This is a genomic window from Glutamicibacter halophytocola, from assembly GCF_001302565.1.
Taxonomy (GTDB): domain Bacteria; phylum Actinomycetota; class Actinomycetes; order Actinomycetales; family Micrococcaceae; genus Glutamicibacter; species Glutamicibacter halophytocola.
The window spans coordinates 1,888,841-2,004,183 of record NZ_CP012750.1 but is presented as its reverse complement, the minus strand read 5'-3'; the positions used below and the strand labels follow the sequence as shown (position 1 = coordinate 2,004,183).

Below are 115,343 nucleotides of genomic sequence, written 5' to 3'. Positions count from 1 at the left end.
TCCGAATCGGAAAATTTGGGGGTTACCTCGAGCAGAGCTGTCGAGAACTATTCGCCTGCCGTCGATACGGAGAATCGAATACTGATTTTGCCGGTACCGGCCAAAACGGGTGTCGCTGCACTAGCTTAAACATCATCGGAATCCAGGCTGCTAACGGGTAATGACCCCACGCTAGCGGAGTAGAACAAGGAATCCACAGAGGCACGACGTTGAGAAGCGTCGAGATGTTTTATCTGCAGTGAAGAAGAGAAGATGAAGAATTCGTTTCGATAGGAGTTCAATCAATCCGAAGATCGGTGAACCGATTTGTATTGCACAGACGATTTGTTGGCTGTGCTACAAATCCTACTGCTAACACTTGCTGGCGGGTGAATCACACCTGCAAGCGTCGAGGTAACAATTCAACCCTACCATTGATCTGCTCGATGTGTGAAGTGATGAGTACAACGTTGGCGAGTCTGCGTACGCTGTGCGGCGGGATGGGGCGCCAAATGAACTATCCCGCCACGCCTGGCGGTTGTCCAGCATGGCGGGATAGCTGCTGCATGTCGAAGAGTGCGCTTCCTACGGTTTTACTAGTTTTGAGTTGAGTAGGTCGGCGTTGATAGCAGCGCCAGCCAGAGTGCCAGAGGCCGCGGCCGCCATGACCATTGCCCCTAGGTTGCTTGCGTTGCCGACGGCGTAGACCCCAGGAACCTCGGTGGCACAGGTCTCGTTGGCTTTGATGAATGTGCCAAGCGGATGTTCGCTTAGTTCGCCACCCAGTGACAGGTAGAGGTCGGCATTGGCGTCCATTCGGCTGGCTACGATGAGCGATTGGGCCTGAAGTCGTTCGCCATTATCCAGCTTGGCGGCCTTCAGCTGTCCCGACTGGCCGAATTCCAGGTCCTGGATTGCGTGGTTGACCACTGGAATGCCAAGGTCGGCCAAGAGGGCCGCTCCTTCCTCGCTCAGCTCAGAAGGGGCATGATTAATGAAGGTGATCTTGGAGCTCAATTGCTGGAACATCATGGCTTGGTGCGCGCTCATGGGCCCGCAGCCGATGACAAGGATTTCCTGATCTCGAACTTCCCACCCATGGCAATAAGCGCAGTGGATTGCGGAGGTTCCCCATGCTTGCTGAAGGCCAGGAATCCTTGGAAGTTCATCCTTGAGCCCGGTGGCTAAAACGATGCGTTCGGCGCTAAACACCTGATTCCCGGCGTGAACCATGAATCCTTCGTCAAGCGATCCTGAGAGTGAATCCACCGTACCGGCCGTGATGCGGGCACCGTAGTTTTGGGCTTCCACGCGACCTCGTTCCAATAACTTCAATGGGCTGGTGCCTTCCTGCCCAAGTACGTTGTGCGCGTGTTCTGCGGGCTCATTACGCGGGTGCCCTTCATCGATCACAAGCACGCTTCGTCGCGATCGCGCTAGGGCAACCGAAGCTGCAAGTCCTGCGCTGCCGCCGCCAATGATGATTGCTTCGAAATGTTCCATGATATTCCTCCCGGGTATCTTGATTGATCAGGTTCACAGGCTATCGATATTTTGCGCGTGGAGGTGTAGTCTTTTGCGCATGACGCAAGAATTAGATGTGGACCAGATTATTCGCCATCGCATTCGCACGCTGCGCCAGAATCGCGGCTGGTCCCTGGAAGCCCTGGCTAGCAAGGCGCAACTCAGCGTTTCGACCTTGAGCAGAATTGAAACCGGCAGCCGGCGCATCGCCTTGGACCAGCTGGTACCGCTGGCCAAGGCGCTAGAGACAAGCCTGGACGAGCTCGTTGCCACCTCCGAAGCCGAGATCATTATTCGCCCGGAGCCCATCACCATGCCTGGGATCACCCTGTGGAAGCTGTCCACCGATGACGCTGTCAACGGCGTGAACGTCTCGAAAATGCGCATCGACCCGTCCAAAGCTCCGGCGCCAAGCGAATTGCGCATCCACCCTGGGAAAGAATGGTTCACAGTGCTGCTCGGAGAGATCCAGCTGCAGCTCGGGGAACGCACCTATCACGTGAAAGCCGGTCAATCAGCCCAGTTCGACACGATGACGCCGCATGCGATGTGGGCAAAGAATGGCGTTGCCGAAATTCTGGGCATTATGGACAGTGCCGGTCAGCGGGCGCACGAACACGATAAAGATCGGTAATCTATTGATTTCAGTTGCTCTTGGATAACCTGAGTGCATCGCAAATGATTTTCATAAGGCCAGGAGGGCAGCAATGACGCACCAGCTCGCTGAGGAACTCGACAGGATTCTCGCCAAGGGCGACTTTTATTTTGAATCTCTGGGAGAAGGCCGGTACCGCTCGTCATGGCATGCCCAAGGCGCATGGAATGAGCATGAACAGCATATGGGGCCAGCTTCTGGAATCCTGGCCTATGCGCTGGAAAACTTTGAGCCACGTGACGACATGCGTATCGCCCGGCTGAGCTTTGAGATCCACGGTTTAATACATGCCGGAGAATTCGAAATCACGACACGAATGATTCGCCCCGGCCGCACCATCGAGTTGGTCGAAGCTGAAATGACCGCCAAGGGGCGGACCAGTATTGTCGCTCGTGCCTGGCGCGTGATTACTGGCGACTCAAGCGCCGTTGCCGGGATCGAGGACGCTAAAATTCCTGGCCCGGAAGAATGCGAGGTCCAAAAGATTAGCGAACGCTGGCCGGGCGGGTATATCCGTTCTATTGAACTGCGTTCGAATGACGACTGGCGTCCAGGCAGGGGAATCGCTTGGCTGCGCACCGACTACGCGCTGGTTGATGCCTTGGATGCTTCGGATATGGCCAGGCTCGTGGGAATGATCGACACCGCTAACGGTGTGGCGCCTCGTGTCGAGCCGAATGAGGGAACCTGGATTTATCCAAATCTCGATTTGCAGATCCATATGTATCGGCAGCCTGCCGGATCTTGGCTGGGGCTCGACGTCCAGCAAAGTTACGGTGCTGACGGAATCGGCCTAACCTCGACGGTGCTGCACGATGAAAGCGGACCATTTGGCCGGGCCGAACAGATCTTGACCGTACGTTCGCGCTAGGGACAGGCTATGACGCGGAAAGCCGGGCGAGCAGCTTTTTGAGCTCAGGCTTGGACTTCAAGACGAACTGGCGTTCGCGGTATTTTTCGCGATCCGCTCCATGTACTCGAAATAGCGCGTAGCCTCGCTTGAGCAGGAAAAGGATCGGTTTGCGTCGTTGCGCCACGTCGCGAACGAAGCGTCGAATTCCGGTCACCAATGCCGGTTCGTCAACGTAGTAAGCCTGTACGTTGATCCCCTTTTCGCGTAGCGGTTCAAGCAGCTCGTAGAGGAAAATTCCTTCGGCGACGATGGGTCCGTTGCTGGAGCGGATTTCCCTGTGCCCGCTGTAGCTGGAGGTGGCGATCGAATAGTTGGGAACCATGGTGCTTCCGTTTTCCAGCAACTCATCGATGGCCTTCAGGGCAGCTTCCTTGTTCCATGTGCCCGAATGGTCCCAGTCGATTTCTCCGTAGGCCGTACGGGGGAATGCAACGGGGTTGCCGTCTTCGCTGATCTGCCGGTAGTACTCATCCAGCGGCAGATGCGGATTACCGTATTTGGAGGCGAGATAGGACTTGCCCGATCCGGAAGGTCCGCCGATCAGGATGACAGGGGTGGAAGAATTTGGCACGCCTTTTATTATGGCCCAAATTTGCCGCTGGGCAGCACGCGAGCACTGTGACATCAACTCCACCGGCGGATAACTGCTGAATTAGACTCAGGAGTATGAGTTTGTTCAATCCTCAGTCGGATGCGCCGTTGACACTGGAATTCGAAGAGCCTAGCGGTGATCCTGCAGCAGATTTGGAACGTGGTGTCCAGCTGCTGCGCGAAGTCCAGTCGGCAGACCGCGGACCGAGTTTGCGCCTGTACCGTCCCGACCCCACCCTGGCTTTTGGGCAACGCGATGTTCGCCTGGCGGGCTATGAAGCTGCCCGGGAAGAAGCTGCGCAACGGGGATTTGCCCCGTTGGTGCGCAAGGCTGGCGGGCGCGCCGCGGCATATCACCAAGGAACGCTGATCGTTGACCATCTTGAGCCGGAGCATGAAGCGGTGATGGGGCAGCGGCGCCGTTTTGAGGTTTTTGCCGATATTTATGCCAGGGCGTTGACGCGCCTGGGTGTTGATGCCCAGGTTGGCCCCATCCCGGGGGAGTACTGCCCTGGGGAGCACTCGGTCCATGGCCTGCCGACGGCAGATTCTCCTCGCAGCTACCCGGTGAAACTTGTCGGCACGGCTCAGCGAGTAGTGGCTGGTGCGTGGTTGTTCTCATCCGTTTTTGTCGTCGAGGATTCCGAGCCCCTGCGCGAGGTGCTTGACGCGGTGTACCAGGCGATGGATGTGCCGATGGATCCCTCGACGGTTGGCGCTGCCAATGATCTGGTGGGCACGGTGACCACCGAACTCTTCATCGCAGCCCTGCTTGCGGAATACCGCGAACACATCAGCCTGGTCTAGTGTTCGGAGCAGCAAAAAATCGGTGCCTGATTTTTTCAGGCACCGATTTCTGGTTTTAATTCCTAGGCGCCGACGCGCTCGACGACTTCTTCAATCCGGGGATTAGTGGCCGCGGTGCCGTCCGGGAAGATCAAGGTCGGGACGGTCTGGTTGCCGTTGTTGAACGACTCGACGATCTCTGCGGTGCCCTCGACTTCCTCAATGTTGACTTCGGTGTAGGCCACGCCCTTCTGATCCATGAGGCGCTTGAGGTTGCGGCAGTAACCGCACCAGCTGGTGGTAAACATGGTGACCCCGCCAGTGGCAGGAACGTACTGGTCAAGGTTCAATTCGTTGCTCATGCTAGATGTAACGGCACCGCTGTCCGCTTTGTTCCCGGCTGGGGCAGAAAACTTCGCTGATTTCTTCCATTCCGGTAGCTAGACTGGTGAACAGATTTCCCTGTGCCGGTGCAAAGGAGCGGATGATGTGCGGACGGTATGTGATGGCCAAGGCGATCGGCGATTTGGTGGCAGAAGCCGAAGCCGAAGCGGATGCCAATCTGGAGCTGCGCCAGTCTTGGAACGTCGCCCCGACCACCGATGTGCCCATTGTGCTCGAGCGGCTGATTGACGATCAGCTGCACCGCCAGATCCACGTGGCCCGCTGGGGCCTGGTGCCCGGGTGGGCGAAGGAACTCTCGGTGGGCGTGCGCGCCTTCAACGCGCGCAGCGAAACCGCCAGCAGCAAGCCGACCTTCCGCGCCGCGGTGAAGAAGCGCCGCGCGGTGGTGCCGGTGGAAGGCTACTACGAGTGGAAGAAGGAAGGCAGCAAGAAGCGCCCCTTCTTCGTGCACCGGGAGGACGGGAAGCTGATCTTCTTTGCCGGGCTCTATGAGTGGTGGAAGGACGAGGATGGCAGCTGGATCCTTTCAACCTCGATCATGACCATGGATTCCCCGTCGGCGGAGGAACCCGGGGTGCTGGGGGAATTGGCCGGCCTGCACGATCGCCTGCCGATTCCGCTGGACCATCAGATGATGGGCCGCTGGATGAACCCGGCCGAGGAAGATGGCGAAGGGCTGATCGAGCAGATCCGTGCCCAGGCTTTTGATGTCGCCTCCGCATGGACCATGCACGAGGTTGATACCGCGGTGGGCAACGTGCGCAATAATTCGCCGCAGCTGATCGAAGAGCACAGCAACTCGCTGTTCTAGTCGCTGGCAGCTGATCCGGTGAGCGCGGAACTGTGCCGCAATCCCAGGTAGCTGGCGGCCAGGAAAGTTCCGGCGGCTATCCCCAGTTTGCCCAGGACCAGGGTTGCGCTGGCCGGATGGAATTCTGATTTGCTCAACGGCGCATAGGCAAACCAGCCAAAGGTCCGGACCTGGTTGTAGTCCCATATCATCGCTGCCACGCCTGCTGCCGCCAGCAGCAGTCCTGCAACCAGGAACCAGGCTTTGAAGGGAGCGAGCTGGCGAAGCAGCGATCCGGCGGCAACGCCTAGCGCGCCAACGCCGAGCAATGCCAGAACCCAGCCGATGATTTCGGCGGGACCCGGGCCAATGTAGAACCCAGAGCCAGCTTCCAGCGGTTCATAGGATCCGATGTAGAGAATGACTTCTTGCTGGCTATCCCACCAGAGCACGGCGATGCCGGCAATTAAGAGCATTGCGGCGGCAATGAGCAATGGAAACACGGGTTTGCGGCGTTTAAGTGCAGGCATGGGATTAATCTTGCCACGCCAGCACTGCTGAAACACTGATTCTCTGTCAGAAGAAATTAAAGCGCAGGGGCAGTCGACCGCCATGGCCGACTGCCCCTGCCCTGCAGCACGCTGCTAGTGCCCGCGCTTGATCCATTCCTCCAGGTTCGGCGCCTCGGCGCCGATGGTGGTGGCATCGCCGTGGCCGGTGTTGACTACGGTCTGCTCGGGCAGGACCAGCAGCTTGCCGCGGATCGACTCGATGATCGTCTCGAAGCTCGAATAGCTGCGGCCGGTAGCCCCAGGGCCGCCGTTAAACAGCGTGTCGCCACTGAACAGCACACCCAGGTCTTCTGCGTAGAAGCAGGTGGAGCCAGGCGAATGCCCGGGGGTGTGCATCGCGGTGAGCGTCGTGCCAGCGATGGTGAAGGTGTCCCCATCGCTGATTTCCGCGTCCACGTCGCGCTCGGGATAAACAGCTTCCCAGAGCATGCGATCCTCCGGGTTGAGGAACAGCGGTGCATCGACAATGTCCGAGAATTCGCCGGCTGCGCGGATGTGGTCATCATGTCCGTGAGTGAGCAGAACTGCCATCACCTCGCGTTCGCCGACGGCTTCCTGGATCTTCTCGATATCGTGGGCCGGGTCGATGACCATCACTTCCGAATCGTCGCCGATGATCCAGACGTTGTTGTCCACGTCCCAGGTGCCGCCATCCAGGGAAAAGGTGCCGGAAGTGACGACGTTCTCGATACGTGCGGACATCAGAGTTCCACCACCGAGCGCAGTACGGTTCCTTCATGCATCTTGGCGAAGGCTTCTTCGATCTGGTCAATGGTGATGCGCTCGGTCACGAAGGAGTCCAGGTCCAGGCGGCCCAGCTTGTACTGCTCGACAAGCATTGGGAAGTCGTGGCTTGGCAGGCAATCGCCGTACCAGGAGCTCTTCAGCGATCCGCCGCGGCCGAATACATCGAGCAACGGCAGCTCCAGCTTCATCTGCGGGGTGGGCACGCCCACCAGTACGACGCGGCCGGCAAGGTCACGGGCGTAGAACGCCTGCTTGTAGGTTTCCGGGCGGCCCACTGCGTCGATGACCACGTCGGCGCCGAAGCCGCCGGTTAGTTCCTGGATTGCTTCGACGGCATCGACCTTGGAGGAATCCACGGTGTGGGTGGCGCCGAACTTCTTGGCGCCTTCCAGCTTGTCTGCGTTGACGTCCACCGCGATGATGGTGGTCGCGCCGGCCAGCTGCGCGCCGGCAATCGCTGCCGCGCCCACGCCGCCGCAGCCGATGACGGCCACGGATTCTCCGCGCTTGACCTCGCCGGTGTTGATGGCAGCTCCGATGCCAGCCATGACACCACAGCCGAGCAGGCCTACGGCAGCTGGATCGGCGTCCTCATCCACGATGGTGCACTGGCCGGAGTGGACCAGGGTCTTTTCGGCAAAGGAGCCAATGCCCAAAGCAGGGGAAAGCTCGGTGCCATCTTCGAGGGTCATCTTCTGGGTGGCATTGAAGGTGTTGAAGCAGTACTTCGGCTGGCCCTTGGCGCAAGCGCGGCACTGGCCGCAGACTGCGCGCCAGTTCAGGATGACGCGGTCGCCGACGTTGACGTTGGTGACGTTCTCGCCGATCTGGCTGACCACTGCGGTGGACTCGTGGCCCAGCAGGTAGGGGTACTCGTCGCCGATTCCACCGAGCTTGTAGTGCAGGTCGGTGTGGCAGACACCGGTGGTGAGCACGTCAACGACTACTTCTCCGGGACCTGGGTCCGGAACGACGATGTCGACGACCTCCACCGGCGCGTCCTTGACGCGGGAAATAACGGCTTTGACCTTATGAGGCATGGGATTTAACTCCTGGAACGATGGACTGTTGCTGTCTCGATGCTATCGGTGCGTTGGATGCGAATCGAGCATTGGGCCGATCATGACCCGGAAGTTTCGCGCAGAGCCTATGCGAACGGGCAATTGCTCAGCCCTCATCCGGTTCTTTTGCCGTGGTGCGCAAGATTCCTGCATCCTGTGCACGAGTTTGTACGGAAAGCGGCGCTTGGATTGGGAGCCAGGGTGCACGCGCCGCATTGATGCAGCGCCATAGGGGAGCGAAAGCGATATCCGCCAGAACTTATGTCGGGGTGGCGCGTTCCTGGAGGCGGGTGAGGAGCACAGCAAGCGTGCCCCATAAGGCGCCATAAACCAGTTGGCTGGCAGTCCTTCAAGTTGCCAAGCAGCAGCAGCTGGAAAGGTCCTGCCTCAAGGCGACCGGGAGGCGAATAATGCAGGGATGTTTCGAGGCGGGCCTTGCCCCCATGCAGTCTTGTCATCCCTCGCAACATGACGGAACTGCCTAGTCGTGCCCTCGGTTTCTGTACTCCATGCAGCAAGATGCCGTTGGCCGGCGAGGGCCAAGAAGAGCAGTGACTGCACTTGCATGGGGTTTTAATGCAGCAGGTCATTTGATCGTGGCGGCATTGCCGATTCAACGCCTGGTTAACCGAGGGTCAGCAGTTTCTTCATGAACGCAAACCCTCTTGCCTTATTTGGAATCGCAACATGGATCCTTGCAACTGTCAGGGCTAGTTTCCCCCGTCAATACCGCGACGGGGGTAGTGCAGCACGTATCCCCGCGCCAAGCTTGGATGCCTTCGCGCACTGCTACAAATGCAATTGCTAGCGCGGCCACCGAATCGGCCCACGCCCAACCCAACAGGCTGTTGAGCAGCAAACCGGCCAGCAGAGCCGCCGACAGGTAAGAGCAAATGAGAGTTTGTTTCGAATCGGCGATTGCCGAGGCCGACCCCAGCTCACGGCCTGTTCGACGTTCAAGCAAGCTCAGAAAAGGCATGACCGCTAAACTCACTGCGGCCAGGATGATCCCCGCAATGGAGTGCTCTGGTTCCCTGATGCCAGTCAGGGAAAGCGCCGCGTCAACAGAAACATAGGCAGCTAATGCGAAGAACGAGATAGCGATAACTCGCAGGGCTGTTTTTTCTCGCCTCTCGGGATCGGGTGCGGCGAACTGCCAAGCGATGGCGGCAGCTGAGAGCACTTCAACAATCGAGTCAAGTCCAAAGCCGACTAGCGCGGCTGATGATGCCACGCCGCCAGCGATGAGGGCAATCACCGCTTCGATAACGTTCCAGGTGATAGTGATTGCAACGATCACGCGAATGCGCCGTTGCAGAACATTTCGGCGCGCTGGAGTTAGAAGTGCCAGGTTCATGGATTTTCCTTTGGGGTGCAGCAACCTGGAACAGTGCAAGAAACATCAATGCACGGCACGCTGTTGTCAACCGCGAGCGTCACGTCAACCAAGGCAACCAACGCGGCAGCCAAATGAGGATCAGCAATTTCATAACGTGTTTGCCGTCCCTCGACTTCAGAGGCGACAATTCCGCACCCGCGTAGGCACGCCAGATGATTCGAAACATTCGTGCGTGTCAGTCCAAGATCGCGGGCTAGCTGGGCAGGATAGCCCGGTTTCTCCAGTAAGGACAGGAGGATGCGGGAACGCGTGGAATCAGCCAGTGCCCGCCCTAGGCGGTTCATCACGTCCACGCGATTTGGAATGGTCAGCATGTAATGACTATACACTGGGTGATGACTATATGCCCGGCACCTAAACCACAACCAGTCCTACGTTGTCATGTGCAGGTACGTGGCGACGAAGTAGAGCTTGAGTAGCAATGACAAAGCTTCCTACGACCTTGCTACTAGGATCTCGAGTATAGAAAGGCTGGCGAGCGCAATGAAGCGAATCAATTATCGGCTGGCTGTCGAGTGCTTCTTTCTAGCTGCTGCGCCGTCTGTGGCAGCGTGCAGCTCTGGCGGAGTGACTGCGGCAGATCCTGGATCGCTGCCTGTTGCAGAGAAGCATGGCTCTTTTGCGGTGGATGTCGAAAAACCGGCAGCAACTGTTGGCGACGCGGACTATGTCTTTGTCGGCAAGGTTGAATCCAAGGTTGGTACTACGTACAAAGACCCGGTGGCCATTGAGACTGAAAATGGCACCAAAGAAATTGCAGATCCGTATACCGATTACAAGATTAAAGTGCTGCGCAATATCAAGGGCGAACTTGTTTCCGATAGAGCAATCCCCGTCCAGAAGTCCGGTGGTGTCGATAAGGAACAGAAGTACGTGGTTCTTTACGAGGACGATGTTCTCCCCGAAGTCGGTTCGACCTACGTGTTCCTCGCGTATGCGCAGGAAGATGGGTCATTGCTGGTATCTGGCCCGAATTCATCCCTTGAGATCGAGGCAGGAACCGAGATGGAACTGGGTAAATCCAAAGTAGTGCAGGCTTACGGGGAGGCAATGAAGAGCCAGGAGAAAACCGACCGTACGAGATTTCGCTCGAATTTTGACGCGTCATGATAGTGAAGCGTAGAGCCGATTTTTACTAGTTTGATCTCATGTCGCTAAACGCGTGCTTGTTAAACCATCTGTTTCGCTCTGTGGGCGATCAGGTTGCGGCACAGATGGAACACCCGGCGAATCGAGAGGTGGCCATGGCAATAAAGCCATGGCCACTTTGTCTATGCGTAGGTGAAATTCCCCTATATGTGTATCGAAAACGATCGATATTGGCCGATCATGAAGAGGTGCCGTATACCTTCGGCAGGGCGTTGAGCAGCGGAACGCGCTACATGAATTTTGCCCTTCCGCCTTCCTCCACCTGAGCCCCCGAAGAGTTTCGTAGTGTACGTTCAAATCAGGACGCAACAGCGGCTTCTTCTCTCCTTTGAAAGTAGGGTTAGCTCATCGGCGGAGGAAACTCGCAAGGGATGAGAATGAAAGTGGGCGACGGTCTATGGATACTTCCGGGCGTTCGGTTCAGATTCGTCACCGACGCTTGCTTGATCGCACCTTTTATGTGGGCCTAATCCTTAAAGGACTCAATGGCTTGGCAGAGCTGATCAGCGGAACGGCGCTTTTATTCACTGGACCCGCCAAGATTGCATCATGGATTAGCGTCCTAACCCAACACGAGCTCAGCGAAGATCCCCAGGACTTCATCGCTCGATCATTGGTCAACTTGTCTGAACGACTGGATGTTTCAGCGACACTATTTGCCGCCTTTTATTTGCTGATTCATGGGCTGGTAAAAGTGGTGCTTGTGTGGGCCGTGCTCAAAAACCGGTTATGGGCCTACCCCTGGCTTATCGGCTTCCTAATAGCGTTCATCCTCTATCAGACCTATGAACTGATCGTTAACTTTAGCTGGGTGTTACTGGCTCTCACAGTCTTTGATGTTGTGATTGTTCTGCTGACCTGGCGCGAGTACTAATTGCATCGACTGCCAGGCCTCCAGAATCAGAACGAATGATGCTGTTCGTGCAATGGCTAAACGAAACTGAATTCTAGAACCGAAAACGACCGATATTGAAAAGGCCTCTAACCAGGAATCTCAGTTCTCTAGCAGCCCACTGGCATTCTCGAAAGTCTTCTATTACTTTCATCTTCTACAGTTGATCGCACAACACACTCGTGCGATCAACAACTCCACCAATCCAAGGGTTTAAAAAATGTATTTAACATCCCGACACAGGTAGTTCAATTATTTTCACTCAAGATATATTTAGAGATACTACTCATCAAGACGATCAGTAGACAGATTGAGGAATTCTTTGAAAAAGTCTACTTCGCTTATTCTCGGTGTATTACTACTAGGCAGCTCACTGGTGAGCGCGCCTGCTAATGCGGCGCAGACGGAGACAGAAAATTTTGTAGAAACACAGACCACTCCAGCCTACGCAGTAGGAAAAAGTGGAGAACGATTCTATTTTGAAAACGTTGCACAAAAGCTAGGGGTTGGGCAACCCGCAGCGTATTGGTCACCATGTGGCGTTTTCGATAAGAACGAAAAACTCGTCAGGACTTTCAACCGGCAAGCGGTCAAAGGAGTCTCAGGGCGTACAGCCTATCTGCGTTGCGGTACAAACAAAGTCATCAATGGCGACAATGTAGGTTGGGGCTATCGGCATATTAAAGCTGGCCACATGAATGATTGGAACAACCAGGCCGTGTATTTGGGGGTAAACTGGAGGGAATTTGCCGATTGGGCAACCAATGAAGCATTAAACTGGCCATGCCTGAAGAAATATCAGAGCAGCAATAAAACCGTCCGCTACGGTGGAGTTTATGAACTGCGAGATTCCCGTGACCGCATCTTCAAAAGAGTCGGTGTCACAACGGCAGTCTCGACCACAAATTCTCGTATCATCACATCTCATCCAGATAGCGTGAGCCGAGCCTGCGGTAAATAATAAGATTTCAATGGATCACTGACTACAAGAATGGCTATGGCGTATTTGCGCCATAGCCATTCTTAGTCTTCTGTCTCTATTCTCATGCTTGCTCCGTACATGGTTCCTCGTGAACCAGTGAAAGTATGAAGTGCTGTTATCAATTGTGAGAATGCGTATTGCTCGCCACCAGTAAAACCTCGCGGCATTTTAATCCCGTTCAAGCTGGCAAGATCTTTTTCTGTGACCCTCCATTTGATGATCGCGAGCCCGTTGTCGTCAAAATTTGGGTATTCAATGTAGATCCCCCAAGGTGTTATGCGAGCTTCGTAACCATATTCATTCACCAAGTAATCTACATAATTTTGGCGTTTGAAAGTCTCCATAGTTCAATCCTAACGACAACACGTAAACATTTTTATGGGTACACACAAAATAACCGTTTTATGGTTGCTGGATCTTCTGCGGCTGGGTTAGCTTACCGCATACTATCAAGCTCGCGGCGATGAGTATCAGGCCTTCGTTTGCTCGATCCGGTAGCACCTAAGCCATTGGACTCATCTGGCTTTCCCGCCCGCAGGTATCTTTTCTCCATGGTTTGTCTCTTTCGGCTGCTCGCAACCGACGGGTTTTGAAGCATTCTTGCCTGCAATCACCCAGGCGAGTTCGAGTGCCACCTCGCTAGCTCCGGCTTGCTCCCAGAACCACTTCCATTTGGTGATTCGAGGAACTGGATTGGCTATTTTGCTTGATGCGGAATGCCTCGCGGCGGTCCCAGGGCCGGAAGGTACTAGAGGCAATGGTGGTCTTTTATGGTTGCCAGTGCCTTAGGCCCATTGGCCTGGCGATGGGAATTGCGACCAGCTTCGAGGTCAACGGAACTCCCTTTGCGCTCAGTACAGCTTTTCGCGAAGCGGTGCCCGGCTAACCCAAACTGTCGGTGCGCCTGACTAGTGTAACTGTCATTCGAACACGTGTTCGAATAGGATGGTTCTACCAAGTAAGGAGTGCACACGTGGGGATGTTCACCGAGTCAATCGAGGTTGCCCGCGCAGCGAATGGAATGCCGTTGCGCGTGAGCTGGCAGGGGCAGGACTACCGCCTGGCTGCCGAGCCTCAACGCTGGTTCGAGCGCCGCAAATGGTGGGACGAAAACCTGCGGATTCCTCGCGGAATCGGCGCAGGAATCGCCGACTATGAGATGTGGCGACTGCAACTGGTTGCGGTGCGCGGACCCCAGCAGGTGCACAGCGTTGACGTCAGTTTTGACGCGCAAACCGAACGCTGGCGACTGGTGCGTGTGCATGAGTCCCTGGCCCGCAGCGCCTAGTCCGCAGCCAGGGGAACATATATTCGAAGGACCGCAATGAGCTTCACCCATTTGAACGTCAGTTCTTCCTATAGCGCCCACTACGGGGTGTCGCACCCGCGCGCCTTGGCCCAAGCGGCCAAAGCCCACGGTGCGCAGATGCTGGCACTCACTGACCGGGACGGGCTATATGGAGCAGTCAAGCACGTCGCCGCCTGCATAGCAGAAGGTCTGGCGCCCATCCTCGGTGCCAACCTCGCGGTGCTCGACTCTGCCGGCGAAACCCTCGCAAGAATCACCGTGCTAGCTCGCGGCGGTTGCGCAGGAGCTGGCTACGCAGCGTTATGCCGAACGATTACCCTCGCGCACAGCACCGCGCACGGCGTTCCGGGACTGAGCACCAGTCAGGTTGGGGAACTGGGCCGCGAAGGCAACCTGATGATCCTGATCGGTGGCGAGTCCGATGTAGCCAGGGCAATCCTCAAGGGAAAATACGCCCAGGCGCGCACCCTCATGGCCGACTGGAAAAAGCGGGTGGGGAAGATGCTGCGAGTGGAAATCACCACCTACCTCTCTGCGCATGGTTCACGCTACAGCCTCGGCGAAGCCGCCCGCTTGCTGCGCTACGCCCAAGAGCGGGGGATTAAGTCCGTGCTCACCAATGCCGTGCGCTATGTGGACCCCGACGGGGCGGTCACCGCAGATATCATTGACTCCGCACGCACCCTGCACAGCTTGAAAAACCTGGATTCCTGCCAGCCCAATGGGCAGGGCTGGCTGAAAACCCCGCAGCAGATGCAGCAGCTTGCCACCGAAATCGGCAACGCCACCGAGCGGATCTGGGCCCATCAGATGCTGCGCGATACCGAACAGCTTGCCGCGTGGGCGGCACTGGATCCCGTCGCAGACCTCGGGTGGAAGAAGCCGGTGATCCCCGAGGCAAAAATCATCGGACTCTATCGCCCAGCCCAGCAGGAACTAACCGAACGCGTCTTCGCAGCGGTCCCGCGCCTGCTGCCTGACACCGACCGGAACCTGATCGAGAAGCAGCTGGACCTCGAGCTGGGGGTGATCGACCGGCTGGACTTCGCCGGATACTTCCTGACCGTTGCCGAAACCGTCAAGTTGATCACTGACATGGGGGTGCGTGTTGCGGCCCGCGGTTCGGGCGCCTCCTCGCTGGTGAACTACCTGCTGGGCATCAGCCAGGTGAACCCGCTAGCCCATGACCTGGTGTTCGAGCGCTTCCTTTCGGATACCCGAACCACCCTGCCCGATATCGACATCGACGTGGAATCCGCGCGCCGCCACGAGATCTACCGCAAGATCTTCTCCACCTACGGAGAGGAGCGCGTGAGCCTGATGAGCATGCAGAACGCCTACCGGGCTCGCGGCGCAGTGCGCGATGCCGGATCCGCACTGGGCATCGAACAAGAGCAGATTGACGAAATCGCCAAGCAGCTCTGGCGCTTCTCCGCATCCTCTTTCCGCGAAGCGCTCACCGAGAAGCCCGAACTGGCCGCCTTGGCCGAGCGCATCACCGATGACACCCAGCTCGATATCCTCATCGACGCCACCGAGCGCCTGGACCGGCTGCCCCGGCATATCTCCATGCATCCCTGCGGGGTGATCCTCTCCGACGCGAGCCTGCTGGACCGCACCCCGGTCCAGCCCTCGGGCATCGGGCTGCAGATGAGCCAATTCGACAAGCACGACATGGACCTGATGGGCTTGATCAAGCTCGACGTGCTCGGGGTGCGCATGCAATCAGCCATCGCCTACACGCTCGAGGAGATCGCCCGCCTGCACCCGAGCAAAGAGCAGGCAGCTCGCGCCGGCGGGCATGCCGACGACAGCTACATCGACGCCACCGGAGTGATCGACCTGGCCAGGGTGCCGCTGGATGACGAACCCACCTTCGAATTGATCCGCTCCACCCATACGCTGGGCTGCTTCCAGATCGAATCCCCGGGGCAGCGCGAACTGGTCGGCAAGCTCGCGCCCCGCGAATTCAACGACCTGATCATTGACATCTCCCTGTTCCGCCCGGGTCCCATGCAATCGAATATGGTCAAGCCCTACCTGGAACACCGCCACGGATTCGCCCCGGCCCAATACCTGCACCCGAAGCTGATTCCCGCGCTCGCCGAAACCCACGGGGTCACCGTCTTCCACGAACAGGTGCTGCGCATGCTCGATGTGCTCACCGGTTGCGGGCTGGGGATGGCCGATGTCTACCGTCGGCTGCTGGGCAACCCGGAGAAGGAACCAGCAGTGGAACGCTATGTGCGCACCGAGGCGGTGAAGAACGGCTTCACCCCCGAAGTGATCGATAATGTCTGGGAAGTATTATCCGGCTTTGGATCCTTCGGATTCTGCAAGGCCCACGGGGCCGCCTTTGCCGTACCCACCTACCACTCGGCCTGGCTCAAAGCCCATCACCCCGAGGCCTTCCTCGCCGGGATCTGGGAACACGACCCGGGCATGTATCCCAAGCGGCTGCTGGTCTCCGAGGCGCGCAGAATGGGCGTTCCCATCCTCCCGCTGGATATCAACCGCTCCACGGGGCACTATCGAGTCGAACGAGTTTTCGAATCTGCTCCTTCGAAGCTCCCAGTGGTGCCCCGCGCACCCAGCTCGCTGCGCCCAGGACGCTATGGAATCCGCCTGGCCTTCCGCGATATCCACCAGATGAGCGAACGCGAAGTCGAACGCCTGGTTGCCGGCCAACCTTATGAGCACCTGGCCGATGTCCGAGCCCGCGCAGGACTCTCGCGCCGCACCTACCAGAATCTTGCAGCCCTCGGAGTCTTCGATTCCCTGCTTGCAGGAACCTCCCGTGCCGACACCATCGCCCATACCCAATCCATGGCGCATAGCTCCCTTCCGGCCAAATACCGTCCGGGACCCGGACAGCTGGCACTGGACCTCGGGAAAATCGAACACATCAAAGCCAACGGAGTACAGCTGGATCCAGCCGAAGTAGTGCGCACCGAACTGGACCTGATGCACTTGGACGCCAGCGAGCACCTGATCTCCTCCTACCGGCAACGCCTGGCGCACTTGCCCGTGACACAAGCCGCCGAGCTGCTGCATTTGCGCAACGGAACCGAAGTGCTGGTCGCCGGGGTACGCGTGGCCACACAGACCCCTCCCATGCGCGGAGGCAAGCGCGTGGTCTTCATTTCCGTGGATGACGGCACCGGCTGCATCGACGCCACCTTCTTCGATGACACGCAGCAACGCACCGGGCCGCTGCTCTTCTCCACCCGCATGCTGCTCATCCACGGGGTCACCCGGCGCACCGGGCCACGCGGCATCTCCCTGCAAGCGCTCAACGCCTGGGACCTGCATCAGCCAGAAACGCTGCCTGCGGCCGGATATCTCGACGAGCTCACCCGGCCGCAACCCAGCTATCGGCCAAAACTCGCCGAGGGGGCACGCAAGAGCGAAAGCCTTGGAGAACTCGCCAAGCGCATGGAAGCCGAAGGGCTGGACCAGCGCGGAGCCTGACGTAGGATGAAGCCATGAATACCGAGCGCAGAGAAACAGCCAGCAGAATACGCGCCGGCAAACCTCTGCAACTCAACCCGAAGCTCGTCGATGCGCTGACCGGCAAAGAACTCGGACTGCACAGGGGCGAAGTACGCCTAGCAAACCATTCGCCCCAATGGGAACAAGCCTTCACGCAACTGCAACAGATACTGCACGGCGACATGCCAGCAGGTGTCAAGGCAATCGAGCACATCGGTTCCACCGCCGTACCAGGATTAAAGGCAAAACCCATCTTGGACATCATCATCGGAACCGTCCCCGAGGCAAATAGCGAAGAACTGCATTGCTGGCTGCTTGAGCACGGATTCATCTACAGGGGAGAGGCGGGCAACCTACGCCCAGATACGATGTACGGATTCGAGATCCAAACAAACATCAGGCTCATCAATGTCCATCTCATCGCCTATGGGCAGACCGAATGGTCCTATTACCTCAACTTCAGAAACCACTTGCGAGCTAACCCCGAAGACAGGGCAGCCTACCAACAGCTCAAAGAGCGACTAGCGGCTCGCCAGCTCCAAGATCGCCGCGGCTACCTCGACGGGAAAGCGAAATTCATAATCCAACGACGCAAGGCATGACCGTGGATACATCCGATGAAAAACTTTTCCTAACCTGCGTTCAAGCCAACCCGATCAATCGGCAAATACTCCAGCTCGCCCCGCAGCTCGGCCTTTCCGACTGGTGGCTGACCGCAGGTGCGCTATTCCAAACGGTATGGAACGTACTGGAAGGCAAGGACCCGCAAAACGGGATTCGCGACTACGACTTCTTCTACTTCGACGAAGATACGTCCTATGAGGCGGAAGATGCAGTCATTCGCCGTGCAAAAGAACTCTTCAAAGACATCGACGCAGAAATCGAAGTCCGCAATGAAGCACGCGTCCACATTTGGTACGAAGAACACTTCGGGGTTCCAGCTATTCCATTCGCCAGCGTCACGGACGCTATCGATCATTTCGCAGCGAAAACCTGCTGCTTCGCAGTCACTAGCGATGCGAATGGGCAGATCAGCACCTATGCGCCGTATGGATTTGCAGATCTATTCGCCCGGAGGATCATTCCGAACCCAGTGCTCGCGCCCCGGAACGTGTATGAAGCCAAGACCAAACGGTGGCTATCCCAGTGGCCGTCGCTTACCGCTGAACCTTGGCCTGAACGAAAACCATCAACGGACATCGCTGAAGACTGACAATTCTCAAACCGAGGAAACATGCCCGTCGGCATCAATGACAAACGACGGATTATGCACAAAATCCCAGCGGAAGCCATCCGGATCGGCCACGCAGGCACTCTTGCCGCCCCAAGGCTGCACGGTGGGCTCGGTGATCGACGTTGCTCCCGCATCAAGCGCTCGCCGGTAGTGGTGATCCACTTCCGCATCCGAGTGCACGTTATGCCCAAGCGAGATCGGCGGAGCCAATGGGCCGTGCCCGACATCGCCGTACTCGCTGGGCATCTGTTTCACGTCCCAGAGGGCGAGCATCAAGCCATATCCGGCGCGGACAAAGGCGATTTCCGGGTGGGCTGGCTGCACCAGCTCAAACCCCAGGCCCTCGGTGTAGAACTTGGTGGAAGCGCCGACATCGCGCACGCCGAGGGTAATGGCGCTGATGACGGGTGGGGCCGGCTTGTTCATATTCCTAGGGTAGGAGCGGTTGAAAATGAAAGCCATGGATTAGAGGAACTTTCAAGACTTTTCCTGCGTCCCTATAAATAGATCCATTGCTCGTTGCGCAGCACTTGATGCCTCATTCGGGCAACCTCATCGTTGTTCTGGCGCTCCAACGCAGAAGCATGGCGGTACCGCTTTTCGCTGCTGAACATGCGTTTGAGGGCTGATCGCTTGAGCCGGGATTCACCGGGTGCAGTGGGATCGGAAATCACTTCGGGTACTCCTATTCGGTGGGTGACGTTGGGGCGGGGGACTTCTGGGAGCCATCGGAACTGGCGCGTTCAAGCGGTGCTGGAGATGCGGCAGCAACCCAATGCCCGGGGCGAGGGATCCCTCGGACCTGTGGCGAAAGCCAGGCCAAGATGGCAGCCAAGGAAACCAATGCTCCGAAAAAGATGAGTGTCGGGCCCATGCCAACCCACTCCAGGCCGAGCCCGGTGGCCAGCGGTGCCAAAGGCAAGGCGGCCAGGGCCATGAAGGTAATCAAGGAATTCGCTCGCCCGGACATGTCCTGGGGGACGCATGCCATGAAGTATCCGCCGACTGCGGCGTTGAGCGCGGGGACGCTCAGGAAACTGAGCAACAGCATGGAGCCCATCCACAACAGGTTCGTGTTAAACCCGATGAGGAGCATGGCGGCGCCAAGAAGAGTGAGGCAATTGCAAGCCAGAAGCCCGCTGCGGAATTTTTCAATGAGCGAGGTCGCCGCCAGCGAGCCGATCAGCATTCCAGCGCCCATGCACGTCGATGCCAGCCCAATGATCCACGGAGCTTCCGAACGCTGCTCCAGCCCATAGATCAGAGCGGTCATCAGCCCGTTGACGCCGATGTTGACGACCGTAATCAAAATCAGCAGCGCTCGTAGTTGCGGGCGGGAAAAACACCAGTGCATGCCGGCCAGAATTCCGTGGGCAACTTTCTCTTCGCCGCCAGTGCCGGCCTCGCCTCGATCCCGGAAGGATTGCTGTGCGGCCCGCAGAGGCCGGCGCAGGGCAAACCCGCTGGCCGCAGCGAACAGCTTCAGGACAGCGACGGCAAGCAGGGCAATGCCGCCGCCGAATCCGAGCAATACACCGCCAAGGGGAGCGGAGCCGAGCATCAGCACGGAGTCGCGGCCCTGGTTGGCAGCCATCGCGCGGCCGAGCTGTTTCGGGTGCACCAGATCCTTGAGGGCGGCATTGGTTGTTGAGCCAAAGTATCCGCCGCGCAATTCCATCAGGACATGGGCGAGGCATAACAGGGGAACCGGCAGCGAACCAGAGCCGATGCCCAGGGCCAAGACCGCGGTCACCGCTGCGCCGCACAAGCTCCCGATCACGATCATCCGGGCCTTGTCGGTGCGGTCCGCCATGGCGCCGCCGGCCAATATGACGCTGGCCCTGGCTGCCATCCCCAGCGCAGCCAAGGATCCGGCCAGCACCGGCGAGCCGGTGGCTGCCAGCAGCATCAAGGGGAAGATGAACCCATAGATGCCGCCCGAAAGCAGCGCCGAGGAGTCCGCCATCAACCACCTGCGGTAATTTTTCTGCGCACGCAACGGGGGCAATGGGCTTGCGTCAATCGCCGCGGTCTCTGGGCGGCCGCTGGGCTGGGTCGTGGTCATGGAATCCACTGTAAGTCCGCAAATAAAGTTGCGCAATAGAATTTGCGCAACTTTATTTGGGGGATTGCTAAGCTGTGCACATGAGCAATAACGAGTCGCTAGTCACGTTCACTACGCCGATGCTTAAGGCGATTGCCAACCCGCTGCGCCGGCAGATTCTCAATACGCTATCGGCCATGGGATCGGCCCGCGCGGCGGACATGGCACAGGTGCTGGACATGCCGGCGAACAAGATCAGCTTCCACCTGCGCGAATTAGCCAAGGCCGAGATGATCGTCGAGGTCCCGGAGCTCGCACGGGACAAGCGCGACCGGGTTTGGAAGTCGGCTGCCGTTGCGTACACCACCGGCGAGGTGGGGGAGCGGGAAGACGATCCATCCGGCATGGCCATGGGCGCCTATCTCGGGCAGGTCATCAATGACGAGCAGCGGCGCCTGCATGCCGCCATGGTCCACGGTGGACGCCACTACTCCGGCGAAGAGGCCGGCGAGGCCAAGGCACGTATGATGACCAGCGACCTGATGCTCACCATGGATGAAATGCGCGAGCTGATCCGCCGCTTGGAAAAGGTCATCCCGGCGTTCCGGAAGGACCTGGAGGAAGGCAAGGTCCACAGCTCCCAGCCGGCCGGGGACCGCGAAATCTGGCACGTGATGACCTTGCTCAATGCCGAATCGCTGTTGAACGAGTCACATGCGGGCCAGCAATCATCGCAAAACCCGAAGTGAACGCGCGCTCGGGCGGGGTGCTGAACTAAACTGGATTCTGGCTGGCTGTGGCCAAGGTATGCCACAAGCTATGAAGCCATCCCAGATTGAAAGGTAGAACCCGATCTCATGAGCGAGCAGCTGACTCTCACCATCGATGGCGAGCAGGTACAGGTGGACGCGGGAACAACCGGTCTGCAGCACTACGCCGAGCAGAAAGACGTGGTTGTTATGCACGTCGACGGCGTATTGCGCGACCTGGCCCGCGAACTGGAAGCCGGTAGCACCGTCACCCGTGTCACCATCACCGACCCAGAAGGGTTGGAGGTGCTGCGTCACTCGACTGCCCACGTGATGGCCCAAGCTGTGCAGCAGCTGCGCCCCGATGCCAAGCTGGGCATTGGCCCGTACATCACCGACGGTTTCTACTTCGACTTCGACGTCGCCGAGCCGTTCACCCCCGAAGATCTGAAGCAGCTGGAAAAGATGATGCTCAAGATCGTCAACCAGAACCAGCTCTTTGCGCGCCGCGAGGTATCGCCGGAAGAAGCCAAGGCCGAAATGGCCAACGAGCCCTACAAGTGCGAGCTGCTGGCCAAGGCCGACTCCGCGGACACCTCGGGCGAGGGCGTCACCGTTGAGGTGGCCGCCGGCGAAACCACCATCTACGACAATGTCGACCGCAAGTCCGGGGACATCGTGTGGAAGGATTTGTGCCGCGGCCCGCACCTGCCGAACACCAAGCTGATCAAGAACGCGTTCGCGCTGACCCGTTCAGCCGCCGCCTACTGGCTGGGCAGCGAGAAGAACAAGCAGCTGCAGCGCATCTACGGCACCGCCTGGCCGACCAAGGAAGACCTCAAGGCCTACCAGGAGCGCCTGGCCGAGGCCGAGCGCCGCGACCACCGCAAGCTCGGCGCCGAGCTGGATCTCTTCTCCTTCCCGGATGAGCTGGGCTCGGGCCTGCCGGTGTTCCACCCCAAGGGCGGCATCATCAAGCGCGAGATGGAAGACTACGTGCGCGACCGCCACGTGGAAGAAGGCTTCCAGTACGTGGGTACCCCGCACATCTCCAAGGACGGGCTGTTCCACACCTCGGGCCACCTGCCGTACTACGCGGACACCATGTTCCCGGCGCTGCACATCGATGAAGAGCGCGATGAAGATGGCAACATCACCAAGCAGGGCCAGGAATACCGGCTGAAGGCCATGAACTGCCCGATGCACAACCTGATCTTCCGCGGCCGCGGACGCAGCTACCGCGAACTGCCGCTGCGCTTGTTCGAGTTCGGCCACGTCTACCGCTACGAGAAGTCCGGCGTGGTCCACGGCCTGACCCGCGTGCGCGGTTTCGCCCAGGACGACTCGCACTCCTACGTCACCAAGGAGCAGGCACCGGCCGAAGTCGAGCACCTGCTGAACTTCATGCTCTCCCTGCTCAAGGACTTCGGCATGGACGACTTCTACCTGGAGCTGTCCACCCGCGATCCAGAGTCGGATAAGTTCATCGGCTCGGACGAGCAGTGGGAAGAAGCCACCGAGGTCCTCGAGCGCGTTGCCACCGAATCCGGCGTCGAGCTGGTGGCCGATCCGGGCGGCGCGGCCTTCTACGGTCCGAAGATCTCGGTTCAGGCCAAGGATGCCATCGGCCGCACCTGGCAGATGGGCACCGTGCAGTATGACTTCAACCAGCCTGCTCGCTTCGGTCTGGAGTACCAGGCAGCCGACGGCTCCCGTCAGGAACCGGTGATGATCCACGCCGCCAAGTTCGGCTCGATCGAACGCTTCCTGGGCGTGCTCACCGAGCACTACGCAGGCGCTTTCCCGGCGTGGCTCTCGCCGGTGCAGGTTCGCGCCATTCCGGTGGCTGAGGCCTTCAACGACTACCTCTCCGAGGTTGTCGCGACGCTCAAGGCGCAGGGTGTCCGTGTGGAACTGGATGACTCCTCGGATCGCTTCCCGAAGAAGATCCGCAACGCGTCCAAGGACAAGATTCCGTTTGTGCTCATCGCCGGTGGCGAGGATGCCGATGCGAATGCCGTGTCCTTCCGCTTCCGCGATGGCAGCCAGGAAAACCAGGTTCCTGTCGACGAGGCGGTAGCCCGCATCGTTGAAGCCATCAAGAGCCGCGATAACAGCAACTAGCAGGGGATAGGGAGTCCATTGAGCATGCAGGAGCAAGCAGACCAGTCCGTCACCGACGACTTTGAACTCGCCGGAGTGCCGGATTCGTTCCAGCGGCTGTGGACTCCCTATCGCATGGCCTACATCAAGGGCGGGCAGGACCAGGTCAAGGACGAGGCCAGCTGCCCGTTCTGCGCCGGTCCGCAGCGCACGGATGAAGAGGCGCTGATCGTGCATCGCGGGGAAACCTGCTTCGTGATCCTGAACCTCTTCCCGTACAACCCGGGCCACCTGCTGATCTGCCCGTACCGCCATGTGCCGAACTACACCGACATCACGGTGGAGGAAACGGCGGAAATGGCGGCCCTGGCCCAGCATTCCATGCGGGTGCTGCGCAAGGTGTCCAATCCCTCGGGCTTCAATCTGGGCATGAACCAGGGCGAAGCCGGGGGAGCTGGCATCGCTGCCCACCTGCATCAGCATGTGGTGCCACGCTGGAGCGGGGACGGGAATTTCTTCCCGATCATCGCGCAAACCAAGGCTATTCCCCAGACGCTGTCCGAGGTGCGCGACGCAATTGCCGCAGCCTGGAACCAGTGAGGCGAACCTGCCTTAATCGCACCGCCTGATCTGGCGGACCCAAAGATCAATGAGCGCGTTGCTGGCCAGAATCATTCTGGCCGGCAACGCGCTTTTTGCTGCCCGGAACCAGGAGGAAGGCAAGTGGTGCCGTGGCGCTGGGAACGCCGGTTGATGCACGAGCTCCATGACACATCGCTGAACAGTGTTCAAGAACATGCTGATCAGGGTGTAAGGTGTGTATTCAATAGAACTTGAACACCGTTCAAGAGTCGTTCGGGTCCGGGGAAAATCCGCAAGCCCGGACTGGCTCACGGTGTACCGGCTAGAAAGGCACCCCATGAACTTGAACATCGCAAATACTGCCCCAGCGCCGGGGGAGAGCCGACTGGACCCCGGACAGCTCGCAGAAAAGATCCTCGCCGGACACCGCATCACCGAATCCGAGGCCCTGGGCATTCTCGCAACACCGGATTCCGCCACGATGCCATTGATCTGCGCTGCCGGAATCCTGCGCCGCCAGCACTTCGGGAACACCGTCAAGGTCAACTACCTGGTCAACCTCAAGTCCGGCCTCTGCCCCGAAGACTGCACCTACTGCTCGCAGCGCCTTGGATCCACCGCCGAGATCCTCAAATACACCTGGCTCAAACCCGATGAAGCGGTGGCCCAAGCCGGCTTCGGCATTGCCGGCGGCGCCTCGCGGGTCTGCATGGTCGCTTCCGGCAAGGGGCCGACCGACCGCGATGTGGACCGGGTGGCCACGATGGTCGAACAGCTCAAGGACGAACACCCGCAGGTCGAGGTCTGCGCCTGCCTGGGCATCCTCAAGGACGGCCAGGCCGCCAGGCTCAAGGACGCCGGGGCCGACGCCTACAACCACAACCTGAACACCTCAGAATCCCTCTACCCCGAGATCTGCACCTCGCACAGCTACCAGGATCGGGTCAAGACGGTGGAACAGGCCCAGTCCGCGGGACTCTCCTCCTGTTCCGGGCTCATCGTGGGCCTGGGGGAAACACCCGAGCAGCTGGTAGAAGCGATCTTCGCGCTGCGCGATCTGGGCTCCGAATCCATCCCGGTCAACTTCCTCATGCCCTTCGACGGCACCCCGATGCAGGGCACCTGGCTGCTGACCCCAATGGCCTGCCTGCGCATCCTCGCACTGGTGCGCATGGCCTGCCCGGACAAGGAGCTGCGCATTGCCGGCGGCCGCGAGATGCACCTGCGCTCATTGCAGTCCACCGCACTGGAAGCCGCCAACTCGATTTTCCTAGGCGACTATCTCACCAGCGAAGGCCAGGGCGCGGCCAAGGACCTGCAGATGATTGCCGACGCGGGCTTTGTCGTCCTGGGGCAAGAGTCCTCCAGCCCATCCGAGGTGGCCCGCCGCTTGCAGGACGCCGCTCACGCTGCGCCTCCGGCCCCCGCCGAAGAAGAACGCGCCGGCGGCTGCGGCTCCGGCTGCGGAACCGGATGCGCACCGGCTCAATCAGGGGCGGCAGGCTGCGGGGCCGCCGCCGGGCGCGAACCAGTGCTGCGCCGCCGCGGAGCTGGCACCATGGAAGGGCCCAACGCGTGAAAATCTTGGCCGAAAATCTGCTGGACAGGGATGCGGGGCTGCTCTGGCATCCCTATGCGCCCGTGGACGCGGGGGCGCTCTACGCGGTAAAGGGCGCGCAGGGTGCAGAACTCCTGCTGCACGATCGCTCCGGCACCGAGCACCGGGTTGTGGACGGCATGGCTTCCTGGTGGTCGATGGTGCACGGCTACCGCAATCCGGCCCTGGACGCCGCGGCGCACGCGCAGATCGAGAAATTCAGCCACGTCATGTTCGGGGGCCTGACCCATGAACCGGCGATCGAGCTGGCCGAACGGCTCGTGGCCATTGCCCCGCAGAATTTGCGCCATGTGTTCCTGGCCGACTCCGGATCCATCAGCGTCGAGGTGGCATTGAAGCTCGCTTTGCAGTACCAGGAGGCCTGCGGAGCCCCTGGACGCCAGCGCTTCCTGGCGCTGCGCGGAGGCTACCACGGGGACACCTTTGCCGCGATGAGCGTCTGCGACCCGGTCGACGGCATGCACTCGGCCTTCGCGCCGCTGTGCAGCGAGCAGCTATTCCTGCCGCGCCCGCCTGCCGCAGAGCACGCGGCGGACGGCAACTGGATCTATGACCAAGGGGAATTCGACGCGTGGGCCTGCGGGGCACGGGGCATCGCGGCGGCCCATGCGCATGAACTGGCGGGCATCATTGTCGAACCGGTCCTGCAGGGCGCCGGCGGCATGTTCATCTACCCGCCGCAGGCCATTGCGGTGTTGCGCGAGATTGCCGATGAACACGGCCTGTTGCTGATCGCCGACGAGATCGCCACGGGGTTCGGGCGCACCGGAAGGCTGTTTGCGGTGCAGCATGCCCAGGTGGAGCCGGACATCATGTGCGTGGGCAAGGCGCTGACCGGCGGCTACCTGTCGCTGGCCGCCATGCTTTGCTCGGCGCGCGTGGCCCAGGCGCTGGCCGCCGCGCGCGATGCGTCGGCGTTGCTGCACGGCCCGACGTTCATGGGCAATCCGCTGGCCTGCGCGATCGCCATCGCCTCGCTGGACCTGCTCACCGGAGCCGGCCCGGCCGCGGATTTCGGCTCCGGCGCGCCGGCGCGGCCAGCACCCTGGCAATCGCAGGTGGCGCGGCTGGAACGCGGGCTGCGCGGCTCGCTGGCGCCGGCACGCACCCTGCCGCCGGTCAAAGCGGTGCGCGTGCTGGGCGGGGTCGGGGTGATCCAGCTGCACCAGCCCGTCCAGGTCGCAGCGCTGACTGCCGCCGCGGTCGACCGCGGCGCCTGGGTCCGGCCCTTCAGGGACCTGGTGTACGTCATGCCTCCCTACATGTGCACCGACGGCCAGCTGCAGCAACTGGGCGACGCGCTGTGCGGAGCCATCGAACAGGTCCACGGAGGCTGAGATGACAACCCTTGCCACCACCGCGAGCTGGGATGCCTGGCTGCGCACCCGGTCCGCAGTGCGCACCGCCAGGGACATGCAGCGCAGCGACAACTCGCGCCACGCACTGTTCGACCTGGCATCCAACGACTACCTGGGGCTCAGTTCTCATCCGCGGGTGCGCCAGGCGGCGATCAGCGCGCTCAACTGTCTCGGAACCGGCGCCACGGCCAGCCGCGTTGCCAGCGGAACCTGGCAGATCCACCGGGAGCTGGAGGCGGAGCTCAGCCGGTACACCGGCCGGAGCCAGGCACTGGTATTTTCCAGCGGATACTGCGCGAACCTGGGCCTGCTGGGCGCCTTGGGCGGCCCCGGCAGCCTGATGCTGCTCGATGCCCACGCCCATGCGAGCCTGATCGACGGGGCCAGGCTTTCCGGGGCGGGCACGGCACGCTTCGAACACAACAACCTCGATGACGCGCGCGCCAAATTGCACGCCAATGCCCAATCGCCCGCCCCGAAGCCGCGGGTGGTTGTGGTGGTGGAGTCGGTGTACTCGGTGCTCGGCGATGCCGCCCCGCTGCAACAGCTGGCCGAATTGTGCGCGCAGTACAACGCCCTGCTGCTCATTGACGAGGCGCACTCGCTGGCCACCGTGCCGGCCGGTTCGGCCGTGAACGCTGCCGGGCTGGCCCAGGCGGAGAACGTCCTGGTCACCGCTACCCTGTCCAAGGCGCTCGGGGCCCAGGGCGGAGCGGTGCTCTTCGGCGGCAGCCGGGCCGAATTGTGGCGCGAGCACCTGCTCAATACCGCCCGCACCTTCATCTTCGACACGGCCCTGGCCCCGGCCGCCGCGGCGGCCGCCCATGCGGCGCTGGAGCTGGCCACCGGGGAAAGAATCGCAGGCCTCGCAGCCAACGCCCTGATGATCCGGCGCGTGCTGAACGCCGAAGAGAACCTGGCTGGCCGGGTTGAGCAGGCCCCCGGCGCGGTGCAATCGGTGCGCATGAAATCCCCGCAGCAGGCCCTCTTGGCCGCAGCGCTGCTGCGCGAACACGGCATCGCAGTTTCCTGTTTCAGGCCGCCGAGCGTTCCCGATGGAATCTCGCGCCTGCGCCTGGCCGCCCATGCACAGCAAGACCCTGCCGAGCTTGCCGCAGCCCTGAAGGTTGTGGCCCGAACCATTAGCGACGTGGAATCATGAACTGCCCTTTCGCCCGAACGCCTCTGGCTCCCGAGCCTTCGGCCACCAGTACGGCCCCGCTGGCCCAGCCGCTGGAGAAGGTGCTCCCGGCGCGGATCAGCGAACGCTATCGCAGCATCGAAGATCCCCAACTGGTGCGCGGGATCCTGCGCCATGCCGAGGAATTCACTCCTGCCAACGCCCTGCAGGCGGCGGTGGACCTGGAACCTGCCACGCTGCGCATCCTTGCCCGCGGGCGCTTTGCCCTGCCGCCGGTGCTGGCCAGCGCCTCCGGGGCCGGGCACCGTGCCGTCAGGAAGGTGGTTGCCGGGTTCTTCAGCCCCGCAAAGGTTGCTGCGCAGCGCGAGTTCATCGCCCAGCGCACCCGCGAACTGTGCCTGAACCTGCGCGGCCGCTATCAGCTGGGTGAGGAACTGGACCTCGCCAGCGAACTCGCCGCCGTCATCCCGCCAGAAGTGATGGCGCGGATGACCGGAACACCGCTGCCGCCCCTCGACCAGCTCAAGGCCTGGAGCAAGGATTCGCTGGAATTGTTCTGGGGCTGGCCCGGAGCCCAGCGGCAGCAGGAGCTGGCGCACAGCGCGGTTGCGTACCATGCGTGGCTTCGCAGTTCCGTCGATGAGGCCACAGCCCGCGACGACGGCAACCTCTATTCCGCCCTGCACCACGCCGGGGTGGATCGCGCCCGCATCGTCTCGCTGGCCTATTTCCTGGGGATCGCCGGCCAGGAGACCACCGCCATGCTCATCCAAAGCGCCCTGTTCACCGCCTTGCGCGACGGGCATTGGTCCAGCTGCGCCGCGGCGGACGGCGGAGTTCCAGCCAGCGAACGCGTGGTGCACGAGGTGCTGCTGCGGGCATCCTCCGTGCCCACCTGGCGCCGGATCGCGCTGCGCGATATTTCCCTTTCCGGCCACAGCTTCGCTGCCGGGGACGAGCTGCTGCTTCGCCTCTCCGGCGGGGACGCGGCCGCCTCGGGCGACGATTCCCTGGTCTTCGGGCAGGGGCTGCATCGCTGCCTCGGCGCGGGCCTTGCCCGGATGGAAACCGGGGTGGTGGTTCACCAGGCCGCAGCGGCGCTGCCTGGCATCGAGCTCAGCGATCCGAGCCCCCGATGGCGCTACCTCATTTCATTCCAGGCACCGGAAGCGGTCATTACCCGGAGCAGGAAAACCGGGAGCGCCAGCGCATGATCCATGTCATTTCAGGGACCGGCACCGATGTGGGAAAAACCGTCGCAACGGCGGCCCTGGCAGCCCGGGAGCTGGCCCAAGGACGCGCCGTGGCCATCTACAAGCCAACGCAAACCGGAGTGGAGGGCAGCGAACCCGGCGATGTGCGGAACATTGCAGCATGGCTGGATGACCCAGGGCGGTTGAGCACAGCAGAAGGGGTGCGGCTGCGCGAGCCCATGGCCCCGGTGGATGCTGCGCTGGTGGCCGGGGGCCAGGGCGCGGTCCAGGCGCTCCCCGGGCTCGATGAGCATTGCGAACGGATTCGCAGGCTCGCCGCAGAATATGACACGGTCCTGGTCGAGGGCGCCGGGGGACTGCTGGTCACCCTGGGCCCGGAAGGCGCGAATATCGCGGATCTTGCCAGTGCGGTGGATGCCCGCCTCGTGGTGGTCACCCGCCCGGATTTGGGAACCTTGAACCATACGGCCCTGACCCTTGAAGCGGCGGTTAATCGGGGCTTCAGCCGCGGAACCCTGCTGCTGGGCAGCTTCCCCGATCATCCCACGGCCCTGCATTGCAGGAATCTGCAGAACCTCCGGGCGCAAGCAGAGCATCACCGGTGGCACTTTGCCGGCGCGATTCCAGAGCTCAGGATGAAGGGAGATATCAAGGAACAGCTGCTCAGCGCCGGATTGTCGCTGTCGATCCTGACAGCTGGGGCGGGAAGCTGAACGGGTCGGCGAACGCGGAACCGGGACGGTGGAACTGGCCCAAAAATACCCATTGCCAACCGCTATACACAGGCGTAGCCTCCTATACGTGAGTACAGCTGAGCAGGATCTGACAGGCCGCGCCAGGTTGCGCGATGCGGCCATCGAGGCCTTCGCCGCGCAGGGATTTGATGTATCCCTGCGGGCGATCGCCACGCGTGCCAACGTCACCGCGGGACTGGTGCGACACCACTTCGGGTCCAAGCAGGCGCTGCGGGCAGAATGCGACGCCACGGTGCTCGAGCGCTACCGCCGCATGAAGGAGGATTCCCTGGCGGCCAGTCCCCAGCAGGTGTTCAGCAACCTGCCCAGCTCCAGAGAGGGCGGGGTGCTGATTCTGTACATTCTGCGCTCGGTGCGCGAGGGCGCGCAGGCGGGGACGCAGTTCACCGGCCAGCTGGTCGAAGAGGCGCTCGTCTTATTGGATCGGGCCGTTTCGCGCGGGCTGATCGTCCCCAGCCGCAATGAGCCGGCGCGGGCACGCTTTCTGGTCCTGCAATCCCTGGGTGCGCTGGTATTGCACTTCGCGCTGAACCCGCCGCGGGATCCAGAAGACTTCGCCACCGTGATGCAGGAATACTATGCGCAAGTTGCCCTGCCAACACTGGAACTCTATTCCGAAGGGCTGTTCACCGACCCGGCCTACCTCAACGAGTACCTGGCCTCCGGCGCAGCCGACGTCCCGCCCGCGGGATCCGCGGGAACTGCCGAACCCCGGTAAGGAGCACGCCATGGCCACCACCAAGCAGGCCATTGAAGTGAGCGGACTGCACAAGAATTTCGGGCGCACCGCCGCCCTGTCAGGATTGGACCTGCGAGTGGACACCGGCCAGGTTGCCGGGTTCCTGGGGCCCAACGGCGCGGGAAAATCCACGACCATCCGCATCCTGCTGGGATTGCTGAAGGCCGACGGGGGAACAGCCCGGATGCTCGGCGCCGACCCCTGGGCCGATGCGGTCGCCCTGCACCGCCGCGTGGCCTATGTCCCGGGCGAGGTGAACCTCTGGCCCAACCTCACCGGGGGACAGGCGATCAGCATCCTGTCAAAGCTGCACGGGCAGGTCGATGAACAACGCCGCAGCCAGCTGCTTGAGCGCTTCGCCCTTGATCCCTCCAAGAAGGCCCGCAGCTATTCCATGGGCAACCGCCAGAAGGTCGCCCTGATCGCCGCGCTGTCCTCGCGGGCAGAACTGCTGCTGCTCGATGAGCCGACTTCGGGCCTGGACCCGCTGATGGAGCAGGTCTTCACCTCCTGCATCCGCGAAGCCGCCGCAGAGGGGCGCAGCGTGCTGCTCTCCAGCCATATCTTCGCCGAAGTGGAAAAGCTCTGCGATACCGTGACCATCATCCGCGACGGGCAGACCGTTGAGGCCGGCCGCCTCTCGGACCTGCGCCACCTGCAGCGCACCGAAGTCGCCGTTGAGGTCTCCGGCGCCGCGGCCAGCCTTGCGGCGGTCGAGGGCATCGAGGATTTCAAGCTCTCGGGCACCACCGCGAGCTTCAGCGTCGACCCGGAGCAGCTGCCCGGTGTTCTTGCGGCCTTGGCGCAGTATTCGCCGCGCAACCTGGTCAGCACCCCGCCATCTCTGGAAGACCTGTTCCTGCGCCACTACTCGGACCAGGCGCCAACACCGGTGGCTGCCCGGGGCGGTGGGCTGCGATGACTACGGGCACCGCCCATGGGCGCCATGCAGCGGCAGAAGACCTGGGGCAACCGGCCAGCTCGGCCCGCGGCACCAGCACGCTGGCCGGCGTCGGGATAGCCGCGTGGTTCATCCTTCGCCGCAATTGGCTGCGCCTGGGCCTCTGGGCGCTGGTGCTGGCATCGATGATTCCGATTGTCTACGACTCCCAGCAGCAGGCTTTCCCTACGCAGCAAGCGCGCGATGCCTATGCCCAGGTGGCCAACACCCCGGCCGTGGCTGCCATGACCGGCTTGCCCTATGCGGCAGGATCACTGGGAGGCATCCTGGTCATCAAGATCTGGATGACGCTTGCTGTGGCTTTGGCCTTCGCCGTGGTCTTCCTGGTCACCCGCAATGGCCGCGCCGATGAGGAGGCAGGGCGCACCGAATTGCTGCGCGCCACGGCACTGGGACGCCACGCCTACCCGACAGCGAACTATCTGGTCTCCGCAGGCCTGTGCCTGCTGACCGGGTTGCTCATCAGCCTGCTGTGCCTGTCGGTTGCGCTGCCGGCGGCCGGCAGCTGGATCATGGGTGCCTCGATCGCCGGCACCGGCCTGGCCTTCATCGGATTGGCGGCCATCTGCGGCCAGCTCGCCTCGACCAGCCGCGGAGCGAACTCGCTGGCAGTGGCACTGATCGGCCTGTTCTACTTCATCCGCGCGGGAGCCGATCTGCAGGCCGAGGGCATGGCCCCCAGCGCGCTGAGCTGGTTCTCGCCCATTGGCTGGGCGCAGAACATGCGCGCCTACGGCGAGGACAACTGGTGGCCGCTGATGGCCTTGGCCTTCCTGGGCGCTGCCGGTTGCCTCGTGGCGCTGCGCATCGACAGCTCGCGGGATTTGGGCTCGGGCATTTTGCCCGAACGCCGGTCAGCAGCCTCTGCCGGCCCCTTCACCACGACGGCGCTGGGACTGGCGCTGCGCCTGCAGCGATCTTCGCTGATCGGCTGGTTCATCGGCGCCGCGGTGTCCGGACTGTTCTTCGGCTCTGTCGCACGCTCCATGGGCACGCTGCTGGATCCCGAGAACCCCTTCGCCCGCAATTTTGTCGGCACCGGGCACAGCATGCTCGACGGGGTGCTTGGCATCTTCGTGGCGTTCAATGCTTTGCTGGCCGCAGCCTTTGCCATCCAGTGCCTGGGTGCAGCGCGCAGCGAGGAGGAGAGCGGCCGGCTCGAGCAGCAACTTGCCGGGGCCTTGTCCCGCGGCTGGTGGGTCGGCGCCCACCTGCTGATAGCGGTGCTTGGCTCGGGGCTGATGCTGCTGCTTGCCGGGGCCCTGACCGGGGCATCCTCCCAAGGAGCAGGGGATCCGGGGCAGCTGGCCGGTGCCTGCCTCGCATTCTGGCCGGCAGTGCTGTCGATGCTGGGCCTGCAACTGCTGGCCTTCGGTTTCCTTCCGCGCCTCACCACAGCGATCACCTGGTCCGTCTACGGGCTGTCGGCGATGGCGGCCATGTTCGGCGGGCTGTTCTCGCTGTCGCAAGATGCCATTCGCTTGACCCCCTTCGGCGCCATCGCGCGCGTCCCGGCCGAGGAATTGAGCTGGACCCCGCTGGTGGTGCTCGTGCTGATATCGCTGGTGCTCGCGGCGGCCGGCATGGCCCGGTTCAACCGCCGGGATATCCTGGGCGCCTAGGTACTGAGGACGGGCATCGCACTGAAGCCGCAACAGTGCTGTGCTTCGCGCGCGCATCGGGCTCCATGAACCGGCTTTGTGTCCCTTGGCGGGGGATTGAGCCGGCGCACCCGTGTTTCGCCAAAATGCCAGCTGATAAGGGGAAATGCAACGCTCCGAATGTTACGCCGCGATCGGTAACAGGTGGAGAAGTCTACTATCGTAACAATGTTACGACACACCCGCGGTAATAAAGTGGGCAGATCCTACGATTATTGAGTACTTTCCGCCGCCGATCGGCTCTGTAGCAACACAGGCCGGGAATTCTGGTGGCAGTTTTGCTTTGCCGAAAGGAATCAGCTCTCCCATGTCTAACACTCAGAACTCCGTCGTCGGTTCGGATCGCGTCAAGCGCGGAATGGCCGAAATGCTCAAGGGCGGCGTCATCATGGATGTGGTCACTCCCGAGCAGGCCCGCATCGCTGAAGATGCCGGTGCCGTTGCAGTCATGGCTCTGGAGCGTGTTCCTGCAGATATTCGTGCCCAGGGCGGCGTATCGCGCATGAGCGACCCGGACATGATCGATGGCATCATTAACGAGGTCTCCATCCCGGTCATGGCCAAGGCCCGCATCGGCCACTTCGTCGAGGCGCAGATCCTGCAGTCCCTGGGTGTGGACTACATCGACGAGTCCGAGGTGCTCTCCCCAGCTGACTACGAGAACCACATCGACAAGTGGCCATTCACCGTGCCATTCGTCTGCGGTGCCACCAACCTGGGCGAAGCCCTGCGCCGCATCAATGAAGGTGCTGCGATGATCCGTTCCAAGGGCGAAGCAGGCACCGGCGATGTCTCGAACGCCACCGGGCACATGCGCAAGATCCGCGCCGAGATCGCCAAGCTCGCTGCCCTTCCAGAAGACGAGCTGTACGTTGCCGCCAAGGAATTGCAGGCACCATACGAGCTGGTCAAGGAAATCGCGCACACCGGCAAGCTGCCAGTAGTGCTGTTCACCGCGGGCGGCATTGCCACCCCGGCCGACGCTGCGATGATGATGCAGCTGGGAGCAGACGGCGTGTTCGTCGGCTCGGGCATCTTCAAGTCCGGCAACCCGGTGCAGCGCGCCGAAGCCATCGTGAAGGCCACCACCTTCTTCGACAACCCGGACGAACTGGCCAAGATCTCCCGCGGCCTGGGCGAAGCCATGGTCGGCATCAACGTCGCCGACGTGCCTGTCCCTCACCGTCTGGCCGAGCGCGGCTGGTAAACACTGAAATACCAAGCAATTCGGGCCCACGCCACTGACATTTCGGTGGCGTGGGCTTCTGTCTTAGTCGCCGATTCAAGTCTGACGCCGTGGTCCAAGATGGGTATCCGTAGGTGATGTGGTTTTGCTATCACGTTGGCGATGGAATATATGGTCGGGCGGGTGGTACTCAAGCGCGGCTTGCAGGCGAAGGCAAACCACAGCCTTCCGCGCCACGTTGATGTAAATTGCCCTTTTGGCAGTTCCACTGCTGCGACAAGTGTCTGCTCAACTTCAATCTCAGCGATGTTGATCAGGCACATTACATTGGACTGACCAGTAGCCTTGGTGCTCGACAGTTGCCAGTTAGACGATAGCTGTTATATCGTCCGATTGCGCCAGGGGAGGCCGGTAACCGCGAGATACAATTTTCGGTCGAGGCATACTTCTCATCTCATTTTCTTCACCATGAGGCGGCTTGTGCAGAGCGGTGGGGCGAGCATCGATGCCCTGTACGTCAATGTGAGCGTAAGATCGTGCTACTTTGCTCGGTCGCTGAACGCCTACGGTCGCGAGGGCCAGTCCTGTCTGTGCTGCGCCGACAACGGGGTGGCCTCGCTGATTCGCCGGGACGAGTTCATGGGGCCTCCTCGTACACCTGCCCGGTGTGCCAGCCGCGCCCGCGGCGTTAATCTGGCTCCGAATTAGATGTGGCGGCGTGTGCAGAGTGGCAGCCGCGGCGGCAATGGGACGCGTACGAGTATGCGGAGGACTGAGACCTCCTTTTCGAGATCTCTCGTCGCGCCGATATCGATAACTCGTATCGCATGCTTGAGAACATCAGAGCGGTGCCATCCGTGATGAGAAGCAGGGTTGGCACCGCGAGCATTTTATGTCGGTGGCGGCGTGGACTGCGGCGGCCCGAGGCGGATTCCCCGATCGCCGAAGAACGCGTCGATTTCGCGCTGGGGCCTGCCTGTCACGTCTTCTGAGAGCAGTCGCATCACCCGCGGGGTGAACTATCCGATGCCGGGCTACTTTGCCTCGTGGGGATGAGCAGTATGGACCTGTTCCAGGAAGACAGTGCCAGCGTCAACGTAGAACCATACCCGAGCTGTGCCCTTGAGTGTGGGTTTATGCTGCCAGCGCTCGCATGTTCGGTCGCCCCGAGTGATCACGCCCAGCGATCCTTCGAGCGGGTAGTTGCTTAGGGTTCTCATCAAGGGGGGGCGCGAGTCAGGAAATCCCAGGTCTCGCTCATGGGGTTCCTGATCGTAGCTACGAGGTCTCGCCAGCCCTTTTCCGACTGATTCGTGGCGAACTTCAATACGTATTCCGACTTCTTCGCAGGACGTGGGACAAGGGGCTGCTTAGCCATGGTCAGGGGCGCTCGACTACAGTGTCGTCGTCTTCGTCAAGCCATTCGACCGGTTCAGAGCCCAGGCCCGCGGCGATTGCCGTGGCGGTCTCGCGCCAGCTGGTGAGTTTCGTGATCGCCAGGTGAGGCTGCTGCGTCGAGAAGGACGCCCGAGCGGCGTCGATGAGGTCCCGGGCGCACTGCTCGCGATCCTGGGCGCTCAGTGCGTACATCCACGGGTACTGGTTGGCCATGCGCTCGCTCAGGAGGCCCTCCTCGAGCGTCACCGTGATGAGCGTGCCGGCGATGTTCAGGAGCTCGGCGCGGGCGTCGGCCTCGCGTTGAGACATGAGCACGAGGGACTCGCCGTCGCGGCGGGTCACTGTGACGGGGTGCTCCTCGGCCTCGGCGAAGACCTCGGCCGAGTGCTTGCTTAAATCCGATGAGCGTCGGGTGGTCGTGGAAGAATCAGCTGCGATCGTCATGATTCCATGATATTCGGAACGTGTTCGGAAGTATGGTGCACGGTGTGCGCAATGATTGCAATAGTGCGCGTCCATGGCGATTCCACCGATCGGCAAGCGACGTGTACTTCACCGCATGGACGCCGTCAGATGTCGAGGCTGGCGAGCGCAGAACGGAACAGCTCGGTCTTGTCCTTGCCGTTCTTGAACGCTTTGCCGGTCCGCAAGCGAGGACCCGTTTCGTGATCGGTGCTCAGATCTTCTATCTCTGCACGATTGAACTCGCGAGCCCACTCAAGTTCGAAGGTCTCACGGTTGAAGCACAGGCAGACCGCGAGCTTGAATTCGAGCTGGTCTTCATTGAACTGAAAATGACGCTGGGCACCGGTAGGAAGCATGCGGGTCTTCACCTGAATTGTCCGGCCCTGCCGATCGATGAGATCGTGCGATGCGGTGCCCTGGACTGCCAGAGTGCCGCCATAGACCAGCTTCGTGAGGTGTTCGCCCAGTTCGCCGGCCAGGCTGGTTGCTGTGCGGGAGATTCCGCGTCGGGCAAATTCCGCCCGAACCATTGTTTCCAACCGCAGGAGTTGGCCGGTGGGCAGCTGCTGAAGTTCCTCGGGGGTCATGAGCCTGATTCTACGAGATCCAGGACTTGCGAGGTTCGAAGGCCGTGACTCCGAGCCTGCCCACATTTTGAGGGGCATGCACAATCAATGAGTCGACAGCATCCGCCCGCCCGCACGACCGAGGCGGCCCGACACCGGTTTTCGATTTCGACACCGTGCCACGCCAGCCGGTGGATCTGTTCGTCGATGGGCAGCCAAGGCTTCGCGCTGGTCCGCCATGAAACGCACGGAACGGAAAATCAGCCCGTGCCTTGCGGCATCGAGCTGATCATGATGTCGCAAGCATTGCACGAAGAAGCTTCGACGGCCGGTCTGCGTGAAGCGAGCACCGTCAGTCAGGCACGATGATGCTTGATCACGTTGTTTTCGGGCCTAAGGGAATAACGTGATCGCCTCAAGCCGTTGCTGGGTGTCACGGAGGTGGGCCTGCTTCGCGGTGAGGCTTTCGGCGATCAAGTCGAGCTCGGTACGCAGGTCTGGGCACATCTCTAAAGTAGTGCCGTGATCTCCGGATCGGGCGCAGTCGAGGTAGCGCCGGATAGTGGCGGTGCTAAGGCCGGCGGCGATCATCGCTTTGATCTGCGCGACCCGGGTCACGTCCTCTTCGGAGTAGTCGCGGTAGCCGCCGCTGGTGCGTTCGGGGATTAGGAGTCCTCTGTCTTCGTAGTGTCGGAGCGCCCTCGCGCTCACGCCCGTCTTTCTCGCTAGTTCGCCGATCTGCACGATTCGCTCCTCCTGCTCGATTTGACCTTCACATTAACGTGAACCTCTACAGTCCTGAGTTATGACGACTGCAACTCTTCAGACTCCAAGCACAACGCAGCAGCGCGCCGTAATCTTCCACGGCTACGGCGCGACCCCCGAGGACCACTGGTTTGGCTGGCTCGCCGAGCAACTCGAAGCAGAGAACATCAGCACCGCGATCCCAGCACTGCAGAGCCCTCTCGACCCTTGCGCCGTTCAGTGGGAGAACAACGTCCGATCCGCCCTGAAACAGCCGAACGAGCACACGATCGCGATCGCCCACAGCCTTGGCTGCCTGTCAGTGCTGCGCTATCTGCGTTCTCTGCCTGGCAGTTGGAGGCTGGGCACGTTGGTCCTCGTGTCGGGTTTCATCGACCGGCTTCCCATTCTGCCCGAGCTAAACGACTTCATAGGTGACGGCTGCGACCTGACTGGCTTCAGCGAGCACATCGATCGGATCGTGGTCATCCGCTCCGACAACGACTCAATCGTCCCGCCCACGTATACCGACGACCTGGCAGGCCGGCTCGGAGTCTCAGCACAGGTTGTTATTGGTGCAGGGCACTTCCTCGCCGACGAGGGTATCATCGAGCTGCCCCACGTCCGCGACACGATCCTGTCGTTGAGGAAGTGACGGTCCTTGTATTCTTCTTCATCAGCTTCTGGGAAAACCTCCATACATTTTCGGATGGCCGTGCTCGTCCTGGGCATATTCTGCGTCGGTACCGCGGAACTCTCACCGAGCGGCATGCTCGGTGAACTCTCACGAGACTTGTCGGTGACGATACCCACGGCAGGACTACTGGTCACCGTGTACGCGCTTACGGTCGTCGTCGGAGGCCCCATCGTCACCGCAGTTACGACGCGCTTCCGGCGCAAGTACCTGCTCGTTCTGCTCCTACTCGTGTCGGTCTTCGGCAACATCGTGTGCGTTTTCGCGCCAACCTTCGAACTGTTGCTGGTCGGTCGCATGATCACCGCAGTCATCCAGGGCACCTTCATGGCCGTATGCGTTGTGACCGCAGGCAATATGGCCACCGAGCAGAAGAAGGGGTCCGCTGTCGCAGGCACCCAACTCGGAGTGAACCTGGCAACAGTGCTTGGGGTTCCCTTTGGCACGTTCGTCGCGCAGCAGATCGACTGGCGAGCCACTTTTGGAAGCGTCGCCGTGCTTGCCCTAATCTCATCCATGCTGATCCTCATCGCGATCCCCGACGATGGCAAGGCAGTGGAACCGACCTCGGTAAAGCATGAGGTGCGAGCCTTCCTGAAGTGGCAGGTCATCGGGACAGTACTGGGGACAGTGCTGTGCGCGGCTGGCATGTTCACCCTGATCACCTACATGGTGCCCCTGCTCACTGACGTCGGCGGCTTTCCCGCCGAATGGGTGCCCTTGGTGCTACTTGCCTACGGCATCGGCTCGATCATCGGGAACTTCATCGGTGGCCGGTGCGCCAATCGCTCCGTCGAAGCCACCGTCGTCGGTCTTTCATGGGTGCTCGTGGCGGTCTGCATCTTGTACTGGATCGTCGCCCTGTCCGCGGTGGGAAGCGCCGTATTCCTCGTTCTGTTCTCCATCGCGACGTTCGCGCTAATCCCCGGACTCCAAGTCAGGATCCTCTCCACAGCTGCGGACGCGCCGACCCTGTCGCTGACCGTCAACATGGCCGCCTTTGCCCTAGGCGCAGCGCTTGGTTCGTGGGCGGGCGGCCAGGTCATCGCCTTCGCACTGGGCGTCCGTTCGATCACCCTTGCGGCCGGAATTTTCAGCTCGTTCGGAGCGATCTTAATCGGACAAATCGTCTATGCCGCGCGTTGCCAGACCGTGAAGCCACGGGAACATGACCTCGTCAGCGTCTGAATCTTTGGGCGGGAGACGCACGAGCATTCTTCGGCAGCTATGAGCAAGGTGTCGCGATGAGGGCGTAAGCCAACCAAACCATCATCAGCAATTACGCACCAGACTCCCGATGTCCGATGTCCAAAGATGGACTCCTCGGCGTCGCCGCCGCTGCCGTACCAGGACCATCTGGCGACGCGTCTGCCAGGGAAGCCTTCTGTCGCGCACGACGAGTACGTCCGTGAGGTCCGCGAGGCCGTTCCACTGTGAACCTACGCACATCGGCGAGGTTCTCACAGGCAAGCTCCGTGATCGCGATGGCTAACTCCCGGCGCGAAAATGATTCCGACCAGGGCAAACGCTCTTCATCGCTCATCCTGTCATTGAACGTACCTAGCGTGTGAAGTCAGGATATTTCGCCCGGCCGCTGAATGCCTATGAACACGAGGGCCAACACTGCACCGACAACGGGGTGGTCTCGCGTTGATCCGCCGTGACGCGTTCATGAGAAGATCGTCCTACACCTGCCCGGTGAACCAACCGCGGCTGCGCAGGTGCTGACGGTTCCTGCAAAGTTCATCCAGATGGCCGTGCCTGCGGTCCGGCGACCGCCCCGGCGGTCGGTTGGAATGTCTGGGCAACTCGTGGTCATGTGGCTGGTTCTGCAGCTCTCACAGCGCGGATGGCCGGTGCGACGATCACGGGCATTGTGCGACGTAGCAAGTATCTGCGGTTGATCCTGGGCGATGAAGATGAGTTTCTCGCGCATTTGCGCAACTTGCAGGGAACACGATGCGGCGACGCAGTGGCCTATTCGCGTCCATGTAGGCCACTTGCGAGGCCACGTGGTTTTAACAGGACGGCTAGTTGGCCCCGGCTCCCGCCAGTTTCCTCGCGAAACCAGCCGATGTGCACGACAGCGTGCACGAGCCATCTGGCAGCTCCCGCGCCCACTCGTCGCCGGTCAAGTACAGCGGGCGAAAGGTGGCTCCGTCGTTGCAAACTCCTTCGAGGTTGCGTTCCGGAATTAAGTCTCTGTCCAAATCATTATGCTTTTCATGACCCCCTCAGGGTCTGGAGCCGTGGGGTAGACCTGTAGTTCCAAGTAGCGCTCGTGATCGATCGGCAGTGGTCCAAGGGGGTGTTCCCGAAGGCGGACAACGCGGTGCCCAGCATTCAGGACCGCTTCACTTTTCCTCACGTCCACCTCCTGCTTGTTCCTATGCCAGTAACTGCCGTCGTATTCAATAACGAGTGCCGATCCATCTGCAAGCTTTACCGTAATATCGGGTCGCCAGATGCGGGCGGTGCTGCCCTTTCCTGTTGCGATCCGCTTTCCTGATGTCGCATTACCAAATGCCTTCTTTGCTGCCGCGTGGTAGTCGAGCTCTGTCTTCGACTTGCCGTGCTCGCTGCATTCAGGACAAGTGCCGCCTTTTGTCCTTGAGGCCAGTGCCATCGTGAAGATATGAGCCGGATCTGTGGAGCAGACCCATGCCGGCGTGATGACGTTCGAGCTAGGACGGACTTGCCAAGCGGTCATCGGATTGTTGGGACTCCACTCTGCTGCCAGATCTGGATGGTGAAAGGCGAGGCTGTCGAAGATGGAGCGGCACACGGGGCATCTGAGTGCGGATGCGTAGGATCTCGACTTAGGTGTTTCCACCCAAGTGTGATCGCACTCGTGACACAACCAGGTGACTTCGCGATTCGACGTCGGCGATATCTTGCGGATGTCCAAACGATCATTTGCGGTGGGGTGCCACTGAGAGGCGGTTTCTGGGTCCAACCGCATCAACTCAGGCTCTTGCTCAATCGCCATGTCCGTTGCGGCTCGAGTGTCATCACTACGGCAGTGAGGGCAGCCGGATTTAAGGAAGGTGTAGGGCGATATCCGTGGGTGGTGACCTTTCGCGCAGACGAACCGCCTCAGTGGGAAGTTTTGAGTCACTGACACCTGTCTGGGGTCTTGCTCATCGGCCCAAGCAACAAGAAGTTCGGGCACGTCGAAGACATGGAGGTTGGAGTAGTAGTCATGTTCCTTCTTACGCTCCGCCCGCTCCCGTTCAAGACATACAGGACAAGATGGATATAACTCAGCCATTCTCCGAACTGACTCTGTGAAGTGATGGTCACATTTCGGGCATACCCAATGAGCCTGCCTCGTCGCCCGAATTGTCGCTGTTGCCAGTGAATGAGGGTCGTTGAGTTCGTAGTCCCACCAGGCAAGAGCCGCGCTGTTTGATTCCTTGAAGAGGTTCGGCTTCTTGGCTATGTTGGCTGATGGTGCCGATGCGCTCTTCCTTCGTGTTCTCCGCTGGCAACCACAGCCCCAGGCGATGTCGCCGGGGCGCTCGGCAGATAGCCGCTGACAGAACCGGCAGCGTACATGATGTGGGTCTTCACCGAGAGCGGGACTGGTCAGAGGACCAAGATATTCGTAGCCATTCTCGTCAGCCAGCTCCCGCACCTGGGATAGGTCTGCGGGGACACGTGAACCCCACTGCTCACTGCTCTCCGCCCACTTTTTCCAGTAGCAAGCACGGCAGACACCCTCCTCAGGGTCATGGCGAGTGAGCGCGTAGTCCAACTTGTAGTGGGCCTCGCACCCACATGTCAGGCAACGGGTAAGCGTGAAGGTGGTGAGCTTTTGGACCGGCTCCAACGGCTCGACACCCTTCTGGCGAAATCGCTGGACTGCGTGATTCTGACACCAAGCTGAGCGTTTGCTGGCTCCCCATGCGGCTTCGGCGTCGCATAGCGGTTCATCACAGGTTCCTGGTTTCATTAGGCTCCTCTTTCAGGCCGCAGAGTTCCTGTCATTCTAGCGGCATTTCTACAGATGCGAACAGGTTCGAAGCGTCTCCGATAACACTGGCGGGAAGTCTGCAGCGGTGGATGGCAATTGAATTCTGATATACAGCGTCAGAGGAGTCGAAGGCTGTTTACAAACAGGAACGAGCAAACCTATCACCGAACGATATGACGCCGAATCGTTATTGGGATAACTGGACGCTCGAATACCGATTGCTTATCGCATAGACGCTGGACTGCTGACAGGGGGTCTAACCAGACGCTACGCGACTTTGGTAAGGCTTTTGTTGCATCATGCTGTCACGAATCGGGAAGTCGTAGGTGGAGGTGTCTCTGATTGACGGTTGCAGGGTGACTGCTGAAGTAGAGTTTATTCACGCGATTGAAGCTTTTGGACTCCATCTGTCTACTCTACCGTGGTCAGCACTGGTTACCACACGAAGGCATTGCGTGAGCGTACGTGGTGTCCGGGTGCATTCGGATCTCCGGCCGTTTCTCGCCATATTTTGAGGATCGCTCATCTTGGACCACGGCATCAACGTCGCCGACGTGCCAGTGCCTCACCGCCTTTCGGAGCGCGGCTGGTAAACCCTGCACAGCGAAAAGCACGGGTCCGTGCCACCGAATTCCGGTGGGCGGGCCCGTGCTTTTTCAGTCTTGATGCAACTGCCGCGGACTTCAATTCCTGCAAATTAGTGGCATCTGGCGCATCGTCCACCCTGTGGCGGGGAAGATGGCGATCTGCTACGAGGTTCTCGCGGTGCAGTCCTCCTCTGGGCTGACTATCACCAGCTATCTGCCAGAGCCGGGCAGTTCTAGTGCCGATGCCCTGGAATTGCTCCGCAGCAGGAACGCCGGCGCCGAGCACGCAGCTGTGGCAGACTGAAGCCCATGAGCGAGATCATTTTCGACGCGGCCGTCACGCTGAACGGCTATCTGGCCGATGAAAACCACAGCCTGCAGTGGCTTTTCGAAGTTCCCGGAGCGCACGAGCCCGACCCGGAACTGCTGCCCCGCAACGTCGGCGTCCACGTGGAAGGCGCCTCCACCTACTTGTGGCTGCTCGAGCATGAACGGTTCATCGAGAACCCGCACAAGTGGCAGGATTACTACCCGGGGATCACCACCTATGTGTTCACCTCGCGCGAGCTGCCCATCCCGGAAGGGGCCGACGTGCGCCTGGTCAATGGCCCGGTTGCCGGGGTGCTGCCCCAGATCCGCGGCGCGGCAGGAGAGAAGAACATCTGGGTGCTCGGCGGGGGAGAACTGCTCGGCCAATTCCTCGATATCGATGCGATCGATACCCTGGCCCTGACCATCGCGCCCGCGGCCTTGGCCGGCGGGGCACCATTGCTGCCGAGGAACATTGGCAGCGACCGGCTGGAACTGGCCGAGGCGAGGCCAGCGGGTCCTTTTGCGCGTTTGGTCTATCGGGTGCGCCGGGCCTCGTGACCCGGTGTTGAGCGCGGCGTGATTAAAGCAGCGAGCCGGCCACGGGAGATTTCCCGTGGCCGGCTCGCTGCTTTTGCAGGTTGGACAGCCCGCTACTGGTTCCAGGAGCGAAGCACCATATGGCGCCCGCGGCCCAGCAGCTTCAGCCCGTTGGCGCTGAAGAAATCGGCGCTGGACGGCGTGGCCGCGGCCAGCAGCTCCTGCGGGACCTCCTCATCGGGCGGTGAGAGCGGGTTGATCATCGAGCGCGAGAGCCCATGGAGCAGCGCGGTGCCCACTCCGTGGCGGCGGTGCTCCTTGCCCACGGCCAGCGAGTGCACCATCAGCTGCCCGCCCAAACCCTGCTGGGCAAAACCGCGCCCGACAATCTCGCCCTCATCGGTGCGCGCCAGGGCGTGCTCGACGCGGCGCAGGGCCGGGTGGCCGCTGGAAAGCTGCGAACTGGTTTCGCGCCACAGGTTGGTCACGTTCAGTTCGGCGGCATCCGCCCCGGCGGCCTCGGGCACGTTGTTGCCCAGGCGGATCTTGCCGGCCCAGCGATCCATCGGGATCGCCAGCGGGCCGGCATGCCAGGAGACCTGGGCATTGTCGGAAAAGCCGGTGGCTTTCAGCTCGGCGGCGTCGGCGCCGGAATTCACCCAGGCTTCCACCCGCCGGGCACCCAGGCGGTGGCCTTCGGCAAGCGCCGGGCGCAACCCGGCTTGTTCGGGATGCTCGGGGAACAGCAGGATCAGGCGCTTGCGCACCGGCTGCCAGGCCCACGAGCACCCGTGGGTGGTAAAGATCTTGCCGCCGGTGGCAACTGCTAGTGCCTGATGCCAGTGGCTCAGTGCTTCCTGTGCGGAGGCAATCGTCGTCATTATTCTGCGTTCACCAATCCTCGACGGCGCAGCAGCGGTTCTACCCGTGCGGTGCGGCCGCGGAATAATTCGTAGGACTCTAGGGGGTCGCGCGTGTTTCCGCGCGAGAGCAGTTCCTCGCGGAACCGATTACCATTTTCGCGCATCAGGCCGCCATTTTCCTCGAACCACTGCACAGTGTCGGCATCAAGCACCTCGCTCCAGATGTAGGAGTAGTAGCCAGCGGAGTAGCCATTGGCGAAAATGTGCTGGAAATAACCGGTCCGATAGCGTGGCGGAATCATCTCGGCATCAAAACCGGCGTCAGCAAGGACCTGTTGCTCGAACGCCACAGGATCATCAATGACCGTATCGGCGTTAATGGTGTGCCAAGCCCAGTCCAGAACGCTCGCGGCCAGATACTCGGTCGTGGCAAACCCCTGGCCCCACAGTCCTGCTGCGCGGATTCTGGCAATGGTTTCATCATCCAGTTGCTCTCCGGACTGATGGTGCACGGCGTAACCGGGCAGCACCTGCTGATCCAGTACCCACATCTCATTGACCTGCGAGGGGAATTCAACAAAATCCCGGGGGACCGAGGTGCCCGAGAGCGAAGCGTACTTCCCGTTGGAGAACATGCCGTGCAGGGCGTGGCCGAACTCGTGGAAGAGCGTATTGGCTTCATCCAGGGTGAGCAATACCGGATCTCCAGGGGCAGGAGCCGAAATGTTCAAGGTGTTGGTGACAATCGGACGTTCATTGAAATAGGAGGCGGCATCACGAAGGCTGGTCATCCAGGCGCCGCCCTTCTTCGTCTCGCGGGCCAGATAGTCACCGGTGTAGAGCGCCAGCGGGCTTCCGTCGGCATCAAAAACTTCGAAGACTCGAACGTGCTCGTGATAGGCAGGCAGGTCAAAACGCTCAACGAAGGTGATCCCGTAGAGCTTGGTAGCGGTGGCAAATACGCCATCGACCAGCACGCGATCAAGTTCGAAGTAGTTGCGCAGCGACTCGGAGTCCACGGCATACTGTTCACGCAAAACCTGGTTGGAGTAGAACTTCCAATCCCACGCCTGCACTTCGTGGTCGGCAACGCTGCCCAGCACCGCAGCTTCTTTGCGCGCGTTGGCAGTGGCCGCCTTGGTCAATTCCGCGAGGCGTTGTTCAACTGCCGCGGTTGATGGTGCTGTCGCTTGGGCCAGCACCGTTTCAGCGTGGTTTGCAAAACCCAGCAGGGCTGCACGTTCGGCACGTAGCTTTGCCATATCTGCGGCCAGCTGGAGCGTGGGGTTTTCGGTGACCCCGCGTGAGATGGATGCGGCAAATACCTTGCGCCGCGCTTCGCCGCTGGTCAATGACTCCAGAACCGGTTGCTGCGTCGGGGAGACCAATGGCAGAAGATATCCTGCCGAATGGCCGGCCTGCTTGGCCGACTGTGCTGCGGATTCGAGGGCCTGTGGTGACAGGCCGTCCAGCTCGTCAGCCGAGTCGAAGTGGACTGCATGGGCGTTTTGGTTTTCCAGTACGCGATTGGAGAACTGGCTGGAGAGCTCGGAAAGCTGTGCGTTGAGCTGCTTCAGCTGCTGCTTCTGGGCTTCATCCAGATCAGCGCCGGCCAGCCTGAATGCTTTGAGCGTTTGCTCGGCCAGGCGCGCGTCTTCACCAGCTAATCCCGAACAATCTGCGGCTTGTAAACGCGAATACAAGGCCTGGTTTAGGTAGATCTCGTCTTCTTGGGCGCTGAAGATCGATGACATCTCTGTCTGGATGGCTCTGATCGGTTCGGTTCCGTGGGCCGATAGGACGCTGAAATAGGTCATCATCGAACGGCGCAGCACCTGCCCGCTGGCTTCCAGCGCCAGGAAGGTGTTGGCAAAGTCGGGTGCACTTTGCTCTTCGATGATGCGCTGCAATTCGGTGCGCTGTTCTGCGGCGCCGAGTTTGGCCGCTTCCAAATAGTGTTCGGCAGTGAGTTCGTCGAATGCCGGCCATTGATAGGGGTTGGCGCTGGGCGCCAGGAGCGGATTTTGCATAAGCATAGGTTTTCACAGGCAACGTGATTTAGCTTGCATTTACACCCCTGAGAGCTTGCTGGGATAGGGTCTAGGCATGCACTCACGTTTGCCTCTGGCCTGCCGTTCCTTGACCGTCGGCGTACTGCTTTCGGCACTGCTGGCAGGGTGCTCGGCAAGCGTTGAGCCAGACGAAGCACCCCGCCCTTCCAAGCCCGCGCTAGCAAGCACCCCTGCTCCCGAGTCCAGTGCAACCAGCGAGCCGAAGGAGTTTTCGCTCATGGTGACTGGGGATGTCTTGTTGCATCCTCCGCTGCTCGAGCAGGCTCGCAGCGCTGCCAAGTCCGGCAACGGGAAGGACTACGATTTTTCTGCTTTGCTTGCGGGCCTGAAACCCTATGCGAACGACGCAGATGCCGCCCTATGCAATCTCGAAACCCCCATCGGCACGCCACCGTACTCCGGCTATCCCCGGTTCACCGTCCCTGCGCAGATTCTCTCCGATCTCAAATCCATCGGCTATGACGGCTGCACCACTGCCACCAACCACACGGTCGACGCCGGAACCAGCGGGGTGAACAGGACCCTTGACGCGCTGGAGGAGCAGGAGCTGTTTGCCACCGGGTCGTACCGCAGCAAGAAAGAAGCGCAGGAACCGCCGATCATACAGATCGACGGCATCAAGCTCGGCGTGATTGCCAGTACGTTCTCGCTCAATGGCCTGCCGGAGGCCGCCGACTGGCAGGTTGATACCGGAGTCGACGCGCAAAAGCTGATACAGCGCGGAAAATCGGCCCGCCAGGATGGTGCTGACGTTGTGGTGGCCGCAATTCACGATGGCACTGAATATTCGAACAGGCCAACTGCCCAACAGCGCAAACTGGGCCGGGAGCTGGCCGAATCTGGAGTCTTCGACTTCATCTACATGCACCACACGCATTCGGCGCTGCCAATCGAAAAACACGATGGCACCTGGATCGTCTACGGGCTGGGAAATTCGGTGGCCAAGCATGCGACAAAAACCATCTTGAACCGAGAAGGAATCAGCGTCAAGGCAACGTTCAGCCACGATGAGAAGTCGGGCGACTGGAAAGTTTCACAACTTCAATGGGTGCCGCATATGCTCTCGCAATCACCGGTGGCATGGTGCCAGGTCTTCGAAGCATCGGCTTGCTTGCCCGAAGCCGATGCCAAGTCATCACTAGCCCGGACGACGGCCACCGTAAATGCCTACGGCGCATTCGATGATGGGCTGGAGGACTGGAAAATCGAATAAGCTAGCGTGCCGGCCAGGGCGCCCACGCGCCATCCACGGGAATGACCGCACGGGCCCATGCAAGCTGCGCGGGAGAAATTTCGTCGAGTCCTGTCGCTTGTTGACAGGAACCTAGCTCCTCCACGTTGAATTGATGGGTCATCCGGCCGTTCCCCAGATCCAGGACTTCAACAAAAGAGCCGGAGAGGACCGCTCCCACTTGTGCCTCAAGCTCGTCGAGCAGATCCGGGACAGATTCATCGCAGGCATCGCAACCGCAGTGGGGCATGGCTGCCTGGAATAATGCGCCGAATCGAAGCTGCACCCCGGAAAACCTGGTGAAAACCAGGCCCATGGGTGCACAACGCGAATCTTCCGGAAACAATCTCACTGAGCGCACCAACTCGTCACTAGGTACCCGCAATTGGGCCGCTAGGCCGGGGTCTTCGAAACACCGCACCTTGTAGAATTCGCAGATCCATTCCACGAGCGCCTCAGCCACAACTTGCACAGGGGAGAAGCGCTGCGGATGCGCTGTTACCGAGTAGGTTTCCGCTGGTGGCTGGTCGTCCCATCGCTGCCCATAGCCAATAGGTGCGCCACTGTCATCTGTGTAGGCACTGTGGGTTATCTTTGGACGCTGGTACCCCTGAAGCATGCTCAACCTTCTCATCGGAATTTCCGTATTTTCAGAGTACCTGTTTAGTCACTTCCGCGGATTGAATCGATCCGGCGCTTTTCCCTGCTTGATTGCGCCTGGGGCTCTCTTCTTCAGCTCCATGTGGCGATAGCCAGCCGGGAAAAGTCCTCATGCCGCTTGATGCTGAGGTGTGACTTGAAAATCGCAACCGGGGAAAACACGACACACCGAGCAACAAAATCAACTGCTGCTTCAGCCGGTACTAACGTTGATTCGGCGCCTAGTGCGCCTCGAACCCCGCAAACTATGAAGGTCACATCCATGCCGAAAATTGGCGTCCTCGCCCTCCAGGGAGATTTCCGCGAACATCTTGCATCCCTGCAGCGCCTGGGACAAGAAACGCTCGCTGTGCGCACCCCGGACGACCTTTCGAAGGTCGACGCTTTGGTTATCCCCGGCGGAGAATCCTCGGTCATCGACCGGCTCTCCCGCAACTATTCACTGGCAGAGCCAATCAAGCAGCGCATCGCACAGGGCATGCCGGCCTACGGCTCTTGCGCGGGAATGATCATGCTGGCGGACCGAATTGAGAACCCTGCGGTCTCCAGCACTGGTGCCATCCAGCAGAGCTTCGGCGGCATCGACATGACAGTTCGGCGCAATGCCTTCGGCCGCCAAGTGGACTCATTCGAATACCAGTTGGGCTTCTTGGGGCAGAACCTCGAAGCTGTATTCATTCGGGCTCCTGAAGCGGTGCAAGTAGGCGCCGATGTGCAAGTGATCAGCACGGTTCCAGCCGAAGGCGATGGCGAACAGGGTAGAATTGTTGCAGTACGCCAGGGAAATTTGTTGGCAACCAGCTTTCACCCGGAAGTCACCGGCAGCACGGCGATCCACGAATTTTTCATCCAACTCACGCGAGGAGACGCTTAAAGCATGTCAGGCCACTCCAAATGGGCAACCACCAAGCACAAGAAGGCCGCGATTGACGCCAAGCGCGCCAAAGCCTTCGCAAAATTCATCAAGGGCATCGAAGTTGCAGCCCGCGCCGGCGGCGCAGACATGTCGGGCAACCCGGCACTGGAACTTGCCGTCAGCAAGGCCAAGAAGAACTCTGTGCCAGTCAACAACATCGATCGCGCAATCAAGCGCGGTGCCGGCCTGACCGGCGAGGTCGTTGACTACACCGAAATCATTTACGAGGCACGTGGCCCGCAAGGCTCGGCTCTGCTGATCGAGTGCCTTACGGACAACAAGAACCGCGCAGCGTCCGAGGTTCGAGTTGGCATCACCCGCAACGGCGGCACCGTTGCCGACCCGGGGTCGGTCGCGTACCTGTTCAACCGCCAGGGCGTTGTCCGCTTGCCAAAGGGCGAGCTGACCGAGGACGATCTGCTGATGACCGTGCTGGATGCCGGTGCTGACGAGATCCTGGACGAGGACGAGAATTTCGCCATCGTTTCGGATCCCTCGGATCTGCGTGCTGTTGCCGCCGCATTGGATGAGGCTGACATCGCCTACGAATCCGATGAAATGGAATTCCTGCCTTCGATGAAGGTAGAGCTGGACGTTGACGGCGCCCGCAAGTTCCTCAAGCTCTTCGACGCATTGGAAGAGCTTGACGACGTGCAGAACGTCTACACCAACGCCGATCTGTCCGACGAGGTTCGCGCCGCGCTGGACGAAGAGCAGTAAAGGCTTGTCCCTTCGCGTTGTCGGCGTCGACCCCGGACTGACCCGCTGTGGCCTGGCCGTGGTCGACGTCGCTGCAAACAGGCAAGTTTCGCTGGTTGATGTCACCGTTGCCGGCACCCCGCCGGGCACCCCCTTGGACGCCCGGCTCTTGACGATCGCCAACGCCATCGACGCGTGGCTTGATGAGCACAAGCCGGATGTTCTGGCCCTCGAACGGGTCTTTGCTTCGGCCAACGTATCTACCGTTATTGGCACGGCTCAGGTCACCGGTGTCGTCATCACGGCCGCAGCCCGGCGAGGCATCCCCGTAGCGCTGCATACGCCCACCGAAGTGAAGGCCGCGGTGACCGGTTCAGGACAGGCAACCAAGGTGGCGATCGGAAAAATGGTTGCCAAGATCTGCCGTCTCGACGAGCCTCCCAAGCCAGCCGACGCAGCAGATGCTGTGGCTTTGGCGATCGCCCACGGCTGGCGCGGAGCAGCTGCAGGGTCGAACGCTTCGGCCTCGGCAGCCAGCGCTACCGGGTCCTCCCAGCTCACTGGTGCGCAACAAGCGTGGATCGCCGCCGAAGCCTCGGCCAAGCGCCGAGCTATTCGCCGGTAGGCAACACGACCCACCGTTGCGCCGCCCACGTCGCGATTCGTAGGTATCTTCGATAAACTGGGTTCGATCGAACATATATCCCAAGGAGTGGCATGATCAGCTCATTGACCGGCGCCGTGCAAGCGGTGACCCTGAATACTGCGGTAATTGACGTCAACGGCTTCGGCATGTTGATCAATGCCACCCCAGGAACCCTGGCAACCTTGCATGTTGGACGCGAAGCCACCGTATTCACTTCCATGGTGGTCCGTGAAGATTCCATGACCCTTTTCGGATTCGCCAGCGCTGAAGAGCGCGACGTATTTGAAGTCTTGATCTCGGTCTCGGGTATTGGCCCGCGTACCGGCCTGGCGATTCTCGCAGTCCACAGCCCCGAAGAAGTGCGCATTGCGGCTAATACCAAGGACACCGCCGCTTTCACCAAGGTTTCCGGCATTGGCCCCAAGGGAGCCAGCCGAATTGTGCTGGAACTCAATGGCAAGCTCGTGCCAACCGGCGCGCCGGTCTCACCGGTGGCGGGTGCCGGCTCGCTCAGCGTCTGGGAGCCCCAGGTCATCGAAGCGCTCACCGGACTGGGCTGGAGCGAGAAGGACGCCACCAGCACGCTCAAGTCGCTCTCCAAGGCCGAACCGGAAATTGTTTCCGGCGGCAACGTCGCCGAAATTTTGCGTGCTGCGCTGCGCAGCATGTCCAGTGGAACCCGAGTCTAGGCCGGCTTCGAGAGGATCATGACGATGAACGATTCCACAGGGCTGACCAACGCCGGGAGCGAGCCCGAGGAACGGGTCCTTGAAGCAGCCTTGCGACCACGCAACCTTGACGACTTTGTCGGCCAGTCACGCGTCAGGCAGCAGCTATCGCTGGTCCTCGAGGCTGCCAAGATCCGCGAACGCACTGCAGACCACGTGCTGCTATCCGGGCCTCCGGGCCTCGGTAAAACAACGCTTTCCATGATCATTGCCGCGGAGATGAACGCGCCACTGCGCATTTCTTCTGGCCCGGCAATCCAGCATGCGGGAGACCTCGCAGCCATTCTCTCCTCGCTGACCGAGGGCGAAGTTCTTTTCCTGGATGAAATCCACAGAATGTCCCGCCCGGCAGAAGAAATGCTCTACATGGCGATGGAAGACTTCCGTGTAGATATTGTTGTCGGCAAGGGCGCGGGAGCTACCGCCATCCCATTGGAGTTGCCGCCATTCACACTGGTCGGTGCCACTACCCGTGCTGGCCTGTTGCCTGGTCCGCTGCGCGACCGCTTCGGCTTTACCGGGCACCTGGAATTCTATGCAGTCCAAGAACTTGAACTTGTACTGCGCCGCTCAGCGATGATGCTGGATTTGAGCGTGACTTCGGCGGCCTTCACCGAGATCGCCGGCCGCTCGCGCGGAACACCTCGAATTGCCAACCGGCTGCTGCGCCGTGTGCGCGACTGGGCGCTAGTGCACAAGCTCGAAGAGATCGACCATAAGGCGGCCTCGGCAGCACTGGACATGTATGAAGTCGATGCGCGTGGGCTGGACCGATTGGACCGCGGCGTATTGGAAGCATTGTGCACCAAGTTTGGCGGGGGACCAGTAGGCCTATCCACCCTGGCCATTGCGGTCGGTGAAGAAACGGAAACCGTGGAGACCGTAGCTGAACCCTACTTGGTTCGCGAAGGCTTGATGGGGCGCACCCCACGCGGCCGCATCGCGATGCCAGGCGCTTGGGAGCATTTGGGACTGGCCATGCCCAAGGACGCCATCTTTGCCAGCGCCCAAAGCTATGAATCCGATGAGGATTAGGCAAGCAATACTTCACTGCCCGCGTAAATGGTCTGCCGGTTGACCGTATGCCATTAGACTAAAGACGCCCGACCTCTGCCCGTTTACGGGTCCGGTAGGGCGTCTTTGCCGTTAATGCCCGACCCTGGGCGACCCGGCAACCTAGAACTTTTGATCAAATCGCAACAATTCGTTAGCAGGTAAATACGTGAATTCCCTCGTAATCGCCCAGGCCGCCAGCGGCGGCTTCAACCCTTCGCTCATCTTGATGGTGGCGCTGTTTGCAGTGTTGATCTTCATGATGTTCCGTGGCCGCAAGAAGCAGTCCGCTCAGCAGGAGAAGCTGAAGAACAACACCGTGCCAGGCGCGAAGGTGATGACCAACTCGGGCATCTTCGGCACTGTCGTGGGCATTGACGCAGAGGATCGCGTACAGGTCGAGGTCGCCAACGGCGTTGTGCTGACCCTGCACCGCCAGGCCATTTCCACCTTCCTGGATAACGAGCCAGCTGCCGCCGCAACGCAGCAGCCAGCAGAAACCAGCGATGTTGCTGAAACCCCAGAAGAGTCCCTGCGTCGCTTGAACGACGAGGGCAAGGACGAGCGCAACTCCTAATTTCCGGGTAGCAAGCGGTGGCCCGAAGCTACAGCCACCAACACGAGAAAGCACATTAGATGTCATCAATCAGACCTGTTAAGCAGGCGCGCAAGGCGTTGCTGTGGTTGCTGATCGTCTTCATCATCGCAACCGGCGTGCTGGTGGCTGGTGCAGCGAACGGTAAAACCGGGTGGGGACCCAAGCTGGCCCTCGACCTTGAAGGCGGCACCGAGATGATCCTGGCCCCACGGGTTCAGGGCGATCAGGAAATCAACCAGGAGCAGCTGGACCAGGCAGTGGAAATTATCCGCCAGCGCGTGGACGGCTCCGGTGTTTCGGAAGCGGAAATCACCACCCAGTCCGGTCGCAACGTCGTTGTATCCATGCCGGGCACTCCTGACCAGGCAACCCGCGAACTGATCCAGGCTTCAGCGGCCATGGAATTCCGTCCAGTACTCGTCTCTGGCAGCTACCAAGCGACGCCCAAGGACCAGCGCACCGCCAAGGCTGATCTTCCCAAGCCAAACGGTGAACCTAAAAACGCTTCGGACACCAATTGGGTGACCGCAGATCTTTACCAGAAATTCGAAGCCTTCGACTGCACCAATGAAGAAGACAAGAAGAGCAGTGAAGACGCTGATCCCGCAAAGCCCATGATCTCTTGCGATGAGAGCGTGGGAGTCAAGTACATTCTTGGCCCCCAGGAAATCCCTGGCGACCAGATCTCCGACGCTTACGCACAGCTGGCCCGCGGAGTAAATGGTTCCGTCACTGGCGAGTGGGTTGTTGTCATTGAATTCAACCAGCAGGGCACCAAGACCTTTGCTGACACCACCCAGCGCCTGATTGCGCTCCAGGGTGCACAGAACCAGTTCGCGATCGTCCTAGACGGACAGATCATCTCGGCCCCTACGACCAATGCCGTGATTTCCGACGGACGCCCGCAGATCTCCGGTGGCTTCACGCAGGAAACTTCGCAAGCGTTGGCCGAGCAGCTGAAATACGGCGCCTTGCCGATCAGCTTCGACATTCAGTCGGAGCGCCAGGTTTCTGCGACTCTTGGCGCCGACCAGCTGACTGCCGGTTTGATCGCAGGCATCATCGGCCTGGTGCTCGTATTCATCTACTCGCTGTTCCAGTACCGCGCACTGGGCCTGGTGACCATCGCTTCCCTGTTGGTCTCCGGTGTACTCACCTACCTGTCCCTGGTCCTGCTTGGATGGGGAATGAACTACCGGCTCTCGCTGGCCGGTGTTGCGGGCCTGATTGTAGCGATCGGCTTGATCGCCGACTCTTTCATCGTGTACTTCGAACGCGTACGCGACGAATTGCGCGAAGGCCGTCCGTTGGCCAGTGCCGTCGACATTGGCTGGGGCCGAGCCAAGCGCACTATCCTGGCTTCCAAAGCCGTGAACGTCCTGGCCGCAGTGGTGCTCTACATCGTCGCCGTCGGCAACGTGCGAGGCTTCGCCTTCACCCTGGGCCTGACTGCAATCATCGACCTTGTCGTGGTCTATGGCCTGACGCACCCAACACTGGTGCTGCTGGCCCGGACCAAGTTCTTCGCCGATGGCCACCGCCTGTCCGGCCTTGATCCGTCGCTTTTGGGCGTTGAGCCGCTGTACAAGGGCGCCGGCCAGGTTCGCCGATTCGGCGAGAATGCGGAGGCGAACCGCGGCAAGAAGAATGCCAAGGCTTCAGACGAAGCTGCCAAGCGCATGACTATTGCTGAGCGCCGCCGCGAAGAGGCAGCCCAAGCGATCCGGCCCGGGAATGCATCGTCGAAGGCTCAGGAGGAGAACAATGAATAAGCTAGTGACTTGGGGCAACGAGCTCTACACCGGCAAGCGTTCCTACCCGTTCACCTCCAAGCACCGGCTTTGGTTCGCCATCGCAGGCGCAATGGTGATCTTGTCGATCCTTGTCCCTGTAGTCAAGGGCGGATTCAATCTCGGCATCGACTTCCGTGGTGGCTCGGAGTTCACCGTCTCGGATGTCCAGAACACCGATATCAAAATCGGTGAACACGCAGTTACCTCGGTTGCTTCGGGCGCCGAGGCCACGGTCACGAATATTGCACCGAACACCATGCGTGTTCAGACCGAGCGCCTGAGCGATGACGAAACTCTGGCAATCGCAGCATCTTTGGCTGAGGACTACGGGGTATCCAGTGACGAAGTGACCAGCAACTTCATCGGCCCAACCTGGGGGCAGGACGTTTCTCGTCAGGCGCTGCTTGGCCTGTTCGCTTTCGTGGTCCTCGTTGGACTCTTGATGGCCGCATACTTCCGCACCTGGAAGATGTCGCTGGCCGCCATCGTAGGCCTGCTGGTCGTGATCTTCGTGACCGCCGGCATCTATTCGGTCACCGGATTCGAGATTACCCCCAGTGCCATTATCGGCTTCCTGACGATTCTGAGTTATTCGCTCTATGACACCGTCGTGGTTTTCGACAAGGTTCGTGAAAATACGAAGGACTTCACCAAGCAGTCCAAGCGCACCTTTGAGCAGTTGGTGAACCTCGCGGTGAACCAGACCTTGGTCCGTTCAATCAATACCTCTGTGGTGGCCGTACTGCCTGTGGCGTCGATTCTCTTCATCGGTTCCTACATGCTCGGTGCAGGTACGCTCAAGGATCTTTCATTGGCCTTGTTCGTCGGCATTATCATCTCGGCGTTGTCCACCCTGTTCGTTCAAGCGCCGCTGTACCAATGGCTGCGCCGCAACGATTCGGATGTCGTTGAGCACTCGAAGAAAATGGCCGTCGCTTAATCGCACCCGGTCTGAAGAAGCGCCTCCAGCATTCGCTGGAGGCGCTTTTTCACAATGGCGTGAAGCGGTGTAATTAGTTGTCACCGGCCGAACGTGCTATAACAAATGAACTAAACAACGTGTTTTTTTGGTGCAAGGTCGTGGACGTAACCGCGGCCGGAAACTACCACCGGATGTCGCCACGCTAGCTCGCACAGGCCAGCGGCGTCAGGTGGCAATGGGGAAGGAGCGGGGCATGGCGAATACGTCAAACCTGAACAATTCGAAACGGCGCTCAATTTCCCGTTTAGTGCGGTTTGCCGGACGCGGCAGTACCCCTAGCACGTCGCCGACACTTGAGCCGCTGCTTCGCACAGTAAAGTCGAAGCATCCGCGTGCGGATCTGGACCTGCTCGTGCACGCCTACGAGGTAGCCGAAAAATATCATGATGGCCAGAAACGCAAAAGCGGTGACCCGTACATCACCCACCCCGTAGCCGTTGCTACAATTTTGGCCGAGATGGGAATGACCGGCGCAATTCTCGCTGCCGCGCTCCTGCACGACACGGTTGAAGACACCGAATACTCCCTTGAATCGGTCAAGAAGGAATTTTCGGAAGAAATTGCCATGCTCGTTGATGGCGTGACGAAGCTCGACAAGGTCACCTACGGTGAAGCGGCACCGGCTGAAACCGTGCGCAAAATGGTTGTCGCCATGTCTCGCGACATCCGCGTCCTGTTGATCAAGCTTGCCGACCGCCTGCACAATGCCCGTACCTGGCGCTACGTTTCGCCCGAGTCTTCTTCGCGCAAAGCCAAGGAGACGCTGGAAATTTTCGCGCCCTTGGCACATCGCCTCGGCATGAACACCGTGAAATGGGAACTTGAAGATCTTTCCTTCGCGGCCCTTCACCCCAAGGTCTACCAAGAAATCGTCCGCATGGTGGGGGATCGCACCCCCGAGCGAGAAAAGTACCTCTCCTCAATTCGCCAGACGCTCTCGGGCGACCTGGGCAATGTCGATATCCATGCCACCGTATCCGGGCGTCCAAAGCACTATTACTCGATCTACCAGAAGATGATTGTCCGAGGAAAGGACTTTGACGACATCCATGACTTGATGGGTGTTCGCATCCTGGTCGATACCGTCAAGGATTGCTATGGGGCACTGGGCGTCGTCCACGCAGAGTGGAATCCACTGCCCAACCGCTTCAAGGATTACATTGCCATCCCGAAGCTGAACCTCTACCAGTCGCTGCACACCACGGTAATGGGGCCGGAAGGCAAGCCGGTAGAAATACAGATCCGCACCCACGACATGCACGTGCGTGCCGAGTACGGCGTGGCTGCGCACTTCCAATACAAGCATGGCCAAAACGCGAACTCCATGCTGTCACCGGAACAGAATATGGACTGGCTGCGGTCCTTGATGGAATGGCAGGCAGATACCACCGACTCCGAGGAATTCCTCGACGGGCTGCGCTATACGATCAGCTCCGCCGAGGTGTATGTCTTCACGCCCAAGGGCGACATCATGTCGCTGCCAGTGGGTGCAACTCCGGTGGACTTCGCCTACTCGATCCACACCGACGTTGGCCATCGGACGATCGGCAGCCGGGTCAACGGCAAGCTCGTGCCGCTGCATACCGAACTCAAACAGGGCGACGTAGTAGAGGTTTTCACTTCGAAGGCAGAAGGCGCCGGACCATCCCAGGACTGGCAGAACTTCGTCAAATCACCACGTGCCAAAGCGAAGATCCGTGGATACTTCTCCAAGGAACGCCGTGAAGAAGCCATCGAAAAGGGCAAGGAGCTTCTGACCAAGGAGCTGCGGCGCAACCACCTGCCCCTGCAGAAATTGATGACTCACGACCTGCTGACCGCGGTTGCCAACGAGCTGCACCACACGGACATCTCGGCGCTGTATCAGTCTGTTGGCGACGGGCATACCAGTGCGCAGAACGTCATTGAGCACCTGACGGCCCTCATTGGCCCTCCTGAGGCCGAACAAGTCGATGAGGAAGCGGTAGTCCGCCCGAACGCTCCGAGCCCCACAACGGGCAACGACGCCGGCGTGATTGTTGAGGGCGTCGGCGACGTCCTGGTGAAACTGGCCCGTTGCTGTACCCCAGTGCCACCAGATGAGATCCAGGGCTTTGTGACTCGTGGCGCGGGCGTCTCCGTGCACCGCTCGGATTGCTTGAACCTGACGCAGCTGTCAAACCAGCCAGATCGGCTGGTCAACGTCACTTGGGCAGCTAAGCACCACGGCGTGTTCCTCGTGGAGATCCAGGTGGAAGCGCTCGACCGCAAATCGCTGCTCTCCGATGTGACCCGAATTTTGTCCGAGAGCCACTTGAATATCCTCTCGGCCACGGTTCAAACCAGCAGGGACCGCGTGGCTTTGTCCCGTTTCTCCTTCGAAATGGGCGATCCGAAGTTCTTGAGCCACGTACTGAACCAAGTGCGCCGGATCGATGGCGTATACGACGTGTACCGCACCACTGCTGGCTCACGCCGCTAGAAACGCAACTGCCTCCAATAAATCACGCGGCCTGCGCGAAGTCGTCAAAGGAATCGACTAAGCGCAGGGCGCGTGATCTTTCTGGGGACTTCTCGAAGTTATTGAGGCTTTCCCGGATCGACTCCAGATTCAAATAGGGATCGTCCAGGGAAATCGCGTTGCCCAGAACTCGACTGGCTATTGGCAATGGGTCGAACTGCGCGCAGTCGCATACGCTGCGCAAGGCGGAGGTTACCTTGATCCGGCTGCGGAAGACCATTTGCGTATCGGGAACTATGGCCTGCATGAATTGGGCATTCAACCCGAAGCCGGGTGCAAAAGGCCGATGGTAATTGCGCGTATAGATGCACAGCGTAAAGACTTCGGGCAGCAGCCCATGAATCCAGGCGGCCGTTTGACGCGCCAGCACGGCATTGGAATTCAGCTCCCGCCCGCAGGCAAAAGCAGCAACCTGTGCCCGCAGCGAGGCAGTGATTTGAATCTGGCTGGGAAGAAAACAGTCACCAAGCACCTCGCGGAGCAAACCGTTCGAGGCCATCGCCTGCAACTCATTTCGGCTGAACATTTGGCCGGCGATCCAGAGGTCTTCTGGAATGCGCAACGCGGCGGCGCGTGGCCCGGTAGCCTGGCAATTTCTAGATTCCATGTGGCTACTGAACCAGCAAGCGCCGCCGCGTTGAGCGTGTGCTGACGATCTGTGGATTACTTACTGGAAGTCGGCTGCCGACTTTTCCAGGGTGTTCAGCCACATGCGGCGTGCATCCAGTGCTTCCTGGGCCGCAGCGATCTGCTTTGCGTTGCCCTTGGCCTGGGCCTTGGCCAGATCCTCTTCCAGTGCAGAAATCGTGTCCTGCAGCTGGCTGAGCATCGAATTGGAACGCGCCTTGGTCTCCGGGTTGGACCGGCGCCACTGCTCATCTTCAGCGCCCTTGACAGCATCTTCAACCTGGCGAAGTGCTGATTCGACGCGCTGCAGGTCGTTGCGCGGCACCTTGCCAGCAGCTTCCCAGCGTTCGCGGATGGAATCCAGCTTGGCTTTGGCGGTGGCCAGATCCTTGATTGGCAACAGCGCACGAGCTTCCTCGAGCAGAGCTTCCTTCGCCACAAGATTATGAGCGTACTCTTCATCGATCTTGGCGTTCTCGGCGGCACGAGCCTGGAAGAAGACATCCTGGGCAGCGCGGAAACGGCCCCAGAGCTGGTCGTCATCCTTGCGCGAGGCACGGCGCGACTTCTTCCACTCGTCCATGAGCTTGCGGTACTCGGCGGCGGTGGCAGCCCAGTCCGTGGAGCCCTGCAAGGCTTCTGCCCGTGCGATCAATTCTTCCTTCACGGCCTTGGCCGAGGCGTTGGTTGAATCAAGCTGCGAGAAGTAGGCGCGGCGATGGCGATCAAAAGTGGTGCGTGCAGCACGGAACCGCTTCCACAAGGCGTCTTCGGTGGCTCGTGGCAAGCGAACCGAGGAACGCTGGGAGGCCTTCCACTGCTCGAACAGCTCATTCATGGACGCCGAAGCGGTCTTCCACTGAATCTGCTCTGGTCGCTTCTCGGCCATGGCTTCGGCCTGGGCAACGATGGATTCGCGCGTGGCCAGCTGCTCGGCACGGGCGGCATCGTGGGCCTTGCGCTGTTCTGCGGAAAGGTTCTCCACAGCAACACGGGCATTTTCCAGGCGCGATTCAAGGGCCGGGATGTCGCCAACCATGTGGCGCTCTGCGACAGTTGCCGACAGGGCTTGAACTGCCTTGCCCAATTCGCCGGCCGGAGCCTTGGCGACAACACGCTGCTCGAGGAGCATCAGCTGCGAGAGCGCATCGTCATATTTGCGCACAAAGTAGCCCAAGGCTTCTTCCTGCGTGGCATCTGGGTACTGGCCCACGGGGAACTCGGCGCCATCGATAATCACGAAGACGTGGCCGTCCTCGGTGATGCGGGCAAATTTAGCCGCTTCGTCGAGGGGAGTGGTGTGTGCGACGCTGGGCGCTACAACCGGTTTTGCAGCAGGCTTCTGCGCCTGCGGCAAAGGGGTCTTGTGGCTGTCGTCGGATTGCTGACTGGTGGTCACCGCTGAAACTCTTTCACTTTACGAGCACTTGCTGTAGCCAACTCTACCTGTGACCTCCGTTTCTTAGTAAGCCGACGTGCACAGGTTTCTTGCAAAACAGGCTTAAGATGGTTTGGTAGCCCAATTTGCACTAAGGAGTTTCATGGCACGCAAGGCCTCACTTTCAGGTTTCCCAGAATGGCTTCCAGCTGAACGGGCTGTTGAACAGCACGTGCTGGACACCTTGCGTCATGTTTTTGAACTACATGGTTTCGCCAACATCGAGACCCGTGCAGTTGAAACCCGCGCCCAATTGTTGCGCAAGGGCGAAATCGACAAGGAAGTTTATGGACTTTCGCGCCTGGCCGCCGAGGACGACAAGAACGATCCCAACGCCCTGGCCCTGCACTTCGACCTCACCGTGCCCTTCGCCCGCTATGTGGTGGAGAACGCCGGCCACCTGGCCTTCCCCTTCCGCCGCTACCAGATGCAGAAGGTGTGGCGCGGCGAACGCCCGCAGGATGGCCGCTTCCGCGAATTCACCCAGGCCGACATCGACGTGGTCGGCGATGGCACCTTGCCCTTCAGCTACGACGTAGAGCTCGCGTTGACCATTGCCGATGCGCTCTCCGCGCTGCCGATCGGGGACTTCCGCTTGCGCGTGAACAACCGCAAGCTGGCCGAGGGCTTCTACCGCGGCTTGGGCCTGGATGATCCGGATGCCGTGCTGCGCGCCATTGACAAGCTGGAAAAGATCGGCGATGAAGCGGTCGCAAAGATCCTCGTGGAGGAAGTTGGCGCGACGCGCGAACAGGCCGATGCGGCCTTGGCGCTGGCCAAGATCCGCACCATGGACACCTCCTTTGTTGACCAGGTCCGCGCCCTGGGCGTTGGGCACGAGCTGCTGGACACCGGCCTGGATGAGCTCTCCCAGGTGATCGACGCGGCCTCGAAGCGCGCCCCGGGCAAGGTTATGGCAGACCTGTCCATCGCCCGCGGCCTGGACTACTACACCGGCACCGTCTACGAAACCGTGCTGGTCGGCCACGAATCCCTGGGGTCGATCTGCTCGGGCGGGCGCTACGAATCGCTGGCATCCAAGGGCAAGAAGAACTACCCGGGTGTTGGCTTGTCCATCGGCGTTACCCGCCTGATCTCGCGCATCCTGACTGAAGAAGTAGTCACCGCCAGCCGCAGCGTGCCATCAGTGGTATATGTCACGCTGGCCAATGACGACTCCTGGCACGAAGCCCAGGACGTCGCCTCGCAGCTGCGCGGGCGCGGGATCGCTTGCGAAGTCGCAGCCAGCGCTGAGAAGTTCGGCAAGCAGATCAAATTCGCCGATCGCCGGGGGATTCCCTTCGTCTGGTTCACCCAGGCCGATGGCACCCACGAGGTCAAGGACATCCGCTCCGGCGAGCAGGTCGCAGCCGAGCCGGCCACCTGGATGCCCAACGCCGAAGACCTGAAGATCGCCATCAGCTAATGCTTTGGGCTTGGCCGCCCGCACCTGCACCGTCTTGCGGTGCACTAAACTTCATGGGGAGAAACTTTCCCAACCGACCGAAAGGATCGTAGTGCTACGCACTCATCAGCTGGGCGAATTGAACGCCGAGCACATTGGACAGCAGGTCACCCTCACCGGCTGGGTCGCGCGTCGCCGTGACCACGGCGGTGTCGCCTTCCTGGATTTGCGCGATGCCTCGGGCGTAGCCCAGGTTGTCGTGCGCGATGAAGAGGACTTCCACCCGCTGCGCAATGAGTTCGTGCTGCAGATCGCCGGCACCGTGGAGCGCCGCCCGGAAGGCAACGAGAACCCGAACCTGCCTACCGGGCAGATCGAGGTCATCGCGGACACCGTGACCGTGCTGAACACCGCCGCCCCGCTGCCTTTCCAGGTTGACGAGCATGTCGAGGTCGGCGAGGAGGCGCGCCTGCGCCACCGCTACCTGGACCTGCGCCGCCCGACCCCGGCCCGCAACATCCGCCTGCGCTCCGAGGCCAACCGCGTAGCACGCAACCTGCTGCACGACCAGGGTTACATCGAGATCGAGACCCCGACGCTGACCCGTTCCACCCCGGAAGGCGCCCGCGACTTCGTCGTGCCGGCCCGCCTGACCCCGGGCAGCTGGTACGCGCTGCCGCAGTCCCCGCAGCTGTTCAAGCAGCTGCTGCAGGTCGGCGGTTTCGAGAAGTACTACCAGATCGCCCGCTGCTACCGCGATGAGGACTTCCGCGCGGACCGGCAGCCGGAGTTCACCCAGCTGGACATCGAAGCCTCGTTCGTCGAGGAAGATGACATCATCGAGCTCGGCGAAAAGCTGGTTACCGAGCTGTGGAACCTGATCGACGTGCAGGTCCCGACCCCGATCCGCCGCATGGCGTACTCGGAGGCCATGGCCAAGTATGGTTCGGACAAGCCGGACCTGCGCTTTGGCCTGGAACTGACCGAAATGACCGAGTACTTCGCGAACACCTCCTTCAAGGTCTTCCAGTCCGAGTATGTCGGTGCCGTGGTTATGCCCGGCGGCGCCTCGCAGCCGCGCCGCACCCTGGATGCCTGGCAGGAATTCGCCAAGCAGCGCGGTGCCAAGGGCCTGGCCTACGTATTGATCAAGGAAGATGGCGAGCTGGCCGGCCCAGTGGCCAAGAACCTCTCGGATGAAGAGAAGGCCGGCCTGGCCGCAGCTACCGGCGCAAGCGCTGGCGACTGCATCTTCTTCTCGGCTGGCAAGAAGAACGAATCCCGTGCCCTGCTCGGCGCGGTTCGTGTCGAAATTGGCCACCGCACCGGCCTGATCAAGGAAGGCGACTGGGCCTTCGTCTGGATCGTCGACGCACCGATGTTCGAAGCCGCTTCGGATGCCGTGGCCTCGGGCGACGTGGCCGTGGGCGCCGGCGCCTGGACCGCCGTGCACCACGCGTTCACCAGCCCCAAGCCGGAGTTCATGGACACCTTCGACACCGACCCCGGCTCGGCACTGTCCTACGCCTACGACATCGTATGCAACGGCAACGAAATCGGCGGCGGTTCGATCCGTATCCACCAGCGCGATGTGCAAGAGCGCGTCTTCAAGCTCATGGGCGTGACCCAGGAGCAGGCCGACACCCAGTTCGGCTTCCTGCTCGAGGGCTTCAAGTACGGCGCCCCGCCGCATGGCGGCATCGCCCTGGGCTGGGACCGCGTGCTGCAGCTGCTGACCAACTCGGAGTCCATCCGCGACGTCATCGCCTTCCCGAAGACCGGTGGCGGTTTCGACCCGCTGACCGCTGCTCCTGCACCGATCACCCCGCAGCAGCGCAAGGAAGCCGGCATCGACTTCAAGCCTGAGAAGAAGAAGGCCGAAGAGACCGAAGCCAAGGCTGAAGCCAAGTAGGCTTACGCAGCTATAAGAAGCCGGATGGAACGCGCAAGTGCGTTCCATCCGGCTTCTTTTTGCCCCAAAATAGGCCACAGCGTGGATTAATGCTGATTTTAATACTAGGTTAGTTTTCACACTAGTTATTTCTCTCCAAGGAGACTTCTTGGCCTCGGCAGAACCCCAGCACATCGTCCAGCAATACCCGGCGCGCGACCGCAGTTGGGCGCAGGACTTCAGGCTTGCCATGATGCTCCATGACTTGGATGATTCGCAGAGCGTCCAGGAACTGGAAAATGCTTTGGCCACCATCCGGGATAGCGGCGAAGCTGCAGAGGATCTTTTTGGCGCCCCCCTCGAATACGGCGAAGCCCGGGCGTACTCGCGGTTGACGCCGCAACAGCTGGCGGACTCGGAGATGCCGGTCAACAGCAGCGTGCTGCTGCTCGTTGGTCTCGGAATTGGTGTTGGCCTGCTATGCACCGGTTTTGGCACTTGGGTCGGATTCCGTGACGGATGGACTGCGAACTCGTGGCACTATTGGCAGCTAGCGGCCTTGTGCGCAGGCACGGGAATCGCCTTATCCGGGCACCTATGGTGGTTCTACCGCGTGAAAGGCAAATTCGCGCGATCTTGGGCGCTAGGGGTGGCCGGAATAGCGGTATCCATCGCAGGCGCCGCACTCATCGCCACACTAGGCGATGAACAAGCCCTGCCAATGCCCAACTGGCTAGCACCGATCCTCGGGATAGCCCTGGCCATCGGCGCGTTTTGGCTGCCATTCAAGGATGAGCCTGGAGCAACGCGCAACGACGCCACAGCTTTTACTGATCCCGAAGCATGGTTTGCCGAATCCACGCGCCTGCTGCGCGGACGCTATGGAATGCGAGCTAGAGAGGCGGCATCCGTCCTGGCGCCAGCCCGCGAGCACTGGTCGAACATGTGCAGGGCAGAAGGCGAAGCATCGATAGTTGAGGAATTCGGCACCCCAAACGAATTCGCCATCGGACTGGGAGTCAACACCGCCACGGCGTTGCGGCGACGATGGCTCATGCTCCGGTTGCTGCCATTGGCACTCGTATTCTTGTACGGCACAAGCCTGCTGCCGGAGGCGCTTGCCCCGGACCGCAGCGGATGGGACATCTTCTTCGCCGTATGCGTTGCGGTTTTTGCGGCGGTTTCCCTTTACGAATTGCGCCCCGCGAACCGCGCAGAATACGTGGAATCCAAGCTAGCCCAAAGGCGTGCCCATGCCCGCGGCCTGGAAGAAGGGCGCGATGAGTAAGGACTCGCCGTTTCCCGGCAGCTGGCAGCGCGCCATGCTCCCGATGCTGCTGCTGGCTGAATTGTCGTCCGGGCAAGCCCACGGCTACGCCCTGTCCAAAACCCTGCAAGAACGAGGTTTCGGACCGATCAAGGGCGCAACGCTCTATCCCGCGCTGGCAAAGCTGGAAGCCTCGGGCTTCGTGGAAACCCGATGGGAAGAAGGCCAGGGCGGGCCTGGGCGGAAAGTCTACGAGCTCTCCGCCACCGGCCAAACCGAGCTGAATGCGCAGCGCGCAAGCTTCGAGATGCTCGTGCAGCTGGTGAAGTCCGCCGGCAGCTAGGCCAGGTCCGCCGAATCGACGATCATTGTGAACGGGCCGGTGTTGGTCAGCGACACATCCATCATTGCCCCGAACCGCCCGGTCTCAACGTGCGATCCGAGTTCACGCAGGTACTGCACGAAGTATTCGTAGAGCGGCTCGCTGACCGGGCCGGGCGCGGCATTGGACCAAGAAGGGCGCCGGCCCTTGCGCACCGAGCCATAGAGGGTGAACTGGCTGATCACCAGCAACGGGGCCTGGTTGCCGGCCGCCGAGGTTTCATCCTCCATGATGCGCAGTTGCCAGATCTTCTCGGCGACCTTGCGCGCTATGGCCTGGTCGTCGTCGTGGGTCACGCCCAGCAGGATCACCAAGCCGGGGGAGTCGAGCTGCCCGACAATTTCCCCTTCAACTTCAACGCGGGCGGTGCTGGCGACCTGGACGACGGCGCGCATGCAGAAAATCCTCTCAATAGGCAATAAGCGGCGGGCGAAAGGCCGGTACCGCATTGACACCAGAATATCGGTAGGCTTGGACGGTGAGCGATTTGTTCGATTCCCTGACCGATGATCCGCAGGACGCGCGCGAGGCCCAAGTCAACCGGCCCCGCCCGCCACTGGCGGTACGGATGCGCCCGCGCTCGCTCGAGGAACTGGTCGGGCAGCAGCACCTGCTCGGTCCGGGCTCGCCGCTGCGGCAACTGGCCGAGAATCCTGAAACAGGCCTGGCCGGGCCTGCCAGCGTGATCCTCTACGGCCCGCCGGGCATCGGCAAGACCACCATCGCCCACGTCATTGCGCGGGCCACCAACCGGAAATTTGTCGAGCTCTCCGCCATCACCGCAGGCGTCAAGGATGTGCGCCGGGTTATCGAGCAGGCCAAGGACGACCGCGACCTGCGCGGGATGACCACGGTATTGTTCCTCGACGAGATCCACCGCTTCAACAAGGCCCAACAGGATGCACTGCTTCCCGGAGTCGAAAACCGGGTGGTTGTGCTGGTCGCCGCCACTACCGAAAATCCGTCCTTCTCGGTGATTTCCCCGCTGCTCTCGCGCTCCCTGCTGCTGACCCTGCGCCCGCTGACCGATGGTGACCTCGCGGCCCTGCTGGAACGCGCCATCGAAGACGAGCGCGGATTCAACGGGCAGGTCCAGCTGGATGGCGAGCAGCGCGACGCCATCGTCCGCCTGGCCCAAGGCGATGCCCGCCGCTCGCTGACCGTGCTCGAGGCGGCCGGGGCCGTCGCATGGAATGCCGCTGGCGCCGAAGTGGATCCGCCGGTGCAAATCACCGCCGACCATGTCCAGCTGGCCATGGACCAGGCCGTGCAGCGCTATGACAAAGACGGCGATCAGCACTACGACATCATCTCGGCCTTCATCAAATCCATCCGGGGCTCCGACGTGGATGCCGCCCTGCACTACCTCGCGCGCATGCTCTCCGCGGGGGAGGACCCGCGTTTCATCGCCCGCCGCCTGATGATCTCGGCCAGCGAAGATATTGGCATGGCCGATCCCACCGCCCTGCCCCTGGCCGTGGCCGCAGCCCAATCGGTGCAGCTCACCGGCATGCCCGAAGCGCGGATCATGCTGGGCCAAGCCACCGTGCATCTGGCGACCGCGCCAAAATCCAATGCGTCGTACAACGCGATCAACGCTGCCTTGGCCGACGTCTCCGAAGGCAAGGGCTCGCTGGTTCCGGACCACCTGCGCGACGCGCACTATCCAGGAGCCAAGCAATTGGGCCACGGGGTGGGCTACATCTACGCCCACGACGCGCCGCATTCGATCGCCACCCAGCAATACCTGCCCGACGATCTGGTCGGCACCAATTACTACACGCCGACCATCAACGGCGCCGAGAAGACCATCGGAACGCGCCTGGCCCGGCTTCGCGAGATCATCCGCGGCAAGGACCCGGTACGCGACAAGCGCAAGCGCTGATTGTGCGCTATGCCTCAGCCCGAGGCTAATCCCTTTCGTGTAGACTTGATCTTTGGCTGGCAAGCCCTGCCCGGAGTCCGAGTGATCGGCCTGCGGAGCAAGGTTGCAGTGTAGCAGGGACGCGACGCCCACACACTCTCCATCCTGGAGGCCAGTAGATACCGTCGCTGAACGAAAAGGACACATCAATGGCTAACGCCCGTGCCCGCCGCACCGTACGCCTTTCGCGTGCGCTCGGCCTTGCATTGACCCCTAAAGCTGAAAAGTACATGGAGCGCCGTCCATACGGTCCAGGCCAGCACGGCCGCGCCCGTAAGAAGCAGGACAGCGACTACGCAGTGCGTCTGCGCGAAAAGCAGCGTTTGCGTGCCCAGTACGGCATCCGCGAAGTTCAGATGCTGAACGCTTTCAAGGAAGCAAAGCGCCTCGGCGGCCAGACCGGTGACAACCTGCTGGCACTGCTCGAGTCCCGCTTGGACGCCCTGGTTCTGCGTGCAGGCTTCGCCCGCACCATCCAGCAGGCTCGCCAGCTGGTCGTGCACCGCCACATCCTGGTCAACGGCCAGCGTGTAGACCGCCCATCCTTCAAGGTACAGCCGGGTCAGCTGATCCACGTACACGAGAAGAGCGAGAAGATGGTTCCATTCCAGATGGCTGCAGCAGGTGAGCACGCTAAGGTGCTGCCAGCTGTTCCTGCTTACCTGGACGTAAAGCTGGAAGCCCTTCAGGCTACCTACCTGCGCGCTCCTGAGCGTGCAGAGATCCCAGTGACCTGCGAAGAGAACCTCGTGGTCGAGTACTACGCACGCTAAACCGTGCGCTAGTTCCAAGCCCGCAACCGTCCAACGGTTGCGGGCTTGTCGCTTAACTACCTATCTTGGCTCTGACTTCGATAAGGTGGACTGGCACCAAAAACCCAAGCAGAAGAGGAAGCACATGTCGGGTTCGGATATTGCAGGGCTCATCGCCGCCGGCGCATTTGTTGTACTAGTAGTGCTGCTGGCTGTGCCGATCATCAAGTTGGGCAAGGTGTTCGACGAGCTGCGCAAATCGATCAGGGACGTTGCCGATGGCACCACCCCGTTGATCGGCGAAGTCGCCAACACCGTGGCGACCACCAACGACCAGCTCAAGAAGGTCGATACGATCACCAATAACGTTTCTGATGCCACCGCCAATGTTTCCGCGCTGTCCTCGCTGATCGCAGCTACTGTCGGCAAGCCGCTGATCAAGGCGGCCGCGTTCACCGAAGGCGTGAAAGCCGCGATGAACACCAAGCCAAGCGGCAAAGCACGCCGCAGCCGCTAAGCCAGAGCTGTTCGATCGAACACGTATCGGCGCGCTGAACGACGGACGGCCCATCGAAGGCCGCCAAGGAGACTAGAATGAAAAAGTTCTTGTGGGTTTCTATTGGAGTGGGCGTTGGAGTGCTCGCAACCAGGAAATACGCTGACGTTAAATCCGGTGCAGCGCTCAATCGCCAGGTCGGCAAGTACGCCGACCGTGTTGCCGAATATCTGGAAGCCTTCCATCAGGGAATGACCGCCAGAGAAGAAGAATTACGTTCCGCCTTGGGCGTGGACGCCGCTAAGTGAAGGGATCATCCGTAACACGATGAAAACGCAGGAAATTGCCCGTCGGTGGGTCGACTTTTTCGTCTCTAAGGGCCACACGGCGGTGCCCAGCGCCTCGCTGGTCTCATCGGACCCATCGCTGTTGTTCACTGTGGCCGGCATGGTTCCCTTCATCCCGTACCTGACCGCCCGCGAAGAAGCCCCCTACACTCGTGCGACCTCGGTGCAGAAATGCATCCGCACCGGCGACATCGAAGAAGTCGGCAAGACCGTGCGCCACGGCACCTTCTTCCAGATGTGCGGCAACTTCTCCTTCGGCGATTACTTCAAGAAGGATGCCATCCACTTCGCCTGGGAGCTGCTGACCAGCCCGGTGGAAGCCGGAGGCTACGGCCTGGACAAGGAACGCCTCTGGGTCACCGTCTACGAAGACGGCGACGAGAAGGACCTTGAAGCCCGCCGCATCTGGGAAGAAGAGATCGGCATCCCGACCGAGCGCGTGGTCGGCACCGGCAAGGAAGACAACTACTGGAACACCGGCCAGCCCGGCCCCGGCGGTCCTTGCTCGGAGATCTACTACGACCGCGGTGCCCAGTACGGCCAAGAAGGCGGCCCGGCGGTCGACGAGACCCGCTACATCGAAATCTGGAACCTCGTGTTCATGCAGTACCGCCTCTCAGCGGTGCGCTCCAAGACCGACTTCGACGTCGCCGGCGAACTGCCCAAGCGCAATATCGACACCGGCCTGGGCCTTGAGCGCCTGGCCATGATCCTGCAGGGCGTCGAGAACATGTACGAGACCGACCAGGTCCGTCCGGTGCTCGACAAGGCCGCCGAGCTTGCCGGCGTCGCCTACACCTCCACCGAGGATCCAGCGGACCCCAACCACGCCAATGACGTGCGCCTGCGCATGATCGCCGACCACATCCGCTCCTCGCTGATGCTGATCTCCGACCAGGTCACCCCGGGCAACGAGGGCCGCGGCTACGTGCTGCGCCGGCTGATCCGCCGCGCCGTGCGCGCCATGCGCCTGATGGGCGTGGACAGCGAAGTGCTCCCGCAGCTGCTTCCCGTCTCCCGCGACGCCATGAAGGGCGTCTACCCAGAGGTCGAGGCCGACTTCGAGCGCATCGCCCGCATCGCCTACGCCGAGGAGCGCGCCTTCCGCCGCACCATCGCTTCGGGCACCACCCGCCTTGACGAGGCGCTGAACCACGCCAAGGAAGAAGGAGCCAACCTCTCCGGAGACGACGCCTTCACCCTGCACGACACCTATGGCTTCCCGATCGACCTCACCTTGGAAATCGCAGCCGAGGCTGGCCTGTCCGTGGACGAGCCGCGCTTCCGCGAGCTGATGAACGAGCAGCGCACCCGTGCGCAGAAGGACGCCAAGGCCAAGAAGGCCGGCCACGCCGACCTGTCGGTGTACAACAAGCTGGCCGACGCCGGCAGCGTGCACTTCACCGGCTACGACACGCTGGAAGGCGAGTCGACCATTCGCGGCATCATCCGCGACGGCCAAGTGGTTCCATACGCGGAGCAGGGCCAGGAAATCGACCTGGTGCTCAATGAGACCCCCTTCTATGCCGAATCCGGCGGCCAGGCTGGCGACAGCGGCCTGATCACCGGCGACGGCTTCGTGCTTGAGGTCACCGACGTGCAGGCCCCGGTCAAGGGCCTGAACGTGCACAAGGTGATCGTGCGCGAGGGCGAGCTTCCTGCCGAGGCATTGGTGCGCACCCAGGTCGACGCCGTGCGCCGCCGTTCGGGGGAGCAGGCCCACTCGGCCACCCACCTGGTGCACGCCGCGCTGCGCGAGCTGCTTGGCCCAACGGCCACCCAGGCAGGGTCCTTCAACAAGGCCGGCTACCTGCGCTTCGACTTCTCCTGGGCCGAAGCCCTCTCCGCTGCGGCTCGCAGCGAAGTCGAAGAAGCAGTCAACCTGGCCATCGCCTCGAACTACCAGGTCGTCACCAACGAAATGGCCCTGTCCGAGGCCAAGAAGCTCGGCGCGATGAGCCTGTTCGGCGAAAAGTACTCCAACGACGTGCGCGTGGTGGAAATGAACGGCGCCTGGTCGCGCGAGCTGTGCGGTGGCACCCACGTGGACACCACCGCCCGCATCGGCCAGCTGACCCTGCTCTCCGAGGCCTCGGTCGGTTCGGGAAACCGCCGCGTCGAAGCCCTGGTCGGCATGGAGGCCTTCCGCCACGGCGCTGCCGAGCGTGCCCTGGTTTCCGAGCTCTCGGGCCTGTTCCGCGTGCCTTCCAGCCAGGTGTCCGAGCGCGTCAACGACACCGTTGCCAAGCTCAAGGCCGCCGAGAAGCAGATCGCCGAGCTCAAGAGCCAGGCCATGCTCGCCCAGTCCGCAGCCCTACTGGAAAAGGTGGTGACCATCGGCTCGACCCGCCTGCTGGCCCATAACGCAGGTACCATCGACTCCGCGGATGCCCTGCGCACCATGGCGCTGGATCTGCGAGGCAAGCTTGGCACCGAAGCAGCGGTCATTGTGCTGATCGGCGTGGCCAACGGCCGACCGCTGGTCCTGGCCGTCACCAACGATGACGCCCGTGCCAACGGCTTCAAGGCCGGAGCGCTGGTGCGCACCGCCACCGGCGTGCTCGGCGGCGGCGGCGGAGGCAAGGACGATATGGCCCAGGGCGGCGGCCAGGACGCTTCAAAGATCGACGAAGCGCTGGATGCCATTCGGGCGGCTTTGGCCAATGGCTAAAGTGGCACTCGGCGTCGACGTGGGCCTGGCCCGCGTCGGCGTCGCCATCTCAGATCCCTCGGGGATCCTGGCCACGCCGGTCATGACCCTGCGCCGGGATGCGAAGAAGAATTCTGACCGCCGGATGCTGCTGCGCATCATCACGGACCGGAATGTGGGCGAAGTATTCATCGGCGAGCCGAAATCCTTGGCCGGCAATGATACCGAGTCCACCAAAATGGCCCGTGACTATGCTATTGCCTTGGCCGAATTAGCCGATAGCTCCAATATCGAGCTTGCGGTTTTCCTGGTCGACGAGCGGTTGAGCACCGTCAACGCCCATCGCGCGTTGCACGCCTCAGGCCGTAAGATGGAGGATCATCGAAAGGTTGTCGACCAGGTCGCTGCCACCGAGATCCTGCAGCAAGTGCTGGAAATGCGCCGGAACAACGTCCGTGTCCAGGCCAGCCGGATCGTCATGAAATAGATCCCGCACGTCGCGGCCCAGTTCGAAGCCATACCGAGAAATGAGAGTTGATGCGAGAAGAAGCCCGTCAAGAACGGCAACGCGAAACTCTTCGTGCCCTGTACGAGAGCTTCGCGGCAGGCCAAGGGCTTCCCATCGCTGAACCTTCCACTCCTGAGCTGACCGGGCTGGACCACTATCTCGGAGCTTCCTCTGATGGCGAGGCGGCACCGGATGCCGCCTTGGCAACCGCCGATGACCAGGATGGGCAGCAAACCCATACCCGGTTCCTGCCCACCCTGGCCGCGGCGCATACCGCGCAGACTCCGGTCATCGAACAGCAAGACGCGCTCCACCGCGATGGGCTGCTCGACCAGGATGACGAAGCCTCCAAGAAGCTGCGGCGCAAGAAAACCCGCCGGAAGCGCAACCTGGTGATGCTAGCCACCGTGGTGATTTTTGCCCTGGTTGTCGCCGGCTCCTTCTATTTCGTCAAGTCCTTAGTCAAGCAGTTCAACCCGGATGACTATCCCGGCCCGGGCGGCGCCACGGTCGAATTCACCGTGGAAGACGGCTGGGGCCTGGGCGCAATCTCGCGCAAGCTCGAGGACCTGGACGTCATTTCCAACGACAAGCTGCTGATCAAGGCCGTGGAGAACTCCGAACGCGCCAATAAGGTCGTCCACCCGGGAACCTACCAGCTCAAATCCCAGATGCCGGCAGCCGATGCTGCTGAAATCCTGGTCGATAATCGCCCTGGCAAGGTGTTCTACATCGGGCTCAAGGCGAACTTGCGCCTGAACGCGGCGCTGGAGGAGATCGCCAAGGGCTCCGGGCTCAAGCTTGCCGACCTGGAAAAACTGGCCGGCCAGCCGGAAAAGTTCGGGCTTCCTTCCTCTGTGCCGAACCTCGAGGGCTGGCTGCACCCGGGCGAATACCGTTTCGCCCTGGACAGCACCCCCAAGGACGTGCTGGCCAAGATGGTCAGGTCCACCAAGAACACCCTCAAAGACGCCGGCATCACCGACCTCGAGAAGGGCTACCGCACCCTGAAGGTAGCCTCCATCCTGCAGGCAGAGGCCCGCGAGAAGGACTATGCCACCGTGGCCGGAGCCATCGAGAACCGGCTGAATCCTGCCAACAAGGAAACCCATGGCTTGCTCCAGGTGGATTCCACGGTGATCTACGGCTTGGACCGCTACAGCCTGCAGTTCAGCCAGGCCGAGCGCAAGGACGCCGGCAACAAATACAACACCTATGTGCATAAGGGCTTGACCCCGACGCCGATCGGCTCACCAGCCACCTCGGCGATCAAGGCTGCGGCCAACCCGCAGTCCAACGGCTACTACTACTGGGTGACCGTGAACATTGAAACGGGCGAAACCAAGTTCGCTTCCAGCTACGCCGAACATCAGCGCAACCAGGCTGAATTCCGGGCATGGTGCCAACAGAATTCGGATGTCTGCTAAGCGCAGCAGCAACGCAGAAAGTATGTGAATTGATAAAGCAGGCTGCCGTACTGGGGCACCCGGTCGGCCACTCCAAGTCACCGGTGCTGCACCGCACCGCCTACCAGCTGCTGGGCGCGCCGCTGAATTATGAGGCCATCGACCTCGTGCCCGAACAGTGCGCCGAACACGTTGCACGCCTGCGCTCGGGGGATTGGGCCGGATCGTCGGTGACCATGCCGCTGAAGGATGCCTTTGTGCCGCTCATGGACGAGGTTTCTGCCCGCGTGCGGCAACTTGGCGCCCTGAACACCATTGTGGTGCGCGAAGACGGAACGCTGTTCGGGGAGAACACCGACATCGACGGCCTGGTCCAGGCCCTGGCCGATTTCTCGATGACCGCCGCCGATCAGGCCCTGATCCTGGGGTCGGGCAATACCTCGCTAGCGGCCCTTCAGGCCTGTGCCGAGCTCGGCGTCGAGCACGTCACCCTCGTGGTTCGCTCCGTTCAGCGCTCCCGGCGCGCTGTGGACCTGGCCAAGGAACTGGGCCTGCACCCGGTCGTCCACGAAATTTCCGGCATCACCCGCGAGCTGTCCGATCAGCTGCGCCTGATGCCCCTGGTTTTCAGCACGCTGCCGCCGCACGCGGGCGATGAATGGGTGCCTGCGATCGGTTCCGGCAACGGGATCCTGCTCGATGTGGCCTACGATCCATGGCCCTCCAAGCTGGCTGCCTCATGGCAAGGCCAGGTCATTTCCGGGCTTCACATGCTGGTGCACCAGGCAGTGGAACAGGTGCGCCTGTTTGCCGGTGCAGCCTGGGATGAAGAGCGGCGTGTTGACGTCACAAATGCGATGTATGACTCCCTGGGACTGGCCCGACACCAGTAATTGCTTCAGGTCATGGCAAAATAGAGGACATGTTGCGTTGGTTGACCGCGGGCGAATCGCATGGCCCGGCACTTGTTGGAATTCTTGAAGGGCTACCTGCCGGAGTATCGGTGGATAGCGAAGTTGTACGCGAAGCATTAGCGCGTCGCCGTCTCGGCTACGGCCGCGGTGCGCGGATGAAGTTTGAAAAGGACCAGGTCACTTTCCTTGGCGGTGTGCGCCACGGCAAGACCCAGGGCGGTCCGGTGGCCATCGAAATCGGGAACACCGAATGGCCCAAGTGGGAACGCGTCATGAGCGCGGACCCAGTGGACCTCGACGAGCTGGCTTCGCTGGCGCGCAATGCGCCATTGACCCGTCCGCGCCCGGGCCACGCCGACTTCACCGGCATGCAGAAATACGGTTTCGACGACGCCCGCCCGATCCTGGAACGAGCCAGTGCCCGCGAAACCGCGGCCCGCGTGGCCCTGGGCGCAGTAGCCTCCCGCTTCCTGAACGACCTCGGCATCGAATTGGTGTCGCACACCACCGCCGTTGGCGCTGTTTCGGCTCCGGCTGATGCCCCGCTGCCGACCGCTGCGGATATTGAAGCGCTCGATGCCGATCCGCTGCGCTGCTTCGACCAGGCAACCAGCCAGGCCATGGTGGCCGAGGTCGACGACGCGCACAAGGCGGGGGAGACCCTCGGTGGCGTGGTTGAGGTCCTGGCCTACAACCTGCCTCCGGGCATTGGATCCTACGTGCACTGGGACCGCCGCCTGGACGCACGCCTGGCCGCCGCGTTGATGGGCATCCAGGCCATCAAGGGCGTGGAAGTGGGCGACGGTTTTGAAACCGCGGCGCGCCGCGGTTCGGCCGCCCACGATGAGATCGTGCACGCCGAAGATGGCAGCATCAAGCGCAATTCCAATCGCGCCGGCGGCATTGAGGGGGGCATGAGCATTGGCGAGGTGCTGCGCGTGCGCGCTGGCATGAAGCCGATCGCGACCGTTCCCCGTGCCCTGCGCACCGTCGACACCGCAACCGGCGAAGACACCACCGCGCACCACCAGCGTTCAGACGTCTGTGCCGTCCCGGCGGCTGGCGTGGTTGCCGAAGCCATGGTTGCCCTGGTGCTCGCCCAGTCTCTGCTCGAGAAGTTCGGCGGCGACTCGGTTGCGGAAACCAAGCGCAATATCGACTCCTACCTGGCCAGCATCCCGGATAACCTGGGATCGACCGGCGTCTAGGAAGCATTCGTTAATGATTTACCTCATTGGTCCGATGGCCAGTGGCAAGTCCACCGTGGGCAGGTCACTGGCCACGGCCTTATCAACCAGTTTTGCCGATTCCGACGCGACGGTCGTGGCCCATCACGGCACGATTCCGCAAATTTTTGCCGAGCATGGCGAAGCGCATTTCCGCGACCTGGAAGTCCAGGCCTTGGCGCGCCTGCTCACCGGGGTTGTCGCCACCGGTGGCGGAGCGGTGCTCCGCGAGGAGAACCAGCAGCTGCTTTCCCGCGGCACCGTCATCTACCTGGAGCTGGGCATGCAGGCAGCGGCCGAGCGGATCAAGGCGGACTCCAATCGGCCATTGCTGGCAGGTGACGAAGCACTCACCGTCTGGGCTTCGGTCTACGAAAAGCGCCGTCCAATTTACGAAATGCTGGCTGACGTGCACGTTGTGGTTGACGGAAAGTCTGTTCTACAAATTGTCGAAGAGATTTTGCCGCAACTCGACCAGCTGTGATTAGCGCCACGAGATGCCAGTTCTCGACAATCCCACGCGTACGCTAGACAAATCAGCACCATCAGGAGGAACAAGACTGATGCCATTAGCACCGACCACTTTAAAGGTCTCGGGAAACACGGCCGCCGAATCGTACCCAGTACTGGTTGGCAACGGATTGTTGGGGCACCTGCCCGAACTGCTCGGACCTTCGGTCAAGAAGGTTTTGGTGATCCACCCTCGCGCGCTGCGCACCACCGGCGACGTGGTTCGTGATGAACTGGCCAATGCCGGCCTGGAAGCACTGACCGCAGAGATCCCGGATGCCGAAGAAGGCAAGCACATCCAGGTGGCTTCCTTCTGCTGGGAAGTTCTGGGCAAGAATGATTTCACCCGCAGCGACGCGGTCATCTCCGTTGGCGGCGGCGCCGTCACCGACCTGGCCGGTTTTGTGGCAGCCACCTGGCTGCGCGGGGTCAAGGTCATTCACATTCCGACCTCCCTGCTGGCCATGGTCGACGCCGCGGTAGGCGGCAAGACCGGCATCAATACCGCCGAAGGCAAGAACCTGGTGGGCGCATTCCACCCTCCTGCCGCCGTGCTCGCGGACCTCGACGCCCTGGCCACGTTGCCGAAGAACGAACTGGTCACCGGCATGGCTGAAATTGTCAAGACCGGATTCATCGCCGATGAGCGCATTCTGGAACTGATCGAAGAAGATCCGCAAGACGCCATCAACCCGGCCAGCGCACGCCTGCGAGAGCTGATCGAACGCACCATCGCCGTGAAGGTCGACGTGGTCTCACGCGACCTGAAGGAATCGGGCGATCGCGAATTCTTGAACTACGGCCACACCCTGGCCCATGCCATCGAGCTGGCCGAGCGCTACCAGATGCGCCACGGCGCCGCGGTGTCCATCGGCCTGTGCTTCGCTGCCGAGCTGGGCCGCTCCGTTGGCTACACCTCCGATGCGATCGCCGATCGCCATGTGAGCATCTTGACATCGCTGGGACTGCCAACCAGCTACCGCAACGACCGCTGGGCCGCTTTGCTCGATGGCATGAAGCGGGACAAGAAGGCGCGTGGCAACCAGCTGCGCTTCGTCGTGCTCGAAGAGATCGGCAAGCCGCGCATCTACGAAGTGCCGGATAACTCGCTGCTGTTCGCGGCCTACCAGGAAATCGGGGAGTGAAAATGGGCGACCACACCGCATACGCCATTGATGTCGCATCGGTAAACCGGGAAGGTGTCGGGACTTCGGTCAACGGCGTCCTGATCGACCCGGTAACCCTCAAGCCCTACGTCGCCGACGAACAGGCCGCGCAGCACCAGATGCAGGTTGGTTCCCCTACCGACCAGGTCATGATCCTGTTGGCTCGCGGCGATCTTGCCGACGCCGGCGAACTGATCGCCGAATCCCGGCTGATCGATCCAACCAACGCGCACCTGCGCGTGCTGGATACCGAGCTGACCCGCATGCAGGGCGATTTTGATCGCGCGATCAATCGGCTGCGCAAGCTCTCCGAAGAGTTCGCCGGCACCGATTACGAACCGCTGATGCACCACCACCTGGGTCTTTCCTTCTTCGCGAAGGGCGATTTCAAGGCGGCGGCGACGCGTTTCCGCAAGGCGATGGACCTGCGCATCGAGCTGGGCGATGACGCCTACCTGGTCAACGCATCGAGCATCTGCCTGAATATCGCCGAAGAGCGGGCCGCGCAGTAACGAGCGCCACCGCGCGCAACCCTAACGGCCCGAGGCCGAGTAGGGTAAACTTGTATATGGATTTTTGATAATGCCAGTGCATGCTGGTGTCAATAGAGGATTGAGGAAACGTGGCGGATACAACTGACATTAAAAATGGCGTGGTTCTGAAGATCGAGGGCCAGCTCTGGACCATCATCGACTTCCAGCACGTCAAGCCAGGCAAGGGCGGCGCTTTCGTCCGCACCAAGATGCGCAACGTGATGAGCGGCAAGGTGGTCGACAAGACCTACAACGCCGGAACCAAGATCGAAACCGCAACTGTTGACCGCCGCGATTACCAGTACCTCTACCAGGATGGCGACGACTACGTCTTCATGAACCTGGAAGACTATGACCAGATCACCGTCCCGGGCGAAACCGTGGGCGAGACCGCTGGCTACATGCTGGAAAACCAGGAACTGACCATCGCCATGCACGATGGCAGCCCGCTGTACCTGGAACTGCCAGCTTCGGTCGTTCTGGAAATCACCTACACCGAGCCTGGCCTGCAGGGCGACCGCTCCTCGGCCGGCACCAAGCCAGCAACCCTGGAAACCGGCAAGGAAATCCAGGTTCCGCTGTTCGTCGAGCAGAACACCAAGGTCAAGGTTGACACCCGCACCGGCGACTACCTGGGTCGTGTCAACTAGTGAGAGCCCGCGCCAAAGCCCGTCGCCGAGCCCTCGAATTCCTGTTTGAGGCTGAAGCCCGCGATGTCGACCCCATGGGTGTTGCCATCTCGCGCCGGGAAAACTCGGACATCGTGCTCAATGAGTACTCGTTGACGATCGTCGAAGGCGTCATGGCCCATCTGGACCGCATCGACGAAGTGCTTGAAAGCTACGTCAAGGACTGGACCATCGAGCGCATGCCGGCCGTTGACCGCGCTGCCTTGCGCATCGGCGTTTGGGAATTGCTCTACAACGATGATGTGCCCGATGCAGTAGCCGTGGCGGAAGCCGTGGTTAATGTTCGCGAGCTCTCCACCGACGAGTCCCCGGAGTTCGTCAATGGCGTACTGGGCCGGATCCAGAGCGTCAAGGACACCCTGGTCGACTAGTTTCTTTTCCCAGTCCAATTGCCTGGGCCGGATCACCCTTCGCGGGGTTTTCCGGCCCAGGCTTTTTTGCGCCCTGGAACGCCCTCTTGCCATGCTCGATCCGCCCGGCAAGAATGGCGGGATGAACCACGTACCTGAACGATGGAGCGAATCGGTCCAGCTCCCCGACATGTGGCTGGACCCCGATCAGGATCCCAGGGATACAACCGAGCCGGATCCGGCAGGGGAGTGTGAAACCTACGCCAGATACCTTCGGGATTACCGGCTTACCCTGGAGCTGAAATGCGAAGGCCTGGCACCCGAGCAGCTGGCCCGGCGCTCTGTGCCTCCTTCGACCATGTCCCTGCTCGGACTCCTGCGCCATCTGGGCGAAGTTGAACGCGACTGGCGCAATTGGATCAGCGACGGCGAGAGGATTGCCCCAATCTACGGCGGGCACGGTGCGGATTTCGACGGGGTGCGGCCCGAGCCCGAATGCCTTGCCCAGGCCCTGCAGATTCTCCATGAGGAGCAGCACGCCACGGACCGGGCGCTGGCGAACTTCGCGGACCTCGGGCAGCGTGTTGGCCGGGAAGAGGTGATCGTGCGCGAACTGCAGGTGCACCGGATCGAAGAATATGCCCGGCATTGCGGCCACGCGGATTTGCTGCGCGAATGCATTGACGGGCGCGTGGGGCAATAGCGCGCCGGCCCTACCATCGAACACCTGCCCAGGGGATGTGCCAAAGCCAACAGCAGCTGGCCCAGAAGCCCGATCCGTGCACCGATCTGCGTTAAATCGCCGGTGCGCCAGCGGCAGGCACGGCATCAGGTGGCGCATCTCACTGTCCATCCAGTGTCATGCATAGCTTTCCGCTAGGGAATCGCTGCGGGCTCGTGATAATTTGAGGTAGCAATATTCCTTTAAATCCCGTCCTGTGAGGCGGAGAAGGGAGAGGTGCACAGCATGAATGAAAATTCAGTGCCAGATGTATCGCGCACGGTGCTTACCGGCGACGATATCGATCGTGTACTCACTCGCGTGGCTTTCGAGATCATCGAAGCCAATAAGGGCACAGACGACCTTGTGCTCCTGGGCATTCCCAGCCGCGGTTTCCCGCTGGCCCAGCGCTTGGCGCAGCGCATCGCCGCTTCAGCGCCCGGCGATCTCGACCCGGCAGCTCTTGTCGGCCAGCTCGACATCACCATGTACCGCGATGACCTCCGCCACTCCACCACGCGCACCCCGTCGCCGACCCGGCTTCCTGCCGGCGGGATCGACGGAAAAGTCGTGGTGCTGGTTGACGACGTGCTCTACTCCGGCCGCACTATTCGCGCCGCACTGGATGCCCTCGCCGACTGGGGCCGTCCGCGCATCGTCCGCCTCGCCGTGCTCGTGGACCGCGGCCACCGCGAACTGCCCATCCGCGCCGACCATGTGGGCAAGAACCTGCCCACCGCCAAGAGCGAAAAGGTGCGTGTGCACCTGGCCGAAATCGACGGAACCAACGAAGTGATGATCGAGGGCGTAGCGTGAAGCACCTGCTATCCACCGCGGATTTGACCCGCGAAGAAGCCATCTCCATCCTGGATATCGCCGAGGAAATGCGCGAATCCGGAACCCGGGCCATCAAGAAGCTGCCGGCCCTGCGCGGACGCACCGTGGTGAACCTCTTCTTCGAGGACTCCACCCGAACCCGCATTTCCTTCGAGGCTGCCGCCAAGCGCCTGAGCGCTGACGTCATCAACTTCTCCGCGAAGGGATCGAGCGTCTCCAAGGGCGAATCGCTGAAGGACACCGCGCAGACCCTGCTGGCCATCGGCGCCGACGCGGTAGTCATCCGCCACCCGGACTCGGGGGCCCCGGCCCGCCTGGCTGCCACCGATTGGATCGGCCTGCCGATCGTCAACGCTGGCGATGGCACCCACGAACACCCCACCCAGGCGCTGCTGGACGCATTCACCCTGCGCCGCCAGGTGGCCTTGCGCAATGGCACCAGCCCAGCAGGGCAGGGCCTGGATGGGCTGAAGGTCGCGATCGTCGGGGATATTCTGCATTCCCGCGTGGCTCGCTCCAACCTGTGGCTGCTGAACACCCTGGGCGCCGAGGTCACCATGGTGGCCCCGCCAACCCTGCTGCCGGTGGGTGCGCACTCCTGGCCCTGCACCATCAGCTACGACCTGGACGCAGTGATCGCGTCGGGCGTTGATGCGCTGATGATGCTGCGCGTCCAGGGCGAGCGCATGAACGCCGCCTACTTCCCGAACCCCCGCGAGTACTCGCGCTATTGGGGACTGGATGATGCGCGCCTGGGCCAGCTGGACTCCAGCGGCGCCGAAACGCTGATCATGCACCCGGGCCCGATGAACCGGGGCCTGGAAATCTCCTCGGCCGCCGCGGATTCACCGCGTTCCACCGTGCTCGACCAGGTCACCAATGGCGTGGCCGTGCGCATGGCCAGCCTCTACATGCTCCTCTCCGGCGACCTGATCTGAAAGAAGAACCCATGAACTACTTGATCCAACAGGCCGCCATCCTCGGCGGCGAAGCCCAGGACGTGCTGATCGTCGACGGGAAGATCGCCCAGATCGGCTCCATCGAAGCCAGCGGCGACGTCCAGGTGGTTGACGCGAAGAATCTCGTGCTGCTGCCAGGGCTCGTTGATACCCACACCCACTTGCGCGAACCGGGCCGCGAAGATGCCGAAACCGTGGAAACCGGTTCCCAGGCTGCGGCCAAGGGCGGCTACACCGCGGTGCACGCCATGGCCAACTCCACCCCGGTGGCCGATACCGCCGGCGTGGTCGAGCAGGTCTACGAGCTGGGCCGCAAGGCCGGATGGGTGGATGTCCGCCCGGTCGGCGCGGTCACCGTGGGCCTGGCCGGCAAGCAGCTGAGCGAAATCGGCGCCATGGCCGACTCGCGCGCCCAGGTCAAGATGTTCTCCGATGACGGCATCTGCGTCTGGGACCCGCTGCTGATGCGCCGCGCCCTGGAATACGTGAAGGCCTTCGACGGGGTCATCGCCCAGCACGCCCAGGAGCCGCGGCTGACCGAAGGCGCCCAGATGAACGAGGGCGAAGTCTCCTCGATCCTGGGCATGCCGGGCTGGCCAGCGGTCGCCGAGGAGTCGATCATCGCCCGCGACGTGCTGCTGGCCGAGCACGTCGGCGCCCGCCTGCACGTGTGCCACGTCTCCACCGCCGGTTCGGTGGAAATCATCCGCTGGGCCAAGGCGCGCGGAATCAACGTCACCGCCGAGGTCACCCCGCACCACCTGCTGCTCACCGATGAGCTGGTGCGCACCTTCGACCCGGTCTACAAGGTCAACCCGCCGCTGCGCCGCGAAGCCGATGTTCAGGCCCTGCGCGCCGGCGTCGCCGATGGCACCATCGACGTGATCGGCACCGACCACGCACCGCACCCTTCCGAGTCCAAGGACTGCGAATGGGGGGCTGCCGCCATGGGCATGACCGGACTGGAAACCGCCCTGTCCATCGTCCAGCACACGCTGGTGGACACCGGGCTGCTGGACTGGGCCGACGTCGCCCGCATCACCTCCGAAGTTCCGGCGCAGATCGGCCGCGTTTCCGACCAGGGCCGCCCGATCGCCGTGGGGGAGCCAGCCAACCTGGCCCTCGTGGACCCGGCCGCCCGCTGGACGGTGGATCCCTCGGCCATGGCCACCAAGGGCCGCAATTCGCCGTTCGCCGGCATGCAGCTTCCTGGAGCGGTGCGCGCGACCTTCTTCCACGGCCACCCCACGGTGCTCGATGGCCAGCTGGCAACCCCAAGGGCGGCCCATGCCTGAGGGAGCACTCGGCCCGGTCATCATCACGATTCTGGTTATCATCGCCGGAATCTCGCTGATCCTGATCGGCTGGCGGAACCTCAAGGCCCGCCAGGCGCAGATCCCCGAGCCCTTTGAGGCCTTCGAGGATTCGATCGAACACAGCTTCAGCGGAATGTACGTGGCCACCACGAAGTTCGACGACTGGCTCGATCGCATTGCCGTGCACGATCTGGGAGTGCGCACCAACGCCACCTTGGAACTCGGGGCGAGCGGTGTGCATCTGGTCAGGCCGGGCAGCCGCGATGTGCACATTCCATGGGAGCACTTCGATGCGGTCAGGCGATCGAACGGGATGATCGGCAAATTTGTCGAGAAGAACGGGCTGATCGTGATCAGCTGGAATCGTGAAGGCTTCAATTTCGACACCGGATTCCGTCCCCGGTTCTCCGAGGACACCCCCAAGATTTATCAGTTGCTGGCGTCGCATGGCGACGTAAGCCGAGCAGGAGACAAATAAGTGAATTCCCTGAGCAACCTACCAGCCGTGTTGGTACTCGAAGATGGCCGCATCTTCCGCGGGCGCAGCTATGGCGCCGTGGGCACTACCCTGGGTGAAGCAGTCTTCACCACCGGCATGACCGGCTACCAGGAAACCCTGACTGACCCTTCCTACGCGCACCAGATCATCGTGCAGACCTTCCCGCACGTGGGCAACACCGGCGTGAACTCGCAAGACCCGGAGTCCACCCGGATGTGGGCCGCCGGCTACGTGGTGCGCGACGCCGCCCGCCGTCCGAGCAACTGGCGCAGCGAGCGCACCTTGGATGAGGATCTGAAGGAATACGGCATCGTGGGCATCCGCGGCGTGGACACCCGCGCCCTGACCCGCCACCTGCGCGAAGCCGGCGCCATGAAGTCCGGCGTGTTCTCCGGCGAGGCCGCAGCGAAGTCCGATGCCGAGCTGATCGAGATCGTCAAGGCCCAGCCATCGATGGCCGGCCGGAACATCTCCGCCGAAGTTTCGGTGGATTCGGCCTACATCGTCGAGCCGTCCGACCACGGCTACGAGGGCGCTGCCAAGCACACCGTGGCCGCGATCGACCTGGGCATGAAGTCGATGACCCCGCACCGCCTGGCCGAACGCGGCCTGCGCGTGCACGTGCTGCCGCACGATGCGACCCTGGAGGATATCAAGGCCACCGGCGCGAACGGCGTGTTCTTCTCCAACGGCCCGGGCGATCCTGCCACCGCCACCAAGCAGGTGGAACTGGTCCGCTCGGTGCTCGACGCCGGCCTGCCATACTTCGGCATCTGCTTCGGCAACCAGATGCTCGGCCGCGCCCTGGGCTTTGAGACCTACAAGCTGCGCTTCGGCCACCGCGGGATCAACCAGCCGGTGATGGACAAGGCCACCGGCCGGGTGGAAATCACCAGCCAGAACCACGGTTTCGCCGTGGACGCCCCGATCGAGGGCGAACTGACCGCACCGGTCGAGCGCTTCGGCAAGGTGGAGGTTTCGCACTTCTCGCTCAACGACCGCGTGGTCGAAGGCCTGAACTGCCTGGACATCCCGGCCTTCTCCGTGCAGTACCACCCAGAAGCGGCATCTGGCCCCCACGATGCCGCCTACCTCTTTGACCGCTTCATCACCGCGTTGGATTCCGCCGCAGAAAAGGACAGCAAGTAATGCCTAAGCGCACCGATCTGAAATCAGTTCTCGTCATCGGTTCGGGCCCGATCGTCATCGGACAGGCCGCTGAATTCGACTACTCCGGCACCCAGGCACTGCGCGTGCTCAAGGAAGAGGGCCTGCGCGTTGTCCTGGTGAACTCCAACCCGGCGACGATCATGACCGACCCGGAATTCGCCGACGCCACCTACGTGGAGCCGATCACCCCGGAGGTCGTTGAGAAGATCATCGCCAAGGAGCGCCCGGATGCGATCCTGCCGACCCTGGGCGGCCAGACCGCGCTGAACACCGCCATCGCGCTGGACAAGTCCGGCGCCCTGGAAAAGTACAACGTCGAGCTGATCGGCGCGAACATCGAAGCCATCGAGCTGGGCGAGGACCGCGAGAAGTTCAAGGGCGTCGTCGAGCGCTGCGGCGCCGAATCGGCCAAGTCCGTGATCGTGCACACCCTGGACGAGGCCTTCGCCGCCGTCGAGGAGCTGAAGTACCCGGTCGTGGTGCGCCCCTCGTTCACCATGGGCGGCCTGGGCTCGGGCATGGCCTACAACGCCGAAGACCTGCGCCGCATCGCGGGAGCCGGCCTGCAGTACTCGCCCACCACCGAGGTGCTCCTTGAGGAGTCGATCCTGGGCTGGAAGGAGTACGAGCTGGAGATGATGCGCGACAAGAACGACAACGTCGTGGTCGTCTGCTCCATCGAGAACTTCGATCCGGTCGGCGTGCACACCGGCGACTCGATCACCGTGGCCCCGGCCATGACCCTGACCGACCGCGAATACCAGAAGCTGCGCGACATCTCCATCGCCGTGATCCGCGAGGTCGGCGTGGACACCGGTGGCTGCAACATCCAGTTCGCCATCGAACCGGACACCGGCCGCGTGGTGGTCATCGAGATGAACCCGCGCGTTTCGCGCTCCTCCGCGCTGGCTTCCAAGGCCACCGGCTTCGCGATCGCCAAGATCGCCACCAAGCTGGCCGTGGGCTACACCCTGGATGAGATCCCGAACGACATCACCCAGAAGACCCCGGCCTCCTTCGAGCCGGCCCTGGACTACGTGGTCGTGAAGGTCCCGCGCTTCGCCTTCGAGAAGTTCCCGGCAGCGGACAAGACCCTGACCACCACCATGAAGTCGGTCGGCGAGGCCATGGCCCTGGGCCGCAACTTCACCGAAGCCCTGCAGAAGGCCCTGCGCTCGCTAGAGCAGAAGGGCTCGGAGCTGAGCTTCGAGACCATCGACGAATCCGAGCACGAAGCAGTGCTGGCCTCCATCGTCAAGGGCTCCACCGAGCGCCTGTCGCTAGTCCAGCGCCTGCTCTACTCGGGTGTTTCGATCGAGCGCCTCTACGAAGCCACCTCGATCGACCCCTGGTACCTGGACCAGCTGGCGCTGATCAACGAGACCGCGCAGCTGGTGGCGGCGAACAAGGACCTGCCGGTCGAGGTTTTGCGCGAAGCCAAGCACCACGGCTTCTCCGATGCGCAGCTCGCCCAGCTCACCGGCAAGTCCGAGGCCGTGATACGCGGCATCCGCCACGCGCTGGGCGTGCGCCCGGTCTACAAGACCGTGGACACCTGCGCCGCCGAGTTCGAGGCCTTCACCCCGTACATGTACTCCTCGTACGACGAAGAGACCGAGCTGGCCACCCACGAGAAGAAGTCGGTCATCATCCTCGGCTCGGGCCCGAACCGCATCGGCCAGGGCATCGAGTTCGACTACTCCTGCGTCCACGCGGTGATGGCGCTGCGCGCCGAGGGCTACGAGACCGTCATGGTCAACTGCAACCCGGAAACCGTCTCCACCGACTACGACATCTCCGATCGCCTCTACTTCGAGCCGCTGACCCTCGAAGATGTCCTCGAGGTCATCCACGCCGAAGAGCAGACCGGCGGAGTGCTCGGCGTGTTCGTGCAGCTCGGCGGCCAGACCCCGCTGAAGCTTGCCGCCGAATTGAAGGCCGCCGGCGTGTCGATCCTGGGCACCTCGCCGGAAGCCATCGACCTGGCAGAACACCGTGGCGCCTTCCAGCGCGTGCTGGATAACGCCGGGCTGATCGCCCCGAAGAACGGCACCGCCGTCTCCTTCGCCGATGCCAAGGCCATCGCCGACTCCATCGGCTACCCGGTGCTGGTCCGCCCTTCCTACGTGCTGGGCGGCCGCGGCATGGAGATCGTGTACGACGAGGCCAACCTCGAGCGCTACATCGCCAACGCCACCGAGATCACCGTGGACCACCCGGTCCTCGTTGACCGCTTCCTGGAAGACGCCATCGAGATCGACGTCGACGCCCTGTACGACGGCACCGACCTGTACGTTGGCGGCATCATGGAGCACATCGAGGAAGCCGGCGTGCACTCCGGGGACTCGGCGTGCACCCTGCCTCCGATCACCCTGGGCCCTGATGTGCGCGACCGCGTGAAGGCTGCGACCTTGGCCATTGCCGAAGGCGTGGGAGTGCGCGGCCTGATCAACATCCAGTTCGCGCTGGCATCGGACATCCTCTACGTGATCGAGGCAAACCCCCGCGCCTCGCGCACCGTGCCGTTCACCTCCAAGGCCACTGGGGTGCAGCTGTCCAAGATTGCCGCCCTGATCGGCGTGGGCAAGACCCTGGCCGAACTGCGCGGCAGCTACCTGCCGGCCTCCGGCGATGGCGCACACCTGCCGGACTCGGCACCGATCGCAGTCAAGGAAGCGGTCATGCCATTCGCCCGCTTCCGCACTCCCGAAGGCAAGGTCGTCGACTCGCTGCTCGGCCCAGAGATGCGCTCCACCGGCGAAGTGATGGGTATCGACAAGTACTTCGACACCGCCTTCGCCAAGTCGCAGGCCGCGGCGAACAACCCGCTGCCAACCTCCGGCAAGGTCTTCGTTTCGGTCACCAACCGCGACAAGCGCTCGATCGTGCTTCCGGTCAAGCACTTGTCGGACAACGGCTTCGAGATCATCTCCACCGGCGGCACCGCAGAGGTGCTGCGCCGCAACGGCATCCCGACCAAGGTTGTGGGCAAGCTGCACGAAGGCGGGGACTCGATCGTCGATCTGATCAACGCCGGCGAAATCGGCCTGATCCTGAACACCCCGTCGGGTTCCGATGCCCGCGGTGACGGCTACGAAATCCGCGCGGCCGCCACCTCGGTGGGCACCCCGGTGATCACCACGGTTGCCGAGTTCGGCGCCTCGGTCCAGGCGATCGACGCCCTGCGTGAATACGCATGGGATGTCACCAGCCTGCAGGAGCACGAAGCCAACCTGACAGCAGCTCGCAATGCCTAGCCCGATCCCATTTGGCGAACGGCTGCGTTCGGCCATGCAGGCTTCCGGCCCGCTGTGTGTGGGGATCGACCCGCACCCCGCGTTGCTGGAAGCCTGGGGACTGGACGACACGGCCGAAGGCGTGCGATCTTTCTCACTGACCGTCGTCGAGGCAATGGTTGGCGCCGCGGCAATTCTCAAGCCGCAGGTTGCCCTGTATGAGCGCTTTGGCTCGGCCGGATTTGCGGTGCTGGAAGAGACCTTGGCTGCTGCCAAGTCCGCTGGCCTGCTGACCTTGGCCGATGCGAAGCGCGGAGATATCGGTTCGACCATGGCCGCCTATGCGACCGCGTGGCTTGATGACCGCTCTCCGCTGGCTTCGGACGCTGTGACTCTCAGCCCATATTTGGGCTACGAGTCCTTGCGGCCGGCGCTGGATCTGGCTGCCGCCACTGGCAGGGGCGTGTTCGTTCTCGGGCTGACTTCCAACCCGGAAGGGCCATCCGTGCAGCACGTCGGCGGTGAAAACTCGGTTGCTAAATCTATTATCGACCAAGTCACCGCAGAAAATTCTGCTGCAGAAGATTTAGGCCACGTTGGGCTTGTCGTCGGAGCAACGATCGGCGACGCGCCTGAGAAGCTGGGAATCGACCTGAAGGCGAGCAAGGCGCCGCTGCTGACACCTGGACTGGGTGCGCAGGGTGCCACAGCCATTGATATCGCCAGGTCATTCGCCTCGAGCTACTCGCAGGTGCTCGGCACGAGCAGCCGCGATGTTTTGAAAGAGGGGCCGAATGTAGCGGCGCTTCGTGAGAAAGCGCTGAGGGTTCGCGATGAATTGATCGCCGCCGGCTAGCGAAAATTCCGCTTAGTGACAGAAACGCGTTGTGGCTACTAGAGTTTCTGGTAGCCACAACGCGTTTAGTCTTGCAAAAGCAGCGTTTGAAAGCTATGTTTCTCAACATAGCCTTAGTCAATTACACATTAAGGATGGCTGAACGATGGTACTGCGAGAACTCTCTGACGAAGATCGTATCCGGGCCCGCGCCAAAGCCCTTGCTGCTCGCACACGTCGTGCGGAAATCAAGGCGGAGTTCAGCGCCGGCAAAATTTCCATCACCGAGGTACTAGACTTGGTATACGAAGATGAAGCCGTGGGACGCATGCGTGTCATGGACCTTCTGGAATCGGTGCCGGGCGTAGGCGAAGTACGCGCGGCTAACTTGCTGGAGCGCCTTGGCATTTCACCATCACGCCGCCTGCGCGGATTGGGCCGCAAACAGCGCACCGCAATCACCGAGCACTTCAAGCAAAGCCCGCCAAAAACGAAAGTGTAGTCAATGACCGCTGCGTCGGTAACTGTTCTAGCCGGCCCCACGGCAGTAGGTAAGGGCACCGTCTCCACCTATATCCGTGATAATTATCCAGATGTCTGGCTCTCGGTGTCGGCGACGACCCGAAACGCACGACCAGGGGAACAGGACGGAGTCCACTACTTCTTTGTGGGCCCGGAACGTTTCCATGAGCTAGTCGAGGAAGGCCAGATGCTGGAGTGGGCTGTCGTCCACGGCCAGAACAGCTACGGCACGATCCGCTCGACGGTCGAGGATGCGGTAGCAGAAGGCAAAAAAGTTCTGCTGGAGATTGACCTGCAAGGTGCCCGCCAGGTCAAGGAATCGATGCCGGAAGCAAAATTCGTCTTTTTGGCACCACCATCGTGGGAAGAATTGGTGCGCCGGCTTGTTGGGCGCGGCACTGAATCGCCCGAGGAGCAGCAGCGCCGCCTAGAAACCGCTAAACTAGAACTTGCGGCGGAATCAGAATTCGACGTGACCATCGTTAACGACGATGTTGCACGTGCCGCCGAAGAGCTTGTAGCCCTCATGGGGCTAAAGAACGACAAATAGGGAGTCCTGTGTCCAACCCAGAGGGAATCATTAACCCATCGATCGACTCGTTGCTTGAGACCAACGACTCGAAGTACGCCATCGTGCTCAATTCGGCTAAGCGCGCACGCCAGATCAACGCGTACTACGCCCAGCTCAACGAAGGCCTTTTCGAATACGTAGGCCCACTGGTTGAAACCAAGCTGAACGAAAAGCCACTGACCATCGCCTTGCGCGAGCTGGACGAGAGCCTGTTGAAGGTTACTCCGGCCGAGGCCATCGAGGACTAATCGAAAAGTCGGCGCCCTGATCGGGCGCCTTCTTTTTCGTTAAGCACCTTTAATCAAGATCTCAACCCCGGCCTGCCGGTTATGGCAGGGCCGATAGTTTTTGTTGAGTTCTCACCGCACAGAAAACTTCGAGGAAGTACTTCGTGAAGCGAATCGTCCTAGGCGTCTCGGCAGGAATTGCCGCCTACAAGTCTGTTCTCCTGTTGCGCTTGCTGCGTGAAGCCGGGCACCACGTCGACGTGATCCCAACCAGCAATGTAGAAAACTTTGTGGGAATTGCCACGTGGGAGGCGCTATCGGGCAACCCCGTGACCGCAAGTGTTTTCGAGGCGGTCGAAAACGTGAATCATGTGCGCCTGGGCCAATTAGCCGACTTGGTGCTCGTTGTCCCGGCAACGGCCGACATCATGGCCAAGGCCTCGGCGGGGATCGCCGATGATCTGCTGACCGGCACCTTGCTGGCAACCCGCGCACCGGTCGTCATGGCTCCGGCCATGCACACCGAAATGTGGCAACACGCGGCAACGCGCAACAATGTGGCCACCTTGCGGGAACGTGGAGTGCGCGTCATTGAGCCGGCATCAGGGCGGCTGACCGGAAAGGATTCCGGACCCGGCCGATTGCCGGAGCCCGAAGAGATCTTCGCGTCCATCCAGGACTTGCTCTCCGAGCCGATCCTGGCCGGCACCTCCGTGCTGATTACAGCTGGCGGCACACGTGAACCGCTGGACCCGGTGCGGTTCCTGGGCAATCGCTCATCAGGCCGGCAGGGTGTTGCCCTGGCCGAAGCAGCACGAGCGGCAGGGGCCGAGGTCACGCTGATCGCCACGCACCTGGAAGTACCGCCACCGCATGGGGTGAACCTCATACACGCATCGAGCGCGCTTGAACTGCGCGAGGCGGTCTTCGAACACGCCCCGGGCAAGGACGTGCTCATCATGAATGCCGCAGTTGCAGACTTCCGGCCAGCGACGATCGAAAACTCGAAAATCAAAAAGCGCGACGATCATTCAGCCCCGGTGATCGAGCTGGTGCGCAACCCCGACATCCTGGCAGAAATAGTCCAGGAACGCGGCACCAAGGCGCAGCTGCCGCCCTTCATCGTCGGCTTCGCCGCGGAGACCGGAGATGACCAGGGAACGGTGCTGGACTACGGCCGGGCGAAACTGCGGCGCAAGGGCTGCGAAATGCTGGTCGTCAACGAGGTCGGCACGACGCTGACCTTCGGCCAGGAAACCAACGCCATTCAGGTGCTCTTTGCCGACGGCAGCGAAGCGGTGCAAGCGGCCGGAAGCAAATTGGATGTGGCCCGCGTTGTCATCGAACAGATTTCCCATGCAATAAAAGGACATGCAGGCGACATCTCGTGAGCTGCGCCATAGGGCGCTTAGTCACGTATCGTCGCAACAACTGCTTAACGGTCCACCAGACCAGATAGAGTAAAAAGGTGACTTCAACAACCCCTGAACTTCGTCTCTTCACCTCGGAATCCGTAACCGAGGGACACCCGGACAAGATTTGCGATCAAATTTCGGACGCGATCCTCGACGCCATGCTGGCGCAGGATCCGGACTCCAAGGTCGCCGTCGAGACCCTGACCACCACCGGCCTGGTGCATGTGGCAGGAGAGGTGACCACCAACGGCTACGTGGAGATCCCAGAGATCGTCCGCAAGACCATCCTGGACATCGGCTACGATTCCTCCGCGAACGGCTTCGACGGGGCACGCTGCGGCGTGTCGGTGTCCATCGGCCAGCAGTCCCAGGAAATCCACGACGGCGTGTTCAACTCGCTGGAATCGCGCGAGGGCACCGCCAAGGATCCTCGCGACCTGCAGGGCGCGGGAGACCAGGGGCTGATGTTCGGCTATGCCTCGGATGAGACCGAGTCGCTGATGCCGACCCCGATCTTCTTGGCCCACCGCCTTTCCGAGCGACTGACCCAGGTGCGCAAGAACGGCCGCATGCCGCTGCTGCGCCCGGACGGCAAGACCCAGGTCACCATCGGCTACGACGGCGACCAGCCGGTCTCCGTGGACACCGTAGTGGTGTCCAGCCAGCACGCTTCGGAATACGAATTGGCCACCTTGAAGGCCGACCTGCACGAAGAGGTCGTCACCCCCATCCTGGAGCGCTCCGGCTTGGACGTGTCGAACACCAAGATCATCTTGAACCCTTCGGGTCCCTTCATCATCGGCGGTCCGGTGGGCGACGCCGGCCTGACCGGCCGCAAGATCATCGTGGATACCTACGGCGGATTCGCACGCCACGGCGGCGGCGCGTTCTCCGGCAAGGATCCATCGAAGGTGGACCGTTCGGCCGCCTACGCCATGCGCTGGGTAGCGAAAAACGTCGTCGCTGCCGGCCTGGCGCGTCGTGCAGAAGTCCAGGTTGCCTACGCGATCGGCGTGGCACACCCTGTTGGACTCTACGTGGAGACCTTCGGCACCGAAACCGTGGATCCGGCCAAGATCACCAAGGCCATCAACGAAGTCTTCGATCTGCGCCCGCTGGGCATCATCGAAGACCTCGACTTGAAACGCCCGATCTACCGCAAGACCGCTGCCCACGGCCACTTCGGCCGCGAGGACAACGACTTCACCTGGGAGAAGCTGGACCGAGTCGACGCATTGCGCAACTGGTTCAACGCCTAGGAACTGCCGAGTGCAGCAAGATGCCCTCATCGCAGCACCCGAGCCGACCCGCATCAAGCGGGTTGCCCGGGTGCTGATTGATTCTTCCGTCCCGCATCTGGACCGGTTGTTCGACTACGAGGTTCCGGCTTCGATGGAACAGCAGGCGGTGCCCGGGATCAGGGTGAAGGTTCCTTTTGGCCCGCAACAATTGGCGGGATTCATCGTCGAGATCCTCCAGGACCATGCCACCCCGATGAAATTGCGGCCGCTGGCCAAGATCGTCAGCGACCAGGTAGCGCTCTACCCGGAGGTCGTTGCCGCGGCAAGCGACATTGCCGCGCGATATGCCGGGACGCTGTGGGACGTCGTGCGCTCGGCCGTGCCCGCCAGGGCCGCGAAGGTCGAAAAAGAAGAACTTCCAACAACTGAGCCTGATTTGCCCCAGGGGCCAAATCAGCTTGAACTCTATGAGCACGGCCCCCAGGCGCTGGAAGCCTGGGCCACCGGCAAAACGCTTCGTGCCGTCGCTACCTGGGTGCCCAATGTGGACGGATTCTGGCCCAAGTTCCTCTTGGATGCCTGCCGGCCGGTACTCGAGCGCGGCAAGCGCGTCCTGCTGATCGTCCCCGATGCCCGGGATCTGAAAATCCTCGGCGGCTACCTGGACGAAGAGTACGGGGCCGAATCCTATGCGCGTTTGCAAGCCGATGACGGGCCCACGCCAAGATACCGCAATTACCTTCGCGCTATTGGCGGCAAGGTCCAGATCGTGATCGGTACCCGTTCTGCGGCCCTGTGCCACGTACCGGATCTGGAACTGCTGATCGTCTGGCAGGACGGCGATCAATCGCATCGCGAACAGCGTGCTCCCTATCAGCACAGCAGGGAAGTGGCCCTGCTGCGCAGTGCGCAGGCAGATATTTCGCTGCTGATCGCCGCGCCATCGCGATCGGTCGAAGCGCAACGCCTGGTTGCCACCGAGTGGGCCATCGAGCTGAAATTGCCACGTGGCTTGCTGCGTGCGCACACCGCCCGGGTCGTCGCCACCTCCAATGACTTCGAGCTGGAGCGCGATCCGATGCTGGCTCGCGCCCGCATTCCGTCCGTGGCATGGCGTGAAGCGACGAAGGCATTGGAATCCGGCCCGGTATTGGTGCAGGTGGCTCGGACCGGATTTGTGCCAGCGGTATCCTGCCAGGATTGCCGCATGCTGGCTCGTTGCACCATCTGCCAGGGCCCTTTGCATATTGCCGGCAAGCAGTCGCATGTGGCTTGCCGCTGGTGCGGCGAGCAGTTCCATGACTACCGCTGCCAGAATTGCGGCTCGCCGAGGATCCGGGCTGCCAGCATCGGAGCCGAGCGCACGGCCGAAGAACTGGGCCTGGCCTTTCCGAAGGTCGCTGTTATTTCCTCCACCGGAGCAAAGCCAGTGGAAAAAGTTCCCGGAAAACCGGCGCTCATCGTGGCCACCCCGGGAGTCGAACCGATAGCTGAAGGCGGCTACAGCGCGGTGCTGCTGCTCGACGCCGACAAAATGCTTGCCCATGACTCGCTGCGCAACGCCGAAGAAGTCCTCGCCCGGTGGTTTACCGCGGCCTCCATGGCCAACAGCGACGGGGTGGTTGTCCTTACCGGCAATCCGAGCCCGGCCGGTGCGAGCCTGGTGCGCTACGACCCGTCGAGCTTCGCCGAACGCGAGCTGGCTGAGCGCCGCGAAGTCGGGCTGCCGCCGGCCGTGCGCAGTGCCGTGATCAGCGGGCCGGGAGCGCAACGCCTACTCGCGGCGCTCGATGTTCCCACGCGCGCCCGCGTGCATATCCATGGCCCGACGGTTACCGACGGCCCGCCGATTGAGCATCGCTACGTGCTGTTCTTCTCCTACGCCGACGGCCACGAGGTCACCACCGCCCTGCGCCACCTGAGATCAAGCATGTCAGCGGCCAAGGATCCGCTGGTGAATATCGCGATCGACCCGGACAGCGTACTTTAGCTGCCGCTGGGCAGACTGCGCAACGACCGCAGGAAGGCATCTATTTCGCGGGCGGTTTCCGGAGCCTTTTCGTAGTGGATCAAGTGCCCGACCTGTTCGAGCATGACCAATTGCGCGCGGGCGAAGCTCTGGCGCAGCGCCTCCTGGGTTTGCGGGGTGCCAAGCTCGTCCTGCATGCCGCCGATCATCAGCGTCGGCAACGTGATCCCGGGGGAGTAGTGGCCGACCGTGGAGCTGATGGAGGCCCGGTAGGCCTGGGCCAGGGTGCTGCGCGAATGGAAACCGCCGAAGTACCACCGATGCTGCTCGCGCACATAGCGGCGGATCTGCGGATCCTTGCTCTTGGTCATCACAAGGCTCATCGCATCGCTGAAAAGGCTGGAGCGAAGCAGCGGCTCGGCAATGCTGGCCGGAAGCTTGGCGCAGACCGCGTAATAGGCGCTGGTGATTTTGGCCAGCAGCGCTTGCGAGGAATCCAGCGCGGGCTCGGAGATCGGGTTGAGCAGCAGCAGCGATGCAAAGGGCCGGACCGTCGCCAATTTCGCGGCGACGATCGAACCGAAAGAATGGCCGAGCAGGTGGATGCTGTCATCCAACTTCAGCTCATCCGCCAGCGCGTCGAGCAGCTGGGCGTACCCGTCAACGTCGTGCTCCATGGAAGCCATGGACGTCGAGGCGCCAAAACCCGGCAGATCGGGAACGATCACCGTGTAGTTTTCCAGGTGGTCCACGATCCGGGCCAAGCCGTGGTGGTCGCCGCGGAAACCATGGACCGCAAAAATCACGCCGCGTGCAGGTTCTTGCGCCACCGTCGTGAAGACGCGCAGTTCGGCGCCGTGGAGGCGATGCGTGGACACGAGTTGTTCTCTTTGCAGCATGGCTAAAATCCTACCCGTCCAAAAGCGCCAGGGCCGTGCCCTCGTCGATGACGAGGTCGGTGATCAGCCCGCCCTTCAACGCCGCACGCACCGCTTCAAGCTTCCCGCGCCCGGCAACCACGCAGAAGCGGGTGGGCACCCGGAGCAGGGAATCCAGCGCCGGCCCGGTCGAGCGGGCGTTGAGGGAGATGTTGGAGCTGTTCCCGTCCTTGTCGAAGAACACGGTAGCCACATCGCCCACCACTCCCATCTCCCGCAGCTCCTGGGTCTCGCTCTTGGTCAGATACCCGCCGCGGTACACCTGGGAAATCACCGCCGAACCAGCTGAACCCAACGAGAAGACGGCCAGGTTCATCTCTTGCTGCACTTCAAGCACACGCCTGATCGACGTTTCCTGCCACATCGCTTCACGGGTGGACGCGCGATCAAAAAATGCGGGCACCGGGAACTGCTCGGTGCGCGCGGTGAAGGCATGGCCAAAGCGGGTGAGGATGTCGCTGGCGTAGCTGACCCCGCTGCTGACCGGATTGGCAGCGCCATTGAGCTGCACAATTTTCGTGTCATGGGTCGGATGGGATGTCAGTGCCGTGGATACCGCTTGCATGGTGGATCCCCACGCGACGCCAACGGTCATCGAGGAGGAGACTAGATCGCCGAGCAAATAGGCCGCGTGCGCCGAGACCCGAGCGAGCAATTCGGAATCTGGCATGGACCCGTCGGTGGGCACCACGTTGAAAGTCACCCCGTAATGCTCGGAGAGCTGGTTTCCCAGCAGGGCAGACATGTTGGCGCTGGGGGTGATGCTGATCGAAACCATGCCGGTGCGCTTGGCATGAGTGAGCAGGCGGGAGACCGTGGAACGCGAAGTCCCCAGCTCCCTGGCTATCACTTCCATCTTCATGTCCTGCAGGTAGTACAGCTGGGCCGCCCGCAATGCGTCCTTGGCCTTCGGCGTGGTGTGCACAGATGTGCCACCCACGCCACGCTTGTAGGTTCCCCCGGAGGGAATTTTCTTCATCAATCTGACCATTTCTGCACGTTTGTGCATTTTGTTTGACCGATTTGCCGTTCACTCACAAGACTAGCCTCAGACTCATTCAATTGTTACAAAGGGGCACACATCGTGATTCGGGAACAGCTATCCAAACTGCGTGAACGCCCGCAAGCGCGGGTACTGGTAGTTGGCGGCGGCATCAACGGCGTAGCGACTTTCCGCTACCTGGCCATGCAGGGAATCGACGTCGCGCTGATTGAAAGCGGCGACTACAGCCAAGGTGCCTCCGGCGCCAGTTCGCACATGATCCATGGCGGCATCCGCTACCTGGAGAATGGTGAATTCCGCCTGGTGCACGAATCCGTGCAGGAACGCAATTCCCTGCTGGAAATCGCGCCGCATTACGTGAAGCCGCTGCAAACCACCATCCCGATCTTCTCCACGTTCTCCGGAATCCTCAGCGCACCGACGCGCTTCCTCACCCACAAATCGGGAAAGCCGACCGAGCGTGGCGCGGCACTGATCAAAGCCGGCCTGATCATGTACGACGTGTTCGCCGGCATCGGCGGCCGCAACACCCCGTGGCACAGCTTCAAGTCGGGCAAGGCGGCCCGCAAGGACCTGCCCGAATTGCGCGACGATGTGAAGTACACCGCAACCTACTTCGACGCATCGGTGCACAACCCCGAACGCCTCACCCTGGATGTGCTGCGCGAAGGCCTGAACGCCAACGATCAGGCCCGAGCCACCAATTACGTTGAACTCGCCGGCGTTGACGGCGGCACCGCCAAGCTGCGCGATGTCCTAACCGGCGACGAATTCGACTTTGACGCCGAAGTGATCATCAACGCGACCGGCGCATGGGTTGATTTGACCAATAAGGAATTGGGCCGCGAGACCAAATGGACCGGCGGCACCAAGGGATCGCACATCGTGCTCGATCACCCGGAACTGCTCGAAGCCACCGGCGGCCGCGAAATCTTCTTCGAACACGAAGACGGCCGCATTGTCTTGATCTACCCGATGCTCGGGCGAGTGCTGGTCGGCACCACCGACCTCGAACACGACATGAACGAACCAGCGGTATGCACCGACGAAGAAGTCCAGTACTTCTTCGACCTGATCCACCATGTGTTCCCGGGCATCAAGGCCACCGAAGACCAGATCGTCTACAAGTTCTCCGGCGTGCGCCCGCTGCCAAATCACGACGACACCGCGCCGGGCTTTGTATCGCGCGACTACCAGGTCAAGGAAACGCGCCTGACCGACAAGACCACCATGCTTTCGCTGATCGGCGGAAAGTGGACGACCTTCCGCGCGCTGAGCGAGAATTTGGGCGGCCAGGCCCTGGCGTTCCTGGGCGAGCGTCAAGTGCAGTCGACTGCTGGCGTGCCCATCGGCGGTGGCAAGAACTTCCCGGCCAATGAAGGCGCACTGGCCGCCTGGTACGCGGCCCGCGAATCCAAGGCCTCGCGTGACCGCCTGCGGGTATTGCTTGAGCGCTACGGCACCCGGGCCGACCACGTCCTGGAGCAGCTCGGTGGCAAAGAGCAGATGCTGGAGCACACCGACGAGCTCTCGTGCCAGGAAATCACCTACATGGCCAACAATGAGCAGGTCGGCCGCTTGATCGACGTTTTCATCCGCCGCACCAACCTGGCCTTCCGCGGCTTGGTGACGAAGAATTTGGTCATCGAGGTAGCCAACTGCCTAGCTGACCCAATGGGTTGGGACCAGTCCCAGCTGCAAACCGAAATCGACCATTCGCTTTCGGTCCTCGCAGATAGCCACGGAGTGATCCTCCGCTAATCTGCCACGTGGCCGGCGGCAAATAGCCGCCGGCAGTCGAAATCACTAAGAGGTCAAAGATGTCCACTCACGTGTTTCTCGCCGAGCTTGTCGGCACTTTCATACTCCTGTTGATGGGTGGCGGCGTCTGCGCGAACGTTGCCCTGAAGGGAACCCTCGGCAGTGCCGCAGGCTGGGTCGCCATCAGCTTCGGCTGGGGCCTTGGCGTTTACTGCGGCGTCTGGATTGCCGGTATTTCCGGAGCCCACCTGAACCCGGCTGTCACCCTCGGCCTGCTGGTGAACCCGGATGTTACAGAATACGCTCCAGGAGTTGCCAAGACGCTGGCTAATACCTTGCTGTACTTCCTGGCCCAGTTCATTGGCGCCTTCCTTGGTGCCGTGGGCACCTGGTTGTCGTACAAGAAGCATCTGGATGATCCCCAGAACGCGGGCACCCAGCTCGGTGTCTTCTCCACCGGCCCAGCTATCCGCTCTTACGGCTGGAACCTGGTCACCGAGATCTTCGGTACTTTCGTCCTGGTGTTTGTGATCGCTGGTCTCGGACATACTCCTCATGAGCTTGGCCCACTAGCGGTAGCCTTGTTGGTTGTCGCCATTGGCCTGTCCCTCGGTGGTGCGACCGGTTACGCCATCAACCCGTTCCGTGACCTTGGTCCTCGTGTTGCCCATGCCATTTTGCCGATCAAGGGCAAGGGCTCCTCGGACTGGGCCTACTCGTGGGTTCCTTTGGCTGGGCCAGCTACCGGCGGTATCCTTGGCGGACTTGCCGCCGCTCTAATGTTCTAGAAAGAGAGCAGTAAATCATGAGTGAAAAATTTGTGATCGCCATTGACCAGGGCACAACCAGCTCCCGTGCGATTGTCTTCAACCACGCGGGCGACGTGCACTCGGTCGGCCAACTTGAACACGAACAGATCTTCCCGGCCGCCGGCTGGGTAGAGCACGACCCAGCCGAAATCTGGAACAACGTGCGTGAAGTGATCGGCCAGGCACTGTCCAAAGCCAATCTGACCCGTCACGACATCGAGGTCGTCGGCATTACCAACCAGCGCGAAACCACCGTCGTTTGGGACAAGACCACTGGCGAAGCGGTCTACAACGCCATTGTCTGGCAGGACACCCGCACCCAGGACATCGTCGACGAGCTGGCAGCTGACGGCGGCGTCGACCGCTACAAGGAAACTGTGGGCCTGCCACTGGCCACCTATTTCGCGGGCACCAAGATCAAATGGATCCTGGACAACGTGGAAGGCGCTCGTGCCCGTGCAGAAGCCGGCGACCTGCTCTTCGGAACCACCGACAGCTGGGTTTTGTGGAACCTGACCGGCGGCACCGATGGCGGTGTGCACGTTACCGACGTGACCAACGCTTCGCGCACCTTGTTCATGGACCTGAAAACCCTGCAGTGGGATGAGAAGATCCTCGCCGATTTCGGTGTTCCACTTTCGATGATGCCTGAAATCCGTTCCTCATCCGAGGTTTACGGCACCGTGCACACAAAGCAGTTGCTCCGCGAAGTGCCGGTAGCCGGCATCCTCGGCGACCAGCAGGCTGCCACCTTCGGGCAGGCAGCGTTCACCGCTGGTACCGCGAAGAACACCTACGGCACCGGCTGCTTCCTGATCTTCAACACCGGCACCGAGATCGTGAACTCGACCAATGGCCTTCTGACCACCATGGCCTACAAGCTCGGCGATGCCAAGCCGGTGTACGCACTGGAAGGTTCGATTGCCGTAGCCGGATCCCTGGTCCAGTGGTTGCGCGATAACATCGGCATGATCTCCTCCGCGCCGGAAATCGAAGAGCTGGCAGCCAAGGTGGAAGACAATGGCGGCGTGTACGTGGTGCCGGCATTCTCCGGTTTGTTTGCGCCGTACTGGCGTTCGGATGCCCGTGGTGCCATTGTCGGCCTGACGCGATTTGCCAACAAGAACCACATTGCCCGTGCCGCATTGGAGGCCACCGCGTTCCAGACACGCGAGGTCCTGGATGCTGTGAACGCGGACGCCGAAGTTCCACTGACCGAGCTCAAGGTCGATGGCGGCATGGTTGCCAACGAGGCACTGATGCAGTTCCAGGCCGACATCTTGGGCGTACCCGTGGTTCGCCCGAAGGTTACCGAAACCACTGCCTTGGGTGCGGCCTATGCTGCCGGATTGGCTGTGGGCTTCTGGAAGGATTTGGGCGAGTTGGAAGCCAACTGGTCCGAGGACAAGCGCTGGGAGCCAACCATGGATGAACAAGCGCGCGAGCGCAACCTGCGTCTGTGGAAGAAGGCCGTGACCCGCACCTTCGATTGGGTCGACGAGGACACCAAGGCCTAATCGCTTGCTCTTGCACGTAAATTGAGCACGAAATGACGCCCGAACCTGCCAAGGTTCGGGCGTCATTGCGTCCAGCCAATTAGCGCATGCGGCTACGGGGACCCATCGGGATCCGGTCCGGCGTTGCCGTCCGTGGCCGGGGGCGTGGGACCGGCAGGTTCTGCGGGCTGGGTTCGGGCAGGGCAATCCCCAGCTTGGAGCGCTCCCCAGTAGGTGTTGCGCCGGGGTTTCTGTTCCGGATCGAGGTGTTCGGGCAGGATCACATGCGGCAGGCCATCGACGTCGACCACCTTGAGCTGGTCCGCATGCCGCTGATGATGACCGGTCGTGCACAGCCCGGCTCCCGACCAGACGCTGGTTTCACCGCCGTCGGACCACGGCACGTCATAGTGGTCGACCTCGGTGTTCTCGGGCGGGGTAGTGCAGTCGGGCACAATGCAACCCCGATCCCGGGCCATGATGGCCGTTCTGATCGCTCCTTTGTGGAAACGCTGTGATCGCCCCATGTCCAGGGGCTGGCTGTTTGATCCCAGCACCAGCGGGATGATTCCCGCGTGGGCCAGCAGCCGTCGAAGTTCGCCGGGCGGAATATCAACTCCATGGGCGCTTACCCCATGTGCCTCGGCCAGATTCTGCAAGTCGCTGAGCCACATGTACACCAGCACCTTCGGGACAATGTTCTTCTGCTTGCCCGGGGTCGCGCTGGCAGCAAGAATCGCCATGAGGGCGTTGAGCCGGCGCCCTGCGGCGTCCGGTGCCTCGTGATCGGCGGGCCCCGCCTGGGATTGCGTGTCATTGGGGGTTCCAGCAACATCTTCGGCGGCGGTTTCGCGCTCGGCGGGCGTTTCGTTGTCTCCAGCCGTTTCGCTGCGGGCCCAATCAGGCATCGGCTGCTCGCTGATCAACCAGTCTGGTGTTGGCGGCGCGGGACGGTTTTGCTCCTGGTCGGCGGCAGTGTCATTTTCCTGCGAAGGCTGATCCGGATCGGAAGATGCCGATCTGTGATTTGCCGGCTTGCGCGCTGCCTTGCCCGCCTTGGTGCGCGGATTGCCCGACTGCGCGGCCATGGAATGGAGCACCTCGGCTTGTGAAGCATCGGTGCGCAGGTGGAAAGTGTGCACGCCGCCAATCACCTTGCCGATGAAGAAACCGAGCTTGGGCGGGATGATCATTCCGTGGGTTTCCCTGTACTGGTTGATCTGGGCGCCGATCTGCTTGCGGGCTGCATTGGGGCCAAGCTCAGCCAGGGCTTGCGCGGCGCTCTCCTCGAGCAGCTGGCCATCGGTTCCGCGGGCGCGCAATGGAGCCGGCACCCCGTCGAAGGTCATATCCCCGGGTTCCAGCTTCTCCAGCTGGCGCGAAATCTGCGCGATCCTGCGCCGATCGACGCTGCCCTGGGCAAAGAGCTCGGCCAGGTGCTCAAAGCGCGGTGCGCATTCTTCCCCGCTGGAAGTCCGCCGGCCGATGAGCAAATGGGCATCGTCGATGCGGCGCTGCGCCTCAAAAAAGCTGATGCCCAGCCAGGCGGCGATGAGTTCTTCCGCATTGTTGTAGCAGGTCCGGCCGCTGGCCAGCTGAGGCGGTTGCGCAAGGCAGGCGTCCAGTTCCGCCTGGGGCCGCCCGGGCAGCTTTCGCAGCGTGTCCAGCGTGGACAGGCTCAATGCGTGGGCGGCGGTCAGTTCGGCATCAAAGGCCAGCGCGATTTTCTGGAAATGCGCCAGCTGCTCGACCTGTTCGATGAGCTGGAGGTTCAGCAGCACCAGGCGGGGGTCCTTGCTTTGGTGGACGAGCCGCCCGATCGCCGTCAGGATGGACAGGCACATGGTGCCCAGCTCGAGCAGCATGGCGGAGGTGAGCTGGGACCCCAGTTTCCAGGGACCCTGGCACAGTTCGCGCATGGCGGCCAAGAGGGCGGTGGTCTTCATGTGCACGAGCATCCCGTGCTGGGACACGCGCTGATCGAACACTGGGGCGGATTGTGGAGAACTTTCCGGCACGCGGTTTTGGCGCAAGCGAGGCCGGGAATGCCGCTGTGTCGAATCTGGCTCTTCATCGATGCGCGCCACTAGGCGATGTGCGATAGAATCGCGATATGCATCCGAAGCGCAACCTAGTTTAAGCACGGCCGATGGCCGTACCCCCGAGTGGAAATTTGGGGGCTTTTGTTGTGTCTGGAACCAAAAACAAGTTTTTCCAATCCGAAATATTTCCGCAAAGCGTGTGAGAAGAGCAGCGTGACATCATCGACGAATGAACCCAGGACCTACGACTTCAAGGACATCGAGTCCAAGTGGCTGCCGGTATGGGACGAGCTAGAAGTATTCAAGCCCGCCGATGATGGCAGCCGCGAGCGCCGCTATGTCCTGGACATGTTCCCCTACCCATCGGGCGACCTGCACATGGGCCATGCCGAGGCCTTTGCCATGGGCGATGTTGTGGCACGCTACTGGCGCTTGCGCGGCTTTGATGTGATGCACCCGATCGGCTGGGACTCCTTCGGCCTGCCGGCAGAGAACGCCGCGATCAAGCGCAACAGCCACCCGGCCGAGTGGACCTACAAGAACATCGACACCCAGGCCGCCAGCTTCAAGCGCTACGCCATTTCCGCCGACTGGGATCGCCGCCTGCACACCTCGGATCCCGAGTACTACCGCTGGACCCAGTGGCTGTTCACCAAGTTCTACGAAAAGGGCCTGGCCTACCGCAAGGATCACCCGGTGAACTGGTGCCCGAAGGACCAGACCGTGCTGGCCAACGAGCAGGTCGTCAACGGCGCCTGCGAGCGTTGCGGCACCGCGGTGACCAAAAAGTCCCTGAACCAGTGGTACTTCAAGATCACCGACTACGCCGACCGCCTGCTGGATGACATGGAGCAGCTCAAGGGCCACTGGCCCGAGCGCGTGCTGCTGATGCAGAAGAACTGGATCGGCCGCTCCGAAGGCGCCGAGGTGACCTTCGAGATCGAGGCCGCCGAGGACAAGCCCGCGGTGCAGATCCCGGTCTTCACCACCCGCCCGGACACCCTGTACGGCGCCACCTTCATGGTGGTCGCCGCCGACGCCGATCTGGCCGGCGAGCTGGTCACCGATGAGCACCGCGGCGCCTTGGAGGACTACCAGGAGCAGGTCAAGGCGCTGAGCGAGATCGAGCGCCAGTCCACCGAGCGGGAGAAGACCGGCGTGTTCACCGGCCGCTATGGCATCAACCCGCTCTCGGGGGAGAAGCTGCCGATCTGGGCCGCCGACTACGTGCTGGCCGACTACGGCACCGGCGCGATCATGGCCGTGCCCGCGCACGACCAGCGCGACCTGGACTTCGCCCGCGCCTTCGACCTGCCAGTGCGCGTGGTCGTGCAGACCGGTGCCGAGGACCCGAATGAGACCGGCACCGCCACCGCCGGGGAGGGCCAGCTGGTCAACTCGGGCGAGCTGACCGGCCTGGAGAAGTCCGCGGCGATCGCCAAGGCGATCGAGATCGTGGAAGCTGCCGGCACCGGCAAGCACACCATCAACTTCCGCCTGCGCGACTGGCTGCTGAGCCGCCAGCGCTTCTGGGGCACCCCGATCCCGATCATCCACTGCGCCGATTGCGGCGAGGTCCCGGTTCCCGATGACCAGCTGCCGGTGCGCCTGCCGGACAACCTGCGCGGCGAGCAGCTGTCCCCGAAGGGCACGTCCCCGCTGGCAGCTGCCGAGGAATGGGTCAACGTCTCCTGCCCGAAGTGCGGCGGCGCCGCCAAGCGCGACACCGACACCATGGACACCTTCGTGGACTCCTCGTGGTACTTCCTGCGCTTCGTCTCCCCGGATTACACGCAGGGGCCTTTCGATCCGAAGGCCGTGCGCGACTGGATGCCGGTAGGCCAGTACGTCGGCGGCGTCGAGCACGCCATCTTGCACCTGCTCTACTCGCGCTTCTTCACCAAGGTCATCCACGACCTGGGCCTGATCGACGCGACCGAGCCATTCTCCGCGCTGCTGAACCAGGGACAGGTCCTGAACGGCGGCAAGGCGATGAGCAAGTCGCTGGGCAACGGCGTGGATCTGGGCGAGCAGCTGGACAAGTTCGGCGTGGACGCCGTGCGGCTGACCATGGTCTTCGCCTCCCCGCCGGAGGACGACGTGGACTGGGCCGATGTCTCCCCATCGGGCTCGCAGAAGTTCCTGGCCCGCGCCTGGCGCATCGCCCAGGACGTGGCCAGCGAGGCCGGCGTGGACTACGCGGCCGGGGACAAGGCGCTGCGCCAGGTCACCCACCGCACCGTGCACGAATCCGCGCAGCTGCTGGATTCGGGCAAGTTCAACGTGGTCATCGCCAAGGCCATGGAGCTGGTCAACGCCACCCGCAAGACCATCGACTCCGGCGCCGGCGCGTCCGACCCGGCAGTGCGCGAAGCGGCCACCGTCGTCGCCCAGCTGCTGAGCATGTTCGCCCCGTACACCGCCGAGGACATGTGGGAAGCTTTGGGCTACGCGCCTTCCGTGGTCACCAGCACCTGGCCAGAAGTTGACGAATCGCTGCTGGTGGATGACACCGTCACCGCCGTGGTGCAGATCAAGGGCAAGGTCCGTGCCCGCTTGGAGGTCCCGGTGGACATCACCGAGGACGAGCTGCGCGAGCAGGCACTGGCCCATGAAGCGGTGATCCGGATGCTCGAGGGCAAGGCGCCGCTGAAGGTGATCGTGCGTGCGCCGAAGCTGGTGAACGTGGTTCCGGCCCCGTAAGCTCGGCTCATGGACGAACGACAGAAAAGCTCGCGTGCGGGCTGGCTGCCCAAGTGGCTGGCCCCGCGCGGGCTTTCGCGTCCCCGCATCGGGGTGGTCACCGACTCGGCCTCCTGCCTTCCCGCAGCTTTCCGCGACCGGCCCGGCTTCGTGGAGGTCGACATCCCGATTATCGTGGATAACCACGTGCAGGGCTCGGATACCCAGGCGCTGATGATGGGGCTGGCCATGGGCAAGGCGGTGAAGACCTCGCGCCCGGCACCGGGCGAATTCGCGCGCGTCTACCGCCAGCTGCTTGATTCGGGATGCGATCACGTCATCTCCATCCACATCTCCGGGGCCTTGTCGGGCACCGCGGACGCCGCGCGGCTGGCTGCCGCCGATTTCGGCCACCAGGTCACGGTGCTCGATTCCCGGACGGTGGCTTTGCCGCTGGGCTTTGCCGTGGCCGACGTGCTCGATGCCAGGGATGCCGGGGCGCCGGTGGAAATGCTCGAGCAGATCGTCCGGATGTCCACCGCCAGCTCCGTGTACTTTGCGGTGCCTTCTCTGGAGCAGCTGCGCCGCGGCGGCCGGATCAGCGCGCTCTCCTCGGTGCTGGGCAGCCTCTTGAACGTGAAGCCGATCCTGACCATCGACCAGGGCGCCATCTGCGCACTGGAAAAGCCCCGCTCCTTCGCCCGCGCCCAGGCCCGGCTCGTAGCTCTTGCGCTGCGCGATGCACGGGCAGCCAAGGGCCCGGTGCGCCTGGGCGTCATGCACTTTGGCGCCGTAGAACTCGCGACCGAAATTGCCACGGAGCTGGGCCCCTCCAGCAGCCAGCCGGTGGTGATCGAATCGCTGCCCGCGGTGCTGGCCGCCCACACCGGCATGGGTGTTCTCGCGGTATCCGTGGCGCCGCTGGATCCACAGCCAGCCGATGATAGCCTGGAGCCTGCCGGGCCCTGATCCATACTGTGGCGCATGGGCCGCCACGATTTTTTCAGCAAGTACGCGCCACGCCCCGGTCGTGTCAGGTTTGCAATCTCGCGCGTGGCGGTGCTTGCCCTTGTCCTGGTCGTGCTCGGCTGGATCGGCATCTCGATACTTTTGGCTCCGCCGCCGGCCAGCGAGCAATTGGCGGCGATTCCACTTGAATCCGGGCCCTCGAGCACCAGCGCCCCGGCCGGAAGCCCTTCCAGCCCGGGCCACCGGCCCGGACCGCAGGTGACCGTGCATGTTGTTGGAGCGGTCAAGAAGCCCGGCGTCTATGACCTGCCAGAAGGCTCGCGCATCACCGACGCGGTGAAAAAGGCTGGCGGGCTGGCCAAGGATGCCCACCCCGAGCTGGTCAATCTGGCTGCCAAGCTCGTAGATGGCCAGCAAGTGATCCTGCCCGGCGGCAGCAGCGCTGCCACAGGGCAGAACGCCCCGGCGCCCACCGAGGCGGCGAAAATCTCGATCAGCACTGCCGACGCGCAAACGCTGCAGGAGCTCCCCGGCATCGGCCCTGCCTTGGCCGAGCGGATCATCGACTTCCGGACCGAGAACGGCCCCTTCACCTCGGTCGCGGAACTTGACGCGGTGTCCGGGATCGGCCCGGCCATGCTGGAAAAACTCACCGAATTGGTGGTCCCATGAACACCGACTTTCGCGGCCTGTGGCTGCTCGCAGGGGCCTGGATCGCTGCCTACTTCACCATGCCTGGGCTGCTGCTCTGGGTGTTCATTGGCCTGCTGGCACTGCTGCTGGCCCTGCTGCTTCGGGAACGCCATGACGGCGCACAGGCCGCACCGTGGTTCACCGGCCCCATCGTTTTCCTGCTTGGGCTGCTGGCGGTGGCCTCGCTGGGCTTGACCCGGACCGAATGCGTTCTCCCCGAGGACCAGGAGCATCAGCGCCGCGCCGTGCTCAGTTTTGAGCAGGCCGGGGCGCCTGACCCGGAAGGAGTGCGCAAGGGCAAGGCAACAATCGAGCGCTACTGGCAGGATGATGCGTGGGTGCAATGCGAGATACCGGTGTATTTGAGCGTGCCGTACCCGCTGCCGGATCATGCCGCTTCCTTCGAGAGCGTTGTCAGCCTTGACCCGGCGGATGCCGGATCCTTCAACTGGTGGGCGCGGGCGGCCAGCGAACCGAAGGTGCTTTCCGAGGCCGAACCGAATGCTGCCGATCATTTGAAGCAGCGGTTTTCGCTGGCCCTGAACCATTTGCCGGGCAACGCCCGGGCCCTGCTGCCGGGCATGCTCTATGGCGATCGAGAAGGCCAGGACGAGGCATTGTCTGATGCGATGAAGACCAGCGGCCTGAGCCACCTCACCGCGGTCAGCGGATCAAATATTGCATTGCTGGCCGCAATCGCCCTGGCCCTGCTTCGGCTGTTCCAGATTCCCAGGGCGCCAAGCACATTGTTGATGATTGGCGCAGCGTGGCTTTTCACCTGGTTCGTCGGGCCGGATCCCAGCGTCCTGAGAGCAAGCTTGATGGGCAGCATTGCAGTCCTCTCGCTGCTCGCCGGCCGGGGCCAGGCCTCGTTGGGGATCCTGTCTTTGAGCGCGACCATCTTGCTGCTGATTGATCCGGGATTGGGAGCCGAACCGGCTTTTGCCCTGTCGGTCCTGGCCACCCTTGGCATCATCATGCTGACACCGGCGCTCACCGAAATTTTTGGGCAATTCCTGCCTTCGTGGCTGGCTGAACTGACTGCTATTTGCTGCGCAGCACAATTTACCTGCCTGCCGGTGGTTATTGCGTTGAACAGCAATTTCAGCCTCTATTCATTGCCCGCAAATCTGCTGGTTGCACCATTGCTCCCGTTGATTACCGCGGTCGGGATGGCGTGTTTGCTGCTTTGCACCCCATTGCCGTCCGTGGCCCATGCCCTGCTGTGGATCCCGGGGCTCCCAGCCGAGCTCATTGGCCGCATCGCGCAGTTTTCCGCTGGCCTGCCGGGTGCGGCCAGGCCATGGCCTGCTGGCGCCTTTGGAATCGTCCTGGCCATCATGCTGGCTGCCGTGCTTTGCATCCTCTTGATCGCGGGGCGCGAGACAGAACATGTTCGCGTGCGACAGGTTTCATTAGGCATTCTCGGTGCTGTCCTCGTCTTTGCCGCGGCATTGATCGTGCCGGCGACGATGTTTTATCGCGCGCCGGTTGGCAGCAACTGGAATATCGCCATGTGCGATGTCGGCCAAGGCGACGCCGTCGTTATCAATGTGGGGGAGAACCAGGGATGGCTGATAGATGCGGGTCCTCCGGACGGAAACGTCGTCCAGTGCCTGCGCAGGCTGGATATCACCGCGCTGCCCATCATCTTTGTTACCCATTCCCACGCCGACCATTTGGGAGGAATCGAAGCCGTGGAGGAGTCGGGAATCAAAATTGGCCAGCGGCTGGTCTCTGCCGGTTTCGAAATCGACCGGTGGCCCGGGGCCCAAGTGGTCGAGCAGGGAGATGGCCAGGCCTTCGGGACCGTGGACTATCACGTGATCGGTCCGGAGACCGTGGCGGCCAGGAGCGCGGAACCCAATGACACGTCGCTCGTGATCCGTTTTAGGTTCCATACGCACAATGGGGACATCGACTATTTTTCCGCCGGAGACATGGAGACCGAGGCGATGGCCGCGCTGTTGCGAAAATCCCCGCAGCCGCCTGCCGCGATTCTCAAGGCCTCGCATCACGGAGCCCGAAATGGCGGAACTCAGATCATCAAATCCATATCGCCCCAGGTGCTCTTGGTTTCTGCGGGCAAGGACAATTCCTATGGCCATCCGCATCCGGAAACCCTGCGGGCCGCTCAAGAGGTTGGAGCCCGCGTCTTCAGGACTGACCAGTCAGGTACGGTGCTTCTCACATTTACCGAGCAAGGGGTTCTGAGTACTGCCATGGGTTCGCCAGTTCGGTAGGATCGATATATCGACCGAAGCACTAAGGAGCTCGATGGCACGCGCCCAAGCCAATCCAGGGATCTCATGGCGAGAACTCACGCCGCAACCGCTGATTTTGCTCACCGGTTCAGAAGATTACCTGGCGTCCCGAGCTTTCGAGCTGCTCCGTTCGCAAGCCTCCCAGCGTGAGGATATCGAGGTCACACGGCTCGACGCATCCAAATATGAGCCGGGGGAGCTTTTGCTGGCTACCAGTTCCTCGTTGTTCTCCAGCGCCAATCTGGTGGAAGTTCACGAGCTCGCCCAGATGAACGAGTACTTCTTGAAAGATGCCACCAGTTATCTCAAGGACCAGGCGCCCGAAAATGTCTTGATCATGCATTACTCGGGTGGTACCCGTGGCAAGAAGCTCATTGATGCGATTAAAGCGGCTGGCGCATTGATCGTGAATTGCCAACCGGTGAAAAAAGACGCGGAGAAGATCGACTTCGTCCAGGCCGAAATGAAGGCAGCGAAGCGCCGGATCACGAACGACGCGGTGAAAGCCCTCGTCGCTGCGGTAGGCAACTCTTTGGCCGAGCTTGGCTCGAGCTGCTCGCAGCTCATTCAGGACACCACAGGCACGATTGACCAGGACATGGTTGATCGCTACTACGGCGGCCGCGTCGAGGCGACGGCTTTTAAAGTCGCTGATGCCGCAATTTCCGGCAATGCACAGGCCGCCCTGCGAACGTTGAGGCATTCACTGGGTACCGGAACGGATCCGATTCCCATTGTGGCGACCCTGGCAATGAAAGTGCGCCAGCTCGCCAAGGTTCTCGGAGTGAATGAGCCAGCTGCGACGCTGGCCTCCGAACTGGGGATGGCCCCGTGGCAAGTTCAGCAAGCGCAGCAACAGGCTCGCGGCTGGAAACGCAGCGACCTGGCCCTGTGCATTGAAGAAATCGCGAACACGGACCGGATGGTCAAGGGCGGAAGCCGATCGCCAGGTTACGCCTTGGAGCATGCCATCCTGTTCATTTCCGAAAAAGCACCAAAAACATAGAACAATGCCCTGGAGATGCGCTGGCGTAGTGTGCCAGCAAACTTGGATCCACCTCGCAATCTTCTAGTCGTTGCATAAAAGGTCGATGCTGGAGTCCGCAGTTTCCTGCAGCGCAGTTTATACTAACAGCATGATTAATCGACGATCACTCGCAAAAATCGCCGCTGGAGCCTTGTCAGCTCTTGCGCTGGCCGCAACCCTGTCCGCCCCCGCCTCGGCCTACGAGCCTGCACCCGAAGGCCCGGCGGGACTGACCTGCAACGCAGACATGAAGCGCGGGGATCCAGAGTTCCCCGGCCTTCTCAGGGGAGTGCAATACGCCTACTGGCCAGGCTCGAATGAAGGTGGTCCAGGCGTGGACGCCTTCGTTAATCTGAATCCAGTCCACCACACGAACTTGGGATTCAACCCGAAAGCGCTTGTCGAGAAAAATGGCTATGATTCCCTGTTGTATGCGACCAATCCCGACGGCACCCTCTATGTGGTGGACGGCTATGAATCAACCGTAGTCAATAACACGTGGGCTGGAATCCGCACCATGACCGACGTTGTCGTGACCGACAAGTACGACTCTGCCACCGGTGTCACCTACACCTACGCCATCACCGATCAGGGTGCGCTCTACCGGTACACGCAGTCGCAAGCGACAGCTAACATGTTCGGCAGGGTCCAAGTTTCCCCTCGCGGCTGGTGGCCGTTGAAGGGATTCAGCTACTGGATGACCAAGACCCTGTCCAACGGCGACCAAGCGGATATTTTCCTGTCCAACGCCTCGGACGGCCGGTTGCTGGAATACACCATTCCCCGGGCAACGCCGACGAACTGGTCCTCAAAAGTTGTTCGCTCCTCCACGTGGCAGAACTTCGTTTCCTTCTCCGTTGGCAACTGCACTGATGCCAATGGAAATCGGACACGAACCGCTCCGCTGCTCGCCACCACAAAGGCCGGCGATGTGTGGCTCTACTACGTCAGCAAATCAACTCCCGACGCGCTGCCAGCAGTCACCAATGGCACTCGCATCGCAACTGGCTTCACCAACTCGTACAACGGCTGACGCTTTATAAGCAGAAGTTCCGGGATCTGGCCGGAGCCTGCCAACGTGTTCTGCACCGCAGGGCGTGGCATGGCTGGCTCCGGCTATTCCGTTCAAATTGGCAGTTCGGCGGGCAGCGGCCTGGTACATCGATCAGCGCTCAAAGCCACACGGGATTCCGGTCCGCAGCAGTATCCGGCATTGAGCATCGGATGACCTCGTCGACTAGCCGGAGCCGATTCAACGGAAATTTCCTGTACCACTGCCGCTGGCAACACAAAACCCCCGCACCCAATGGATGCGGGGGAGATGATGAAGTCTAAGCTTGGCTTAGAGGGCGCTAACCTTCTTGGCAATTGCCGACTTGCGGTTTGCAGCGTTGTTCTTGTGCAGAACACCCTTGCTTACAGCCTTGTCGAGCTTCTTGCCAGCCAGGCGCAATGCCTCGGTTGCCTTATCCTTGTCACCGGCGGCTACTGCCTCGTTGACGTTGCGGATTACGGTCTTAACCTCGGAACGGACAGCTACGTTACGCAGACGTGCCTTTTCGTTAGTCAGGATACGCTTCTTCTGGGACTTGATGTTAGCCACTTTAATAAACTCTCTCGTTTATCGTTTTATACGGTCGGTAGAGGGTTCATCCTTCAGGCCATCGACTGAGCGGTGTGGGGCACCTATGGCGACCCGAAGGGGGCGTGTTGCCCAACCTGCGCAACACACAAGGATTAACTTTATCAGACACGGGGCCCAACAACGAGTACTTAGGCTCGTTCGTTTAGGGCGTTCACCACATTTGAGAAGCGTTCCCGGTCCAAGATGGCCCCTTCGCGGCGAATGGACTGGTCGTTGAGGCGAATGATGCGATCCAGCTTTACTTCGCTGGGACGCCGTTCCCGATCCCAGCTCCCGGTCCCGATATCCATGTAGTCGGGATTCCGGTGGCTTGAGTTGTTCTTGTCCTTGCTCGTAAGCATGAGGCCAAGAAGCCAGCCGCGGTCTCGACCGACAATCAGCACCGGACGGTCCTTGCCCTGGGAGTGGTCCTCTTCATATGGCACCCAGCCCCAGACGATTTCGCCCGGATCGGCGTTGCCGTCCAATGACGGCTGGTACTCATAGTTGATCGCCCCGCGGAAATCGCCCGGATAGCCGCCCGCAGCCGATGCGCCGGCGTTGCTCCCGCGCCCAGACGAGGCACGAGGGGTGCTCCGCGAGCCAGAATTCCCGGCGCCGCTATTTCCTGCGGTACGGGAGCGTGTCGCATTGATCTGCTTGAACACGCGCATCACGAGTCTAAGTATCTTCTCTGGATTCACTGCCATGAACGACAAACTACCAGCTGCCGATGGCCGAAATACGTGATGACTCGGAAACCATGACAGAATGGAGGCTAATCCAACTACGTCTTTTAGTCAGCTAGTGAGGTCTGTTTAGGTGTCTCCATTGGCCCGCACCGCTCAGGTGCCTGCCGCGACCGATCCGTCGCTTATCCGTAACTTCTGCATCATCGCCCATATCGACCATGGCAAGTCGACCTTGGCCGACCGCATGCTGCAGTTGACCGGCGTTGTCTCGGCCCGCGACATGAAGGCCCAATATCTGGATCGCATGGATATTGAGCGCGAACGCGGCATCACCATCAAGTCCCAGGCAGTTCGCATGCCATGGGAGTCCGAAGATGGGACCGCCTACGCGCTGAACATGATCGACACCCCGGGTCACGTTGACTTCACCTATGAGGTGTCGCGTTCCCTGGCCGCCTGCGAAGGCGCCATCCTGCTAGTCGACGCCGCCCAGGGAATCGAGGCCCAGACCCTCGCGAACCTGTACCTCGCTATTGAGGGCGACTTGACCATCATCCCGGTGCTGAACAAGATCGACCTTCCCAACGCGCAGCCTGAAAAATACGCCGCCGAACTGGCCAACCTGATTGGCTGCGAGCCAGATGAGGTGCTCAAGGTATCGGGCAAGACCGGCGAAGGCGTCGAGGCGCTGCTCGATGAGGTCATCAAGCAGCTTCCACCGCCTGTCGGCGATGCCAAAGCGCCAGCGCGCGCCATGATCTTCGACTCGGTGTACGACACCTACCGAGGTGTGGTGACCTATGTGCGTGTTGTCGATGGCAAGCTGTCTCCTCGCGAGAAGATCCAGATGATGTCCACCGGCACCACCCACGAACTGCTGGAAATCGGCGTATCCTCGCCAAACCCGGAGCCCACCAAGGGCCTGGGCGTTGGCGAAGTGGGCTACCTGATCACCGGTGTCAAGGACGTTCGCCAGTCCAAGGTGGGCGATACCGTCACCAACTACCTGAAGCCTGCCAGCGAGTCATTGGGCGGCTACGAAGAAGCCAAGCCAATGGTGTTCTCGGGCCTGTACCCGATGGACGGCACCGATTACCCGGTACTGCGTGATGCGCTGGACAAGCTGCAGCTCAACGACGCCGCCCTGACCTACGAGCCGGAAACGTCTGTCGCCTTGGGCTTCGGCTTCCGCGTGGGCTTCCTGGGCCTATTGCACCTGGAAATCACCCGGCAGCGCCTGGAGTCCGAGTTCAATCTGGATTTGATTTCCACCGCGCCGAACGTGGTGTACGAGGTCATGGGCGAAGACAAGCAGATGATCACCGTGACCAACCCTTCGGAGTTCCCGGACGGAAAGATCCTGGAAGTGCACGAGCCGATGGTGGCCGCCACCATTCTTGCTCCGAGCGAATTCATTGGCGCGGTCATGGAATTGTGCCAGGCCCGGCGCGGCACCATGCGCGGCATGGACTACCTCTCCGAGGACCGCGTGGAGATGCGCTACCACCTGCCGTTGGCTGAAATCGTGTTCGACTTCTTCGACCAGCTCAAGTCCAAGACCCGCGGCTACGCCTCGCTGGACTGGAAGGCCGATGGCGAGCAGGTTGCCGATCTGGTCAAGGTCGATATCTTGTTGCAGGGCGACCAGGTGGATGCGTTTTCCGCGATCACCCACCGGGACAAGGCGTACTCGTACGGCACCATGATGACCTCGAAGCTGCGCGAATTGATTCCCCGCCAGCAGTTCGAGGTGCCGATCCAGGCTGCCATCGGTTCGCGCATCATCGCCCGCGAGAACATCCGCGCGATCCGCAAGGACGTGCTGGCCAAGTGCTACGGCGGCGATATCAGCCGCAAGCGCAAGCTGCTGGAGAAGCAGAAGGAAGGCAAGAAGCGCATGAAGATGGTTGGCCGCGTGGAAGTTCCGCAGGAAGCCTTCATCGCAGCCCTGTCCACCGACGAGCCGAAAAAGAAGTAAATGCCATCAGTACTGCCTGACGGCGATCCGGCTCCGGCCGATGGTCTGCTCCCGGCCTCATGCGCGCATGAGGCCCAGGGGCGGACCATGTCCTTTTATGTCCATATTCCGTTCTGCACGGTGCGCTGCGGGTACTGCGATTTCAATACGTACACCGCCACCGAGCTGGGTTCGGGCTCGAGCCAGGCGACCTATGCTGCCACGGTGAGCAAGGAAATCAGCTTTGCCCGCGAGGTGATGGACCGCTCGGGCCAGCCGCACCGGGAAATTGAAACCGTCTTCTTTGGCGGCGGCACTCCGACGCTATTGCCCGCCGGCGACTTGGTATCGGTGCTCGGTCAGATTCGCCGGGACTTCGGCCTGAAGCCGGGCGCGGAAATCACTACCGAGGCCAACCCCGATTCGGTGACCCGCGAGAGCTTGCAAGGACTGGCCGACGGCGGATTCACCCGTGTTTCCTTCGGGATGCAGTCTGCTGTGCCCCATGTGCTCAAGGTCCTGGAACGAACCCATGACCCCAAGCGGGTACTCCAGGCTGTGGCATGGGCTCGCGAAGCCGGCCTTGAAGTCAGCGTCGATCTGATCTACGGCACTCCGGGGGAGAGCCTGGAAGATTGGCGCATGAGCATCGAAGCGGCGCTGAGCTACGAGCCGGACCATATTTCCGCCTATGCGCTGATCATCGAAGAGGGAACCAAGCTTGCTGCGCAAATCCGCCGTGGCGAGGTTCCCAATATCGACGATGATGACCATGC

General features: G+C 61.6%; 107 protein-coding genes and 1 pseudogene (1 of these 108 cut by a window edge). 81 read left to right on the top strand and 27 right to left on the bottom strand.

Going from position 1 to position 115,343, the window contains the following annotated elements; genetic code table 11:
- Positions 1-564 precede the first annotated feature (564 nt).
- Entirely contained in the window at positions 565-1,482 is a 918-nt protein-coding gene (locus tag AOZ07_RS09210) for an NAD(P)/FAD-dependent oxidoreductase (protein ID WP_060701732.1), read from the bottom strand.
- 79 nt (positions 1,483-1,561) lie between these two features.
- Here AOZ07_RS09210 and AOZ07_RS09205 point away from each other — a divergent pair, with 79 nt between their 5' ends.
- Both AOZ07_RS09205 and AOZ07_RS09200 read left to right on the top strand, forming a co-directional pair.
- Positions 1,562-2,137 carry a helix-turn-helix domain-containing protein gene (locus tag AOZ07_RS09205; RefSeq protein ID WP_060701731.1) on the top strand — a complete coding sequence of 192 codons (576 nt, stop codon included), beginning with the start codon at positions 1,562-1,564 and terminating at the stop codon, positions 2,135-2,137.
- A 73-nt stretch (positions 2,138-2,210) separates the two neighbouring features.
- Complete coding sequence (locus AOZ07_RS09200; protein ID WP_060701730.1) at positions 2,211-3,029, top strand: thioesterase family protein; 819 nt, start codon at positions 2,211-2,213, stop codon at positions 3,027-3,029.
- A 7-nt stretch (positions 3,030-3,036) separates the two neighbouring features.
- On the opposite strand, the gene AOZ07_RS09195 is transcribed toward AOZ07_RS09200, so the two are convergent.
- Complete coding sequence (locus AOZ07_RS09195; protein WP_060701729.1) at positions 3,037-3,642, bottom strand: uridine kinase family protein; 606 nt, start codon at positions 3,640-3,642, stop codon at positions 3,037-3,039.
- Between the two features lie 95 nt (positions 3,643-3,737).
- Here AOZ07_RS09195 and AOZ07_RS09190 point away from each other — a divergent pair, with 95 nt between their 5' ends.
- Positions 3,738-4,469 (top strand): lipoate--protein ligase family protein, encoded by a 732-nt coding sequence (locus AOZ07_RS09190; protein ID WP_060701728.1) that lies wholly within the window; start codon positions 3,738-3,740, stop codon positions 4,467-4,469.
- Between the two features lie 62 nt (positions 4,470-4,531).
- Here AOZ07_RS09190 and AOZ07_RS09185 read toward each other — a convergent pair whose 3' ends face one another.
- Positions 4,532-4,810, bottom strand: coding sequence for a mycoredoxin (locus AOZ07_RS09185; protein ID WP_060701727.1), 279 nt, complete (start codon positions 4,808-4,810; stop codon positions 4,532-4,534).
- Between the two features lie 125 nt (positions 4,811-4,935).
- Between AOZ07_RS09185 and AOZ07_RS09180 the strand changes: the two genes are divergently transcribed.
- A complete protein-coding gene (locus tag AOZ07_RS09180; RefSeq protein ID WP_084793198.1) occupies positions 4,936-5,664 on the top strand; it encodes an SOS response-associated peptidase in 729 nt (242 codons plus the stop codon).
- Here the strand turns inward: AOZ07_RS09180 and AOZ07_RS09175 are convergent.
- From AOZ07_RS09175 to cmtR, 5 genes are all read right to left on the bottom strand, one after another.
- On the bottom strand, positions 5,661-6,173 hold the full coding sequence (locus AOZ07_RS09175; protein ID WP_171919768.1) for a hypothetical protein: 513 nt from the start codon (positions 6,171-6,173) through the stop codon (positions 5,661-5,663). The genes AOZ07_RS09180 and AOZ07_RS09175 overlap by 4 nt on opposite strands.
- A gap of 114 nt (positions 6,174-6,287) precedes the next feature.
- Entirely contained in the window at positions 6,288-6,917 is a 630-nt protein-coding gene (locus AOZ07_RS09170) for an MBL fold metallo-hydrolase (RefSeq protein ID WP_060701724.1), read from the bottom strand.
- Complete coding sequence (locus AOZ07_RS09165) at positions 6,917-8,002, bottom strand: S-(hydroxymethyl)mycothiol dehydrogenase (protein ID WP_060701723.1); 1,086 nt, start codon at positions 8,000-8,002, stop codon at positions 6,917-6,919. The genes AOZ07_RS09170 and AOZ07_RS09165 overlap by 1 nt, the downstream gene beginning before the upstream one ends.
- Positions 8,003-8,693: 691 nt before the next feature.
- On the bottom strand, positions 8,694-9,380 hold the full coding sequence (locus AOZ07_RS09160) for a cation efflux transmembrane domain-containing protein (protein WP_060701722.1): 687 nt from the start codon (positions 9,378-9,380) through the stop codon (positions 8,694-8,696).
- The gene (cmtR, locus tag AOZ07_RS18185; protein WP_075972463.1) at positions 9,377-9,736 is read right to left on the bottom strand and encodes a Cd(II)/Pb(II)-sensing metalloregulatory transcriptional regulator CmtR; all 360 of its coding nucleotides are present in this window, start codon (positions 9,734-9,736) and stop codon (positions 9,377-9,379) included. The genes AOZ07_RS09160 and cmtR overlap by 4 nt, the downstream gene beginning before the upstream one ends.
- 169 nt (positions 9,737-9,905) lie before the next feature.
- Here cmtR and AOZ07_RS09155 point away from each other — a divergent pair, with 169 nt between their 5' ends.
- The 3 genes from AOZ07_RS09155 (at position 9,906) to AOZ07_RS18790 (ending at position 12,424) form a co-directional block, all read left to right on the top strand.
- Positions 9,906-10,532: a hypothetical protein gene (locus AOZ07_RS09155; RefSeq protein ID WP_060701721.1), complete on the top strand. Its 627-nt coding sequence runs from the start codon at positions 9,906-9,908 to the stop codon at positions 10,530-10,532.
- A gap of 436 nt (positions 10,533-10,968) precedes the next feature.
- On the top strand, positions 10,969-11,445 hold the full coding sequence (locus AOZ07_RS09150; RefSeq protein WP_075972462.1) for a DUF2127 domain-containing protein: 477 nt from the start codon (positions 10,969-10,971) through the stop codon (positions 11,443-11,445).
- Between the two features lie 340 nt (positions 11,446-11,785).
- Positions 11,786-12,424, top strand: coding sequence for a hypothetical protein (locus tag AOZ07_RS18790; protein ID WP_171919764.1), 639 nt, complete (start codon positions 11,786-11,788; stop codon positions 12,422-12,424).
- Positions 12,425-12,486: 62 nt separating this feature from the next.
- Here the strand turns inward: AOZ07_RS18790 and AOZ07_RS09145 are convergent, their stop codons facing one another.
- Positions 12,487-12,789 (bottom strand): hypothetical protein, encoded by a 303-nt coding sequence (locus tag AOZ07_RS09145; RefSeq protein ID WP_060701720.1) that lies wholly within the window; start codon positions 12,787-12,789, stop codon positions 12,487-12,489.
- A 635-nt stretch (positions 12,790-13,424) separates the two neighbouring features.
- Between AOZ07_RS09145 and AOZ07_RS09140 the strand changes: the two genes are divergently transcribed.
- The 4 genes from AOZ07_RS09140 to AOZ07_RS09125 are packed head-to-tail and all read left to right on the top strand — an operon-like array spanning position 13,425 to position 18,459.
- The gene (locus AOZ07_RS09140; protein ID WP_206693780.1) at positions 13,425-13,733 is read left to right on the top strand and encodes a DUF6504 family protein; all 309 of its coding nucleotides are present in this window, start codon (positions 13,425-13,427) and stop codon (positions 13,731-13,733) included.
- Between the two features lie 36 nt (positions 13,734-13,769).
- Positions 13,770-17,225, top strand: a complete 3,456-nt coding sequence (locus AOZ07_RS09135) for a DNA polymerase III subunit alpha (RefSeq protein ID WP_060701718.1) — start codon at positions 13,770-13,772, stop codon at positions 17,223-17,225.
- A gap of 14 nt (positions 17,226-17,239) precedes the next feature.
- Complete coding sequence (locus tag AOZ07_RS09130) at positions 17,240-17,848, top strand: GrpB family protein (protein ID WP_060701717.1); 609 nt, start codon at positions 17,240-17,242, stop codon at positions 17,846-17,848.
- A gap of 2 nt (positions 17,849-17,850) precedes the next feature.
- On the top strand, positions 17,851-18,459 hold the full coding sequence (locus AOZ07_RS09125; RefSeq protein ID WP_236995157.1) for a nucleotidyltransferase family protein: 609 nt from the start codon (positions 17,851-17,853) through the stop codon (positions 18,457-18,459).
- Between the two features lie 6 nt (positions 18,460-18,465).
- Here AOZ07_RS09125 and AOZ07_RS09120 read toward each other — a convergent pair whose 3' ends face one another.
- Together AOZ07_RS09120 and AOZ07_RS09115 are read right to left on the bottom strand one after the other, a co-directional pair.
- The gene (locus tag AOZ07_RS09120) at positions 18,466-18,906 is read right to left on the bottom strand and encodes a VOC family protein (RefSeq protein ID WP_060703391.1); all 441 of its coding nucleotides are present in this window, start codon (positions 18,904-18,906) and stop codon (positions 18,466-18,468) included.
- Positions 18,907-19,165: 259 nt separating this feature from the next.
- Positions 19,166-20,545, bottom strand: coding sequence for an MFS transporter (locus AOZ07_RS09115; protein ID WP_060701715.1), 1,380 nt, complete (start codon positions 20,543-20,545; stop codon positions 19,166-19,168).
- An 80-nt stretch (positions 20,546-20,625) separates the two neighbouring features.
- On the opposite strand from AOZ07_RS09115, the gene AOZ07_RS09110 reads away from it, so the two are divergent.
- The 12 genes from AOZ07_RS09110 to pdxS all read left to right on the top strand — a co-directional run bounded on the left by AOZ07_RS09110 (position 20,626) and on the right by pdxS (position 34,612).
- Positions 20,626-21,273, top strand: a complete 648-nt coding sequence (locus tag AOZ07_RS09110) for a helix-turn-helix domain-containing protein (RefSeq protein WP_084793197.1) — start codon at positions 20,626-20,628, stop codon at positions 21,271-21,273.
- Between the two features lie 108 nt (positions 21,274-21,381).
- Complete coding sequence (gene thrS / locus AOZ07_RS09105; protein WP_060701713.1) at positions 21,382-23,397, top strand: threonine--tRNA ligase; 2,016 nt, start codon at positions 21,382-21,384, stop codon at positions 23,395-23,397.
- A 24-nt stretch (positions 23,398-23,421) separates the two neighbouring features.
- Positions 23,422-23,976 carry an HIT family protein gene (locus AOZ07_RS09100; RefSeq protein ID WP_060701712.1) on the top strand — a complete coding sequence of 185 codons (555 nt, stop codon included), beginning with the start codon at positions 23,422-23,424 and terminating at the stop codon, positions 23,974-23,976.
- Positions 23,977-24,295: 319 nt separating this feature from the next.
- Positions 24,296-25,537 carry a biotin synthase BioB gene (bioB, locus tag AOZ07_RS09095; RefSeq protein WP_060701711.1) on the top strand — a complete coding sequence of 414 codons (1,242 nt, stop codon included), beginning with the start codon at positions 24,296-24,298 and terminating at the stop codon, positions 25,535-25,537.
- Positions 25,534-26,913 carry an adenosylmethionine--8-amino-7-oxononanoate transaminase gene (gene bioA, locus AOZ07_RS09090; protein ID WP_060701710.1) on the top strand — a complete coding sequence of 460 codons (1,380 nt, stop codon included), beginning with the start codon at positions 25,534-25,536 and terminating at the stop codon, positions 26,911-26,913. Before bioB ends, bioA begins: the two co-directional genes overlap by 4 nt.
- A 1-nt stretch (position 26,914) precedes the next feature.
- On the top strand, positions 26,915-28,096 hold the full coding sequence (locus tag AOZ07_RS09085) for an aminotransferase class I/II-fold pyridoxal phosphate-dependent enzyme (RefSeq protein ID WP_060701709.1): 1,182 nt from the start codon (positions 26,915-26,917) through the stop codon (positions 28,094-28,096).
- Complete coding sequence (locus tag AOZ07_RS09080) at positions 28,093-29,289, top strand: cytochrome P450 family protein (RefSeq protein ID WP_060701708.1); 1,197 nt, start codon at positions 28,093-28,095, stop codon at positions 29,287-29,289. The genes AOZ07_RS09085 and AOZ07_RS09080 overlap by 4 nt, the downstream gene beginning before the upstream one ends.
- Positions 29,286-30,002: a dethiobiotin synthase gene (bioD, locus tag AOZ07_RS09075; RefSeq protein WP_060701707.1), complete on the top strand. Its 717-nt coding sequence runs from the start codon at positions 29,286-29,288 to the stop codon at positions 30,000-30,002. The genes AOZ07_RS09080 and bioD overlap by 4 nt, the downstream gene beginning before the upstream one ends.
- Positions 30,003-30,090: 88 nt before the next feature.
- Positions 30,091-30,762, top strand: coding sequence for a TetR/AcrR family transcriptional regulator (locus tag AOZ07_RS09070; protein ID WP_075972461.1), 672 nt, complete (start codon positions 30,091-30,093; stop codon positions 30,760-30,762).
- Positions 30,763-30,772: 10 nt separating this feature from the next.
- Positions 30,773-31,705 (top strand): ABC transporter ATP-binding protein, encoded by a 933-nt coding sequence (locus AOZ07_RS09065; protein ID WP_060701705.1) that lies wholly within the window; start codon positions 30,773-30,775, stop codon positions 31,703-31,705.
- Positions 31,702-33,366 (top strand): ABC transporter permease, encoded by a 1,665-nt coding sequence (locus AOZ07_RS09060; protein ID WP_060701704.1) that lies wholly within the window; start codon positions 31,702-31,704, stop codon positions 33,364-33,366. The genes AOZ07_RS09065 and AOZ07_RS09060 overlap by 4 nt, the downstream gene beginning before the upstream one ends.
- Before the next feature lie 346 nt (positions 33,367-33,712).
- A complete protein-coding gene (gene pdxS / locus AOZ07_RS09055; protein ID WP_060701703.1) occupies positions 33,713-34,612 on the top strand; it encodes a pyridoxal 5'-phosphate synthase lyase subunit PdxS in 900 nt (299 codons plus the stop codon).
- A 1,359-nt stretch (positions 34,613-35,971) separates the two neighbouring features.
- Here the strand turns inward: pdxS and AOZ07_RS09050 are convergent.
- Together AOZ07_RS09050 and AOZ07_RS09045 are read right to left on the bottom strand one after the other, a co-directional pair.
- Positions 35,972-36,433, bottom strand: coding sequence for a prevent-host-death protein (locus AOZ07_RS09050; protein ID WP_060701702.1), 462 nt, complete (start codon positions 36,431-36,433; stop codon positions 35,972-35,974).
- A 125-nt stretch (positions 36,434-36,558) separates the two neighbouring features.
- Positions 36,559-37,041 carry a DUF6998 domain-containing protein gene (locus AOZ07_RS09045; protein ID WP_060701701.1) on the bottom strand — a complete coding sequence of 161 codons (483 nt, stop codon included), beginning with the start codon at positions 37,039-37,041 and terminating at the stop codon, positions 36,559-36,561.
- A gap of 87 nt (positions 37,042-37,128) precedes the next feature.
- Between AOZ07_RS09045 and AOZ07_RS18785 the strand changes: the two genes are divergently transcribed.
- Positions 37,129-37,389, top strand: coding sequence for a hypothetical protein (locus AOZ07_RS18785; RefSeq protein WP_194943630.1), 261 nt, complete (start codon positions 37,129-37,131; stop codon positions 37,387-37,389).
- A gap of 24 nt (positions 37,390-37,413) precedes the next feature.
- On the opposite strand, the gene AOZ07_RS09040 is transcribed toward AOZ07_RS18785, so the two are convergent.
- Positions 37,414-37,764, bottom strand: a complete 351-nt coding sequence (locus AOZ07_RS09040; RefSeq protein WP_060701700.1) for a MerR family transcriptional regulator — start codon at positions 37,762-37,764, stop codon at positions 37,414-37,416.
- A 61-nt stretch (positions 37,765-37,825) separates the two neighbouring features.
- Between AOZ07_RS09040 and AOZ07_RS09035 the strand changes: the two genes are divergently transcribed.
- Complete coding sequence (locus AOZ07_RS09035; protein ID WP_060701699.1) at positions 37,826-38,419, top strand: RBBP9/YdeN family alpha/beta hydrolase; 594 nt, start codon at positions 37,826-37,828, stop codon at positions 38,417-38,419.
- A gap of 54 nt (positions 38,420-38,473) precedes the next feature.
- Positions 38,474-39,646: an MFS transporter gene (locus tag AOZ07_RS09030; RefSeq protein WP_060701698.1), complete on the top strand. Its 1,173-nt coding sequence runs from the start codon at positions 38,474-38,476 to the stop codon at positions 39,644-39,646.
- Between the two features lie 1,006 nt (positions 39,647-40,652).
- On the opposite strand, the gene AOZ07_RS19080 is transcribed toward AOZ07_RS09030, so the two are convergent.
- Positions 40,653-41,447 carry a zinc-ribbon domain-containing protein gene (locus AOZ07_RS19080; RefSeq protein ID WP_236995156.1) on the bottom strand — a complete coding sequence of 265 codons (795 nt, stop codon included), beginning with the start codon at positions 41,445-41,447 and terminating at the stop codon, positions 40,653-40,655.
- Positions 41,448-41,705: 258 nt separating this feature from the next.
- A pseudogene (locus AOZ07_RS19245) lies at positions 41,706-42,413 on the bottom strand (hypothetical protein); the annotation flags it as partial.
- Between the two features lie 711 nt (positions 42,414-43,124).
- On the opposite strand from AOZ07_RS19245, the gene AOZ07_RS18780 reads away from it, so the two are divergent.
- Positions 43,125-43,325 carry an MmyB family transcriptional regulator gene (locus tag AOZ07_RS18780; RefSeq protein WP_335334234.1) on the top strand — a complete coding sequence of 67 codons (201 nt, stop codon included), beginning with the start codon at positions 43,125-43,127 and terminating at the stop codon, positions 43,323-43,325.
- Between the two features lie 5 nt (positions 43,326-43,330).
- Entirely contained in the window at positions 43,331-43,891 is a 561-nt protein-coding gene (locus AOZ07_RS09020; protein ID WP_060701696.1) for a dihydrofolate reductase family protein, read from the top strand.
- Between the two features lie 92 nt (positions 43,892-43,983).
- Here the strand turns inward: AOZ07_RS09020 and AOZ07_RS09015 are convergent, their stop codons facing one another.
- The gene (locus tag AOZ07_RS09015) at positions 43,984-44,751 is read right to left on the bottom strand and encodes a GNAT family N-acetyltransferase (protein WP_060701695.1); all 768 of its coding nucleotides are present in this window, start codon (positions 44,749-44,751) and stop codon (positions 43,984-43,986) included.
- The gene (locus tag AOZ07_RS09010) at positions 44,751-46,763 is read right to left on the bottom strand and encodes a M3 family metallopeptidase (protein ID WP_060701694.1); all 2,013 of its coding nucleotides are present in this window, start codon (positions 46,761-46,763) and stop codon (positions 44,751-44,753) included. Before AOZ07_RS09010 ends, AOZ07_RS09015 begins: the two co-directional genes overlap by 1 nt.
- Positions 46,764-46,839: 76 nt before the next feature.
- On the opposite strand from AOZ07_RS09010, the gene AOZ07_RS09005 reads away from it, so the two are divergent.
- On the top strand, positions 46,840-48,018 hold the full coding sequence (locus AOZ07_RS09005; RefSeq protein WP_060701693.1) for a CapA family protein: 1,179 nt from the start codon (positions 46,840-46,842) through the stop codon (positions 48,016-48,018).
- A gap of 1 nt (position 48,019) precedes the next feature.
- Here the strand turns inward: AOZ07_RS09005 and AOZ07_RS09000 are convergent, their stop codons facing one another.
- Positions 48,020-48,655: a DUF6226 family protein gene (locus AOZ07_RS09000; RefSeq protein ID WP_194943850.1), complete on the bottom strand. Its 636-nt coding sequence runs from the start codon at positions 48,653-48,655 to the stop codon at positions 48,020-48,022.
- 303 nt (positions 48,656-48,958) lie between these two features.
- Between AOZ07_RS09000 and pdxT the strand changes: the two genes are divergently transcribed.
- The 9 genes from pdxT (at position 48,959) to AOZ07_RS08955 (ending at position 58,572) form a co-directional block, all read left to right on the top strand.
- Complete coding sequence (pdxT, locus tag AOZ07_RS08995) at positions 48,959-49,570, top strand: pyridoxal 5'-phosphate synthase glutaminase subunit PdxT (RefSeq protein WP_084793194.1); 612 nt, start codon at positions 48,959-48,961, stop codon at positions 49,568-49,570.
- 3 nt (positions 49,571-49,573) lie between these two features.
- Complete coding sequence (locus AOZ07_RS08990; RefSeq protein WP_060701690.1) at positions 49,574-50,332, top strand: YebC/PmpR family DNA-binding transcriptional regulator; 759 nt, start codon at positions 49,574-49,576, stop codon at positions 50,330-50,332.
- Positions 50,333-50,336: 4 nt separating this feature from the next.
- Entirely contained in the window at positions 50,337-50,936 is a 600-nt protein-coding gene (ruvC, locus tag AOZ07_RS08985) for a crossover junction endodeoxyribonuclease RuvC (protein ID WP_060701689.1), read from the top strand.
- 92 nt (positions 50,937-51,028) lie between these two features.
- Positions 51,029-51,646 carry a Holliday junction branch migration protein RuvA gene (ruvA, locus tag AOZ07_RS08980; RefSeq protein ID WP_060701688.1) on the top strand — a complete coding sequence of 206 codons (618 nt, stop codon included), beginning with the start codon at positions 51,029-51,031 and terminating at the stop codon, positions 51,644-51,646.
- Between the two features lie 24 nt (positions 51,647-51,670).
- Positions 51,671-52,720 carry a Holliday junction branch migration DNA helicase RuvB gene (gene ruvB, locus AOZ07_RS08975; RefSeq protein ID WP_060701687.1) on the top strand — a complete coding sequence of 350 codons (1,050 nt, stop codon included), beginning with the start codon at positions 51,671-51,673 and terminating at the stop codon, positions 52,718-52,720.
- A gap of 187 nt (positions 52,721-52,907) precedes the next feature.
- A complete protein-coding gene (gene yajC, locus AOZ07_RS08970; RefSeq protein ID WP_060701686.1) occupies positions 52,908-53,315 on the top strand; it encodes a preprotein translocase subunit YajC in 408 nt (135 codons plus the stop codon).
- A 59-nt stretch (positions 53,316-53,374) separates the two neighbouring features.
- A complete protein-coding gene (gene secD, locus AOZ07_RS08965; protein WP_060701685.1) occupies positions 53,375-55,108 on the top strand; it encodes a protein translocase subunit SecD in 1,734 nt (577 codons plus the stop codon).
- Entirely contained in the window at positions 55,101-56,069 is a 969-nt protein-coding gene (gene secF / locus AOZ07_RS08960; RefSeq protein WP_060701684.1) for a protein translocase subunit SecF, read from the top strand. The genes secD and secF overlap by 8 nt, the downstream gene beginning before the upstream one ends.
- Positions 56,070-56,304: 235 nt before the next feature.
- Entirely contained in the window at positions 56,305-58,572 is a 2,268-nt protein-coding gene (locus AOZ07_RS08955; protein WP_060701683.1) for a RelA/SpoT family protein, read from the top strand.
- 22 nt (positions 58,573-58,594) lie between these two features.
- Here AOZ07_RS08955 and AOZ07_RS08950 read toward each other — a convergent pair whose 3' ends face one another.
- Together AOZ07_RS08950 and AOZ07_RS08945 are read right to left on the bottom strand one after the other, a co-directional pair.
- Entirely contained in the window at positions 58,595-59,173 is a 579-nt protein-coding gene (locus tag AOZ07_RS08950) for a hypothetical protein (protein WP_194943849.1), read from the bottom strand.
- A gap of 105 nt (positions 59,174-59,278) precedes the next feature.
- A complete protein-coding gene (locus tag AOZ07_RS08945) occupies positions 59,279-60,637 on the bottom strand; it encodes a DUF349 domain-containing protein (protein ID WP_060701681.1) in 1,359 nt (452 codons plus the stop codon).
- Positions 60,638-60,779: 142 nt separating this feature from the next.
- On the opposite strand from AOZ07_RS08945, the gene hisS reads away from it, so the two are divergent.
- The 4 genes from hisS (at position 60,780) to AOZ07_RS08925 (ending at position 65,582) form a co-directional block, all read left to right on the top strand.
- A complete protein-coding gene (gene hisS / locus AOZ07_RS08940) occupies positions 60,780-62,102 on the top strand; it encodes a histidine--tRNA ligase (protein ID WP_060701680.1) in 1,323 nt (440 codons plus the stop codon).
- A gap of 91 nt (positions 62,103-62,193) precedes the next feature.
- Positions 62,194-63,993, top strand: coding sequence for an aspartate--tRNA ligase (aspS, locus tag AOZ07_RS08935; RefSeq protein WP_060701679.1), 1,800 nt, complete (start codon positions 62,194-62,196; stop codon positions 63,991-63,993).
- A gap of 148 nt (positions 63,994-64,141) precedes the next feature.
- Positions 64,142-65,260, top strand: a complete 1,119-nt coding sequence (locus AOZ07_RS08930; RefSeq protein ID WP_060701678.1) for a hypothetical protein — start codon at positions 64,142-64,144, stop codon at positions 65,258-65,260.
- The gene (locus AOZ07_RS08925; RefSeq protein WP_060701677.1) at positions 65,253-65,582 is read left to right on the top strand and encodes a PadR family transcriptional regulator; all 330 of its coding nucleotides are present in this window, start codon (positions 65,253-65,255) and stop codon (positions 65,580-65,582) included. Before AOZ07_RS08930 ends, AOZ07_RS08925 begins: the two co-directional genes overlap by 8 nt.
- On the opposite strand, the gene dtd is transcribed toward AOZ07_RS08925, so the two are convergent.
- On the bottom strand, positions 65,579-66,016 hold the full coding sequence (gene dtd, locus AOZ07_RS08920; protein ID WP_060701676.1) for a D-aminoacyl-tRNA deacylase: 438 nt from the start codon (positions 66,014-66,016) through the stop codon (positions 65,579-65,581). The genes AOZ07_RS08925 and dtd overlap by 4 nt on opposite strands.
- Positions 66,017-66,099: 83 nt before the next feature.
- Between dtd and AOZ07_RS08915 the strand changes: the two genes are divergently transcribed.
- The 28 genes from AOZ07_RS08915 (at position 66,100) to AOZ07_RS08780 (ending at position 94,631) form a co-directional block, all read left to right on the top strand.
- Positions 66,100-67,506 carry a replication-associated recombination protein A gene (locus tag AOZ07_RS08915; RefSeq protein ID WP_060701675.1) on the top strand — a complete coding sequence of 469 codons (1,407 nt, stop codon included), beginning with the start codon at positions 66,100-66,102 and terminating at the stop codon, positions 67,504-67,506.
- 188 nt (positions 67,507-67,694) lie between these two features.
- A complete protein-coding gene (gene rpsD / locus AOZ07_RS08910; protein WP_060701674.1) occupies positions 67,695-68,318 on the top strand; it encodes a 30S ribosomal protein S4 in 624 nt (207 codons plus the stop codon).
- Positions 68,319-68,442: 124 nt separating this feature from the next.
- On the top strand, positions 68,443-68,814 hold the full coding sequence (locus AOZ07_RS08905) for a DUF948 domain-containing protein (RefSeq protein ID WP_060701673.1): 372 nt from the start codon (positions 68,443-68,445) through the stop codon (positions 68,812-68,814).
- Between the two features lie 77 nt (positions 68,815-68,891).
- Entirely contained in the window at positions 68,892-69,101 is a 210-nt protein-coding gene (locus AOZ07_RS08900; RefSeq protein WP_060701672.1) for a hypothetical protein, read from the top strand.
- Positions 69,102-69,120: 19 nt separating this feature from the next.
- Positions 69,121-71,811 carry an alanine--tRNA ligase gene (alaS, locus tag AOZ07_RS08895; RefSeq protein ID WP_060701671.1) on the top strand — a complete coding sequence of 897 codons (2,691 nt, stop codon included), beginning with the start codon at positions 69,121-69,123 and terminating at the stop codon, positions 71,809-71,811.
- Positions 71,804-72,277: a Holliday junction resolvase RuvX gene (gene ruvX / locus AOZ07_RS08890; RefSeq protein ID WP_060701670.1), complete on the top strand. Its 474-nt coding sequence runs from the start codon at positions 71,804-71,806 to the stop codon at positions 72,275-72,277. The genes alaS and ruvX overlap by 8 nt, the downstream gene beginning before the upstream one ends.
- Positions 72,278-72,327: 50 nt before the next feature.
- Positions 72,328-73,725, top strand: coding sequence for an endolytic transglycosylase MltG (gene mltG, locus AOZ07_RS08885; RefSeq protein WP_060701669.1), 1,398 nt, complete (start codon positions 72,328-72,330; stop codon positions 73,723-73,725).
- Between the two features lie 29 nt (positions 73,726-73,754).
- Positions 73,755-74,597 (top strand): shikimate dehydrogenase family protein, encoded by an 843-nt coding sequence (locus AOZ07_RS08880; RefSeq protein ID WP_060701668.1) that lies wholly within the window; start codon positions 73,755-73,757, stop codon positions 74,595-74,597.
- Positions 74,598-74,626: 29 nt separating this feature from the next.
- Complete coding sequence (aroC, locus tag AOZ07_RS08875) at positions 74,627-75,826, top strand: chorismate synthase (RefSeq protein WP_060701667.1); 1,200 nt, start codon at positions 74,627-74,629, stop codon at positions 75,824-75,826.
- Between the two features lie 13 nt (positions 75,827-75,839).
- Complete coding sequence (locus AOZ07_RS08870) at positions 75,840-76,328, top strand: shikimate kinase (protein WP_060701666.1); 489 nt, start codon at positions 75,840-75,842, stop codon at positions 76,326-76,328.
- 79 nt (positions 76,329-76,407) lie between these two features.
- Complete coding sequence (gene aroB / locus AOZ07_RS08865) at positions 76,408-77,499, top strand: 3-dehydroquinate synthase (RefSeq protein WP_060701665.1); 1,092 nt, start codon at positions 76,408-76,410, stop codon at positions 77,497-77,499.
- Positions 77,500-77,501: 2 nt separating this feature from the next.
- Positions 77,502-78,032, top strand: coding sequence for a hypothetical protein (locus AOZ07_RS08860; protein WP_060701664.1), 531 nt, complete (start codon positions 77,502-77,504; stop codon positions 78,030-78,032).
- A gap of 110 nt (positions 78,033-78,142) precedes the next feature.
- Entirely contained in the window at positions 78,143-78,703 is a 561-nt protein-coding gene (gene efp / locus AOZ07_RS08855) for an elongation factor P (protein WP_060701663.1), read from the top strand.
- On the top strand, positions 78,703-79,113 hold the full coding sequence (gene nusB, locus AOZ07_RS08850) for a transcription antitermination factor NusB (protein ID WP_060701662.1): 411 nt from the start codon (positions 78,703-78,705) through the stop codon (positions 79,111-79,113). The genes efp and nusB overlap by 1 nt, the downstream gene beginning before the upstream one ends.
- Before the next feature lie 121 nt (positions 79,114-79,234).
- Positions 79,235-79,795: a mycothiol transferase gene (locus AOZ07_RS08845; protein WP_060703390.1), complete on the top strand. Its 561-nt coding sequence runs from the start codon at positions 79,235-79,237 to the stop codon at positions 79,793-79,795.
- Between the two features lie 264 nt (positions 79,796-80,059).
- Positions 80,060-80,629, top strand: coding sequence for a bifunctional pyr operon transcriptional regulator/uracil phosphoribosyltransferase PyrR (gene pyrR / locus AOZ07_RS08840; RefSeq protein WP_060701661.1), 570 nt, complete (start codon positions 80,060-80,062; stop codon positions 80,627-80,629).
- Positions 80,626-81,588: an aspartate carbamoyltransferase catalytic subunit gene (locus tag AOZ07_RS08835; protein WP_060701660.1), complete on the top strand. Its 963-nt coding sequence runs from the start codon at positions 80,626-80,628 to the stop codon at positions 81,586-81,588. The genes pyrR and AOZ07_RS08835 overlap by 4 nt, the downstream gene beginning before the upstream one ends.
- 11 nt (positions 81,589-81,599) lie before the next feature.
- A complete protein-coding gene (locus tag AOZ07_RS08830; protein ID WP_060701659.1) occupies positions 81,600-82,904 on the top strand; it encodes a dihydroorotase in 1,305 nt (434 codons plus the stop codon).
- Entirely contained in the window at positions 82,897-83,403 is a 507-nt protein-coding gene (locus AOZ07_RS08825) for a PH-like domain-containing protein (RefSeq protein WP_060701658.1), read from the top strand. Before AOZ07_RS08830 ends, AOZ07_RS08825 begins: the two co-directional genes overlap by 8 nt.
- A complete protein-coding gene (gene carA, locus AOZ07_RS08820; RefSeq protein WP_060701657.1) occupies positions 83,404-84,573 on the top strand; it encodes a glutamine-hydrolyzing carbamoyl-phosphate synthase small subunit in 1,170 nt (389 codons plus the stop codon).
- The gene (gene carB / locus AOZ07_RS08815) at positions 84,573-87,851 is read left to right on the top strand and encodes a carbamoyl-phosphate synthase large subunit (RefSeq protein WP_060701656.1); all 3,279 of its coding nucleotides are present in this window, start codon (positions 84,573-84,575) and stop codon (positions 87,849-87,851) included. The genes carA and carB overlap by 1 nt, the downstream gene beginning before the upstream one ends.
- Entirely contained in the window at positions 87,844-88,686 is an 843-nt protein-coding gene (pyrF, locus tag AOZ07_RS08810) for an orotidine-5'-phosphate decarboxylase (RefSeq protein ID WP_060701655.1), read from the top strand. Before carB ends, pyrF begins: the two co-directional genes overlap by 8 nt.
- Positions 88,687-88,831: 145 nt before the next feature.
- The gene (gene mihF, locus AOZ07_RS08805; protein WP_013349055.1) at positions 88,832-89,167 is read left to right on the top strand and encodes an integration host factor, actinobacterial type; all 336 of its coding nucleotides are present in this window, start codon (positions 88,832-88,834) and stop codon (positions 89,165-89,167) included.
- Positions 89,168-89,170: 3 nt separating this feature from the next.
- Positions 89,171-89,737, top strand: coding sequence for a guanylate kinase (gene gmk / locus AOZ07_RS08800; RefSeq protein ID WP_060701654.1), 567 nt, complete (start codon positions 89,171-89,173; stop codon positions 89,735-89,737).
- Positions 89,738-89,745: 8 nt separating this feature from the next.
- Positions 89,746-90,006: a DNA-directed RNA polymerase subunit omega gene (gene rpoZ / locus AOZ07_RS08795; RefSeq protein WP_060701653.1), complete on the top strand. Its 261-nt coding sequence runs from the start codon at positions 89,746-89,748 to the stop codon at positions 90,004-90,006.
- Between the two features lie 143 nt (positions 90,007-90,149).
- Positions 90,150-91,376, top strand: coding sequence for a bifunctional phosphopantothenoylcysteine decarboxylase/phosphopantothenate--cysteine ligase CoaBC (coaBC, locus tag AOZ07_RS08790; RefSeq protein WP_060701652.1), 1,227 nt, complete (start codon positions 90,150-90,152; stop codon positions 91,374-91,376).
- A gap of 77 nt (positions 91,377-91,453) precedes the next feature.
- Positions 91,454-92,659 (top strand): methionine adenosyltransferase, encoded by a 1,206-nt coding sequence (gene metK, locus AOZ07_RS08785; RefSeq protein WP_060701651.1) that lies wholly within the window; start codon positions 91,454-91,456, stop codon positions 92,657-92,659.
- A gap of 10 nt (positions 92,660-92,669) precedes the next feature.
- On the top strand, positions 92,670-94,631 hold the full coding sequence (locus AOZ07_RS08780; RefSeq protein ID WP_060701650.1) for a primosomal protein N' family DNA-binding protein: 1,962 nt from the start codon (positions 92,670-92,672) through the stop codon (positions 94,629-94,631).
- Here the strand turns inward: AOZ07_RS08780 and AOZ07_RS08775 are convergent.
- Together AOZ07_RS08775 and AOZ07_RS08770 are read right to left on the bottom strand one after the other, a co-directional pair.
- On the bottom strand, positions 94,628-95,509 hold the full coding sequence (locus tag AOZ07_RS08775; RefSeq protein WP_060701649.1) for an alpha/beta fold hydrolase: 882 nt from the start codon (positions 95,507-95,509) through the stop codon (positions 94,628-94,630). The two genes, AOZ07_RS08780 and AOZ07_RS08775, sit on opposite strands and share 4 nt — an antisense overlap.
- A gap of 10 nt (positions 95,510-95,519) precedes the next feature.
- Positions 95,520-96,527 carry a sugar-binding transcriptional regulator gene (locus AOZ07_RS08770; RefSeq protein WP_084793402.1) on the bottom strand — a complete coding sequence of 336 codons (1,008 nt, stop codon included), beginning with the start codon at positions 96,525-96,527 and terminating at the stop codon, positions 95,520-95,522.
- Between the two features lie 105 nt (positions 96,528-96,632).
- On the opposite strand from AOZ07_RS08770, the gene AOZ07_RS08765 reads away from it, so the two are divergent.
- The 3 genes from AOZ07_RS08765 to glpK are packed head-to-tail and all read left to right on the top strand — an operon-like array spanning position 96,633 to position 100,638.
- Positions 96,633-98,312, top strand: coding sequence for a glycerol-3-phosphate dehydrogenase/oxidase (locus tag AOZ07_RS08765; RefSeq protein ID WP_060701648.1), 1,680 nt, complete (start codon positions 96,633-96,635; stop codon positions 98,310-98,312).
- Positions 98,313-98,371: 59 nt separating this feature from the next.
- Positions 98,372-99,100: an MIP/aquaporin family protein gene (locus AOZ07_RS08760; RefSeq protein WP_060701647.1), complete on the top strand. Its 729-nt coding sequence runs from the start codon at positions 98,372-98,374 to the stop codon at positions 99,098-99,100.
- Between the two features lie 17 nt (positions 99,101-99,117).
- Positions 99,118-100,638, top strand: a complete 1,521-nt coding sequence (gene glpK / locus AOZ07_RS08755) for a glycerol kinase GlpK (protein WP_060701646.1) — start codon at positions 99,118-99,120, stop codon at positions 100,636-100,638.
- A gap of 92 nt (positions 100,639-100,730) precedes the next feature.
- Here the strand turns inward: glpK and AOZ07_RS08750 are convergent, their stop codons facing one another.
- Positions 100,731-102,563, bottom strand: a complete 1,833-nt coding sequence (locus tag AOZ07_RS08750; RefSeq protein ID WP_194943848.1) for an HNH endonuclease signature motif containing protein — start codon at positions 102,561-102,563, stop codon at positions 100,731-100,733.
- Positions 102,564-102,872: 309 nt separating this feature from the next.
- Here AOZ07_RS08750 and leuS point away from each other — a divergent pair, with 309 nt between their 5' ends.
- From leuS to AOZ07_RS08720, 6 genes are all read left to right on the top strand, one after another.
- Positions 102,873-105,362, top strand: coding sequence for a leucine--tRNA ligase (gene leuS, locus AOZ07_RS08745; protein WP_060701644.1), 2,490 nt, complete (start codon positions 102,873-102,875; stop codon positions 105,360-105,362).
- A 9-nt stretch (positions 105,363-105,371) separates the two neighbouring features.
- Positions 105,372-106,310: a DegV family protein gene (locus tag AOZ07_RS08740; protein WP_060701643.1), complete on the top strand. Its 939-nt coding sequence runs from the start codon at positions 105,372-105,374 to the stop codon at positions 106,308-106,310.
- Between the two features lie 15 nt (positions 106,311-106,325).
- Positions 106,326-106,982, top strand: coding sequence for a ComEA family DNA-binding protein (locus AOZ07_RS08735; RefSeq protein WP_060701642.1), 657 nt, complete (start codon positions 106,326-106,328; stop codon positions 106,980-106,982).
- Positions 106,979-109,246: a ComEC/Rec2 family competence protein gene (locus AOZ07_RS08730; protein WP_060701641.1), complete on the top strand. Its 2,268-nt coding sequence runs from the start codon at positions 106,979-106,981 to the stop codon at positions 109,244-109,246. Before AOZ07_RS08735 ends, AOZ07_RS08730 begins: the two co-directional genes overlap by 4 nt.
- Positions 109,247-109,280: 34 nt before the next feature.
- Entirely contained in the window at positions 109,281-110,273 is a 993-nt protein-coding gene (gene holA, locus AOZ07_RS08725) for a DNA polymerase III subunit delta (RefSeq protein ID WP_060701640.1), read from the top strand.
- A 130-nt stretch (positions 110,274-110,403) separates the two neighbouring features.
- Positions 110,404-111,327, top strand: coding sequence for a hypothetical protein (locus AOZ07_RS08720; protein WP_194943847.1), 924 nt, complete (start codon positions 110,404-110,406; stop codon positions 111,325-111,327).
- A gap of 309 nt (positions 111,328-111,636) precedes the next feature.
- Here AOZ07_RS08720 and rpsT read toward each other — a convergent pair whose 3' ends face one another.
- Positions 111,637-111,897 carry a 30S ribosomal protein S20 gene (gene rpsT / locus AOZ07_RS08715; protein WP_022875164.1) on the bottom strand — a complete coding sequence of 87 codons (261 nt, stop codon included), beginning with the start codon at positions 111,895-111,897 and terminating at the stop codon, positions 111,637-111,639.
- 170 nt (positions 111,898-112,067) lie between these two features.
- Positions 112,068-112,628 carry a type II toxin-antitoxin system PemK/MazF family toxin gene (locus AOZ07_RS08710; RefSeq protein WP_060701638.1) on the bottom strand — a complete coding sequence of 187 codons (561 nt, stop codon included), beginning with the start codon at positions 112,626-112,628 and terminating at the stop codon, positions 112,068-112,070.
- 112 nt (positions 112,629-112,740) lie between these two features.
- Between AOZ07_RS08710 and lepA the strand changes: the two genes are divergently transcribed.
- Positions 112,741-114,588: a translation elongation factor 4 gene (gene lepA / locus AOZ07_RS08705; RefSeq protein WP_060701637.1), complete on the top strand. Its 1,848-nt coding sequence runs from the start codon at positions 112,741-112,743 to the stop codon at positions 114,586-114,588.
- On the top strand, positions 114,589-115,343 hold the 5' portion of the coding sequence (hemW, locus tag AOZ07_RS08700; protein WP_060701636.1) for a radical SAM family heme chaperone HemW. The gene runs 475 nt beyond the window's last position; the window shows 755 of its 1,230 coding nt (coding positions 1-755); the start codon lies at positions 114,589-114,591; its stop codon lies beyond the right edge, outside the window.

Excerpts from the sequence above, each read along its gene's own strand:
- AOZ07_RS09135 (WP_060701718.1), top strand. The coding sequence starts at position 13,770 with ATGAGCTTCACCCATTTGAACGTCAGTTCTTCCTATAGCGCCCACTAC.
- AOZ07_RS08720 (WP_194943847.1), top strand. The coding sequence starts at position 110,404 with ATGATTAATCGACGATCACTCGCAAAAATCGCCGCTGGAGCCTTGTCA.
- AOZ07_RS08925 (WP_060701677.1), top strand. The coding sequence starts at position 65,253 with ATGAGTAAGGACTCGCCGTTTCCCGGCAGCTGGCAGCGCGCCATGCTC.
- AOZ07_RS08770 (WP_084793402.1), bottom strand. The coding sequence starts at position 96,527 with ATGAAGAAAATTCCCTCCGGGGGAACCTACAAGCGTGGCGTGGGTGGC.
- secD (WP_060701685.1), top strand. The coding sequence starts at position 53,375 with ATGTCATCAATCAGACCTGTTAAGCAGGCGCGCAAGGCGTTGCTGTGG.
- AOZ07_RS09035 (WP_060701699.1), top strand. The coding sequence starts at position 37,826 with ATGACGACTGCAACTCTTCAGACTCCAAGCACAACGCAGCAGCGCGCC.
- AOZ07_RS09150 (WP_075972462.1), top strand. The coding sequence starts at position 10,969 with ATGGATACTTCCGGGCGTTCGGTTCAGATTCGTCACCGACGCTTGCTT.
- AOZ07_RS09045 (WP_060701701.1), bottom strand. The coding sequence starts at position 37,041 with ATGACCCCCGAGGAACTTCAGCAGCTGCCCACCGGCCAACTCCTGCGG.
- hisS (WP_060701680.1), top strand. The coding sequence starts at position 60,780 with ATGGCACGCAAGGCCTCACTTTCAGGTTTCCCAGAATGGCTTCCAGCT.
- bioD (WP_060701707.1), top strand. The coding sequence starts at position 29,286 with ATGATCCATGTCATTTCAGGGACCGGCACCGATGTGGGAAAAACCGTC.
- AOZ07_RS08870 (WP_060701666.1), top strand. The coding sequence starts at position 75,840 with ATGATTTACCTCATTGGTCCGATGGCCAGTGGCAAGTCCACCGTGGGC.
- AOZ07_RS09030 (WP_060701698.1), top strand. The coding sequence starts at position 38,474 with ATGGCCGTGCTCGTCCTGGGCATATTCTGCGTCGGTACCGCGGAACTC.
- AOZ07_RS08900 (WP_060701672.1), top strand. The coding sequence starts at position 68,892 with ATGAAAAAGTTCTTGTGGGTTTCTATTGGAGTGGGCGTTGGAGTGCTC.
- AOZ07_RS09050 (WP_060701702.1), bottom strand. The coding sequence starts at position 36,433 with ATGACGATCGCAGCTGATTCTTCCACGACCACCCGACGCTCATCGGAT.
- AOZ07_RS09190 (WP_060701728.1), top strand. The coding sequence starts at position 3,738 with ATGAGTTTGTTCAATCCTCAGTCGGATGCGCCGTTGACACTGGAATTC.
- AOZ07_RS08860 (WP_060701664.1), top strand. The coding sequence starts at position 77,502 with ATGGGCGACCACACCGCATACGCCATTGATGTCGCATCGGTAAACCGG.
- pyrR (WP_060701661.1), top strand. The coding sequence starts at position 80,060 with ATGAATGAAAATTCAGTGCCAGATGTATCGCGCACGGTGCTTACCGGC.
- aroB (WP_060701665.1), top strand. The coding sequence starts at position 76,408 with ATGCCATTAGCACCGACCACTTTAAAGGTCTCGGGAAACACGGCCGCC.
- AOZ07_RS09200 (WP_060701730.1), top strand. The coding sequence starts at position 2,211 with ATGACGCACCAGCTCGCTGAGGAACTCGACAGGATTCTCGCCAAGGGC.
- thrS (WP_060701713.1), top strand. The coding sequence starts at position 21,382 with ATGAGCGAGCAGCTGACTCTCACCATCGATGGCGAGCAGGTACAGGTG.
- AOZ07_RS08955 (WP_060701683.1), top strand. The coding sequence starts at position 56,305 with ATGGCGAATACGTCAAACCTGAACAATTCGAAACGGCGCTCAATTTCC.
- AOZ07_RS09175 (WP_171919768.1), bottom strand. The coding sequence starts at position 6,173 with ATGCCTGCACTTAAACGCCGCAAACCCGTGTTTCCATTGCTCATTGCC.
- AOZ07_RS08775 (WP_060701649.1), bottom strand. The coding sequence starts at position 95,509 with ATGCTGCAAAGAGAACAACTCGTGTCCACGCATCGCCTCCACGGCGCC.
- AOZ07_RS08830 (WP_060701659.1), top strand. The coding sequence starts at position 81,600 with ATGAACTACTTGATCCAACAGGCCGCCATCCTCGGCGGCGAAGCCCAG.
- holA (WP_060701640.1), top strand. The coding sequence starts at position 109,281 with ATGGCACGCGCCCAAGCCAATCCAGGGATCTCATGGCGAGAACTCACG.
- dtd (WP_060701676.1), bottom strand. The coding sequence starts at position 66,016 with ATGCGCGCCGTCGTCCAGGTCGCCAGCACCGCCCGCGTTGAAGTTGAA.
- aroC (WP_060701667.1), top strand. The coding sequence starts at position 74,627 with ATGTTGCGTTGGTTGACCGCGGGCGAATCGCATGGCCCGGCACTTGTT.
- AOZ07_RS09120 (WP_060703391.1), bottom strand. The coding sequence starts at position 18,906 with ATGAACAAGCCGGCCCCACCCGTCATCAGCGCCATTACCCTCGGCGTG.
- AOZ07_RS09140 (WP_206693780.1), top strand. The coding sequence starts at position 13,425 with ATGTTCACCGAGTCAATCGAGGTTGCCCGCGCAGCGAATGGAATGCCG.
- AOZ07_RS08990 (WP_060701690.1), top strand. The coding sequence starts at position 49,574 with ATGTCAGGCCACTCCAAATGGGCAACCACCAAGCACAAGAAGGCCGCG.
- mihF (WP_013349055.1), top strand. The coding sequence starts at position 88,832 with ATGGTACTGCGAGAACTCTCTGACGAAGATCGTATCCGGGCCCGCGCC.
- pdxS (WP_060701703.1), top strand. The coding sequence starts at position 33,713 with ATGTCTAACACTCAGAACTCCGTCGTCGGTTCGGATCGCGTCAAGCGC.
- AOZ07_RS09210 (WP_060701732.1), bottom strand. The coding sequence starts at position 1,482 with ATGGAACATTTCGAAGCAATCATCATTGGCGGCGGCAGCGCAGGACTT.
- AOZ07_RS09185 (WP_060701727.1), bottom strand. The coding sequence starts at position 4,810 with ATGAGCAACGAATTGAACCTTGACCAGTACGTTCCTGCCACTGGCGGG.
- AOZ07_RS09170 (WP_060701724.1), bottom strand. The coding sequence starts at position 6,917 with ATGTCCGCACGTATCGAGAACGTCGTCACTTCCGGCACCTTTTCCCTG.
- AOZ07_RS08760 (WP_060701647.1), top strand. The coding sequence starts at position 98,372 with ATGTCCACTCACGTGTTTCTCGCCGAGCTTGTCGGCACTTTCATACTC.
- glpK (WP_060701646.1), top strand. The coding sequence starts at position 99,118 with ATGAGTGAAAAATTTGTGATCGCCATTGACCAGGGCACAACCAGCTCC.
- AOZ07_RS09065 (WP_060701705.1), top strand. The coding sequence starts at position 30,773 with ATGGCCACCACCAAGCAGGCCATTGAAGTGAGCGGACTGCACAAGAAT.
- AOZ07_RS09160 (WP_060701722.1), bottom strand. The coding sequence starts at position 9,380 with ATGAACCTGGCACTTCTAACTCCAGCGCGCCGAAATGTTCTGCAACGG.
- AOZ07_RS09115 (WP_060701715.1), bottom strand. The coding sequence starts at position 20,545 with ATGACCACGACCCAGCCCAGCGGCCGCCCAGAGACCGCGGCGATTGAC.
- AOZ07_RS09080 (WP_060701708.1), top strand. The coding sequence starts at position 28,093 with ATGAACTGCCCTTTCGCCCGAACGCCTCTGGCTCCCGAGCCTTCGGCC.
- AOZ07_RS09205 (WP_060701731.1), top strand. The coding sequence starts at position 1,562 with ATGACGCAAGAATTAGATGTGGACCAGATTATTCGCCATCGCATTCGC.
- AOZ07_RS19080 (WP_236995156.1), bottom strand. The coding sequence starts at position 41,447 with ATGGCGATTGAGCAAGAGCCTGAGTTGATGCGGTTGGACCCAGAAACC.
- AOZ07_RS09020 (WP_060701696.1), top strand. The coding sequence starts at position 43,331 with ATGAGCGAGATCATTTTCGACGCGGCCGTCACGCTGAACGGCTATCTG.
- gmk (WP_060701654.1), top strand. The coding sequence starts at position 89,171 with ATGACCGCTGCGTCGGTAACTGTTCTAGCCGGCCCCACGGCAGTAGGT.
- AOZ07_RS09015 (WP_060701695.1), bottom strand. The coding sequence starts at position 44,751 with ATGACGACGATTGCCTCCGCACAGGAAGCACTGAGCCACTGGCATCAG.
- pyrF (WP_060701655.1), top strand. The coding sequence starts at position 87,844 with ATGCCTAGCCCGATCCCATTTGGCGAACGGCTGCGTTCGGCCATGCAG.
- AOZ07_RS08710 (WP_060701638.1), bottom strand. The coding sequence starts at position 112,628 with ATGGCAGTGAATCCAGAGAAGATACTTAGACTCGTGATGCGCGTGTTC.
- carB (WP_060701656.1), top strand. The coding sequence starts at position 84,573 with ATGCCTAAGCGCACCGATCTGAAATCAGTTCTCGTCATCGGTTCGGGC.
- AOZ07_RS09010 (WP_060701694.1), bottom strand. The coding sequence starts at position 46,763 with ATGCAAAATCCGCTCCTGGCGCCCAGCGCCAACCCCTATCAATGGCCG.
- AOZ07_RS09145 (WP_060701720.1), bottom strand. The coding sequence starts at position 12,789 with ATGGAGACTTTCAAACGCCAAAATTATGTAGATTACTTGGTGAATGAA.
- rpsD (WP_060701674.1), top strand. The coding sequence starts at position 67,695 with ATGGCTAACGCCCGTGCCCGCCGCACCGTACGCCTTTCGCGTGCGCTC.
- AOZ07_RS08845 (WP_060703390.1), top strand. The coding sequence starts at position 79,235 with ATGAACCACGTACCTGAACGATGGAGCGAATCGGTCCAGCTCCCCGAC.
- AOZ07_RS09000 (WP_194943850.1), bottom strand. The coding sequence starts at position 48,655 with ATGCTTCAGGGGTACCAGCGTCCAAAGATAACCCACAGTGCCTACACA.
- AOZ07_RS09155 (WP_060701721.1), top strand. The coding sequence starts at position 9,906 with ATGAAGCGAATCAATTATCGGCTGGCTGTCGAGTGCTTCTTTCTAGCT.
- AOZ07_RS08750 (WP_194943848.1), bottom strand. The coding sequence starts at position 102,563 with ATGAAGACCACCGCCCTCTTGGCCGCCATGCGCGAACTGTGCCAGGGT.
- AOZ07_RS08735 (WP_060701642.1), top strand. The coding sequence starts at position 106,326 with ATGGGCCGCCACGATTTTTTCAGCAAGTACGCGCCACGCCCCGGTCGT.
- ruvB (WP_060701687.1), top strand. The coding sequence starts at position 51,671 with ATGAACGATTCCACAGGGCTGACCAACGCCGGGAGCGAGCCCGAGGAA.
- alaS (WP_060701671.1), top strand. The coding sequence starts at position 69,121 with ATGAAAACGCAGGAAATTGCCCGTCGGTGGGTCGACTTTTTCGTCTCT.
- cmtR (WP_075972463.1), bottom strand. The coding sequence starts at position 9,736 with ATGCTGACCATTCCAAATCGCGTGGACGTGATGAACCGCCTAGGGCGG.
- ruvX (WP_060701670.1), top strand. The coding sequence starts at position 71,804 with ATGGCTAAAGTGGCACTCGGCGTCGACGTGGGCCTGGCCCGCGTCGGC.
- AOZ07_RS09085 (WP_060701709.1), top strand. The coding sequence starts at position 26,915 with ATGACAACCCTTGCCACCACCGCGAGCTGGGATGCCTGGCTGCGCACC.
- AOZ07_RS09060 (WP_060701704.1), top strand. The coding sequence starts at position 31,702 with ATGACTACGGGCACCGCCCATGGGCGCCATGCAGCGGCAGAAGACCTG.
- ruvA (WP_060701688.1), top strand. The coding sequence starts at position 51,029 with ATGATCAGCTCATTGACCGGCGCCGTGCAAGCGGTGACCCTGAATACT.
- AOZ07_RS09100 (WP_060701712.1), top strand. The coding sequence starts at position 23,422 with ATGCAGGAGCAAGCAGACCAGTCCGTCACCGACGACTTTGAACTCGCC.
- AOZ07_RS09130 (WP_060701717.1), top strand. The coding sequence starts at position 17,240 with ATGAATACCGAGCGCAGAGAAACAGCCAGCAGAATACGCGCCGGCAAA.
- bioB (WP_060701711.1), top strand. The coding sequence starts at position 24,296 with ATGAACTTGAACATCGCAAATACTGCCCCAGCGCCGGGGGAGAGCCGA.
- secF (WP_060701684.1), top strand. The coding sequence starts at position 55,101 with ATGAATAAGCTAGTGACTTGGGGCAACGAGCTCTACACCGGCAAGCGT.
- AOZ07_RS08740 (WP_060701643.1), top strand. The coding sequence starts at position 105,372 with ATGGACGAACGACAGAAAAGCTCGCGTGCGGGCTGGCTGCCCAAGTGG.
- AOZ07_RS09165 (WP_060701723.1), bottom strand. The coding sequence starts at position 8,002 with ATGCCTCATAAGGTCAAAGCCGTTATTTCCCGCGTCAAGGACGCGCCG.
- AOZ07_RS09110 (WP_084793197.1), top strand. The coding sequence starts at position 20,626 with ATGAGCAATAACGAGTCGCTAGTCACGTTCACTACGCCGATGCTTAAG.
- AOZ07_RS08905 (WP_060701673.1), top strand. The coding sequence starts at position 68,443 with ATGTCGGGTTCGGATATTGCAGGGCTCATCGCCGCCGGCGCATTTGTT.
- pdxT (WP_084793194.1), top strand. The coding sequence starts at position 48,959 with ATGCCGAAAATTGGCGTCCTCGCCCTCCAGGGAGATTTCCGCGAACAT.
- AOZ07_RS08825 (WP_060701658.1), top strand. The coding sequence starts at position 82,897 with ATGCCTGAGGGAGCACTCGGCCCGGTCATCATCACGATTCTGGTTATC.
- AOZ07_RS18785 (WP_194943630.1), top strand. The coding sequence starts at position 37,129 with ATGAGTCGACAGCATCCGCCCGCCCGCACGACCGAGGCGGCCCGACAC.
- mltG (WP_060701669.1), top strand. The coding sequence starts at position 72,328 with ATGCGAGAAGAAGCCCGTCAAGAACGGCAACGCGAAACTCTTCGTGCC.
- AOZ07_RS09005 (WP_060701693.1), top strand. The coding sequence starts at position 46,840 with ATGCACTCACGTTTGCCTCTGGCCTGCCGTTCCTTGACCGTCGGCGTA.
- AOZ07_RS09180 (WP_084793198.1), top strand. The coding sequence starts at position 4,936 with ATGTGCGGACGGTATGTGATGGCCAAGGCGATCGGCGATTTGGTGGCA.
- AOZ07_RS08730 (WP_060701641.1), top strand. The coding sequence starts at position 106,979 with ATGAACACCGACTTTCGCGGCCTGTGGCTGCTCGCAGGGGCCTGGATC.